We start from the raw sequence: 115,343 nt of genomic DNA on the forward strand, positions 1-115,343 counted from the left end.
TCAATTAAACTATCTATGTCGTCTAAATCAAAGTCGTCACTTTCCTCAACTAATGAATCATCTGCAGTATCAACTGCGGCCTCATCAATTAAACTATCTATGTCGTCTAAATCAAAGTCGTCACTTTCCTCAACTAATGAATCATCTGCAGTATCAACTGCTGCTTCATCAATTAAACTATCTATGTCGTCTAAATCAAAGTCGTCACTTTCCTCAACTAATGAACCATCTGCAGCATCAACTGCTGCTTCATCAATTAAACTATCTATGTCGTCTAAATCAAAGTTGTCGTTTTCTTCTAGAAGTTCATTTTCGTCGAGTAACTCTGCATCAATTGAGTCATCTACCACATCACTTTTTGGTTCATTCGCTTCATCAATTAAGCTATCTATATCATCTAAATCAAAGTTGTCGCTTGAATCAAGTTCATCTAAAGTGTTATCTGAGGTATCTAATTCTGTTGATGTTTGATCTAATAATTCATCTATATCAAAATTATCATCATCTGCAAGCTCCTCACTTAAAGCCGCCATTTCATCATGAGACTCTAAGCTATCATCTTCTAAAGCTTCGCTTGTTTGCGGTGCATCAAACTCAGGTAGACTATCGTCTTCATCAAACAAGCTATCTAAATCGTCATTAGTTAGAATTTCATCATTGTTTATTGAGTCATCAGATAAGTCTAAATCTATATCTTCAGCGTTTTCATCTGAAGGTTGATCAAAACCTTGCTGCATAAAAATATCAAGTTCATCATTGTCATCGGTATTTTCATCATCAAAAACAATGTCATCACTTAGTAGGCTTTCGAGCTCATCCTGATCGAGTAAATTTTCACCACCAGAAAAATCATCTAGGCCGTCATCTAAATCATCATCAGGCAACATATCATTTTCGAGATTATCATCAAGTTGAACACTCAAGTCATCTAAAGGATCGGGTACAATTGGATCGTCATTTAAACTTGGATCTAAATCATCATCGCCAGTATAAGTTGGGGTTTGTGGTAAAAAGTCATCATCGTTTTGTGGCTCTTCTTGATTACTTGCTCGTTTGCGTAAAAACATAACAATTGCAAAAACAATCAGTAGCCCAGGAATAAACATTAATAAACCCAGCACTATAGGATTTGAAAATAATGAGCTTAAATCAAACGATTCTTTTGGTATTACCTCTTGTTTTTTTTGTTGTGCAATAATCTCGTTTTGTTTAACAATTAGTTCTTTTAACTGATTTTGAATTTCGCTGTCTTGTCCTAACTGTAAGCGTAAGTTTTCGAGTTCGTTTGAAATACCTGATAATTGTTTTTTAAGATTATTATTTTCAACTAAAATTTCTTCTACATTGCTTACAGAATTTTTAAACTGTTGTTGTAACTCAACCAGCTTAGTACCTTGCTCTGTTTTTATTTCATTTAATTCTTTCTGTATCTCTTTTTTGGCATCGTCTACGTCGACTTTACGAGCTTGAGTTACTTTTGTTTGCGCTGAGGTAATTTCGCTTTGCGTAAGTGTGCCATTTTTTTTCTTTTCCCATAATGCATCATCTTGCTCAGAACGTTGCTTTGCAAGCTGTGTATTTACACTTTTTATTTCGGCTAAAGTTGGGATTTTTAAATAGGCACCATTTTGAATATGGTTAAGATTTTGTTCTAAAAATGAGTTGGGGTTTTTGTTATACAAGGCCTGCATAACTTGATAAATGCTGACGGAGTTATCTGGGCGCACTTTAGCCGCTAAACGCCAAAGTGTGTCAGTTGGTTTAATTGGCCCAATAGATCGCCCTTGCGCACCATAGTCAACGCCTTTAGGCCCCTTTAATTGGGTACTGTCTTGAGAGTAAACTGGCGTTACTATCAATGCAGACGCTAATATAATAAGTGTAACTAAACCGCGCATGCTGATCCTTTAATATTTAAATATTAACAAAACACTTAAAGCTTAAGTGCATAAATATTGTTGATTATTGCTGTTATCAGCCAAATGACTGACTCGCATTTATTATTACAATCTATTTTTATTGCAAGCTCTATTCCAATTACAAACTATAAACCAGTTAGGGCTTAATATCCATCGCAACACCTTGAAAATAAATGCCTTAAAACATCTTTATAAATATTAATTTATTGAGTGTTATCAATCAGTTTATATACTTTTAGAATTAAACGGCAAAAAATTGACAAGCTCTATAAACAAAAAGCGGCAAACAAATAATGTTTACCGCTTCTCAAGTGTGTTCAACGCTATTAACTATTACATGTAATTAGCAATAAGCTCTTCTGCAATTTGGATACTGTTAGTTGCAGCACCTTTACGAGTGTTATCACTTACAACCCACATGTTTAATCCATGAGGATGAGAAATATCAGCACGTAATCGGCCTATATAAACAGTATCGTTACCACTAGCGTCAGACACTGCTGTAGGGTAATCACCTTCATCATCAATTAGCTCAACACCAGGCGCGTCTTTTAAAAGTTGCTTAACGTGTTCAAAGTCATAAGGCATGCGCGTTTCAATATTAATTGATTCTGAGTGACCAAAAAATACGGGAACACGTACACATGTAGGATTTACTGCAATGGTGGTATCACCCAAAATTTTATGAGTTTCATTTACCATTTTCATTTCTTCACGCGTGTAGCCATTATCTTCAAAGCTATCAATTTGAGGAATAACGTTAAATGCAATTTGCTTTGGAAATACTTTATTGTCCATAGGGCGTGCATTCATCAAATTAGCTGTTTGCTTTGCAAGTTCATCAACCGCTTCTTTACCTGCACCCGATACAGCTTGGTAAGTAGATACGTTGATACGGTCTATTCCATAAGCATCATAAATTGGTTTAAGTGCTAGCATCATCTGAATAGTTGAACAGTTAGGGTTAGCAATAATATTACGGTTTCTAAAGTCAGCTAGACTTGAAGCATTAACTTCTGGCACCACTAGCGGGATTTCAAAATCATTTCTAAAGTGCGATGTATTATCAATTACAATACAGCCGGCATCAGCAGCAATAGGGGCATATTTTTCAGATACACTACCACCAGCAGAAAACAAACCTATATGCGCTTGGCTAAAGTCAAAGCCTTCAACGTCAAGTACTTCAATGGTCTCACCACGAAACTTTATGTCTTCACCTGCGCTGCGGCTGCTCGCAAGTAAAAAAAGCTGATCGACAGGAAACTTACGATCTGCTAGCGTTTCAATGATTTGACGGCCTACTAAACCAGTAGCGCCAAGTACGGCAACGTTATATTTTTGCGACATATTTCTTCCTCTATAAACGACATTAAAACAACATCGTTAGTTAAATAATTATTTAGCTATGCTAAAGCCAAGTTGACTAAGTGCTGCTAGTTGTGGGCTATCACCTTGTAGGAATAAGGTGCTAAATTCTCGCCTTACCGGATAGTTTTTACGTAAACTATCAAAGCCCTCACCTTCTAAATGACGAAGTAAAATTCCGTCATCGCGGCGTACGTCATAAATTAAATGCACCAAACGGGCAATATCTTGCTCATTAAGGCTTTGCGTGACAGTTGCATTTGTAATAGCAGGCATTGGTAAAAAATCATCCAACGATTTACTCACCTCTACACCTTTTAGGTCACACAATTTTTGATACAACATTTGTGTACCTCGTGCTTTCCCCTCAAGTGTATGCCCTGCGATATGCACACTGGCATAACGCACATGCTCTAGTAATTCAGTTAGAATATTGGGCTCTTTTTCCCATACATCAAGTACTAAATCTAAATCAGCCCCAGCTTCCATTACCTCAAGCAAAGCTTGATTATCAATTACATCGCCTCGGCTTGCGTTAATTAGCGTGAGTCCTGGCTTAAGTGCTTTTAATCGCTCTTTATTCATCATGTGCAGCGTTTTGTGCTCGCCACTTATAACAAGTGGAACATGAAAAGTAACAACATCTGATTGCGCTAATAACTCATCAAGCGCTACATGCTCTTGTAGTAGGCCCTTTTCGTGCTTAATTGGATCGCACAGCAGTACGTCGACATTTAATGCTTTTAATTTTTGCGACAAACACGTGCCAATGTTACCCATACCAACAATACCAATTGTTTGACCACATAATGGGCGCGCATTTTCTTGGCTTAATGCAAATAAACTACTAATTACATATTCAGCTACAGCAACGGCATTACAACCAGGTGCACTGGTAAAAGCAATATTTCTGTCATGTAGTAATTGCGTATCAATATGGTCAATGCCAATTGTGGCAGTCCCCACAAAGCGCAGCTTGTTAGCTTGTGCCAATAGTTCATGATTAACATTAGTCACTGAACGAGTAAGGAGTACATCTACATTTATTAATTGTTCAGGCGTTAATTTACGACCATCAAAACGCTCAACCTCACCAAAGTCTGCAAAGTACTGCTCAACTAAAGGCATATTTTGATCGGCAAGAATTTTCATCACTGAGTCCGTTTGGCAATTAAGTGGCGCCATTGTAACGAACAACCAAGCCTTTACACAAACTAAAAAGGCGCATTTAAGCTGATACAAATACTTAAAAGTGGTTATGTTGATTGTTTTAAATCAGCAATTTAAATTAGGGATTTAAATTATGCGGATAATAATTTTACTATTGAATATATAAAGGCCGAATCACAGCATGATTCGGCCTTTATTATGAAAAATAAACTTCAATTACATCGAATTTTATTTACTTGATTTTAGTTTATAGCTCAAAATCTTTTTTGAATTTTAAACCAAATTCGCTGCGGTCATTACTACGCATTACACCAACAAAACCTGATTGTTGTAGACGACCAACATCGTAAACTTCGTTTAGAACGTTTTCACCATACAGTGTAACTTCCATATCGCCATATGAATTAGTGTACGAAATATTAAAACCAACTAATTCACGAGAATCAATAGTCTCACTTTGGTTGTAAACTGATTGACCTTGCATTTCACTGCGATACGAATAATTAGCATTAAACGCAAGTGTTGCGCCACTCTCTAAATCCATAAAGTAAGAAGGTGCAACCATGACAGTCCAGCGTGGTGTAAGTGCTGGTGAATCGCCTTTACCTATGCCTTGTACGCCCTCAGCAACTTCTGTTATTTCAGAATCTAAATAACCAACTGCACTACGAATAGTAAAGTCATCGGTAATAGCAACGGTTGTTTCAAGTTCAATACCTTGCGCTTTAGATTGACCCGCATTTTCTACAATTGTTACAAAGCCACCACCCGCTGTTGGATCTGAAAACGGCAATGCTAAATCGGTGTAATCAGTCACAAATACCGCAAGCATCATAGATACATTTTCGTGTACTTGGCCTTTTAAACCCATTTCGTAGTTAACCGCTTTTGTTTCGTCAAACGATACAAATTGATCTGGTCCACCAAATGGACGCGGTGGAAAACCACCTGTTTGATAACCTTTTTGAACCTGGCCATACACATTCATATTATTGCTAAGCTGATAAGATGCATTTACATCCCACGTAACTGCATCAAAATCCGCACTTACATACTTACGAGTTGGAAATGATGGGAATATAGCATTTGCATCTTTCTTATCTTTTGAATAACGAAGGCCACCACCAACCGTTAAATCGTTAGTTAAATCGTAGCTGGCATTTATATATGCTGCATACGAATTCGTTTCTTGGTTAATTTCAAATTCACCGTAACCACCAAATGATTCTGTTACACCATCATTCAACAAGCCATTAGGTGTATTAAATGGGCTAAATACAAACGGGCCTGAACGTGTAAAGCCATCTTCATTAAAAAAGTAAAGACCAGATACAAAGTCCATATTATCGAATGTTGCATTTAGCTGAACTTCAAAAGAGTATTGATCAGCACCGCCCTCCTCTGGGAACTCAGACAAGTTTAAAGGTGATGCATCATCATCTAGGCCACCTTCATACTCAGATGTACGGTAACTTGAGATAAACTTAGTAGTATAAGTATCGTTAATTGCCCAATCGGCTGAAAACGATGTGCCCCAACCTGAGTAAGAGGTAGATTCAATACCCGCAACGGTTGTACCTAAATCATCAGGGTCTGATGGAATTAAATCTTGAGTCAATAATGGGAAATCTCCATTAAACACATCGCTTGCATCTAGCGGATCAGTTAATTCAATTGTGTAGGGCGATTGGCCAGATTCGTTATCGACACCATCTAAAGAAAAAGTAAATGCTAAGTCGGTTTTTACTTGCCATTTAAGTGCAACACGGCCGCTAAACTCCTCTTCTTCACCAATTTCTTTTTCTGGGTTTGCTAAATTAACTGCCTCGCCCACACCATCACGTGTTTTGTACGATGCACTTGCAGACATACTTACATCATCTGTTAGTGAATTGTTAAAATAAACATCACCTGCAATACGTCCGCGACTCCCCAGCTTTGCAGTAGTAGTTACAATACCTTCATCACCAGGTTGTTTGGTAATTACATTTACAGCGCCACCTAATGTATTACGGCCATATAAAGTACCTTGTGGGCCACGAAGCACTTCAACACGCTCAACATTAGGTAATGATAAGTTAGAACCCATTTGACGACCTAAGTACACACCATCAAGATACACACCCACACCCGGATCGGTAGTTATTATATGATCTTGCAAACCTATACCGCGGATAAATACAGACGCATGCGCAGAATTACCCACGCCATAGCGGGTAATATTTAAATTTGGAACATATTTACCAATATCTTCTAAGTTACTCATATTGGCTTTATCAATTAGATTAGCGCCAATTGACGTGATAGCGGTTGGAGATTCAAACAGGCTCTCTGTACGTTTACGAGCTGTGACTTCTATCTTTTCGAATGCGTCTTGTTTAGCTGTTGTTTTAGCTTCTTCGCTGTTTACAGAGGTAGTGAGTGAAGCAAGAATTGCTAAGCTTAACTGTGAGAGGTTACGTAATTTCAAAATATTCTCCAAAGGATACCGGATGATTTAGTTATGCATTTATACTTAAGAGTATAAAATTCAGGCATAAAAAAAGATGCTTAATAGCACCTTTCCTCTGGACGGGTATTATATGACAGAATTGTGAAGAAATGTATAAATTATTTGAATGAATGTATAAAGAATAAAAGTGATTTAGACATTGTTAGTTTTTGGTGGATTATCACAAATAAAGAACATTAATATCAACCTCACTAAAAAGCTGTTTTAAAACAAAAAATCGCATAAATACAATTTTAAAAAACACATAAAATGTACTATACACATGCACTTTAGTGTATAAAAAAAGAGCTAAAACACATTCTCCTATCATTGAAATTAACTAAAAATAAGAATATAGTACTAAAATGTAATCTATGGATAGAATATTATGAATATTGTAAATACAGTAGATAAAAGCCCAAAATGCTTCACCAACTCAAATTACACCTCACTTTTTTGTGTTGCAGCTGACTTCAACGTCCTACTCGTTAATTATCAAGCTTTAAACGTCATTACCAATTATGAACTTATAAATCAGTTTATGCTAAAAAACGGTCATCAAGGACTCGTTATTTTTGATGTCCCAAAAGACTGCGATGTACTGCCATTAAAAGAGTGGCCAAATTTAAAAGGATTGTTTTATGAAGGCACAGACGAAGTACTACTACAACAAGGATTAGAAGCAATTGAACAAGGAAAGTTATGGTTCCCTCGTGCAGTAACCGATGATTGGATGAGGCAAATGCTAGCGAGTGAACAACAAACTACACTGCAATCAAACAACTTAACCAGTAAAGAAATGAAAGTATTAAACTTATTATTTTCTGGCTTACATTCAAGTGCAATTGCCGACACTTTATTTATAAGTGAAGCTACTGTTCGCGTGCACTTACACAAGGTTTATCAAAAGATTGCTGTGAAGAACAAGCAACAAGCATTACTTTGGTGTCAAAAAAACTTAAATAAAATCAATGCTTAAGCGGGTTTATTTGAAGCCTCATTGTGCCTACTCGACTATGATTCTGAATTATTATTTAAACTGAAAGCGTAAAGTCAATGTTAGCCTCACTTAAATACACGAGATAACCAGCCCCTTTCTTTTCTTAAACAGCATTTTTTAATTGCCTTCAATGAAGAGTCAATATTAAAAACCCACCTTGCGAACAACAATACTGCAAGCAAAAAACACATTCTTTTTCTCATTCTTTATTGCCTGAAATAATTGCAAAGTATTCGTATTACTTATCGTGCAAAGTAATGGCTCGGCACCACCACTTTTTAGCACACACTGCTGGAATGCTAGTGTAATAATTACTGATTACTAAGACCACCATTGTCAGATTACACTGATTCCCCCATAGGCGAATTGCAATTAATCACTAGCTTTGTACTCAGGAGGCCACCTGATAAAACTGCAAGGTATTATTTTGTATAATAGAGACGCTAAGTGGCGAGATATAACCTATCAAAAGACTTACTTCATCGTAACCGTATGCGTTCATTACAAAGCAACATAATAAAAACAAGTTAGCTTCTCCATGAGTGCTATTTCCTCTTAACAATCTCGCTTAGAAAAATTTAATCCTATAATAGAACTTCCGTTTAGAAAGTTGCTATTTGCTTATAACTAACTTTACTTATTAATAATTTCGACTATATATTTACATAAAATATAAACATTTAAACCAAGTAACTTATATGAAATACATAGAGTTAAGTAATAGCAACTTTGTGTAGCACTAAATACAGCACAAATAGCTTACAGATAAAATTATTAAAATAAGTTGTAGGTGGCATATTTTTATACCCGAAGACAGGGCTAAACATTTTTAATGTACAAACATTATCACGGGATTAATTTGTAAAAACAAAATAATATTGACTTAAAATTAAATAAAAACCTTAAACCATTCTGTTTATTAGATAAATACTCGTTATGCACTTATACTAATAAAGAAATCAACATTTAAATAACAAATAGGAACAACATATGAAAAAGCTATCTGTAGCAGTGGCTGTATGTGCAGTTTTAGCATCTAGCTATGCTAGTGCTGAGGTAAGAATTAATGGTTTTGCATCAATTGTCGGTGGTAAAAGTCTGGATAGTGACAGTACTTTGTACGGCTATGATGACGATATCTCTTTTAAAAATGAGAGTAAATTCGCTTTACAATTATCTGCAGACCTACATGAAAAGCTAACAGCTACGGCTCAAATTATTGCGCGTGGAGAGGATGACTTTGACGCTACATTCGAATGGGCATACGTTACTTATGAATACAGCGATGAACTGCAATTTAGCGCTGGTAAAATGCGTGTTCCTTTTTACAAGTACTCTGATTTCTTGGATGTAGGTTATGCTTATCGCTGGGTACGTCCGCCAAAATCAGTATACGGTATCCCATTTTCAACTTATGAAGGAGTTAGTGTAGTTTACAGCTCTCAATTGGGTGATTGGGATTCTACGCTTCAAGGCTTTTATGGTGCATTCGATGGTGATATTGATGTATTTGGAACAGAATTACCTGCTCAATTAAATAATTTAGGCGGTATAAACTGGAGTCTATCATACGACTGGTTCAGTGCGCGAGCTGCATACATTGTGGCCGACACTAGCATTTCATCAGAGGATAGCGGCCTAATTGGTCTCGTAAGTGTATTGTCTGATAGTGGCTTAACTAATACGGCGAATGACCTAATCACTGAAGAAGATAAAACGAGCTTCGTTGGCGTTGGTTTTTCTATTGATTATGAAAACTTTTTGTTTGATGCCGAATATACGCAATTTGAGGTTGAAGACAGTATACTACCAGAACAGTCACAGTATTACGCATCAGTTGGTTACCGTATTGACAGTGTAATTGTTCATTTTACTTATGAAGACAATGATGACAAACATGACTCATCACGTTTTAATACCATTGAGTCAATACCAACCTTAAATTCAGCTGTAAATGGTGCTCTTGAAGGTCTTCGTGCACAAAGTAACGTATACACAATTGGTGCACGTTATGATTTTCATCCTTCCGCTGCTTTCAAGATCGACTTTAGTCGTTTTGAAGATGACATAACTGATACAGATACGGATGTTGTAGCTGTCGGTGTAGATCTTGTCTTTTAATTGGAGCCTATGATGAAAAAATTAATTTTAGTAAGTGCACTTTCATTGTGCTCAATTAATGTATTTGCAGAAGTTGCTGTGATTATTAATCCAAGCAATGCTAGCTCTGTAGATGCTGACACAATAAAAAAGATTTATCTGGGAAAAAGTAAGTCATTTAGTAATGGCGATAAAGTTAATCCTATAAATCAAGACGGTACATCTGTAGCCGATGAATTTAACGACAAAGTAGTGGGTAAGTCTAGCAGTCAGTTAAATGCATATTGGTCAAAGCTTGTATTTACAGGTAAAGGTACCCCACCTGAAAAACTAACAACTGACCAAGCTGTTATTGATTTTGTTGCCGCTAATAACGACGCTATTGGCTATGTTGATAGCGCTAAAGTGACCGATAAAGTTAAAGTAATTGCTACTTTTTAGCAGTAAAATTGATATAACCCCAGAGGTTAATGCAGATAGGTTGATAAGTATTTAACTAATCGATAAACCGGCCTTCTGGTTCGTTTATAAAGGCTTCTGAATTTATTCAGAAGCCTTTTCTTTTCCAACCCACTACAACACTTCATCTAGCCAATAGCTACGTACCCAATTCAGAAGACTTCTGTGAACTGAGTGTTGCGACGTGTGTAATTAATATTATTAACTTAATTCAGACTATGTTTATTGAGAACTCAGGGAGCATCCCTAAATAAATAGAGTAATCGTAAGCTTAAGTAGAGCATCAAATATTACTAATAAAGCGAGGGTGAGCATAAACTAGGTATGTCAAATATCCAAAAAAAGCCAGTCAGCGGTTAACTAACTGGCATCAACCCTTGGGTAGATTTTTATACTGACTCAGTACTAAGCTTTACTCAATTCTAAACTTAGCTGTTGCATCTAATAAGTTGTCTGATAGGTAGTGAAGGTTTTTGGCTACGTCGCGAACAGCAAGTAATGAGTCCATAGTATCTTCGAACGATACATGCATATTTGACACATTATCTACTACCATAGCTGCAACGGATGTTTGTTCCTCTGTCGCTGCTGCTATTTGCGAATTCATACCATTAATTTCTAACATTTGCTCTGCGATTTTCTCTATTGAAATACCTGTTTTCTCTGCGGCTGTAGCATTATCTGTTGCCATATCTCGTGCTGAAGTCATAGCTGCTACAGATTCATTTGCGGCAGTCGTTAATGACCCCAATAGTTCACGTATTTCATTAGTAGAATGTGCAGTGCGAGAAGCCAGTTCACGAACCTCATCAGCCACTACCGCAAAACCTCTTCCATGTTCACCTGCTCGAGCGGCTTCAATAGCAGCATTAAGGGCAAGTAAGTTTGTCTGATCTGCAATAGACGTGATTACATTCAAAATCTGCGATACATTTTTTGTATCGTCCGCAAGCTTATTGATAGTACTTGCAGCTCGATTGATTTCATCACTGAGCGTACGAGAGGCGGTAACTGACATTTGCACTTGTGTACGACTTTGTTCAACTTCTTTCTCGGCCGTTTCAGCAGCGTGAGAAGCGTTAGCCGCAGATTCTGATATGTCACCAACACTCTGCTTCATTTCTTCCATAGATTGCTTAACAATTTCAGCATCAGTGGTTTGTTTTGTTGTAGCGCGCTCAGCTTGTTCCATACCTTGAACTAGTCGTGTTGAGTTTTCCATTAAAGGCTCACATACAGCAATAACTTCAAGAACCGTTTCTCTTAGCAAGGAAATAAATGCATTGAAATTAATAGAAACTTGGCCAATCTCGTCTTCTGAATTAACAGATAGTTGGGTGCTTAAAGAACCATTCCCGCTTGCTAATAAACTAAGGTTGTTAGCTGCATCACTAGCAGATGAGCCTATATTCTTAGCAATCCAAATAGCCATAAACAATAATAAAATTAATGAAATAATGGATACAGCTAACATTAGAGTTAATGCTTCATCAGAGCGCGCTTTAGTGTTGGCAACCAGTTCAAAAAAACGATTATCAGCTTTTTGTTGAGCGCCTTTAAAGCTTTCTAAAACAGATCCATATAAGCTTGTTTTAAGCTGCGCTTGTTGCTGAATCTTACTAAAATCAGCTGTACCGTTAACCATACCTGTAGCAATACTTGAGGATATTTTTTCATAATCTGACAACTCATTAATAATATCGTTATTAATGTAGGAGTTATTAAGTTGCGTTATTAATGCAATATTAGACTCTAAAGCTTGATATACCTCATCTGCTTTAACTATAAGGTCTTGCTCACCAAACGTAACAGCTTGGGTATAAAGTTCATCAAGTTTCTCTAAAAGCCCTACGTTTTGCGACGTTATTTTTACAACTTTATACGATGAGTTACTCATTTCATCGAGAGAAACCTTATTATCATTCATAGCTAAATAGTTTATCAATACGATCACTACAAAAGCCACAACCGCAATACATGTTATTGCATGTATTTTTTTTGTTATGCTTAGGTTTTGAAAAGAGAAGCCTGAAGCCATACTGTGCTACCTTATTTTATTGTCTATATCTATTATCGGCTTGATATCTATAAGTGTGAGCTAAATTTGTAATATTTCTAGTTTTTTCTAACAAATAGAAGAATTATTTAACAACAAACACACATCGTTCAAAAAACACCCACAATAAATTCCAGATACAAAAAAACCAGTAACATCACTGCTACTGGTTTCTAAATTTGGTGCGGATGGGGGGACTTGAACCCCCATGCCCTAAAGCACCACCCCCTCAAGGTGGCGTGTCTACCAATTCCACCACATCCGCATTTTAAGCTTTCGCTCAGGTGTTAAACATGTGACTTATTTGAGGAAGATAAATCGTTTAACGATAGCTTTACGCTAAATTAGTTCGGTACTTCAGAGCTTTGGTCTTTTGTAGATGTTACGGGAACATCTTCTTCAACAGGAACTACTGTTTCTACTGCTGGAGCTGCTTCTAGGTTTTCCCATTCGTCGGTCTTTTTAATTTGACCAGCTGTTAGGTTTCCTAACACAATGCTTAAAACAAAAAATACCGTTGCTAAGCTTGTGGTTGTTTTTGTCATAAAGTTACCAGCACCTGACGAACCAAAAACAGTGCCTGATGCACCAGCGCCAAATGAAGAACCCATATCTGCGCCTTTACCTTGTTGAATTAAAACCATTCCAACTAAAGCTAAAGCCACAACTAAATAAACTACTAATAAAATTTCGTACATCTTATACAGTCCCTTTTGCACTGTTACAGATTGCAGTAAAAGACTCTGCCTTTAGACTTGCGCCGCCAATTAAGCCGCCATCTATATCTGTTTGTGCAAATAATAATTCGCTATTTTTTTCATTAACGCTACCACCGTATAAGATGGTAAGCCCTTGTGCTAAATTGCTGTCAAGTGATGCAATTTTGTCACGGATAAATTTATGAACAGTTTGTGCCTGCTCTGGCGATGCAGTCTTACCTGTGCCTATGGCCCAAACGGGCTCGTATGCTATCACAGAATCTTTCAGTGCTGCTACACCTAATTTCTCTATTACTGCATCAATTTGTGCAGCAACTACTTGTTCGGTTTGACCGTTCTCTTGCTCGCTTTCGCTTTCGCCTACACATAAAATTGGTGTTAAACCAACTTGCTGTGCCCTAGCAAACTTTTCAGCGACTGTTGCATTACTTTCGTTATAAATACTGCGGCGTTCAGAATGACCAACGAGTACGTAAGTTGCACCTAAATCTTTTATAAGCTGCGCATCAACTTCACCAGTAAATGCGCCAGGTGTATTTTCAGAAACAGTTTGAGCTCCTGTAGAAACACCGCTAGCTACCATTGCAGATACAAGTGGGTATGGAGGAAATAAAACAATGTCCATCTCTTGTGATTTTACATCGTTAATGGCGTCAGACATTTGTTTAACTAACTCTAAAGAGCCATTCATTTTCCAGTTGCCTGCGACCATCGCCTTGCGTATTGCCATTATCCACTCCACATTAGAAAGCGGGCGAGATATTAACTTTTCTCGCCCAAAGTTACAAGAGGTTATTGTTATTAATCAGTTTGTTTGCTCATAGATTCTACAACAGCTGCAATTTTTTGAGCGCTGTCTATTACAATTTTTTCTTGCTCGGCTTCAACCATAACACGAACCACAGGTTCAGTGCCTGATTTACGCAGTAAAACACGGCCTTTATCGCCTAAAGCAAGCTCAACTTCTGCTACAGCTGAAAGTACTTCAGGTGCTTTTGTAGGGTCAGTTCCAGCGGTATAACGCACGTTTATCATTTTCATTGGATACTTGGTAAAACCAGCACCTAAATCTTGTAATGTACGATTTTGTGCAACCATAGCAGCCAGTACTTGCAAGCTTGATATAATGCCATCACCCGTGCTAATTAAATCTAGATTAAGTACATGGCCTGAGCTTTCGCCGCCAATTTTCCAGCCTTTTTGCTGTAGTAACTCCATAACATAGCGGTCCCCTACTTTACTGCGAGCAAACTCGATACCTTTTGCTTTTAAAGCATTTTCAAGGCCCATGTTAGACATAACAGTGCCAACTACACCACCACCCAAATTATCATCTTGGGCTGCTTGGCAAGCAATAATATAAACCAGATCATCACCATCAAAAACGCGGCCATTATGATCAACCATCATTACGCGGTCACCATCACCATCGTATGCAATACCTACGTCGGCTTTAAGTTCAAGCACTTTACGTTTAAGGGCATCTACGTGAGTAGCGCCACATTCATGATTGATATTAACGCCATTAGGCTCGCATGCATGTGTCATTACTTCTGCGCCAAGTTCACGCATAACAGAAGGTGCAATATGATAAGTAGCGCCATTTGCGCAATCGACAACAATTTTAAGACCTTCTAAAGATAGGCCTTGCGGGAACTGGCTCTTACAAAACTCTATATACCTGCCATCCGCACTAACTAAACGCGATGCTTTACCTAATTTATCTGAAGCAACACACGTCATTTGCTCATCAAGCATTGCTTCTATTTCAAGTTCTACTGCATCATCGAGCTTTAAACCTTGACCATTAAAAAACTTAATACCGTTATCGTAATACGGATTATGTGATGCACTAATTACAATTCCTGCCTCTGCACGAAATGTTTGAGCTAAGTAGGCTACAGCAGGTGTAGGCATAGGACCCAATAATACAACATCAATACCGGCGGCGATTAAACCAGCTTCAAGTGCGGTTTCAAGCATGTAGCCCGAAATACGTGTATCTTTACCTATAATTACTTTTTTAGTACCACTTTGTGATAATACACGTCCAGCAGCCCAGCCTAACTTCATTGCAAACTCAGGGTTTATAGGAGCAGCGCCTACAAGTCCACGCACGCCATCGGTGCCAAAATATTTTCTTTCTTTCATTGTGAAATTCCTTGTTCGCAGGCTTGATATACACCAAGTACATCTGCGGTTTCTTTTACGTCATGTACACGAATAATTTTTGCGCCATTTTGCGCTGCGATTAACGCACCCGCTAAGCTGCCCGCTAACCGTTCATTTGTATCTCTATTTAATAAATTACCTATCATCGATTTACGAGATAATCCGGCCAATAATGGCAAACCTAACTTATTAAAATCATCAAACCTAGCCAATATTTGATAGTTATGACTAAGCGTTTTTCCAAATCCAAAACCTGGGTCTAGAATAAGTCGTTCAAACTTAATCCCAGCTGTTTCACATGCTTTAATACGTTCACTAAAAAACATATTTATATCTGCAAACAAATTATCGTAATGAGGTGCCGATTGCATGCTGCGGGGCTGCCCTTGCATATGCATTAAACAAATTGCTACATCTTCATACTGCGCAACCGTTTCTAAGGCGTCTATTTCTTGTAAAGCTCTAACATCATTGACTATGTCTGCCCCTGCAAGTATTGCTTGCTCCATTACCGGTGCTTTACTGGTATCAATTGAAATAGCGCAATCACTGTGCTGACGTATCGCTTTAATAGCAGGGATTACTCGAGAAAGTTCATCCTCTAAGCTGACATCTGGCGCACCTGGGCGAGTAGATTCGCCCCCTATATCTAAAATTGTCGCACCGTCATCTAATAATTGCATAGCGCGCTTTAGCGCTATTTTGGGATCTAAAAACTGCCCACCATCAGAAAACGAATCCGGCGTTACATTTAATATCCCCATAATAACGGGCTTTTCAAGATTAAGCGTACGCCCTCTCGGAAGCTTTAGTATGCTAGTCATTGCCAACCTTTATTCTTTTTCTAAATAGCTGATACAAAAAAGCCCCGAAGTTCGGGGCTTTCATTACTATTTTAACGATTATTCAGCTTTATCATCAAGGTTTGTTTCATCTTTTTTTGATGAATCGTCAGTATTTTGACTTTCATCAACTACTGGCTCTTGAGGTTCTTCCGCTTTTACCGGTTTTGCTTCATGACGGTCATGTGCATCACGCGGCTCACGCACTGGTTGGCGTGCCATTAAATCATCAATTTGCTTAGCATCAATAGTTTCGTATTTCATTAATGCATCTTTCATTGAGTGAAGAATATCAATGTTTTCTTTTAATATTTCTTCTGCTCTTTGATAGTTACGATCTGAAAATAAACGTACTTCTGCATCAATTATTTTAGCTGTATCGTCTGACATGCTAGATGAACGGCTACCACCGCCACCCATATACATTTCGTTCTGATCTTCAGCGTAAAGTAACGGACCTAGTTTTTCACTTAAACCCCAATGCGTAACCATTTTACGCGCTATATCTGTAGCTCGTTCAATGTCATTACTTGCACCCGTTGTTACTTTATCTGCACCGTAAATAAGCGCTTCAGCAATACGGCCACCATAAAGGCTAGAAATCATTGATTCTAAAAGCTCTTTTGAATGGCTAACACGATCTTGTTCGGGTAAGTACATTGTTACACCCAGCGCACGGCCACGTGGAATAATAGATACTTTATAAACTGGATCATGTTCTGGCACCATACGACCAACAATTGCATGGCCTGCTTCGTGGTACGCAGTCATTGCTTTTTCTTGCTCGCTCATCACCATGGTCTTGCGCTCTGCGCCCATCATGATCTTGTCTTTAGCAGCGTCAAATTCAGCCATACTTACAACACGTTTATTACCACGTGCAGCATAAAGCGCAGCTTCGTTTACTAAGTTTGCTAAATCAGCACCTGAGAAACCAGGAGTACCACGTGCTATAAGAGCCGCTTCTACGTTATCGCCTAATGGCACTTTACGCATGTGTACTTTAAGTATTTGCTCACGACCACGAATATCAGGTAAACCTACTTCAACTTGACGGTCAAAACGACCTGGACGAAGTAATGCAGGGTCTAATACATCTGGTCGGTTAGTTGCTGCAATAACGATTATACCTTCGTTACCACCAAAGCCATCCATCTCTACTAGCATTTGGTTAAGTGTTTGCTCACGCTCGTCGTTACCGCCGCCCATACCAGCACCACGTTTACGACCAACAGCATCAATCTCATCTATAAAGATAATACAAGGCGCCGCTTTTTTAGCTTGTTCAAACATATCACGTACACGTGATGCACCAACACCCACAAACATTTCAACAAAATCTGAACCCGAAATTGTAAAAAACGGTACTTTTGCTTCACCAGCAACAGCCTTTGCAAGTAGCGTTTTACCGGTACCTGGAGGGCCAACCATCAGTACGCCTTTAGGAATACTACCGCCAAGCTTTTGAAATTTTGATGGGTCACGTAAAAAGTCGACCAATTCAGTAACGTCTTCTTTCGCTTCATCACAACCTGCCACATCGGCAAACGTTGTTTTAATTTGGTCTTCGCTCATTAACCGAGCTTTACTCTTACCAAATGACATAGCGCCTTTACCGCCACCGCCTTGCATTTGACGCATGAAGAATATCCACACACCTATAAGCAGTATCATTGGGAACCAAGAAATAAATATACTCGCTAAAAATGATTGTTCTTCAGGTTGTACACCCTTCACATTTACATCATTTTTAAGTAAGTCATTAATTAAGTCTTCATCGTACATTGGCATCGTTGTTTGAAAACGCTCACCACTGCTCTTAGTACCAGTAATATTACCTGTACCACGGTCAATAATAACTTCTTGTAAAGAGCCACTACGGACGTCTTTAACAAATTGAGTGTAACTAGTTTGACGATCAACTTGCTCGCCGCCATTAAAGCTCTGAAAGACTGACATCAGCACAACTGCAATCACCAGCCATAGTATTAAATTTTTCGCCATATCGCTCAAGGGGTTAACCTCTTGTATCCAATTAATTTAAGTTCAACTAAACGCCAAGCAACTGTACTACAGTTTGTATCCAGTCGCTACTATATATACTTCCCGAGAACGGGCACGTGAGGCATCAGGTTTGCGTATTTTCACTGCTTTAAAACTATTACGTACATCTTGCAAGTATTGATCAAAGCCTTCGCCTTGGAAAACTTTAACAATAAATGCGCCATTTTTCTTTAGTACTTGGCTACACATATCTAGCGCAAGTTCTACCAAATACATGCTACCTGCTTGATCTACTGAGTTATTGCCACTCATATTTGGTGCCATGTCAGAGAGTACCACATCAACATTTTTACCATCAATACGTTTTAACAACGCATTTAATACTGATTCTTCACGAAAGTCGCCTTGTAAGAAGTCAACACCAGCAAGTGAGTCCATCGGTAATATATCACACGCTATCACTTGACCTTTGTCACCGACTTTCTCTGCCAAATATTGAGACCAACTTCCTGGCGCTGCCCCTAAATCAACAACTGTCATACCTGGACGAAGTATCTTATCTCTATTTTGTACTTCATCTAATTTAAAAACCGCTCGGGAACGCCAGCCTTTTTTTTGCGCTTCTTGAACATATTTATCATCAAAATGTTCTTTCAGCCATCGCTGTGAACTGGCTGACTGTTTTTTATTTGTCATAAATTAACACGCAACTAATTAGTAATATTCTTTAGATGGCGTTAGAATACCCTTAATTCAAGCCATATTCAGCAAAATTTGTATAAACATGACATTATCAAACAAACAAAAGCAGTTTTTAAAAGGTCAGGCACATAGCCTTAAGCCTGTAGTTTTACTAGGTTCTAACGGTTTAACCGAAGGCGTAGTAGTAGAAATTCAAAGTGCATTAGAAATTCACGAATTAATCAAAGTTAAAGTTCCAACTGACGATCGTGAAACAAAAGCACTAATTTTTGAAGCAATCGTACGTGAAACTGGTGCGACTAAGCTACAAACGATAGGTCACACTATTGTGCTTTATCGTCAAAGCGTTGAGAAAAAAATACATTTACCTCGTAACTAATTATTCCTGTTAAAGGATTTAGTGCGTTTAAATTGAAAAAACCAGCTTAATGCTGGTTTTTTATTATTTAACGTTTTAAATCAAAAGCTCATTTTATGATGGGTTAAATCATATTCGCTACCATTACTCCTCGGCTTCTTATTCAATATAAAGTACTGAGTAAATTGTGTTTCACTCATTGCTGACACTTTTTCATTCGAAAGCAGCTCGGCTAGTTGCGGTGTGGTATTACTGTGCCCTATAACAACAACTACACCTTTTAGTTTTAGTAACTCTTTTTTTAAATCACTTAGCTCACCTGCGTTATACACATTTACGTCGGTATTAAAATATGTCTGCAAAGGGGCCGCTGTTTGTAACGTGCGTTTATAGTTACTGCTGAAAATATGTATATTTTGATACTCTTTGAAAAAAGTAACTAAATTATTTGCACGTGCCTTTCCCACCTCTGAGAGCGCTGGATTTTTGCCCGTTAACTTTTCGCTATGACGAAACAAATATATTTTATCCGGTGCCGCAAGCGCCAAACTACTATTAGATAATATGACTAAACAAGTGATTACTAATATTATTTTATTCATATTTTTTTACCCCGTTTGTACTCTAATAGCCTGTCGATAAATTCAGTCGTTAGTTCATTAATTACGCCGGTTTCAGCGTTAACTATTAAGCTAAAACCAATATTTAAATGAGGAAATACAACCAAATCACTTCTATACCCTTGCACCCAGCCACTATGATAATAAAGCGTTTCATCAGCATAGTTATAAACGCGCCAACCTAGCCCGTAATAAGCTTCGTTAAGGTGTTTTTTCCACACCCTACGATACATTTCTTTTTTTGTATTCGTATAAGGGCGTGTTTGTTTTGCGAGAGTATCCAATGACAAAACATCAGGGTATTGGCCCAGCTGCGCTTTTAGCCAAATAGCCATATCACTTGCGCTCGCATTTACACCGGCTGCTGGGCTCACTTTATAGTAATTTTTTTTAAGCTTAGCGCTATACCAACGTTTTTTACCACGCACGTGTGGTAGCGCGTAATTTTTGTCATTCGTCATTGATTCAAAGCCTAAGCTCGCATCATTCATTTTCAATGGCTCAAAAATAGCTTCTTTTAACCACTGTTTGTAACTTGTATCGGTGCTTTGTAATATCACATCACCTATAAGGCTAAACATAACGTTTTGATAGCCATAACATTCACCAGGTTTACAAATTGGTTTGACACTAAGTAGCTTTTCAACAATACCGGGGTAATCCATACGAGATTCAATTAAATTATCGTATGCATTAGGAACTAACCCGCTTGAATGACTTAAAAGATGAAACACCTTTAAATCATTTTCATATACAGTTCCTTTAAAATCAGGTATGTAATCACTAACAGGCTTATCTAACTCCAGTAGGCCGTTAGCAGCCAATTTAGCTGATAACGAGCCTGCAAATGTCTTAGAAACAGACGCAAGTCTAAAGCGGGTATGCTTATTAACTTTTTGTCCATTTCGTGTTTTAGTTACGCCCATAGTGTGGATGTAGTCTGAGTTGTTAATATTTACAATCGAAAGCGCTGCACCAGGTATACCTTTACTTTTTAATTTTTTTTGTGCGTAACGGCCGTACTTTTTTACAAATGCATCCCAATCAGGATCCGCTTTTGCTGCAAAACCCACAGAGCTAAACAACAAACACAAAGCAGGTAAGCTATACATTAAGGAGTTGAGATACTTCATTTTTATAAATTTTATCTTTTTAACCACATCTGCGCAGATAATATCATGAAGTTTTGTTTGGACTAACGTACAATACGACGATTATTTGGTTTTTAGCGGGTGTTTAGTACTTATGCGTTTTTTAGTTGTGTCACTTTTTATATTATTATCAACTGGTTGTGCTATTACAAAGCAGCCAGCCGAGCCATTGGCTATGCCGTTAAAGCCAACATTAAAAAGTCAGACCTATCAGCTTGAGTACACTACAGAGCACTCATCTCCAAAAGTTAAATCTGTGCAACTACCTGCACATAAAGTAGTTAGAAACCAGACAGTAAAAATCATTACCGATAAAGCGAGCGTGACCGATAAACTTCTATCGCAAATTAGCCAAGCACTGAATGATAAACAACTAAAAGTGACAACTAAAAATAACAGCGACTATACACTGACAATTCAGCAACTAGATTTAACTTTTACAGACGATACCAAGTACGCAATAAAGCAACCAGAGAATCCTTTTACTTTATATTCAAATGTTGCACAACAATATCCAACCCAGCAGTGCGCAGCTATGTTCGCACAAGTTAGTATGCGTCTTACGCACAAGTCATCGGGTGATGTTGTTTGGTTTGCTAAATCATCTATCGACAGTGCAAGTTTTCATCGCGAGCCGCTAATTTACAATTTTACCGAAGAGCAAAAAATAACTAATGAGCTTGAGGTTGTCGCTTTTGTTCATCAACAAAACACTGATGAAGCTCGCATTGAAAGACTTGGGAAAGACATTCAAATCCCTCAGTACAAAACGTTGTCAAAACTATCTAGCCTTACCAAACTTAGCGGTCCGTGTAACAGAACAGAAGTAAGTGCATTAACACCTATGATGCAGTTTTACTTGAGCAGTATATTAATCGATAAAATTAAAGTTCAGTAAATTAGGGTCTGTTAATCTTTACGGATTAAAATTTGTTCAAACTAGGGGCTATTTAATCGCGGCGCGAGATTTGTAACCTAGTGGGCTCAATAACTGCTCCTGCGTTATTCTACTGGCTTACATCCATGTAAGAATCAGTAAAAACCGAGCAACAAATAGTAAATAGCCCCTAGGAAGAACCCTTTGGGCAGCGCCTGTTTGGCATTAATGCTACGTTATCGCCCATTTATGGGGAATAGCCACACTGTATAGGCTCTGCCTTGCCTAAATACCAAACAGACTGCTGCAAATTTAACCTTGAAAGATCAACAGAGCTAACACTTACTACATTTTTTTACAGATTAAAGGAACGAATTAACAATATACTACGCTTAATAACAAATAATAATTAGGCCCTAAGGGATGAGAAACGCTTTGCTTAACCATACTTTACTGAGCATAACACTGCTTTTTTGCTGCATTTTTAGCACATCGAGTATGGCAAGTAACCGCTATTATGCAGATAATACGTTAGAGCCAACCCAAGGCTTTGCGTGGGATTGGAGTGCTGGTGCGGGCTTTTATATTGAAGATTCTTACCTTGTCGGCATTGAGTCTTACGACAAAGGCGTTGAGCTCGATTTAAGTCTTGCTGTTTCCTACGATAAATTTTACCTTGATTTCGATCACAATCAGCTCAGTGGCGGCCTTGTAATAGGCTACAGTCTTATAGATAAATTTGATTGGGGCCTAGATATATTAGGCACAAATACTCAAGCTGGATTTGACGAAAAAGGCCTAGGATTTTATAACCACGGTGTTATACAAGAACTCCAAGGTATAAAAAAACGTAATTACGACTTTGACGTCGGCCTTCGACTTTCTCGTCGATTTGAAAATTCTCAATTCTCTTTTGAATACCTTCATGATGTATCTGGCGCGCACAATGGCTGGGTTATAAACAGCTTTTTTAGTCACATTTTGCCATGGCGAAACTGGGAGTTTAGATCGGGTGTTGGCTTAAGCGCCTACTCTGCTGACTTTACTAATTATTATTTTGGCATTGATAGCGATGAAGCCACCAGCCTTCGCCCTATTTACAGCAGTAATGCCAGTACCAGTATTATTTTTGAGTTCCATGCTGAGTACCCAATAAGCCAAGATTGGGTGTTTTTATCCGGCTGGCTTACCACATGGTTTTCTAAAGAAATTGACGACAGCCCAATTATTTCCCAAGGATATCAACATAAAGCCAAGGTAGGCCTACGTTATGTATTTTAGATGGATCTGTGTATTACTGATCTTCCCCAGTACTTTTACTGTTAAAGCTCAGGAACCTCCTGAAGCACTCATAGCACTACCCGACACGTGCGTTGCACTTCGCGAAGGGCGAAATTGCTATGCTGACGTTACGCTAACGTGGGAGCAACCTATCATTGGTAATTACTGCCTACGTGACGCCACCTCAAAGTACATAATGCAATGTTGGCTCAAGCAACAGAGCGGTACTTTTAATTATGCATTTGATTCACAGCAAAGTATTTCATTTGAACTATTTGACAGCAATACATCTAAAATAATTAGTGTTGCCGAAGTAAAGCTTCAATGGGTATATCAAAACAGGCAAAAAAAGCGCCGCTGGCGACTATTTTAATACCAATCGCATTAAGGATATTTTCATGGATAACTACGGCACTATTTTACTCGTTGAAGACGATGTATCTCTTGCTCAATGGGTTGCTGAATATTTAACAGAGCAAGGCTACACAACGCATGTTTGTCACAGAGGTGACGAAGTAATTAGCCAAGTCAAAACATTAAATCCAAATATCGTGCTCCTAGATATTATGCTTCCAGGGCAAGATGGTATAAGCGTATGTAGAGAGCTTCGTAGTTTTTATAATTCGCCTATCATAATGCTCACTGCACGCGATGAAGAAATGGATGAAGTCATTGGTCTAGAAGTAGGTGCAAGCGACTACATAATGAAACCAGTGCGACCTCGTGCATTGCTAGCGCGTATAAAAGCAGCCCTTCGCCAAAAAAATGAGCCAAATACGCCACACGTTAACGAAAGTGTTATTAATGTTGGTGCGCTTAGTATTGATACTGAATCTAGAAATGTAAAACTTAACGAGCAAGACGTAAATATATCAAGTGCTGAATATTTACTGCTTCACTACCTTGCGAGTAACGCAGGGCAAGTAGTCTCTCGCGACGCTGTATTTAAAGCAACCAAAGGCAGAGAGTATGATGGGCTTGATAGAAGTGTTGATGTACTTATTTCTGCACTTCGTAAAAAGTTTAATGATGATCCACAAAACCCTGAAAAAATTAAAACCATTTGGGGCCGTGGATATTTACTTGTTTCTACTGCGTGGTAATAAAGTGATGAATAAATAAATGAAAAAGTTTTATATATCGCTTCTAGGCAGTGCACTTTTATCTATTGTGGTATTGGGCTGGCTTATTGATGCTTTTAGTCAACAAGCGCATACCCCACAGGATGAATTTAGTCAGCAAAGTAAAATGATCATGGGTTTTAGCAAGCAGTTAGCTAACATACCCACATCTGAGCGCAGCGATTATGTAAAACAACTGGCGCTAGAGTTTGATGTTTTAATTGATTACAAGCCTAATGAATCACTTGCTTTACCGCCTTCTTTATTATTACAAATGCATACGCCGGGTGGGCTGATTTTAGAAGATCAGCAAGGCTTTTATATGCTTTATAGCAGCGATGTTTTAAATCCTTTTCACTTATCAATGCGTTTAGATAAAATTTTTGATAGCGAGCAACATAACGACATTATATTAACCTTACTCTTTTACGCAGGCCTATGTGTATTTATGGGCTTTATTATTGCGCCCTTAGCTAAACGATTAACCGTGTTAAATGAAGCCGCTAAAAAGTTTGCCTCAGGTAATGTTCAAGCCCGCATAAAAGTATCGCATTTTACTTACATAAAAGACGTAGAGCTTACCTTTAATCGCATGGCCAGCCAAATAGAGAAGCTTGTCGCCGAAAACAAGCTAATGGCCTCAAGCTTATCTCATGATATACGCACCCCTATCGCGTGCCTGCGATTTGGTTTAGATGCAGCATTAGATAGCCATGATGAGCAAAAAATAAAACAGTATTTAACCCGTATGGAAAATGATTTAGACCATATGGAATCGATGCTTAGTAGCTATTTAGCATTTGCTACTTTAGAGCAAAATGCTAATAAGCTGACCTATTCATCAACAAACATTAAGTCCTACCTTGAAGATATTTTAGTGCAACTTGCACCTAAACTTGAAATGCAAATGCTTAGTGTACAGCTCAATAGTACCGATAAAATAATAAATGCAGATCTTCACTGGCTTGCTCGTGCAATTACCAATTTATTAACTAATGCCTCTGATTTCGCAAACCAACATATTTACTTAAGTGCGAAGTTACACGAACAACAGCTTATAATAACGGTAGAAGATGACGGCCCTGGCATAGCTCGGGAAAACTTTAGCAACGTATTTAGTCCATTTTTTAGAGAAGAGGCTCACCGTAACAGAGCTGATAAAAGTTACGGCCTTGGTCTAGCTATTGTTGAAAAAGTAGCCGACTGGCATCATGGCAGTGTTAAAGTTAGTAAAAGTACCCAGCTAGGTGGTGCGTGTTTTACTCTCACTATTGCACAGCATCACAATTCGTAAAGCAATAGTTACAGACTGTAATTAACAATTATTAAACAAAATCAACTCGTTATTTTAAACGACCCGATAACAACAATTAAAATCGATGGTTATAACACGCATTTACTTATTAAATTGTGCCAGATCAGCAAATAAGCACTTTTTATTTTTTAACATTTCCAGTAGATTGTCAGCGCCGTCACACAATAGAGAAGTACAATAATATGAGCGCAGTTAGAGGCGAGTTTAGCTCTCGCTTTGGTTTTATTATGGCCGCCGCGGGTTCTGCCGTTGGTTTGGGCAATATCTGGGGATTCCCTACACAAACAGCAAGTAATGGCGGTGCTGCATTTTTAGTCGCATATTTAGTGCTTGCGTTCTTTTTAGCCTACCCCGCTTTAATGGCTGAACTTATGATTGGTCGTCATGGCCAAGCAAACGCGGTTTCATCACTTCAAAAAATATCTAATAAGCCATGGCAAAAACACTTTGCCTTTATTGTTGGTTTTGGCGGTATTTTATGTGCTGGCTTTATATTAAGTTTTTACGCCATTGTTGCTGGTTGGATGCTCAGCGCTACAGCTGACCCCATAGCTACTCTTGTTGGTGCCAACACAGCATCGACATGGCTAAGTGAGCAATCACTTACCCGAAACATAATATTTACTCTCGTCTTTATCGTACTAACTGTCGCTATTATCAGTAGAGGCGTTGAGAATGGTATTGAAAAATGGTCGAAACGCTTAATGCCTGCTCTTTTAGGTATTTTATTTGCACTTATTGCATATGTAATGACCCAAGATGGCGCAATGGAAGGTTTAAAGGCTTACTTAGTTCCCGATTTTTCATCTATTTTTGACGCAAAATTATTAGTGAGTGCGCTAGGACAAGCTTTCTTCTCTTTATCGCTAGGTACTAGCGTAATGATTATTTATGGCTCGTACATTAGTAAAAAAGAAAACCTTGTTTCTTTAGGTGCCTATGTAACCCTTATTGATGTATTTATAGCTTTTGTAGCGGGTTTACTGATTATTCCGGCTATGTATGTAGCACAAGCTCAAGGCGTTGAAATATTCTCTGCCACAACAGGAAAACTACTCTCTGAAGATACGTTAGTGTTTCAGGTACTCCCTGCTTTATTTGATGGAATGGGCGAAGTTGGCTTATTTGTGGGCTTTTCATTTTTTGCGTTAATGAGTATTGCCGCTTTAACGTCATCTATTTCAATGTTAGAAGCGCCAGTATCATACACTGTAGAACGCTTTGGGATGAAACGCGTTCAGGCAACCTGGTTGATTGGAGCTTTAATTGCTATCGTTAGCATTACAATTGTGTGTAACCTTAGCAGCTTATTTGGCTTAGTGATTACTTTAACTACAAAAGTAGCTCAACCTTTGCTTGGCCTTATGTGTTGTATATTTGTAGGCTGGATTTGGTACAGAGGCTCATTACTTAAAGCAATTAAAGAAGGTAATCCTGAAGTTCATAACACATTGTTTTGGAAAGTATGGCCTTGGTATACCAAGTTTGTGTGCCCGCTTGCTATTGGTATGGTGTTTTTACACTCACTATTAAGCTAAATAATACCTTAACCTTAAATAGTCTTAAATTAAAATAGCCCACATTAGTGGGTTATTTTATATACGTCTAAATTTAATTTATTTAGTAAGTTTTAAAATCATATCTTGATGAAGGATACCGTCTTCTAGATATTCACTTTTATAATCCTCAAAGCCAAAAGAGCGGTAAAAATCAAGCAAGTAAGTTTGTGCACCTATATAAATATCTCGCTCAGGCCATTGTGCTTTACAGCAGTCTATAGCTTCAGTAATAAGTAAAGTAGCATATCCATTGCCACGGGCGCTTTCACTTACTAGCACGCGACCTATTGCGCTGTATTGTGCACTTTTTTCATAGCATCGCGCGTAAGTTTGTAGTTGCCCATGACTCAATGTATATAAATGCTGTGTATTTAAAGCAATGTCTACATCATCAAGTTCAGGGTAAGGGCACTCCTGCTCTACAACAAACACATCAACACGCCCGCGCATAATAGTAAAAAGAGTCTGTGTATCAAGAGCGTCAAACTGCTCACATTTAAACTGCATATCAAATCCTATAGGCAAAAAACCCAGCTTAGGCTGGGTTTATTAAAATCACTCGCTAGCTTAGTTAACTTATACTAAGTAAATAATCGCTCTAGCTGATCACACAGCTGCGATAAATTCACATGATCGTGCTCTATGGTCAAATCTACATAACCATCGCCTTTAAAGGCTCTGTCTAGCTCTATAAGCACATGTGTTTTATGTGCTTCTGGGACAAACGATAATTCAATCTCCTGAATGCCGAATAAGCTGCGGCTATTTGGTTTATATTCAAGTTCTTGATAGCATCCAGATAATGACTGAAAAGTCGAAGCGCGTAAGTGACCTTTTTCTACGTCAGCTTTCATTAAACTAAAACCTAACTTTTCCATCGCTTGCATACACGTTTTAACCGCTTCATTAGGGTAAATGTGTAAATGGTCCTTATCTATTGGGTCAAGTGCTAAGTCTATATCTAGGCCTGTTTCAAGCCACACATGAGATTGATTATAACCTGCATTAATTTCTGTAATAGGAGTTTCAGAATGAAGACGCGCTTCAAAAGGGATATTTTTAACTTCGCCTGGCTCAATTGTACCTATATCTGTAATTCGCCATTGCTCAATCACATGATTCGTAAAATAATCGCCATTATCACCTGCAACTTTAACACGAGTCATTAATAATAAATCTAAACCTGAAATATCTTGGCTCACATCACCTGCAGTAATGACTATTTGTGCGTTAAAAAGTTGACCTGGTTGTAGGTGTTCAGTTTCTAAAATAGTGTCTACCTTTGCAGCACCAATACCTACCGACGCTAAAATCTTTTTAAACATATATCTCTCCTTAAGCTGAGCGGCTGTATTATTTGCTCCGGCTTAAACTTCTTCGTTATCGCATCTTAACCATATTTAAAAGCTAATGTCAGTGAAAAAGTGTTATTTACATAGTATTTACTATTAAATAGGTGTTTAATGCCCGTTTTTTATACGCAGCTGGACAAGTAATTGATTAGACGCGTTCATTTTTAGGTCTATTTATATTTTCAATGGTATAAATTTTTCGTTACACTGCAACACCAAATGAAGTGATATTAAGAATTATGGAACTAATCTATTTTGCTGCCGCGTTTGTTTGTGGTTTTGCTGTTTATCAGTTAAAACTACCTCCTCTAATTGGGTTTTTACTTGCAGGTTTTGCTTTAAATTTATCGGGTTATAAAAGTACAGAGTTGCTCGATACAATTGCAGCCCTAGGGGTTACTCTTCTTCTTTTTAGTATTGGCTTGAAACTTAAAGTTAACAGTTTAATTAAACCTCAAGTTTGGGCGCCTGCAACATTGCATATCATTTTTAGCAGCGCGTTATTTAGTGGCTTTATGCTTCTGCTTGGCGTTTTCGCCATTCCACTATTTGTTGATTTAAGTTGGCAAAGTGCTTTATTGGTTGGATTTGCACTTAGTTTTTCAAGCACTGTATTTGCAGTAAAAGTACTTGAAGAGCGCGGAGAAATGGCAAGCCTACACGGCAAAATAGCCATTGGAATATTGGTAATGCAGGATATCTTTGCAGTAATATTTTTAGCTATTAGCACCGGTAAAATCCCTAATTTGTGGGCTATTGCATTAATAATTGCTTTGCCTTTATTACGACCTGTAATGTATGGCGTGTTGAACCGATCTAAACATGGTGAACTATTACCATTGTTTGGTTTTTTCTTTGCGCTAGTTGCTGGTTATCATGCATTTGAATTTGCAGGCCTAAAAGGCGATTTAGGTGCACTAGTAATAGGAATGATGTTTGCCCCTCATAAAAAGGCTGGCGAGCTATCAAAATCTCTACTTAATTTAAAGGACATATTGCTAGTTGGCTTTTTCTTAAGTATTGGTTTAAGCGCAGAGCTAACCACTAACTCCTTGATTGTTGCCATTATACTTATTTTAGTATTACCCATTAAAATAGCGCTTTACTATGTGTTCACTAATATATTCAAATTACGTGCGCGTACATCATTACTTACCGCTTTTAGCTTATCTAACTACAGTGAGTTTGGATTAATTGTATGCGCAGTGGCTGCGACTACAGGCATGATCACCTCTGAGTGGCTAGCTGTAATGGCAATTGCTGTTTCTATTACATTCATAATTGCTTCCCCATTAAATAAACGCTCAAATGAGTTGTATGTAAAAATAGAGCACTGGTTATTAAAGTTTGAAAGTAAAACTCGTTTAGCTGAAGAGCTACCCGTTAACCTTAATGATACGAAAATAGTCATTTTTGGGATGGGACGTATTGGTACTGGTGCTTATGAAACGATCAACGCGACTCACCCAAATGTTGTTGCAGGCATAGATATAAAGCCAGAGGTGGTAGACAAGCACGTTAACAGAGGCCGCAACGTCTTAATTGCAGATGCAACCGACCCTGACTTTTGGCAACGAGTAAATCACTCACAAGTAGAAATGGTTATGCTTGCAATGCCAAAGCATATGCAAAATATTTTTGCTTTAGAGCAATTACAGGCCTCAGGTTATAAAGGCCAAGTAACAGCTATTGCAAACTACCCGGATCAACAAAAAGAGCTTGAAGAAATGGGTGTGCATTCTACTTATAACTTTTATTTAGAAGCCGGTAGTGGTTTTGCAGAGCACGTAAAACAAGAGCTATTTAACGAATAGTCCTCTTTTGTATCGTTTATAAATAACAAAGCCTTAAATTCATTAAGGCTTTGTTATTAGTTTTTAAATAAAAAGCAATTCTATTTACATTCCTTTACAAGCCAATTCTCTATAGCAATAAAAAACAGGTAAACTAGCTGTGTTGGTTAAATAAGAACCCATGTTCTAATAATAACTTAATTAGATCCCAGCTAATTAAAGTTCAACTAGGTTTATATTAATTAACATAAAACTATTAAATCAGAGGGCCTACTCCCTCGCAAAATAGGCTGTTTCTTGCCCGTCACAGCCTATTTTATATCTCTAAAATCCCTTACACTTACCCTGACTTTAAATACCTAAGTAATCTTTATGGATCCAAAACAATTAAAAATAGCGATAAATACTACAATGCCGTTTGGAAAATATGCAGGACGGCCATTGTTGTTACTGCCAGAACCTTATTTAGTGTGGTTTAACAAGCAAGGGTTTCCCGATTCAAAGCTAGGTAGCCAACTTGCAATGATGTACGAAGTAAAACTAAATGGCCTTGAACAAATGCTAATGCCATTACTTGAAAAAAATAAAAATAGTTGAGAACTTTTTTAAGCACTTGCGGTCTATTGTATTGCTACTTGTTGATTTTGGTTTTTAACCGCAAAAAAAGCGCCTCAAGGCGCTTTTTTTATGTCTTTAATTTGAGGGGTAAATATACAATAAATTTAGCACCACCTAAGCTTGAGCTTTCTGCTTTACACTCTCCTTGGTGCCACGACACAATTTTAGCAACTATGGCGAGCCCTAAACCAAAACCACCGGTATCCTTACCTCTACTTTTATCGAGTCGAGTAAAAGGTTTAAATACATTTTCTCGCTCAGCGGGATCTATCCCTTCACCATCATCTTCAACAATCAATACGATGTGTTTTGTCTCTTGTAGCAATGAAATTTTGACTTGCTTATGGGTGTATTTGAGCGCATTGCCAATTAAATTTTGAAATACTCGCGCCATAAAGTGACTATCACAGTAATAATTTAAATGCTCAGGGAGGTTTACGGAAAGCGTTGTTCGGGCTTCAAAGTTTAGCTTTTCAACAGTTGTTTTTACCAGCCCAGCTAAGTCACAGTTTATTGGCTGTAAACTAGGTTGTTGAGAGTCTAATCGCGCATATTCAAGCATTTCAGAAACTAGTGACTCAAGCTCGCTAATGTCTGTTTGCATGTTTGTTAGGTATTTCTCACCTTTTTCATCAAGCATTTGTTCTTGCAGCATTACAATTGCAAACTTTAAACGTGCTAGTGGTGTTCTAAACTCATGCGACACCGATGAGGTAAGTTCTTGCTGCGCACTAAGTAAAAACTCAATACGTTGCTGCATTACCTTTAATGTATCAGTAATAGGTAAAAAGAAAGACTTAGAAGAGTCGTTTAGTTGAAAGTCTTGCAAACCCTCCACCGCTTCACACGCTTTACGTAGCTTTGCAAAATCGCGCCATAGTAAAAAGCTCCACAGCCCAACAGGTATACCTACAATAATAAGGAGTAATAAATAGGGCCAAACAGAAGATGATTGCTGCGTTAATACACCTACCGGCCCTACTTGAAGTAATGAGTCATTACCGAGATCTACATACCAAACAATGCGCTGTTGCTTATCGTATAAGTATAAGTAGTGGTTTTGGTTAAGCTGCGATTGTTGTTTTTGAGGAAGTATTAAATCACGTCGTTCAATTACTTTACTATCAAAGTTATGCTTTAGTTTTTTAAGACCGTTAGGAGTTTGTGAGAGCAACCATAGTGATTGCCCAAACTCATCGTCTAAGAAAACTTGCTGTTGCGACTCTTCATAAGGCCACAACTGCTCTATAACACCACTTACTACAAACAAAGAAACGATGATGTATAAGTATAAGCTGGTAAACAGTTTTCCCATTAAAGCCGACTAACCTTAAATAGTTCTAGAGATCCCACGCATCAGAAACAAATAAATAACCTTGTCCCCATACAGTTTTTATACGATACGGCTTATCGCTGTTATCGCCTAATTTTTTACGAATGCGTGATACGCGTACATCCACAGTTCTATCAAGTCCATCATATTGGCGGCCAATCATATGTTGGTGCACGTGTTCTCGACTTAGTACTTCACCCGCATTTGACGCTAACAGCCATAGTAACTCAAACTCGTGCGAAGTTAATACAATCTCTGAATCACTTAGTTTTACAATACGACTTGTTTTATCAATGACTAAATCACCAAACTGGAGCTCTTCACTTGATTTTACTATAGGTTGTCCACGACGCAGTAATGCATTGATTCGCGCTAGTAATACACGTGGCTCTGCTGGTTTTATTACATAATCATCAGCGCCCAGCTCTAAGCCAAGTACTTGGTCGAAATCCTCACCTTTAGCAGTCAACATTAAAATTGGTAGAGTAAATTTATCTCTTACTTGGCGGCAAACGCTAAAGCCATCTTTACCCGGCAGCATAACATCTAAAATCATTAAATCGGGTGTATTATTCTCTAGGTAATTAAACACTTCGTCACCGCGGTCTAACACATCGACTTCAAGGCCATTATGTTCAAGGTAATCTTTTGTTAGTTGTTGTAAACCTAGATCATCTTCAACAAGTAAAATTTTTGGCATTAGTTGCTCCTAAATTAAAAAAAGCTCCACGGAGAGCGAAGCCTACGCCTATTTTTTTTAGCATGGGCGCTTTGTACTTCAACTTGTGTCTTAGCTAATAACACACCCGTATGAGGATTGATTAAGGAGTATATGGTCTCCACCTGAACACGCGCTTTATAATTAAATTGCCCAGAAAGTTGTTGCTCCCAGCATTGAAGCAGTCGCTCTTGCTGATACAAACAGACATCACTATAGGCGTTTAATTGCCACTCAAATTGTAAATCAAGATCGCAAAAACCCTGCTGTTCAGAGACGACGCAGACTTTTGGAGAAACGCTAAAAAAAGGGGTTTGTGCCACACTAAAACCACTAAAAAAAGTGGTAATAAACACAACTAATATTGAATACTTCATATTAAAAAGTACGATCGAATCCTATAAATGCAGTCATTGAATAAGTACGTTCAAAGAGCGGACTGCCATCCATAGCCGAATAGTCGTAATATGCTACATGAAAACGAAGAGAGTCAGCCTTACTCAGTGGCCAACGGGCGTCGATTTTAGCATAAGGTTGCCAACTACTACCAACGTCTATTTTGCCAAATTGAGTTTCACCCTCATTAAGTCCATAAAAATAGCTATTTAGTTCCGCAGATTTATAGTTTATTCCAAGTGTTGGCTTTATTTTGAGCTTTCCTATCACAGTATGATACTGCCACTGCAATGCTGCGCGTACACCTCGATAAACATCGGTTATATCATGCAGGGCCTGAACCGAAAAAACTTGGTCCTCATTTACATAATGATATGCAATACCCGCATCCAGTGCAATTTGCCGTTTATGTAAATTATCAATATCAACATAGCGAGTGGACGAGGCTTCATCTTGCATTACGAACTGATTGTTGAGGGCACTACTTTGTAGTGTAAATATATTTTTAGGGTGCCAGTCTATAAAAAAGCGTGACTCAGAATTGAGTTCACCAACTAGATTAAAGTGATGCTTAGGGGTTTGCAAAAATGAATAACCAAGACGGCCATTATCAAAAAACCATTGCTCTGCATAAAACGCAATTTGTGGAATAAGCACGAGCGGAATATTATCTCCACCATGCAAAGGGTTGGTTATAACTCCAGCCCCCACGCTTAAACTCAAATGCAGACGGTCGGTTATTATGTCTTGCTCTGAATAATCGTCAGCTTGCTTGCTTGCCTGTGTTGCTTGCACCGAAAGGCAAACAAATAAAGTGCTAAAACATAGAGCTGTTAATAATAAGAAGGCATACCGCATCAGCGTAAATCAAAGTATTAAAATAAGAGAGTTCCCCATACTAGCAAGGTCTTTTTAAACTAGCTCTAGCTGGTTACAATTATTCACAATTTGTATACAAAAATGTTAACTTTTATGTTTCTGCAGGCTATTTATCTTTCGGAAGTTATACTTTGAGATACTTAGAAAATCAGATGCTGCGATGAAATACAGATATCTAAATAAAGGCAGCTAGGAACTAACGCGTTACAGCCAGCTTTATTACCCATGAAACCTAATAGTTTAACGAGATTGATATTTGATAAAAAACTCAAATTAAGTGACTTTAAACCTGATAAATAAACACCAGATACTTATTAAATATCTGGAGCTATTTCTATTCGGTTTCGTCCATGTGTTTTAGCGATATATAAAGCTCTATCTGCTCGCTCAACTAAAACGGAGCTATTGGTAAATGGGCGTAAAATTGCTAAACCAAAACTTGCTGAAATAGCTCGTTTTGCAGTTACATCATGCTTTTTACGAATCACCAGTTTTGCAATTGCTAAACGAATACAATCGGCAAACGCTATTATATCGTTAATAGTGTCAAAGTAGGCTGTTATGCAAAACTCCTCGCCACCATATCTATACACGTTTGCAGCTTCCGTTGTATTCTCTCTCACTTTTTTAGCAACTAACCTAAGTACTTCGTCACCCTTTTGATGGCCAAAATCATCGTTAAAGCGCTTAAAGTGATCAATATCAAACATAATAAGGACAGCAAGAGAGTCTTCTTGCGCTTGCTCTGAATATTCAAAGCAAAAATTTACAATATCAGAATCAAACTTACCTCGGTTATAAAAACCCGTAAGTGTATCGGTATCGGCTGCTTCTTTTGAAATATTGAGTGCTTCTTTTAAGTCTTTTATTTCATTGTAGGCAACGGCTAATTTAGTTTGAAATTCGCGAGCATAATCTTGCATTGCAATAGAATCGTCGGTTAAACGCTCAACACAACCTAATATCTCATTGTAAGAATTTACATCAACAAGCATATTTAATTCATTTTGAGAGTCAACCAAACTCGTCGTAAAGCTTTTGGAGTGATCAAGCGTGGTACTTATATCTTGCTGAACTTGCTCCATAGTTGTATGAAATTTTTCAGTCATTTCTTGAAAAAAAACGAGATCGTCTTGCGTTAAATGTTTGTCAAATATCTCTTTTGCTTTGTCTTGTGAACATGTTTGTTGCTGAGCAATAACGTGGTCTAACTCAGCATTTAGTGACGGTTTGTTTCCTTGAATATAACAGTACCAAATTGCATAGTTGATGGGAGTAACCGGCATTCGGTATTTTACCATCAAAGGAATCGCCTTTTTCAGGCATTGGGCAGAATGAGCAAGTGATACAGCGTGGTTCATAAATAAACTCTCAAGCGTCATTGTTTTTATTATTAGCGCTCAATGTTAAGTAATAGTAAACTTATACGCAACCTATATTCATACTATTTAACTAACTTGCTTATTCTCTGCGCGCATTAAATCGCTTTTGCATCTAAAGTTTGCGCAATATTCCACAAAGCGCTGATTGCAGGGTCATTTAACTCTTTCCTTAATACAGCCAAGCCAATATCAAACCCATCAGGAGCTTGCATTTTTGGTGTTAGTATTTGTACTTTATCTTGCAGCGGGCTGTTATCTAGCACTATTTTAGGAACCATTGCGACACCTAATCCTAAGCTCACCATAGATACCATCGCTTCGTGCCCAGCAACTTGTGCGTAAATTTTCCCGTGAATATTATTTTTGCGCCACCAGTGTTCTAACCTTTGGCGAGAAAAACCTTGTTCTGGCACAATAAATTCTAAATCAGACCAATTAATGTCATCACCATTCTGCGTTAGTTTTTGTGTGATCGGGCATTGAATTTTTGGTCCAATTAATAAAAGTGGTGAATGCCCTATATCTACAAAAGCAATTTGTGCCGGTAACTTATTTGGCTTAGCTGCAATTGCCATTAATTCATGTCCATCTAACACGCGGTTTATAGCAAGTGCAGGGTCGCCTGTATTTAATGTTATTTCTATATACTGATGCTGCGCACGTAGTTGCTCTAATATTTGATGTAAAAAACTATAAGATGCAGTAACCGAGCAATAAATACTTACTTTGCCGTAAATATGTTGTTGCGGGTCTTTTACATTCGTTTTAAAACGCTGCCAGTTAGCAAGCGTCGCTGTGGCGTAATCAATAAACGACTCACCTTCACGCGTTAATTTAACACTGCGGTTATCGCGTACAAATAATGCAACACCTACCTCTTCTTCCAAGTGTTTTATATTGCGGCTCAAAGTGGGCGCGCTTATGTGACAAAGTTCGCTTGCGCGCCCAAAGTGGAGTGTTTTAGCCAGCGCTAAAAAGTAGTTTAAATGTTTATGATCCATGTCAAACCCAGTATTTCATATTATGAAACACTTTAATTCAAATATATCATTTTACGCAAGCAACGATTTTACATATGGTGTTTGTAAGCGCAATAAACTTTGCGCATCTAACAAACATGACTTTATAGGACACTAACAATGGCGAATTATTTCAATACCTTACCTTTACGCGAGCAATTAGCGCAATTAGCGCAATGTGAATTTATGGACGCAGGCGAATTTGCCGATGGCGTTGACGCACTTAAAGGTAAAAAACTAGTTATTGTAGGCTGTGGCGCACAAGGTTTAAACCAAGGCTTAAACTTACGTGACTCTGGTTTAGATGTTTCTTACACATTACGTGCTTCAGCTATTTCTGAGCGTCGCCAATCATTTTTAAATGCGTCTGAAAACGGCTTTACTGTTGGTACTTATGAAGAATTAATTCCTACCGCTGACGTAGTACTTAACTTAACGCCAGATAAACAACATACCGCTGTAGTAAGTGCAATTATGCCACTTATGAAAAAAGACTCTACACTTGCTTACTCTCATGGTTTTAATATCGTTGAAGAAGGCATGCAAGTACGTGAAGACATTACTGTAATCATGGTTGCACCTAAGTGTCCTGGTTCTGAAGTACGTGAAGAATACAAGCGCGGTTTTGGTGTACCAACTCTGATCGCAGTTCACCCAGAAAATGACCCTCAAGGTCTTGGTTTAGCACAAGCTAAAGCGTATGCAGCGGGTACGGGTGGTCATCGCGCAGGTGTACTTAAATCATCATTTATTGCTGAAGTTAAGTCTGACCTAATGGGCGAACAAACCATTTTATGTGGCATGTTACAAACTGGCTCTATTTTATGTTTTGATAAAATGATAGAAAAAGGCGTTGATGCGGGTTACGCATCAAAACTAATTCAATATGGTTGGGAAGTAATTACCGAAGCACTTAAGTACGGCGGCGTTACAAACATGCTTGACCGCCTTTCAAACCCTGCAAAAGTAAAAGCGTTTGAACTAAGTGAAGAGCTAAAACTAATTATGCGTCCACTTTATAATAAGCATCAAGATGACATCATCGACGGCACTTTCTCACGCACTATGATGGAAGACTGGAATAACGATGACGTAAACTTACTTAAATGGCGTAGCGAAACAGCAGAAACTAACTTTGAAAAGACTCCTGCTGGCGATGTAGAAATCTCAGAACAAGAATTTTTTGATAACGGTATTTTAATGGTAGCAATGGTTAAAGCGGGTGTTGAACTTGCATTTGAAACCATGACAGCAGCTGGCATTATCGAAGAGTCAGCTTACTACGAGTCATTACACGAAACGCCATTAATCGCCAATACGATTGCGCGTAAAAAGCTTTTTGAAATGAACCGTACTATCTCTGATACTGCAGAATACGGCTGTTATTTATACAACCATGCATGTTTACCATTACTTGCTGATTTTATGAAAAACGTTGATACAGACATCATTGGTAAAGGCCTTGGCGAGCACAGTAACCAAGTTGATAACCAAACATTAATTCAAATCAATGCCGCACTGCGTGAACACCCTGTTGAAAAAGTAGGTGCTAAATTACGTGGCTACATGTCAGCAATGAAAAAAATTGTTTAATCCTAAACAATAAAAGTTTCGCTTGTTAGAAACCAAGCCCGTATGCTTTTTGCATGTGGGCTTTTTTATGCTTGTTAATAAAACTTTAACCAATCCGGTATATCTTTGCCTATTCTGCTTAGCCAATATTTAGTTCCAAATAAATAATGTGCTAATATGTTTTTCTATTTAGTTGTAAAATTAATTAATATCATGACGATAAAAAATCTTTCGATCACTCAAAAAATCACAGCTTTAGGCAGTGTTATTGCTATATGCGTAGCCGCACTGATTGGTTTGACTTCCCTACACAGCTCAGAGGATATTATCGAGCGACGTATGATTGAGTCAGAGCTTCCTAGTAAACTGCAAACAATCAGCAATCACATAGGCGGTGAAATCAACGAGTTACTCGGTGCTGCTCAGCAACTATCATCAAACGAATTTATTTTACAATGGGCTCAATCAAACAACCAAGACGATACATTACTATTAAAAGAATTAAATCGCGTTGCTCAGCAATACGATTTAGCCACAGCATCTTGGGCAAATAGAGACACTGCAAAGTACTGGAACCAGAATGGTTTTTTGCGTGTGTTAAAAAACGATGCAGCCGATGGCTGGTTCTTTGCTTTTAAGCAATCAAAACAACCCTACTCTATCAGTATTTATCAAGAGTCAGCCAATGATGTGAAAATGTTTGTAAATCATCAGCAGGCTAATGGTACTGGTTTAGCAGGTCTTGCAAAAAGCATCACTGATATGCAAAAGCTATTACAGCAATTTAAAATTGAGCAAACAGGCTTTGTATTTATTGCAGATAAGAGTGGATTGATTCAGCTTCATAAAGATGCAAGTAAAGTAGCTAAAGCAAATATTGATGATTTATATACTGCAAATATTCACAGCCAACTATTTAATAGTAATAGCTTTGCACTAGAAGAAATCAATTTAAATGGTGAACCGACACTCGTTGCTGCTATGCCTATTAAAAACACCGACTTATATGTTGTAGCCCAAGTGCCAAAAAGTGAAGTTTTCGCAAGCGTAAATACCCTGCAATGGCAAATATTTACTTTTACGGTAATTACAGCATTGGTTGCCAGTTTAATCAGTTACTTGCTTGCTCGCTCACTTTCATCTCCACTTTCTAAAATGGCTGAGTTATTTTCACGCTTAGGCTCAGGCGATGCAAATTTAGCATATCGCTTACCAGAATCGAGCCAACCAGAGCTTAACAATCTAAGTAATGGCTTCAATCAGTTTATTAATAAAATAGAGGTAGCTATTACTCAGGTTGCCAGCGAAAGCCACGATATTCGTCAAAGTTCTGATCATGTATTTGAACAAGCAAAACGAAACTCTCAAGCAATAGACAACCAAAAAGAGCAAACAATATCTGTCGCAGCAGCAATCAACGAAATGGGCGCTACAGTACAAGAAATAGCGCAAAGCGCAGCAAATACAGCAAAGTTAACTGATAACAGCCGCGAAAACACCATTCAAAGTCACAAACAAGTGCTCCAAAGCCAAGCAACTATATCAGCCCTTGCCAGCGATATTGATGGCATAACAGAGCAAGTTACTTTGCTTTCTAAAAAAACGGTTGATATAGCAAGTATTGTTGACTCAATTAGAGGCATATCGGATCAAACTAACCTGCTTGCTTTAAATGCTGCAATTGAATCTGCTCGCGCTGGTGAACACGGGCGCGGTTTCGCTGTTGTTGCTGATGAAGTACGTGCACTGGCAAACCGCACATCGCAATCAACCACCGAAATTCAATCTATGATTGAAGAACTTACAAGAATATCTGAAGATGTAGTTAACGATATTGGTCAATCGAAAGATAAAGCACAGCAAAGCGTTGGTGCTATGCAAAACTCAGTAGAGTTACTTGATACGATAACCGAAACAGCCAATCAAATTAACGATATGGCTACGCTCATTGCGACTGCAACTGAGCAGCAAAGTAACGTGGTTGCCGATGTAAGTCGTAATATTGAGCAAATTAGCGAAATTAGCGATAAAGCAATGAGCGAGCAAATCAATACAGAGCAAGCTATTAGAGACTTAGCAAACAGCGCACAAACACTTGATGCACTTGTAGCGACCTTTGAAAAACACCGCTAAGTAGTAAGTAGCTATAAAACTGTATGTTTACCGTGAGCAAAGACTATAATCAAATGTAGTTTTTGCTCACAGCGAATATGCTTAATTTGAACAAGTTAAGCGCTTTCAATTACGCCGCTATTAAATGCTAAAACGTACGCTTCCTTTTTGGCCCTGGAGAGCTTTTTTAATTGATATTCAAGCTTACTTGCTTCACTTTTGTTGCCCACTTGTTGTTGATGAATAAGTAAAAGCGGCCCTTTGCCTCTAAGGTTTTTAGCCCCTTTCCCTGCTTGATGAGTTGCAAAGCGTTTTTCAACATTAGTCGTGATCCCTGTGTACCAATGACCAAATCGTGTTTCAACTATATATAAAAACCAAGTAGACTCAGCTTTTAAAATATTCGTTTCAATGTGTTGTAAACTTTTTTCATTATTAGTGGTCAAAACATTACCTTAACGCCCTTAACATAAAACAATTGCTTAAAAGGGTTTTACCTTCAGTGACTAATCGGTATCATGCAGATTATAAAAAATAAGGATCACAACTAACAATGCAGTCGTTAAAAACTTTTTCTCTTTGGCTTATCGTTGCTTTAACACTTAGCTCAGCAGCAGGTTGCTCTAGCTGGGTATACCGAATTAACATCCCGCAAGGCAACTTTTTAGAGCAATCGGATGTTGAAAAACTTCGTGTAAATATGACCCGAGAGCAAGTTATTTATGTATTAGGTAGACCTATTGCCGAGGACGCCTTTGATAACAATACTTGGCGCTATATTTACAGCTTTAATAAAGGCCGTAAAAACGAACAAAATAAAGAGTTAGTAATAAACTTTGAAAATGAAAAGTTAGTTTCAATCTCAGGTGATTATGATCAACCTGAAAACTTTACTACACCGCTAGAGCAATAAACGTCTCAAGTAGTAAAAAAGGTGAGCATGGCTCACCTTTTTTATTGGTTTACTTAAAAAGCTTTACCATTTTAACCACGTTAGCGTGTGATTTAATCTGTTAAACGGTTCGAGGTTTATGCCAATTGGTATTACTTCTCGAGTGGGCGACCACCCGTTATTTTATTTGCACGCCCCTCTTCTTTTGCTTTTTCTGCACGTTTTCTGCGAGCATCTTTAGGGTCTGCAATTAATGGCCGGTATATTTCTATACGATCACCGTCTTTTAATTCATAGTTAGCTTTTACAGTTCGATTCCACACACCTAACGTTAGCGATGTGGCATCAATTTCCGGACACTTTTCTATAATACCTGACTGAATAACAGCTTGCTCTACTGTAGTCCCTTGTGGCACTTCAATTGATAAACACGTGGCTGTGGTCGGTAATGCAAAGACTACCTCAACATTAATCATACTCGCGCTCCATAAACCAGTTTTGCACGTTGAGTAAATGCACTCACCATATTTTTTGCTACATCGTTAAAAATCTTTCCAAAGGCAAGCTCTATTAACTTACTTGAAAATTCAAACTCGAGGTGCAAATGAACCTTACATGCTTTGGCGTCAAGCTCTTGAAAATGCCAGCGCCCTTTTAACGTCTTAAACGGACCATCAACAAGGCGTAGTAACACGGTTTGTTCATCAACAAAGGTGTTTTCGGTGGTAAACCACTTTTTTATACCCGCCTTAGATATTTCTAAACTCGCGGTCATGTTATTATCGTGCTGTGAAACAATTTTTGAATCTGAGCAATTTGGTAAAAACTGTGAATAAGCTTCTACATCATTAACTAGATCAAACATCTCTTTAGTGCTGTACATAACCAGCGCACTTTTTTCTATTTGTGGCATACTCACTCCCAACTGTGTGGGCGAATTTTAGCAAGCTTTGCGCGTTTCCCCAAATTTTCATGCTGCTTAAATTAAAGCTAAATTTTTAAAAGCATTATTAAAAAAATCGATGTAAAACATCTCACATTACGTATATTATAGGGCACTATGGCTAAGAAAAATTCATCAAAATCGACAAGTAATACCATCGCGCTAAACAAAAAAGCGCGACATGAGTATTTTTTACACGATAAGTTTGAAGCAGGTATTGAACTACAAGGCTGGGAAGTTAAAAGTATCCGAGCTGGTAAAGTAAATATCACAGAAACTTATATTCATCTTAAAAATGGCGAAGCATTTTTACTTGGCAGTCAGATTCAGCCACTTATTAGTGCCTCGACCCATGTAATTTGCGACCCGCTACGTTATCGTAAATTGCTATTAAGCAGACGCGAACTTGACCGTTTATTCGGTGCTACAGAGCGCGATGGCTATTCTTTAATAGCTACAGCGATGTACTGGAAAAACTGCTGGGTAAAACTTGAGTTTCATCTAGCAAAGGGTAAAAAGCTACACGACAAACGCGAAGACGGTAAAGATAAAGACTGGTCGCGTGAAAAAGAACGCTTAATGAAGCATAAAGCATAAATAAAAACGCCTAATTTATTAGGCGTTTTTAATTTCACCTATATAAAAACTCAAATAATACCAGCTCGCTCAATGAAGTAATCTACTTTGAAATAAGAAAATTGTATCGATAACAAGACAAAACTTGTTATACCAATCTGCTTATATATGGGGTCTATTTAACGTTAAGAAAATTACGCTAGAACTAGGCAAAAATTTTTATATCTAGTTGTTCTAAATAAAAAATTTTTAACGACGTTATAGTGCAATTTAATTCGTTAAATTGATCAAAGATTTATGCAGGCTGGTATTACTTAGCCATTCTCAGCTATTGCTCCAGCATTACCCTACCTCCTGTATCTACACAGTCGTAAATCAGAAAGTTTCAATGCCTTTAGCATCAGCTTCCCCTCTCAAATTAAAAGCAGATAAAACAAAATTTTTAATTTATAGAAATAAATTATTACAAATTACTTTGATCATTAGCAATTCCACACATGGCTTCATCTAGCTATATAACAATTATTAAGTCTATGTCCTATTCACGCTTAGTTTCACCTAGAAAAAGTGTAAATAAGGTTATAAAACCCACAAAAAAGCATTGAAACTAATACTTAAATCACAAATTAAGCTAATTGCTAACACTTAAGTTACATGATATTAATACCCGCGCTTGTTAAGCAAATAATTTTATAATATATCAACAAGGACTTAAGGATGAAGCAATCAACTGCATTTACACCAAGCATTATTGTGGGCGCAACACTCGCATTATCAGCAGGTTTTACAACAACGGCTTACGCAGCTGAAGAAGCTAAAAAAGTAGAGCGAATTCAGGTTACTGGTTCTCGTATTAAGCGAACTGATATTGAAGGGCCTTCTCCGGTGCAATCAATCGGTAGAGCTGAAATCGAAAACATGGGTTACGATAACTTGCAGCAGCTTCTAGAAAGAATGCCTGTAGCAGGTAGCGGTACTTTCTCTACTCGTGGTAACAACCAAGATTCAACCGCTAACGGTTCAGCTGCAGTAAGCTTACGTGGCTTAGGAGCCGATGCAACACTCGTACTGATCAATGGCCGCCGTGTATCAATTAGTGCCTTTGCTGAAGGGATCACCAACTCATTTGTAGATATAAACAGTATCCCTGTTTCTGCTATTGAGCGCATAGATATACTCAAAGATGGCGCATCAGCAATCTACGGCTCAGATGCAGTAGCGGGTGTAGTTAACGTTATTTTAAAGAAAGATATTGATGGTGTTGAGATTAACCTAGGCTATGGCGGTACGGATGGTCCAAGTTATGAAGAAACAACAGCAAGCCTAGTTTGGGGTACTACAAGCGAAAAAAGTAGTGCATCTGTTATTATCGATTACTTTAAAAACACATCTCTTTCTTCTGATGAAATGGGCAGCCTTGGCACTGCAAACCAAGCACCTTATGGTGGTGAAGATTTCCGTTCATCTCGTGGTTTCCCGGGCTACTTTTACGTAGATGGCGTTAAAACAATCGACCCTACCTGTCCTGCTGAAAATGCAACTTCAAGTGGTAGCTGCTTATTTGATTACGGCCCATATGGATATGTTGCCCCAGCATCTGAGCGTATAGGCGCTATTTCACAATTTGAATACCGCTTTGATAACGGCATTACTGGCTTTTTAGAAATGGCTGTTCAGCATAATAGCTCTGTCGCTGCTGGTGCACCAACACCACTTGATGAAGATGCAGGCCTTACTGTACCCGCTAGTCATCCAAACAATCCATTTGGTGAAGATATTCAAATTGGTCGCTACCGTACAGTAGATGCTGGTGCTCGCCAATGGGACATTGAGTCAGATACCTTACGCTTTGTTGCGGGGTTGAAGGGCGAAATAAACGATTGGAGCTGGGAGACTGCGATACAAAAAGGTCGCAGTAAATCACTACAAACTGGCGATCGTACACAAGGCTGGGTACGCACCGATTTCTTACAACAAGAAATTGATGCCGGTAACTATAATCCATTCGGTGGCACATATAACGACCCTGCTGTAATTGACAGAATCACAACCAGCTTAGTACGTCGCGGTGAGTCTCATATGACCTCTTTTGACGCAAACATTACAGGTGAAGCGTTTAGTTTTGGTGGCGAAGCTGTAATGATGGCCGCCGGTATTGAGTACCGTGAAGAAGATGTAAATGATATCCCTGATGATCAATTTCAACGTGGCTTAATATTTGGTACTGAATCAGTATCAGCTTCTGCTGATCGTGAACAATACGCTGCATATGTTGAATTCTCGATCCCGCTTGCTGAAAACCTCGAACTACAATTAGCAGGTCGTTACGATGATTATAGCGACTTTGGTACAACAACAAATCCAAAAATAGCTCTGCGCTGGGCACCAACTGACGAAGTAACTGTTCGTGGTTCTTGGGCGCAAGGCTTTAGAGCGCCTTCGCTAGCGCAAATAGGCTTAGGTCCGTCGCAAAAAAGCCAATTCTTTGTTGATACGCAGCGCTGTGAACAAACGGGATTAGATTGCCAAGCACTTGATTACAACATTGAGTTCTCTGGTAACCCTGATTTACAAGCAGAAGAGTCAGAATCATGGAACGTGGGCGTTATCTGGGCACCTACAGCTGAGTTTGGTTTAAGTGTTGATGTATGGAGTATTACTCAAGATAACAAAATCGATGAAGAAGAATTTGGTCCTATTTATGCAGCAGAATGCGGTAACCAAAATAGTACTGTATGTGTTCGTTTAGCCCCTACAGGCGGTGCAAGCTTAGGCACAATACAAAAAATACACAGCACATTTAAAAATTTATCATCGCAGGAAGTATCTGGTGTTGATGTTTCAGCAAACTATAACCACTCTCTTGATGACTTAGGTTTACTTAAATTCAATCTAGAGTGGGCATATCAAGATAAGTTTGAAAAAGATGGTCGTGATTACACCGGTGAATATGGCTACCCAGAGCATCGCTTTATTTTCTCAACCAACTGGGAAATTGGTGAGTTTAACACCAACGTAAATATCAGTTATGTAGGTGAATTTGAAGATACACCTGATATCGACTTTGATGGCAATTTAGACTTTGATAGCAATACTTCACGTATGATTGACTCGCAAACGCTTGTTGATTTACAAACGTCGTACCGTATTACTGAGTCAGCTAAAATATCTTTAGGTGTTAATAACTTATTTGATGAAGAGCCACCATTTGCAATTGGTGATGGCGATGGCGATTTATACGGTTATGCATCAGCTGTGCATAACCCTCGTGGCCGCTACTTGTACACTAAAGTAAGCTTTTCTTTCTAAATAAAAGACACAAAAAAACCGCCAATTGGCGGTTTTTTTATTTAAAACTAAGGGCTAGATTATAGCTCGCCTTCGTTTTCAGATAAGAACTTAGCAACGCCTTCAGGGCTTGCGTCCATACCTTTTTTACCTTCAGTCCAACCAGCAGGACATACTTCACCGTGCTCAGTGTGGAACGCTAACGCGTCAACCATGCGAAGCATTTCGTCGATGTTACGACCTAGTGGTAAATCGTTCACTACTTGGTGACGTACATTGCCTTCTTCGTCGATTAAGAATGAACCACGAAATGCAACACCCGCTTCTGGATGCTCAACGTCATACGCTTTACAAATTTCGTGTTTAACGTCTGCAACTAGTGCGTATTGAACTTTACCAATACCGCCGTCTGCAACAGCAGTGTTACGCCATGCGTTATGTGAGAATTGTGAATCGATAGAAACACCAATTACTTCTACGCCACGCTTTTGAAACTCTTCAAAACGCTTATCAAATGCAATCAGTTCAGAAGGACATACAAACGTGAAATCTAGTGGGTAAAAGAAGATAACTGCTTTTTTACCTTTAATGGTTTCATGAAGATTATAGCTATCTACAATTTCACCGTTACCAAGAACAGCTGCAGCGGTAAAGTCTGGTGCCTGGCGGCCTACTAATACACCCATTTTATTCTCCAAATATTTTGAGTTTGTTTTCAATTGCTTTCGCAATGCTGGTACTTATATGGGCGCTAAAAATTAAAAACCAATAGCGCATACATATAATTAATTGGAATTCTAAAGTTATTCACCGCAAAAGAACAATCGCATTTATCGATGTGAGCAATCGAAAATAACGAACACTTACAACTTGCACAAATTTGCCTGAATAGTATGTCTATTTTGAAATGTAAACTGCGTTGTAATTAGATAGAGCTTTGGACGTTACTAAAGAAGAGTCAGTACGTTAAATTGTTTAAAAAATCATATAATGTGGTATTAATTTTTACAGATACAAAAAAACCTGCAAATGCAGGTTTCTCGTTTAGATTTAATCCATTATATCTGAGGGCATATCGCCACGGATTTTTTGCCAAATCTCACCTGTTTGATGACCGTATTTACGCATCATCGAAATAGCACCATCGTGCTCTTTATTTTCTGCCAGAATTGTTAAATCTTTATAAAACTGACGAGCAAGTTCACGAGTTCCGGCATCAGAGAAATAATGACAACCAATCTTTGAATAAAAGCCCCTAAAACCGTTGAGTATTAATACATAAATACGGTTATTACCCGCAACGGCTAATTCGTGATGAACTTTATAATCGTAGTCAGCAAATGCCTGCGCAGTGTCTTCTAGCTCATGGCTTTGTGATAAAATTTCAATTACACGTTCAGGATTTAACTTAATTGCAGCACGTGTATAAATAGCACTAATATTAGTACGTGCAGATAAAAGCTGATCTGTCAGCTCTGGCATCTTGTCTTCATCTAAGCGCGCTAATGTTTCAAGAATATTTAAGCCTGACGTTTCCCAAAAGTTATTTACTTTTGTCGGTTTACCATGCTGAATTGTTAACCAACCATCACGTGCTAAACGCTGTAATACTTCTCTCAAGGTCGTTCTTGTAACACCAATTAACTCTGAAAGTTCTCGCTCGGCAGGTAGAATTGAACCTGGAGGGAAATCGCCGTTCCAAATAGATTCAACTATATATTCTTCAGCAAATCCTGCTGGGCTTTTCGCTTTAAAAATTCTCATCCAGTTCCCACTCGAATTAATCAACACTCATCGTTTTACACGAATAACTGACTGATTGTACCAGACGAAGCATAACTAACAAGTAAAGTCAGGTATATTAATAAGCAAATGAGTAGAAATTAAAGATTAATAAATAATAAAATTTATATTTTTATAATTTAGCTAAACTGCACAGTTCTACTGGTAATATTCATCGTAGGTACATTGTTATTTGTTATGTATTAATGAGGCCTAATAGATCATCATGTCGCCCCTATTGGGGCATTACCGAGTAGTCACTAATTTCATCTTAAAAAAAGTGACTTCGGTAGCTTTTTTCTCCTTTTTGTTGCTGCATACTTTATCCTGCGTCATAATCTAACGTCTTATTAAAACGCGGAATTTTTATGAACTGGCTTGCGCAATTACCCACCCAACGTACCCCATGGCTTTTATTTACAGCCATCGTTTTTTTACTGGAAGTGACCGCTCTTTTCTTTCAATACCAAATGGGGTTAGCGCCTTGCATAATGTGCATATACCAACGCACCGCTGTACTAGGCTTATTAGGTGCAGGAATTATAGGTTCGACTAAACCACAGAGCAAAACAGTTCGTATACTTGCGTATGTAGTTTGGGGGGTATCGAGTGTTTGGGGATATTTAATTGCTCGCGAACATATTGATATGCAAACCACCACAGATCCTTTTGCATTCAGCTGTGAGTTTGAGCCAAACTTCCCGTCATTTATGCCGTTACATGAATGGATACCTAGCTTTTTTCAAGCGACCGGGGATTGTGGAAATATAGATTGGCAATTTGTTGGTTTGAGCATGCCTGCTTGGATGGAAATTATATTTGGGGTTTTCTCACTAACACTATTTATTATAGTTATTGGCCGTTTATTAATTAAAAAGTCGATTTGATATGTTTACATTTTTTTCAAGCCAATTAGATGAGCTTAAACATCTAAAAGTACGCAAGCGTCAGGACGTAATAGCACTTTCGTTAAGTATGCTATCGCCAACAGATAAAGTTTTACTACGTATTATAAAATTATTGTTACTTAGCCCTTTATTTTTAATATTTACGGTATTTGAAGGCTGGATATTAATCCCTTTTTTGATACTTGGTGGGCTTTGCTATCCGCTACTAACAACACCTATTGAAATTAACTTTGCTAAAAAGCACTTAAGCGATGCGCTAAAACAACTTAATCAGGGCGTATAACGCCCTGATTATTCCTTACTCGCTTTAAAGTGATATTTTCCCTTCTAATTTGGCTAATAGTTTTTTACCAATTCCTTTAACTTGTGATAAATCACTGACGCTTTTAAATTCGCCGTTTTCCTCTCGGTAATCCACAATTGCCTGCGCTTTTTTCTTTCCTATGCCAGGTAGCTTAGCAAGCATCTCAGCATCTGCATTATTTATACTAATTGTCTCAACATGAGGCATTTGCTTAGTTACTTCCGATAATTGTGCATATACGGTAGTTGCAGGTAGTAGGCATAATAAGCTTATAATTAATAAATTTTTTAACGTTTTCATCAAACTTGTCCTTATTCTTCTTTTCTTAATTTTGAATGTTGCTCAGGAAAACTAAAAAATAAGGAACTGTAAAGCTCATCACTTAAAGTGTACCTAAACGCATTATCACTATGATCCGAAATCCTGAAAATGCAGCTGGTACAACAAAGTGATTGCTTAACTAAAGTAAAGTTACCGTTTTTTGTCAAATTTAAGACACCTAAAAATTAATACTTCGCGCTTGCAAATTTACGCCCAAACCATTACTGTACATAAAAACAGTAATCTAATGGTTTTTACAAACCACGGTGCCAAGCAATTTTGCAGGAGAAATCATGGCTGTTGTTGTTAAATATGTTGTAGAACGAAACGGAGTCGAGCGTATGACGTTTACTACCAAAAAAGAAGCTGATGCTTATGACAAGATGCTCGATATAGCAGAATCACTTGAGCTAATGCTAGAAAAGGTAGACGTACCGCTTAGTGAGCAACAAATTGAATCACTTGCTTTAGAAATAGCGAAAAGCAAAGATGACTTTATGACCATACTAAAGGGCGGTAAAGATCCAGTTGTTACCAAAGCGCCAGCAAAAAGTAAAAAGTCAGATAACGTTGCATCAATTGAAGATAACAACGATAAAAAAGCAAGTTAACTCGTAGATTGCCCTTTCCTCGGTCGGGACAAACTAAATAAAAAAGGGAGCAACTAAGTTGCTCCCTTTTTTATTATACCAATTCGCTTTATTAAGTGATCTATTTTGAGGGTGGAAAAACGTATTGATAGCCAGTCAAAAAATTCGCTATTTAGTTGTTCTAAATGATAATTTTCAACGCAGGTAGTGACACGTTTAGCCCCGCAAAATGATTAAGTATTATTGCGGATTGGTATTAATTTACTACCCATTCAAAAATGGGCAGTAATTACTATTTAAAGCTCTTTTTCTACTTCATCAAATAAAGCGGTAATGTTTTTCTCAGGCTCTTTTGTAACTAAGCTAACAACAACAATTGCGATGCTCGCTAAAATAAAGCCTGGTACTATTTCGTACATAAAGCTGCTTAAGCCTTCACCATTTATAGTAAATGGTCCATATATCCAAATTAGTACAGTAAACGCACCTACTAACATACCTGATAAGGCGCCAGCAAAATTCATACGTTTCCAATAAAGGCTAAACAATACAAGTGGTCCAAACGCAGCTCCAAAGCCAGCCCAGGCATTACTTACTAAATCTAATATAGAGCTATCTCTGTCGTAAGCCAAGTAAATAGCAAACATAGCAACTATGGCTACACTAATACGGCCAACAGCAACTAGTTCTTTATCGCTAGCATCTTTACGTAAGAATGTTTTATAGAAATCTTCTGTTAATGAGCTTGAACTAACAAGTAACTGTGAAGAAATTGTACTCATAATGGCAGCTAAAATTGCAGCTAATAAAAAGCCAGCAATAAGTGGGTGAAACAATAACTCAGAAAGAATTAAGAAAATCGTTTCAGGATCTTCAACTACAATATTATTCTCATAAGTATAAGCAGCACCAAATATACCAGTACCAACAGCACCAATGGCAGCAACAATCATCCATGTCATACCAATACGGCGTGCTTTAGGCATATCTTTAACACTACGTACTGACATAAAGCGAACAATGATATGTGGTTGGCCAAAATAACCTAAGCCCCAGGCCATTGCAGAAATAATACCTAATGCAGAGCCTGCACCAATCCAGTTAAGCATATCTGGGTTTACGCTATGCAGAGTTGACTCTAGGGGTTGTTCTAGTAAAGAGTATGCAACGGTAGGCACTAGAATAAGTGCAATGAACATAATACAACCTTGCACAAAGTCAGTTAAGCTAACCGCTAAAAAACCGCCAAACAAAGTATATAAAACAACTACACCTGTCGTAATGTATAAACCCATTTCATAACTTAGACCAAATGAGCTTTCAAACAGCTTGCCGCCGGCTACAACACCTGATGACGTATAAAGGGTAAAGAAGACGATAATTACTATAGCTGATACAACACGTAATAAGTTTGACTTATCATTGAAGCGATTTGAAAAGTAATCTGGGATTGTTATAGAGTCATTTGCTTTTTCAGTGTACACACGTAATCTTGGTGCAACCAACAGGTAATTTAACCAAGCACCAATTACCAAGCCAATTGCTATCCATGTACTACTAAAACCAGTAACAAACATCGCACCAGGTAGGCCCATTAAAATCCAGCCACTCATATCCGATGCACCCGCAGACAGTGCAGCAACGCTTGGAGATAGATTTCGTCCACCTAACATGTAACCAGATACATCGTCAGTAGATTGCTTATATGCATATAGTCCGATACCTAACATTACAACAAAATATAATGCTAGTGAAATAATCATTCCTGTTTCCAAATTAGCCTCCGCATAATTATTAATAACAGGCTCTTAATCCGAATATTGACTCTTAAAATATTATAATAAAGACACTATTAGGATAAAAACCATTCTCGCTGACTATATCATGCTTAATAATAAAATCTCCAACTTGTTGCCCCCAGCTGATACAAAAATACTCATGTTGAATAATTTTAAAGCTAATTGGTAAAATATAATAAATTAAATACAAGAAACCCCTTAATTTATAATGATAATTTATTAATCATGCAAATATACGTAATGCTATTTTGAATCTTTTGCCATATATTATTACAATACCTAATTACATCACTCTTACGGAACTGTTTATGTATTTTTACGCTGCACGTCAACCGATTTTAGACAGAGATAAAAAGCTCATCGGATATGAGCTTTTATTTCGTGATGGCGTTGATAACGTATTTCCCGATATAGATGGTGACGAAGCAACAACACGACTTATTGAGGGAAGCCAGTTTAATTTTGGTTTAGAAGATTTAACCGATAATAAACCTGCCTATATAAATTTCACCCTAGAAACGCTGTCAAAGGGTTATCCTACTCTGCTAGGTAAAGATACAATAGTTGTAGAAATACTTGAAACGATTCAGCCTGGTAAGCGTTTATTAGCTATTGTTAAAGATTTAAAAGATAAAGGTTACACTATTGCTCTTGATGATTATATTCATCAACCTGTATGGCGTCATTTTTACCCGTTCATTGATATCATTAAAATAGACTTTTTAACATGCGATATAGATACAATAAAAACGGTTCTTAACGATTTAAAACCACACTCGCATATTAAGTTACTTGCCGAAAAAGTTGAAACCTACGAAATTTACCAACAAGCTTTAGAGCTTGGGTTTGATTATTTCCAAGGGTTTTTCTTCTCAAAACCTGAAATGGTACAAAGTAAGGCTTTACCGCCTTCAGAAATGGCATTAGCTGAATTACTCTACGAAACATCAAACATTGATATGGATCTTAAAAAAATCACTGACGTGTTTGAACGTGATGTAAATCTGTCTTATAAGTTACTTAGGTATTCAAATTCTGCCGCATTTGCTCGCCGCGCTGAAATAAGTACCATTAAGCAAGCCCTTATAGTGCTTGGTGCCAATGAAATTAAAAAGCTATTGTCACTACTGTTTGCAGCACAAGTATCTGCAGATAAACCTGTAGAGCTAATTAGGCTATCGCTTACACGCGCTCGATTTGCTGAATTACTGGCTATATCCCACGGACAATTTAAAGACACTGGCATGGCGTTTTTAACCGGTATGATGTCTCTTATGGATGCAATTTTGGATGAGAGCATGGAAAGCGTCATGAAAAAACTTCCACTTTCTAATGATATAAAAGCAGCGCTATTAAACGACGAAGGCTTATTGGCAAAATACTTAAACTTAGTTAAGTATTATGAACAAGCAAATTGGTCTGCCGCAAACGAACTAACGAAAGAACTAAACCTAGGTGAAAAAGTTCCCGATGCCTATCATGAAGCACTAGCTTGGGTTAATGAACAAATGCAGTTAATAGTTAACGAAAAATAAATATCTAAACAGCAAACAATAACGCCAGCATTTAGCTGGCGTTTTTGTGAGTGGCTTTTCAATTATAAACTTTCTAAAAAGTCTTCATCAAAATCAGCTGGCTCTTCTTTAATTGGCGGGTTGCCGTCGTACAGTTCATAAATTTGACGCTGAAAGTAAATATCTTTTACAAATAAGTACGGATCAAGTGAATCATTTAATAACCCCTCTTGTGGGATTAATGATGCACGTGCCTCAACTGCTTTTAAAACAAACACTAGAATAGTTTGTGGAGTCGTTAGCGCAACTTCAGGTAATACAAAGTTGTCGACTACATCACCAGTCAGATTACGTGCTGTTGTAGGACCCATGCCTGGTAGCATTAAATAAGCGCCATCACCCACCCCCCATACACCCAACGTTTGTCCAAAGTCTTCATCTACAATTTCAAGGCCTAATGAGCTAGCAACATCAAAAATACCAAAAATACCAACTGTAGAGTTAACTAAAAATCGCGCTAAGCTCACACTTGCATTACCCGGCTTACCTTGCAAACCCGCATTAATCATATCGACAGGCGCTGTAATATTACCTGTAAAATTAACAATACCGTTTCTTACCGGTACAGGCGTTACTTCAACATAACCTACAGCAACGGGGCGCAATAAATAAGCATCCAATACATCCATATTAAAATCGTATAACGGACGATTAATACTTTGCAGCGGATCTCTGTCATCTACTTTGCTTTGTGGTACTTGAGCACAGCCGGCTAGTATCAATAAACATAAAAAAGTAAAACTGTGTTTTAACATCTAACGTCCTTAAGGTATTAATGTATCAATTTGAAGTTGGTAGTCACTTACACTTTCACGCTTTAACGACTGTGAATGACCTTCTAGCTCACCAGAGCTTGGCATAACAGAGTCATCTATAGAGATACGCGCTGAAATAATAATATTTTCTGCACTAGACAAGTTTAGCCCAGCAACCATTGCACTACTATCACTCAACTCAACTGTAATTGGAAATGAATATTTAGCGAGCTTAACAGCAGCTAGCGGCATTGGCGAACCACTTGCTGCTTTTGCAAATATAAACAAAATACCGTCTTTTGGCTGTTTATCTATAAGCTCTTTTGCAATGTCGACTGTAACTGCAATAGCACCCGTTGTATTAGTAACTGGCATAACAGAGCCTTCCGTTTGCATTTGCTGCTCAATATCACTAATACGCTCGGAAATCATGCTATAACGAGAATCATTTTTTTCCATACTGGCAAGTAAAACTTCAAATGCAGCTTTAGCTTGAGGCCAATCTTTACGTTCATAGGCAATAAGTGCTAATAACGAAATTGCATCTAAATTGGTAGGCTCAACTTTCAGTACTTTTGAGAGCATACCTGCCGCACGAGTCATATTAGCTTCGCTACCTTCTAGTAATAAAACTTGGCTATAACTAATAAGTACCTGCATATTATCAGGGTTCATACGTAGTGCTTTGTCAAATGACTGCTGCGCCATGTCAAATTCATTAAGCGACATAGCAACTCGCCCAAGTAGCATCCAAGCAACTTCATCATCGCCAGAACGACTAAGCTTAGTACGAAGCGCCAAAGCAAAAGCCTGCAGCTCATTTTGGCTAAGCGGCTCACCTTTTTGCATTACAGCCCGTTCACCATAATCAGCTAAATTATCCATTGCATCATGCCAAGCCGAAATTTGCTGCTGGCTACCCGTTAGACCATAAAAAACGCCTGTTAGAGCAAGAACAAAAGCACCACCAGTTAAAGCAAAAATACGATTATTACCTTTGCTGTTTAGTGATTTTTCTGGTGATAACTCATTCAATAAACGACGTTTTAATTCAACAATTGATTCTGCATGACTTACGCCATCAATACGCTGATTATCTAAATCAGTTTGTAAATCAACTAAACGCTGCTCATAAATGCTAATTAGCTCAGCATTGGCATTATGAGTAATTGTTTGAACGCGCTCTTTTTTTAAAAAAGGCAACATCACAAATCCAAGAGCAACCAGTGTGAGTAAAGCAAAACACGCCCACATTAATATCATTTAACTTTGCTCCTGACGTTTATTTTGTTCAATTAGCTTAGCTAACAGCATTTCGTCGTCGCTGCTCCACGTTTGTTTTACTGATGCTTTTCGCTGGCGAATAACAATAAAACCAAAGCCGACTATTACAATTAATACAGGTAATACCCAAAGTACTAAAGTAGCGGGTGTAACGGGTGGGTCGTAATGAACAAAATAACCAAAGCGGTCTATCATGTAATCAATCACTTCGTCTTTGCTCTTACCTTCTTTCACCAATACGAGTACTTTATCGCGTAAATCTTTAGCAACAACGGCGTCTGAATCAGCAATATTCTGATTTTGACATTTAGGGCAACGTAGCTCTTTAGTTAGCTCTTCAAATAGTATTGCTTGTTTATTGTTATCAAATTGATAGCGATCTTGCTCTGCAAACGCACCCATGCTCACAAAAAGACTAAGTGTAAGTAGAAACCACTTCATTATTTAAGCTCCTGCATAATTGGCGCAAATTTAGCTCGCCATACTCGCGGGTTTATATCACCTGTATGGTGCAGTAAAATAGTGCCGTTTTTATCAACTAAAAATGTCTCAGGCGCACCCGAGACACCTAAATCCAACGACAAAGTACGGTGTAAGTCTAAAATATTAAATTGATATGGGTCGCCCGCACGTTGTAGCATATCAGTCACCTCTGTACGAAGTGATTGCATATTAAATGGGCCATCAAAGTCAGCGTCGTAACCTTGTACGTAATAAAGCCCAATAATTTTAACGCCTTGCTCACGTAATTTAGTTAAATAGCCAAGTTCAACTAAACATGTCGGGCACCAAGTACCCCACACGTTTAATAAGTAAACTTCGCCTTTTAACGACTCGTTAGTCCACTCTTTATTGTCTTGCATCAAATCTGGTAAATTAAATGCGGGCATTTCTTGGCCTAACCGCCCCGTTTGAATTTCACGAGGGTTAGCAAAAAGTCCTTGGTATAAAAACACACAAACAAATGCAAATACTAAAAGCGGCGCGAGTGCTAAAATTTTACGGTTCATAAAACACTCTCCGGTGCATCTTTACGGGCTGTTTTAGCTGATGTACGGTAGCGTTTATCAAACAAAATCATGAAACCTGCAAATGACATAAGCACACCACCAATCCATATCCAGCGTACAAATGGTTTATGATAAATGCGAAGTGACCATGCATCACCACTTAACTGCTCACCTAACGCTAAATATAAATCACGTTTAAAACCGGCATCTATTGCTGCCTCAGTCATAAACTGCATACCTATATCATATTTACGTTTTTCAGCATGTAAGCGTGTTACCAGCTCATCGTTTTTAAGCACCGATACAACGCCCGCATGGCCGCTGTAGTTTGGTCCGCGAATAGTTTTAACACCATCAAAGCGATATTCATACTCATTAAGCTGTGCGGTTTCACCCGGTTTCATTGATACGTCACGCTCTACTGAATAAGCAGAGGTCAGTGTTACGCCCGCAATAATAAATGCAATACCAATATGCCCAAGCACCATCGCCCAGTAACTGACAGTAAAGCGTTTTAAACCTTCTTTTAATGTGCCGTGCACTGCGGCTTTGGTGTAAATATCAATCCCTGTTGATATTGCAATCCACACTGCAAGCGTTGTCGCTAATAATGTAAGAGGCTTTACTAAATCGTAACTTGAGAACAACCAAGCGCAGGTAATCACGACACTTGCTAATACACCCATTAATATTTTGTTTTGTAAGAAAGCCCATTTATTTTGCTTCCAACGTAAAAGTGGTCCTATTCCCATCAAAATAGCAAAAGGGACCAAAATTATTGCAAACATCTTATTAAAAAACGGTTCACCAATAGAAATACTACCCAGCCCCATTTCTTTATGAACCATTGGCAATAAAGTGCCTAACATAACAATTAATGTAGCAACGACTAAAAATATATTATTGAGCCATAACGCAACTTCGCGTGATACGAGCTTATATCGACCTTCACTGTGCACTTGTGATACACGCATTGCATATAATGCCAAGCCACCACCTACAACTACGCCTAAAAAGGCGAGTATAAATAAGCCTCTATCTGGGTCAGTCGCAAAAGCATGTACCGATACAATAATACCCGAACGTACAATAAACGTACCCAGCAAGCTTAAAGAGAATGCTGCAATCGCGAGTAACACTGTCCATGATTTAAATATACCGCGCTTTTCTGTCACACTTAATGAATGCAGTAATGCAGTTGCAACAAGCCAAGGCATAAGCGCTGCATTCTCTACAGGATCCCAAAACCACCAGCCGCCCCAGCCTAGTTCTGAATACGCCCACCAGCTACCAATAGTAAGACCTAAACCTAAGAATCCCCATGCTGTCATCGTCCACGGGCGTGACCATTTAGCCCATGTATTATCAAGTTTACCGGTTAATAATGCAGCTATAGCAAAAGAGAAAGCAACCGAAAGCCCTACATAACCCATGTACAGTAATGGTGGATGAATAATCATTCCAGGATCTTGAAGCAGCGGATTCAAATCTCGCCCTTCTACTGGAAAATAAGGAAGTAGACGCTCAAATGGGCTTGAAAGCAGCAAGGTGTACATCATAAAACCTACACCTAAAAAGCCAAGCACACCCAGTACGCGAGCACGTAGTACCCAAGGTAATGATTTAGAACGCGCTGCAACAGCAGCAGTCCAACCCGCCTGCATAACTAGCCATAATAAAATAGCACCTTCATGACCGCCCCACGTAGAGGTGATTTTATAGTACCAAGGCAGCGTACTACTTGAATGATACGCTACGTAAGATACGGTAAAGTCGTCAGTTAAACTCGCATAAATAAGGGCAGCAAAAGAGATTAGTACAAAGGCAAACTGTCCTATTGCTAAAGATGGAGCCGCACGCATTAATCGAAGATTACCGGTATGCGCGCCCCAAAGAGGAAAAATACACAGTAAAACGCTTAGCACCATGGCAAGCGTTAAAGAAAAATAACCAATTTCTGGGATCATAGCTAATTACCACTATCTAAGTTGTATTTTGGTTTTTCGTGTTTAATACCTTTAACTGCCTCTGCAACTTCTGCTGGCATGTATTCTTCGTCATGCTTTGCAAGTACTTCAAATGCTTCAATAACATTTGGTTCTATTAACATACCTTGCGCTACAATGCCTTGCCCCTCACGAAACAAGTCTGGCAATATGCCTTGATAACGCACGGTCACTAATGGACCTGTATCAATTAACTTAAAGCTTACTTGCAAGCTTTGTTCATTTCGCTCAACTGTACCAGGTACAACCATACCGCCAATACGTAACTTTTGGCCTATGTGTGGTTTTTCTTTGTTAGGACCTTTACCATCAATAAGCTCGCTTGGCGTATAAAATAAGTTTATATTTTCTTGAAGTGCATAAAGCACTAAACCAATCGATCCACCAATACCAAACAGTACGGCAATAATTACCAATAGGCGCTTTTTACGTCTTGGATTCATGATACTTGTTCCTGTTTAGCTTTTTTAATTCGCGCTTCACGTACTATTTGTTGCTCTACTGAAGCCATAATACGTTTAGTATCTCTCAAAGAGTTCACTAAAATACCAAGTAAAATAAGTGCGCATGTACCAAAAGAAAGCCATACATAAAACCCATAGCCTCCCATTGCAATAAAATCAGAAAAAGAGTCAAACTGCATAATTACCTCTTATTTAACAACGAACGCACCCACGGTCGGTGCTTTTCGCGTTGCAAAATTTCATTTTTAAGACGAATCAAAGTCACTGTGCCTACAAAAGCAGCAAAGGCTAAAATATTAACCATAAGAGGCCAAAACATACTTGGGTCTATTGCTTTGGTGTCTAGTTTTGTAATGCTTGCACCTTGGTGTAACGTATTCCACCACTCAACAGAGTAATGAATAATTGGTAAATTAATTACGCCAACAATCGCTAAAATAGAAGCCGCACGCCCTGCTGATTTTTTATCTTCAAACGCATGGTAAAGCGAAAGCACCCCAAGATATAAAAATAATAAAATAAGTTCAGACGTTAAACGTGCATCCCACACCCACCAAGCACCCCACATAGGTTTACCCCATGCAGCGCCAGTAATAAGCGCAATAGCAGTAATGCATGCACCAACAGGGGCTATAGCAATAACAGCAAGCTCAGCATTTCGTAGTTGCCATACAAGTGCAACAATGGCCGCAATTGCCATTGAGGAGTAAGCGCCCATAGATAAAATGGCAGAAGGAACATGAATAAAAATGATACGATAGCTGTCTTTTTGTTGGTAATCGGCAGGTGCAAAACCAAGCCCCCATACCCATCCAACAATCATACTAACCACGGTAACTACGGCAAAATAAGGCAGTAACGTATTGCATAACTGATATGCACGCTCTGCTTTAGCATAGGGATGTAACCACTTCCACATTAACTTACACTCACTTTTAAAGCTGACGATATGGCAATTGGTGCACTAATAATAGCAATAAGCAACATTGCACCAAGGATGGCAAGCTGCCCACTATAATCCAGCGACATTGTGCTGGTATCGATAGCTGACGTTGCAAAAATCAAAACAGGAATATACAAAGGCAGTACGAGTAAACTCATCAAAATACCCCCTTTTTGTAGCCCCACAGTAAGCCCAGCGCCAATTGCGCCAATAAAGCTCAATAGTGGTGTGCCTAATAATAATGTTAAGACGGTCGCAGTTAGCGCCGTACTTTCTAGGTTTAATAGCAATGCAAACAGCGGCGTCATTAATACAAGCGGAAGGCCTGTTACTACCCAATGTGCAGTAACCTTTGCGAGTACGGTTAACGATAACGGATAAGACGATGCAATTAACTGCTCCAAAGAGCCATCATTAAAATCATCTCTAAACAGCTTATCCAATCCCAACATGGTAGAAAGTAATGCGGCGACCCAAATAATACCTGGCGCCATTCTTGCCAATAGACCGGGCTCAGGCCCTATTGCTAACGGGAATAATGAAATTACAATTAAGAAAAACAAAATAGGATTTACAATTTCGGCGCGCTGGCGAAACGCAAGTTTTACATCTTTGGTAAATACCGCACTAAATAACAACCAATAAGAATGTTGACGAGTCATTAGTGGCGATACTCCAATGTAACCGTTTGCAAGTTACTAAAATGGGTCGTTAAATCTTGGTGGGTCGTTAATAAAATAGCACCACCGCTTTGTAAGTGTTCAGTAAATCGCTGCTGTAAAAAAGTAACGCCGCTTTTATCAAGCGCGGTAAATGGCTCATCAAGTACCCATAACTTAGCATCACTTAACCAAAGCCTTACCAAAGCTACACGTCGTTGTTGTCCAGCAGATAGCATCCTAACCGGTACATCTTCAAGCCCAACAAGGCCAAGTTGCGCTAGAATGGCATATAAGTCAGGCTCGTTTATGTAGCCATTAATTTGTAACCAATGGCGAACATTTTCAACTGCACTAAGCTGAGTATTTACACCTGTTTTATGGCCTATAAAGAGTAGTTCTCTGGCATACTCTTCGTAGTACTTAGATATAGGCTGTTCTTGAAATAAAACAGCCCCTTCATCAGGCACAGAGAAGCCTGCGATAATACGCAATAGCGATGTTTTACCAGCCCCATTAGGACCCGCTAATTGCATGATTTGACCGCTATTAAGGCTAAAATTAAGATCCGCAAACAAACAACGATCTTGCTTGATGCAGGTGACGGACTTAATGTGTAACAAGATGACGATTCTCTCTGCCAAAAATTAGGCGTTAGTCTACCATAATGATAGGGTAATACGAATATTGCTTTAAAATCGATTCACTTAAAATAGAGAAAACTTGATTTAAAATAATGAATACGCCAACGCAAATAACATTATCTAATTCATTGGTTATCAATCAGTCAACGACTCCCCAACCCAATGAGTTATCACAATTACCTAATGAGGTACTTGCGGCTAAAAACATTCAATTTTCGAAAGACTCGATTACGCTTGATGTATTGATTGATAGGCATTGGCAAACATTAAGGCTTGGCACTGCCAATGCACCTCAAAACTTACAAAAAATAGCCAGTGCTAACATACAGCTCAGCCCCGATGGCAAACAGCTCAACATCATGCCAAACACTACTACCCTGACTTTAAATCAACCAGTACAATTACAGCGTTTATTAAATTATGTAAGCACGGGCACTGAGGTACAAAGCAAACCACAGGATGTACAAGTCGTTGTATCCCCAACTCCCAAATTAGTTATTAATAAACTCAACGCGAGCATCCCAATCAATAAAGAGGTAGCGCAGTTACTTATAACCGAACAGCCTTTAAAAGTAGTTGTGAGCACCACTAATAAAGGCACACAGCTTAATGTTATTAATCGCTTTGCTGATACAGTTCATACGCAACCACTTAGCCAAGCTAAACTAACTAAATTACTCGTGGCTTTATTACCTAGTGCGCAACTGCAAGCAACGCCTAAACTCGCTATTTTAACTCATCCTCAAAAGTCAGGTTCGTTTACAACGCCTATTACTAATCAACAAGTTAGTGAACTACCCAACACGCCTATTAAAGTAAATTTAATAAATCAGGCAGATAAATTACTTATTGAAACCGATACTAACAATATAAAAGTGACGCTTAATAACTCATTTTCTAAACCGTTTAACGAGTTACTTTTAGCTCAAAAAAGCAGTGTACCCGAAATACCTTTTCCTGCGTCCACTATTAAAGCAAGCCCATTGCTTACACCTGATAGCCCCATAAAGTCGTGGCTACAAAGTAGCTTTAGTGATTTAAAAACGCGAATTAACGATGCGGTTAAATACTTTGAAAATAAGCCCTTTGCAGCAGCAAATAAACCTGAGCTAACACCACCATCTGTATTGTCTGCAATACAAAGGCCAGGCTTAATTGTACAAGTAACAGAATCACCGCTAACTAGAGTTAACATTACCCAACATGTAAGTACTGCGTTGAATAGCAATACGAGTAACATTTTACCAGAGCACTTTTCAAGACTCCCACCACTTGTACAATTAACTCAGCAAATAAAAGGAAGTGTTAGTGTTTGGCAATCACCTTCAAACACAGCAACAACCAACACACCAATAACAAATAATATTACTCAAAGTGAAGTGGCGAGCGCTAAGCCAAGTAATCCAAACGCGAGTCAATTGAGTGCTCTGAGTATTAGTACCAACAGTAAAGTTGATACGTTAATTAAGCCTACAAGTGAAATTGTTACTAAAGGGCAAACAACTTCTTCAGTGCAACAAGTAATAAACGGCAACAATCAAAACAGTGTAAACTCTGCCGGTATTAAAAACACGATCCCATTAGCAGAGCCGTTATCTAATATTGCCTCTCGTAGTCAAATGCTACAACCAATAGAAGCAAAGCTATTAAGCACATTATTAAAGCTTCCTGATACCACAATCCCTACGGATAGAGTGGCTGGTAACAAACAGCTTTTAAGTAGTCAAATTACTGACATTACAAATAGAGCAACAAAAGATACGCCCGATTTAACTCGCTTAATTAACCAAGCATTTAATCGCATGGTCTCAAGTAATAATATTAACCCTGCGACCATACAGCGTGAAGTGTTAGCCACCTTGCAACCATCCCAATTAACAGGTGATATACTACAAAGTAGCTTCACTAAAGGACTTGAACAAGTTGCAGTGAGTATTTTAGCAGCCCCTATAATTAGCCAATCAGTAACACCAATAAGCTTTAATAACCAAACTGGCTTAGATGCACTTTTACAAGTTCTCATACCTACTTTTAAGACCGGTAACGCGGGAGCAAAAATACTTGAGCAACTGCAGCAAGCTCAAGTTCAAGCATTAGCTAGCGAAATCGTACAAGTTAAAAACACACTTACCCAAGTAAGTGTTTCAACACCAAATCAGCAACCTGACACAAACCCGCTTGCACAGTTTTTATTACCAATGAAATTGCCGCCGGAGACCGCCCAAACAGAAATAACACTGGGGCAATATAAAAAGCCAAGCGCAGATAAATTAGAAGATAAAAATGTATGGTTTGTCAGGTTAAACTTTGATTATGCACAGATTGGGCAGTTACAAATTACCGCTGAGTTAATGGATAAAGCACTTGATTGCCAGCTATTAGCCTCGAGCCAAGAAATAAGCGCAATTGCTCACCCTCACTTAGATAATTTAAGATCCAAACTAGCTAAACATGGTTTACAAGTTGGAGAGCTCAACTTAAAGCGAGGCGATGCAAATAATCAGGCATTTTATAAATCTCATGCAATTATTAATATTAAGGTTTAGCTATGAGTGATACACCTATTAATAAGTCAGCCATTGGGCTTTTATATGAAGCTGGCAATACACCCACTGTAAGTGTAAAAGGGTTTGGTGAATTAGCTGACGAAATAATTGCGGCGGCAAAACTCAAAGGAATTATGATTCACGAAGATGCTGAGCTTGCTAAAACGTTGTCTCATTTGAGCTTAGGGGAGGAAATTCCTAAAGAACTTTATTATGTAATTGCAGAACTCATTGCGTTTTCATATGTATTAAGAGGTCAGTTTCCGCCAGGCTGGCAAGACTTTCAAGGTAAGTTAAATATTAAAGCATGAGCTTATTTATGCACTTGTAAACACAAAGGCGCTAAGCGCCTTTTTGCTTATGTAATGAAAATAGTAATTCAGCTTCTGCTCGCGGTAATTCGCATTCGCGTATCACCTCATCAAGATCGGCACCTAATTCAACCATTTTTACTGCACGAGAGTAAATTTTAGCATCAGGGTCATCGTATTTTTGCGCAGCTTGTTGTTGAACCAAATCTTGATTTTGTTGTTCAACCTCAAGCACTCGCTTACCAATACTTAAGAGCCCTGTTCTAAGCTCTGAAATCTCACTTCGCAAAATATGAGTTTGCTCTGAGCTATCTTTGAGCTGTTGCGACACTGCATTAACTTCATTCGCTTGTTTATTTTTTAATGCAATAATTAACGCCAGCGAGATAAGTCCTATCGCTAACGCTGATATAGCTATACTAAGTAACAGCATAATTTATTTGGTAAAGCTTATATATCGCTTAACTCATCCCATTCGTCATCACTGAGTAACTTATTTAAATCAACCAAAATCAGTAATTCATTATCACGATTACAAACGCCTTGAATAAACTTAGCACTTTCTTCAGTACCAACATTTGGTGCACTATCGATTTCAGAGCTGCGTAAATAAACCACTTCAGATACGCTGTCAGCTAAGATGCCGATAACTTGCTCTTCAGCTTCAATAATTAAGATACGAGAATTATCAGTTGCATCAGCAGCTAACAAACCAAAACGTGCACGAGTATCTATAACCGTTACAACGTTACCGCGTAAGTTAATAATACCAATAACGTAAGAAGGAGCACCTGGTACAGGGGCTATCTCAGTGTAACGAAGTATTTCTTGTACTTGCATTACATTTACGCCGTAGGTTTCTTCTTCTAGCTTAAACGTAACCCACTGTAAAATTTCATCATTATTATCTGCGTTTTTATTTGCTGACAGTAATTTATCTTGATTCATGCTATTACCCCGTAATGGTCATTACTACTGACGGCTATCTAAGCCTTTCTCTAATAATATATTTAAATTATCTACGTCTATTAAAGCACACATTTTTTCTTTTATAACACCAGCAAGCCATGGGCGCTTACTTTTATTTGTACGCCATTTTACATCTTCTTTACTCAATGTAATGTTATTTATCAACTTTTCAGCTAATAAGCCCCACTGGCTATCACCTAAGGTAATTAAATACTGATAATCTAAAGACGCTTCTAATTTATCATCATACTTTTCTGGCATTACCCACCGAGCAGTATCAACAACATTAAGCTTTTCTTCTCTATTGAGCATAACGCCTTTAAACCACTTTGGCTTACCAAACAAATGATTAACTTCACCTAATTGATGTATACCGCCTAATGCTTTTAGGGGTACAGCCAATGTTAAACCAGCAACTTCAAAAAATAATGCCTGAAATTCACCATCAAAATAGTCAGATTGGCTAGTGGTTACAATCTGTGGCTCTGGTTCTTCAATAGTCGTACTTATTGGCTCTATTACTTCATCGTCAATGGCTTTATTAACTTTTTCGGCTTCAATAATCGGTTCAACTATTGGCTTAATTTCGGCATTAAGTAAATCTTGATCAAATATTTTTTCTGCCGCTTTTATCTGTTCTTTAGGTTTTAAATGAATATGTTCTGGCTGCGAGTCGTGCGGCATTTGCTCGAGTAATTTTGCAACTGGCTCAAGGTTATCTACAGGCTCGTCTTCACATAACAAAGCCCCTAGGTATTGTTTCATTACTTTTTCATTAGCAAATAATTGCTTACTCATTCATTAACCTTGTTCAATTAAATATTCTAGCAGTGCTTTATATGCGTATACACCACGCGAACGAGGGCAATACTCTACAGGCACTTTTTGCGCAAAGCTTGCATCTCTAAATTTAGTATCCACCGGTATTACACCTGGCCAGACTTTATCACCATACGTACTTTGCAGTGTTTTATATGCTTCTAACGATGCTTTAGTACGTTTATCATACATAGTAGGGATTATAGTATATTGATAATCTTTCGCTTGAGAGGTTTGCATTAATTCCATAGTGCGCATCATTCTATCAAGCCCTTTAAGTGCTAAAAACTCCGTTTGCACTGGCACTAAAATTCGCTCACTTGCTGCAAGCGCATTGACCATTAACACCCCTAAAACGGGAGGGCAATCTAAAATTGCATAATCGTAATGCTCACTGATTTTTGCAAGTGCTTTTTTTAGTATTAATCCCATTCCTGTTTTATTACCCATACTTCTATCAAGCGTGGCTATTGCCATTGTTGCGGGTAAAATATCTAGGTTTTCAAGCGTTGATGGACATAGAGCTTGAAGTATCTCTTCACTTTGCATGCTTGTGCCACGAGCAAAAATATCGTACACACTCACTTCTAAATCTTCTGAGTCAATGCCAAAGTAATAAGTGAGTGATGCATGAGGGTCTGTATCTATAAGCAACACACGCTTACCCTGCAAAGCTAAAATACCGGCAAGGCTCACTGCAGTTGTTGTTTTCCCAACACCACCTTTTTGATTTGCGACAGTCCAAATCTTCACATTACATCCTAATTACTGTTCATTGCGTGTTGTTATGCGAATACCACCATGAGGCAAACGAATTATTTTTATTGTATCGTCATCTGAAGGGAGCTCAATTTCAGGCTTTGCCACTACTGGTTTATTAACTTGTTCATCACCTTTAATGTATTGTATTGGTGGTAAACCATACTTAGAAAGTGCAATAACAACTTTACGATTTTCTGCTCGCCCTTGTTCTGTATCGTTACTTACAAAAGGTGAATATTGACCATAACCTTCTATCGCCATTCTGGCAGAATTAATACCTAATGCTTCTAGTTCTACTAAGATAGACGTTGCTCTAGCAACCGAGAGTTCCCAATTTGAGCGAAATATCTCGTTGCGAATACTTTCATCATCAGTATAGCCACGCACCCTAATATAGTTATCTACTGGAGCAATAATATCTTTAACAATTTTGACGACTTGCTTTGCTCTTGAGTGTGCAACTGAGCTACCACTTGAAAATAACATACCTGAGCTGAGCTCTATAATCAGCCAATCTTGATTCAGCTCTAAGCTGGCTTCTCCGTCACGAATTTCATCAATAAGCGCTGACTGCAGCTTAGCAAGTAAGCTATCGAGTGGTTTTCCTAAATATTTCTGTTGTATGTTACTTGTATCACTTTGACCGTCGAGTAACTCTGGACCTTGTTCTTCTTTTAAAATACTTTCACCATAAAGAACTTCTTGTTCTGGGCTAACTCTATCAGTCAATATTCCATTACCATTGACGCCCTCACCTTGCTGGGAGTGCTGGCGGGCAGATTTATCAAAAACGTGTTCAAGGGAGTCTGACAATATTTGAAATTGTTCTTCTTTGTTAATCGCTATTGCATACAGCACCACAAAAAAAGCAAACATAATCGTCATGTAGTCGGCATACGATACAAGCCAACGTTCTGTATGCTGACTTTTAGGATCAGAGTGACGAAGTCGTCGGCGTAACATGTTATTCGTCCACTAGATTAGGACGCTCTACACGGTAGGCTTCAAGCTTTAATTCAATATTTACTGGGCTTTCGCCAACACTTATTGCAATCACGCCTTCGGCAAGCATTTCATGATAAAGCATTTTTTGCTCTACACGCTGTTTTAACTTATTTGCCATAGGTAAAAACAATAAATTAGCTAAACCAACACCATAAATGGTCGCAATAAATGCAGTAGCAACACCCGCACCAAGCATTTGCGGGTCGGTAATAAACGACATAGCCTGTATTAAACCAAGTACCGCACCTAAAATACCAATGGTAGGGCTGTAGCCTCCCATTGCTTCATAAACACGTGCGGCTTCAAGTAAACGATCACGCTCTAACAGTAAGTCAATTTCAAGAGTGTCACGTAGCTTTTGCTCTGAGCAACCATCTACAAGTAGACTTAAACCTTTTGCAGCATACGCATCTGGATGAGCTAGCGCCTCATTTTCAAGCGCTAAGTAACCTTCTTGACGCGCCTTATAAGACCATCGTTTAACTTGCTCTATTGCGTCTTCAATATCGTATTGTGGCGCAACAAAAACCCAAGAGCTCATATTTAGCATTTTTTTGAATGTGCTGGCCGATGTTTGTAACATAACAGCGCCAAGCGTGCCGCCTAATACAATAATAAGCGCAGGGCCATTAAATAGTGCAGAAACAACGCCGCCTTCTAAAGAGTAACCTAGACCTATTGCACCTAGTGCTACAAATAGTCCAAATATTGAGAGCTTATCCACAACCCACCTCTCTCTTTATGCGCGCTGCAAAATCATTCAGTGCTAAGCTTTCACTCGAAAGTCCCGCATTAGCGATAGCTTGAGGCATTCCATAAACAACACAGCTTTTCTCATCTTGCGCCCAAATAGTTGCACCTGTTTGTTTTAACATTCTTGCACCGTCACGTCCATCAGCGCCCATACCTGTTAAAACAATAGCAAGCACATCGCCTTGATACGTTTTTGCTGCACTGGCAAAAGTTACATCCACACTCGGTTTATAGCTTATTCTCTCACTATGATCTTCAAATACCCGCAGTGTTCTATTTGCGCCACGCCCTTCTACCATCATCTGCTGTCCGCCGGGTGCTAAATAAGCTGTTCCAGGCTGTAAGCGGTCACCTTGTTGCGCTTCTTTCACTTTTATTTGGCACAGGCCATTTAAGCGTGCCGCAAATGCGGGTGTAAAAGCCGCAGGCATATGCTGAATAAGCAAAATAGGATGAGGAAAATTAGCTGGCAATTGAGTTAATATAGTTTGTAGTGCAACAGGACCACCTGTGGAAGTACCTATAGCCACAAGCTGGTATTGCTTTCCACTTGCTCGCATTGAGGCAATACTTGTACCTGACGGTGCTTTAGGTGCTGCTCCTTGAAAGCTTCTATCGGGTTGTTTTATCGAAGGTGTTGGTGTGCTTGTTCTTTGAGAAAGTGTACTTGTTGTTGGTTTGGCTGGAATTACTGACTTAGGTGGCGTTGCAGCTCTAAACGTTCGCGGTAAGCGTCTTCGCCCTATATCTTTCACTTTATTTTGCAAAAGCTTTATAGCGTCTTCATTATTGCGAGCGATGTCTTCAAATTTTTTCGGTAAGAAATCCATTGCTCCCGCATCTAGCGCATCAAACGTTGCTGTCGCGCCATCACGTGTTAAAGATGAAAACATTAAGATCGGCGTTGGATTACTCGCCATTATCTCTTTAACTGCGCTAATACCATCAAGCACAGGCATTTCTACATCCATAGTGATCATATCTGGACGTAGCTGAGCTGCCTTTTCAACAGCCTCTCTGCCATTAACAGCAAAGCCTATAACTTGTATGTCGCTGTCTTGCTCAAGAATTTCGCTTACTCTACGGCGAAAAAAGCTTGAATCATCAACAACTAAAACTTTAACGGCCATTTAGCTCTCTTATTAAATTTATGCGTAGGTATATATTAAATATATACCTACTTTATTATTAGCCTGCGTAATGTTTTAACATGTTTGGAACGTCTAAAATTAGTGCAATGCCACCATCTGAAGTAATTGTAGCACCTGCCATGCCTGGGGTACCTTGTAGTAACGCATCAAGTGGTTTAATGACAACTTCTTCTTGACCTATTAATGAGTCAACAACAAAACCAATTTGCTGAGTACCAATTTGCACGATAACGACGTGACCTTGTGATTTTCGCTTCGAACGATCTGACCCTTTAACTAACCAATGCTCGAGGTAAAATAACGGTATTGCCTTTTTACGCACAATAATTGTTAATTGCCCATCTACCACATTTGTCTTCGTTAAATCTAAGTTGAATATCTCACTAACACCAGCAAGTGGTAACGCAAATGTTTGTGCGCCAACAATGACCATTAAGGTTGGTAATATAGCTAAGGTAAGTGGTACTTTAATCTCTAAAATAGTACCGACGCCTAGTTCAGATTGAATACTTACAGAACCGTTTAATTGGGTGATTTTAGTTTTCACCACATCCATTCCAACACCACGGCCTGAAATATCAGATATTTCTTCTTTTGTAGAAAAGCCGGGTGCAAAAATCAAGTTATATGCTTCAGTGTCAGAAAGTCGACTTGCTTGGTCGTGATCAAGCACACCTTTACTAATTGCTATTTTTTTCAGCTTTTCAGCATCCATACCTGCGCCATCATCTTTAATGGTAAGCAAAATATGGTCGCCTTCTTGAGACGCTGATAAAGTAACATTACCTGTTCTCGGCTTTCCTGCAGCCTCACGAACAGCTGGCATTTCGATACCATGGTCAACTGAGTTTCGAACTAAATGCACAAGAGGATCAGCAAGGGCTTCAACCAAGTTTTTATCTAAATCAGTTTCTTCACCTACAAGCTTTAGGTCAATATCTTTGTTTAAGCTGCGTGCTAAATCGCGAACCACGCGAGGGAAACGACCAAATACCTTTTTAATTGGTTGCATTCGCGTTTGCATAACCGCACCTTGAATATCAGCAGTCACCACATCTAAGTTAGAGATTGCTTTACCCATGGCTTCACTGTCTGAGTTAGTAGCTAAACTAACCAAACGGTTTCGTACCAGTACTAACTCACCAACCATATTCATAATTTGGTCAAGTCGTTTTGTGTCTACGCGAACTGTCGTCTCTGCTGCTGGCGGTGCTGATTTTTTAGGCGTTACTGGCGCTGCTTTAGCTATCGGTTTTTCTGCCGGTTTAGAAACGGGTACTTTTGCAGGTTCAGGTTTGCTTGCAGGCACACTCGCTTTTTCAGCTGGTTTAGCAGGAATATTTGGCTGTTTCACCGCAGGAACGCTTTCTATTGATTTAGGTGCAGTACCTTTGCCATGAAGTTCATCAAGGAGTGCTTCAAACTCATCATCACTAATTTCATCACCTGATGGATTAGAAGTATTTGAGGCTGGTTTAGCTTCATCTATAGGCGCTTTAACTGCATTATTTTGTTCAGGTGCTTCACTCGCAACCTCACCAAAACTGCCAACACCGTGTAACTCGTCTAATAAGCTGTCAAATTCATCATCAGTAATATCACCATTAAAATCACTACTACTTACTGCTGGCTTTTCAACTACAGGACTTTGACCTTTACCATGTAGTTCATCAAGCAAGTTTTCAAATTCGTCCTCAGTGATTTCATCTATCTCAGCGTCACTAACCGAAGGAGTTCCACTAAATAGTTCATCAAATGCAAAAGGATCTTCATCATCAGCTATTGGCGTATCAGCTACTTCATTATGAGGCTGTTCAACTTCAGTTTGTGAAGAGACTCCATTAAGCTCATCTTCTGTTGGGGGTAAGCCCAAAATATGGAGGGTGTGAAGTAATTCAGGATCTGCAGGTTCTGGCTTATCCCTATTTTGAATAGTCGCGAACATTTCATTAATGGTGTCGAGCGCTTGTAAAATAACATCCATTAACTCTGAATTGACAGTTCGCACGCCTTGACGTAATAAATCAAATACGTTTTCAGCGCCATGGCAAGCATCAACAAGTTCTGTCATCGCTAAAAAGCCTGCTCCACCTTTTACAGTGTGAAAGCCTCTAAATATAGCGTTTAGTAACTCTGTATCTTCTGGATTATTTTCCAGTTCAACTAACTGTTCAGATAAAAGCTCTAGGATTTCTCCTGCCTCTACAAGAAAGTCTTGTAAAATATCTTCATCGACTTCAAACATGCAGTTACTCTCCTCTTAGAAGCCCAAACTTGATAAAAGATCATCGACTTCATCTTGATCAGATACAACATCATTACGCGATTCTTTATCAATAATAGGGCCTTCAGGACCTGCTAAAGTTTGTGTGGCAACTGGTTCTTTTATTTTTTGTTGTTCTACTTTATTCGCTGTGTTGTCACTATCATCTTGTTCAGCAAAAGCTGTTAAAAGATGAAGTAAGCTTTCTTCTACTTCTCTAACAAGTTCTATAACACGACGAATAACTTGACCCGTTAAGTCTTGATAATCTTGAGCCATTAGTACATTTGTCATTAAGCTTTGAAGCTCATCAGTTTTGTGATGAGAGTTATTCATAAACTTATCGATACTATGGCAAAGTTGTTTAAACTCACCAAGCTCAATCTCGCGACTCATTAAACGATCCCATGTCGGTTTGATATGAGATATTTCATCTGCCAGTTGTTGAGCTATAGGTAAACTAGCCTCAACAGCATCCATTGTTTTATTAGCCGCATTCTCTGTCATTTCTATGACATAATTAAGCCGCTTTTTAGCATCTGGAATAGCATCAGTCGTTATATTAGTTAAGCGAGTATCAAGCTCAAAGCTTTTAAGTGCTTCGTGCAGTTGACGAGTCAACTTCCCAACTTCAGCAAATAATTTAGACTGCTCTTGTGAAGCGGTCTCTAAAATCAACTCATTTGCCTTATCTTGCTCATCGTTTTCTAAAAAAATGACGAGTTGACGAGCTTGTTCTAACGTTATTTGAGGCGCAGCTGGTGCTGACATAAGCCTCTCCCCCATCATTAGCCTAAGCGTTCAAATACTTTTTCTAATTTAGTTTTTAATGTTCCAGCCGTAAACGGCTTAACAATATAACCATTAACGCCAGCTTGCGCTGCAGCTATTATTTGTTCTTTTTTAGCTTCTGCCGTTACCATCAATACAGGGATATGTTTTAACTTATCATCTGCACGAATTGCTCTTAAAAGGTCAATGCCTTGCATTCCAGGCATATTCCAATCTGTAACCACAAAATCAAATACTTGATTTTGTAACATAGGCAAAGCTGTAGACCCGTCATCAGCTTCTTGAACGTTAGTGAAACCTAAGTCACGTAATAGGTTTTTTATAATTCGTCTCATCGTTGAAAAATCATCAACTACAAGAATTTTCATGTTTTTATCCAAAACATCCCCCAGTGAGGTATTAACCTTAGTTTACTTACTACTAGTTTATCCAGTCATTGATTTTAGCTTTAAGCTTAATCATCGCCTGACCATGTATCTGACTTACACGCGATTCGCTTACATCGAGTATATGTCCTATCTCTTTTAAATTCATTTCATCGTTATAGTACAAAGAAAGCACCATTGCATCACGCTCTGGTAATGACTTTATCGCGCTTAGCAAAGACTCATTAAACCGGTCATTTTTAACATTATTAAAAGGTTTGTCTAGCGCTAAATCTTGGCCTACGGGAGTAATAACATCCTCATCGACACCAAGGTCTTCTATGCCTAATACTTTACTGGTATTAACATCATTTAAAATATGATGGTACTCATTGAGCGAAATTTCAAGTTTTTCAGCAACTTCTGTATCTGTTGGTTCGCGGTTCAGACTACTTTCGAGCCCAGTAATTGCTTCTGCAACTTGTCGGCTTTTACGGTGTACTGAACGAGGAGCCCAATCACCACGGCGCATTTCATCAAGCATAGCACCGCGAATACGAATACCAGCAAAGGTCTCAAAGCTTGCACCTTTTGTCGCATCAAAGTTTTTTGAAGCTTCTATTAAACCTATCATTCCTGATTGAATTAAATCATCAAGCTGAACGCTAGGTGGTAATCGAGCAATTAGATGACAAGCCACTTTTTTTACAAGTGATGCATGTTTCTCAACAATCACATTTAAGTTTTGTGTTGATTGATATCCCATAGCTCTATTCACCAGTGTTGTCATAATTAGCCGTTTACTAGTTTCTCAATGAAAAACTCTAAATGCCCAGATGGTTGATTTGGTATTGGCCATTTAACTGCTTTTGTTGCCAGTGTTTTAAACGCAAGAGCGGCTGGCGAATTTGGAAAGAGTTCTACGATTACTTTTTGACGACGTGTTGCTTTGCGCATATTTTCGTCATAAGGAACCGTTGCGACTAGCTCCATTGATACATCTAAAAAGCGATCTGTTACTTTAGAAAGCTTTGCAAATAATTCGGTACCTTCACGCATACTGCGGACCATATTGGCGACAATTTTAAACTTATAAACACCGTGCTCACGGCTTAATACTTTAATAAGTGCGTAAGCATCCGTTATTGATGTTGGTTCATCGCACACGACAACCATTACATCTTGTGCCGCGCGAGAAAAGCTCAGTACCATGTCTGAAATACCAGCGGCGGTATCTACAATTAAAATATCAAATTCGGTATTTAATTCGCTAAACGCACGAATTAGTCCAGCATGCTCAGATGGCGATAGCTCCACCATACTTTGCGAACCAGACGTAGCGGGTACAATTTTAATACCTGCTGGGCCTTCAACTAAAATTTCGTCAAGCTCACATTCACCAGACAAAACGTGTGATAAATTACGCTCTACACGTAAACCAAGCATTACATCACAGTTTGCTAAACCTAAGTCAGCATCCAGCACTAATACTCTGTTACCTTGTTGCCCTAGTGCAATAGCTGTATTTAGAGAAACATTTGTTTTCCCTACTCCACCTTTACCACCGGTTACAGCGATAACTTTTACGCCGTTGTTATTGTTTTGACTCATCTTGCGCAGGCCGCTTGCTTGATCTAATACTGTGTTAATCATACATCCCTACTGTACTTGGCGCCACTGCTTGGTGCCTTGAATGTTGTGCTTTTATTCTTTTTAAATATAATTGCTCAGCCTTTTTCACTAGTTTTTCAGCATTTGCAACACGAATATCTTCTGGTACTCGTTGACCGTTAGTAAGATACCCTATTGGAAGACGATTTTGAATCGCAATACTAATAATCTCACCCAAACTCAAAGATTCATCTAACTTAGTGAAAATACAACCACTTAACTGTACTTTTTTAAAGTGGCGTACTGTTTCTTGTAATACATTAATTTGTGCTGTCGCGCTTAGTACTAGGTAGCTGCGAATATCCACACGTTGGTTGCGCATTAACGTGTTTAACTGCTCAGTTAAACGTAAATCTCGTTGGCTCATACCTGCTGTATCAATTAATACTAGACGTTTATTTCGTAAATGATATAAAACTTCAGCTAATTCATTAGCATCTTTAACTTGTTTTACACCGCAACCAATAATACGGCCATATGTTGCAAGTTGCTCATAGGCTCCAATTCTGTACGTATCAGTGGTTATTAACGCCACTTTATCAGCGCCATATTTTTGTGCGCCTAACGCTGCAAGCTTAGCCACAGTTGTTGTTTTACCTACACCGGTTGGACCTACTAATGCATATACACCACCTTGGCGAAGTATTTCATTATTGGTTGTTTGCATTTGATCTTCGACCATCGTTAACAATGCTTTCCAGCCTTGTTGACGAGACACATCATCAGGTACAAAACATGCCATTTGTTGTGCTACTTCTTTATCAATGCCCATACCGACTAAACGATCAACCATGCAAGCACGTGTTGGATCGCGACGCGCCATATCTTGCTGCATTAAACCCGATACTTGATGCTCTAATAACTGACGAATTGCGTTCATTTCTTCACGCATTGTTGTCATTTCTTCGCTTTCATTATTAGGTTTTTGCTGGCGAGCAGTTACTGGGCTGTCTAAATCATCAAAGTCGCTGTCTAAATCGTCAAAACCTAAGCTATCGGCTTGCGTATGTGGACGTGCAGGGGCTACATCATCACGTGCAAACATATTATTAGTAGGACGCGCTTTAGCTACAGGTTCCTGGTAGTTATCTGTAGTATCAATACCTGATTGAGAAAACATTGACGCAAGCTCTGGGGAGCGAGGACGCGGTGATTGACGCTCTAATAAGGCTTGTAAGCTATCTGCTACTTTTGCTTGAGGTTCAGGTTTGGCACGCTGAGGTTCTGATTTTACAAAGTTGTGCATACTTTGCTGTGGCGCTTGAGCACGCGGCTCTGCATTGCCTTGTGGTTGCGCTGTTGCTTTAGGGGCTGCTTTGTCATAATCAACTGCCGCTACAATTTCTACACCGTTAGCCAGCTTTTTATTTGACATAATAACCGCATCAACACCTAACTCATCTTTAACTTCTTTAAGTGCTGTGCGCATATCTTTAGCAAAAAAACGTTTAATTTTCATGATTCAACCCCTTTTAAAATCTTATTGTTGGCCTACTGAGCTAACAATCTTGATCTGTCTTTCGTCTGGTACCTCTTGATAAGACATCACTCTCAATCCTGGAATGGTGTACTTAACAAAACGAGATAACACAGTGCGTAACATTCCTGACGTTAGCAATATAGAAGGTTCACCGGCCATTTCTTGATTTTGATGAGCTTGTGTCAATGACACTTGAAGTCGCTCTGCAAGTCCTGGCTCAATACCGGCACCTTCATCGCCTGCATTTTGTAATGACTGATGCAACATCTGTTCCAACTCAGGTGCCAAGGTTATGACAGGGATTTCTGATGACATACCAACCGCATCTTGAACAATTAATCTACGCAGAGAAATACGCACTGCAGCCGTTAATACATCAGGGTCTTGGCTACGCGGGCCATACTCAACTAGGGTTTGAACAATTGAGCGCATATCGCGAATAGCAACGCCTTCATTCAATAAATTTTGCAGTACTTTTACAATTGCAGTTAATGGCAACACATCTGGTACTAGTCCTTCAACTAAGCGAGGGTGGCTTTTAGCAAGCATATCAAGCAGGTTCTGAACTTCTTCGTGCCCTAGTAGTAACGCCGCACTGTTAGTTAATAACTGGCTGATATGAGTGGCAACTACCGTGGCTGAATCTACAACGGTGTAACCTAGTGATTGAGCTTCATCTTTTTGATCTGGTTTGATCCATACTGCATCAAGGCCAAATGCAGGGTCTTTAGTTTCAACGCCTTTAATTGGACCAAATACTTGCCCTGGATTAATCGCCAGCTCGTCGCCATGTTTAAGTTCGCTTTCACCTGTCGAAACACCCATTAGCGTTATTCTGTAAGCATTAGGGTCAAGCTCTAAATTGTCGCGAATGTGCACAGGTGGTACTAAAAAGCCAAGCTCTTGAGAAAGCTTTTTACGTACACCTTTAATACGATTAAGTAGCTCACCACCTTGAGATTGATCTACCAACGGAATTAATCTGTAACCTACTTCTAGGCCAATTACATCAACTTGTTGAACGTCATCCCAGCCAAGTTCTTTTTGCTCTTGTTTATTAGCAATACCCGTTGCAGCGCTTCCACCACTGGCGGCTTCTTCAGCTTCTGCTGCAGCGGCTTTTAATTTACTTTGCTGCGTGTAGTAAGCTAAATAACCAAGTAACGCACCTAAACTTAAAAAAGCAAAATGTGGCATACCAGGCACTAAGCCCATGATGATCAAAATACCTGAAGCAATGAAGAGAGATTTTTCGTTACCAAGTTGCTTCTTAAATTGGTCACCCATATTGAGCGACTCATTTTGGCGTGTTACAACAATCGCAGTACCAATTGAAAGTAGTAAAGAAGGGAGCTGAGCAACTAAGCCATCACCAATGGTAAGTAATGTATATACTTCCATTGCATCGCCAAAACTCAAATTGTGCTGAATCATACCGACAAATAAACCACCAACAATGTTGATGATTAATATAACAATACCTGCAATAGCATCGCCTTTTACAAATTTACTCGCACCATCCATTGAACCGTAAAAATCGGCTTCTCGGGTTACTTCCTCTCGGCGGTCACGCGCTTGTTCAGCACTGATAAAACCAGCGTTTAAATCAGCGTCAATTGCCATTTGTTTACCCGGCATTGCATCAAGGGTAAAACGTGCAGATACCTCAGATATACGCCCTGCACCTTTAGTAATTACCACAAAGTTAATAATGATCAGGATTAAAAACACGACCAAACCAACAGCGTAGTTACCACCAATAACAACTGAGCCAAACGCTTCAATCACCTTACCTGCAGAATCTCCTCCGTTATGACCTTCAAGTAGTACAACTCGAGTACTAGCAACATTAAGCGCTAAGCGCATAATCGTAGCGATTAATAATACAGAGGGGAATATACCAAACTCAACCGGCTTCATCGTGTAAACGGTCACGAGTAAAACCACTAATGCGAGGGCAATATTAAACGAAAAAAGGATATCGAGTAAAAATGGCGGTAACGGTAAAATAACCATTCCCAAGGCAGCAAGCACAAGCAAAGGAGTACCTACCCCTTTGGCATAGTCTTTTTTGTCTCTGTTAAGTTGTTGTAATACCGCTTTAAAACTCATAATTCTACAATTTCAAAAAATTGACACTACATAGAATTTGCAATAACTATTCCAAGTTATTAAGTTAGCGATTTAATACTTATAGGCATCGGGGATTGGGAGCTTATTATTAAGCTTAGTCGGGCGTTTACCGCGCCCTTTATTAAAGCGCTTAAGCTGAAATACATACGCTAAAACTTGCGCAACAGCAGTAAATAGCTGATCGGGTATTTGCTCTCCCACTTCAGCAGTATGGTAAAGTGCTCGGGTCAACATAGGGGATTCTAAAATAGGTACTTCATTCCCTATTGCTACTTTTCGAATTTGCATCGCCATTTCATCAATACCTTTAGCAAGCACAATAGGCGCTCCTGCACGCTCTGTATCGTATTTTAATGCTACTGAGTAGTGAGTTGGGTTGGTAACAATAACGTCAGCGTCAGGGACATCTTGCATCATGCGGTTTTGCGACATTTGCCTTTGTGTTTGCCTAATACGCGCTTTTATTTGTGGGTCACCTTCAGAGTTTTTATATTCATCTTTAATTTCTTGCATGGTCATTTTAAGTTGTTTGTTATGGTTATAACTTTGAAATGGCGCATCGATGGCGGCAATAATAATTAAAGTGCATGAAAGGCCTAAAAACATCCAGCCTAAAATCTCTAAGGCATGAATAATATTACCTGGTGCACTTTCTAAACTTAAATGCAGTATTTCATCAAAATAAGTATTAATTAAAAACACAGCAAAACTTGCAACCAAACCAAATTTTAAAAGTGACTTTACAAGCTCAATAGCCGCTTGCGGGCCAAACATACGTTTAAAGCCTTTCATTGGCGACATTTTACTTGCTTTAGGTGCAGCAGCTTCCCAGCTAAAATTAAAACCACCTAGTAACGTATTCCCAATAAATGCAGCCAAAACTATAATTAATACAAACATAGCCATAGGAAACATTAAAGCATCTGCAACCTCTCCCCATACAGCAAACATTTTAGTGGTATCAAAGGCTTCGTTACGATTTAAGCTAAGGGTTCGGCCCATTACATTGTATAAACCTTTGCCAATTTCAGGACCATACATCAAAAGCGATATAGCCGAAAAAATAAGTACAAACATAGTACCTAGCTCTTTTGAGCGTGCTATTTGGCCTTTCTTTTTAGATTCTTCAAGCTTTTTGGATGTGGGTTCTTCTGTTTTTTCTTGCCCTGAGTCTTCAGACATGACTTTCTCCTAAGGTGAGCAACCAACTAAAGTGCACATTAGCTCAACCATTTTTAACCATTGAAACTCAAACTGAGTAACAAAGTTACCTAGTGTCGCCCAAATAATAATGAGTCCCGCTACCAAGGTAAACGGAAAACCAATAGAGAAAATATTTAATTGCGGTGCTGCACGCGTCATAATACCAAACGACATATTAATAACGAGCATAGCCGTAAGCGGTGCAAGTGAGAGTACTAGTGCTGTAGTAAACATCCAGCCGCCCCAGGTCACTATGTCCCAGTAATGATCTACAGACCACCATGTGCCATCGATGGGTAGCACTTGAAAACTATGCACCACCATTTGAATCATCATTAAATGACCGTTAAAAGCAAAAAATAACAGGGTGGCCAAAATAAGGAAAAACTGACCTACAGCAGGCACACTCGCGCCATTAGAAGGGTCAATAACAGAAGCGAAACCTAAACCCGTTTGCATCGCAAGTATTTGCCCTGCTAACACAAAAGTATTTAGTAAAAGTATAGATGCAAAACCAATAGCAACACCAATCAACATTTGTTGAATAACCACTAAAATCATCTCAAACGAAAATAGATTAGTGAATGTAGCTGGCGGTAAGACGGGGACAACAACAAAAGTTACAACAACTGATAAACCCATTTTTATACGCGTAGGAACATTTTTAGCCCCTAAGCCCGCCATAATCATAATCATTGAGCTAATGCGTACCAGCGGCAACAAAAAATCGCTCAACCATTGAATAACGACAGCAAATGGATATTCCACATTTAACCTGCAATTTCAGGAATAAGTAATACTAGGCGAGTAAAAAAGTCCATTAGTTCTTGAGTAAGCCAATGCCCACCAACAATTAGCGCACTAATAGTAATTAATAAACGAGGTAAAAAACTCAGTGTTTGTTCATTGATTGACGTTGCGGCCTGAAACACAGCCACAACTAAACCAATAATTAAGCCTGGGACTACAATTGCAGACACCAGCTTAATAACTAGAAATAAAGCGTCACTTAGGATATCAACAAAAATTTCCGGTTCCATGTTGTACTCCTATTGTTGAGTCATGTTAATGCTTTGCATACTAAGTTCCTAAACCAAAGCTTTTGGCTAGAGTCCCCATCACTAAGCTCCAGCCGTCTACAAGTACAAATAACATAATTTTAAACGGCAAGGACACAATCATGGGTGAAAGCATCATCATACCCATCGCCATTAATACCGAGGCGACCACTAAATCAACGATTAAAAATGGAATAAAAAACATAAAACCGATTATAAATGCGGTTTGCAGTTCACTGGTTACAAATGCAGGTATCAATACTATTAATGGAGTATCTTGTGGCGAATCTAGCTGATCATAACCGGCAATCTTAGCAAATGTTTCTAAATCTTTTAAACGCACTTGAGAAAGCATAAAGGCTTTCATTGGCTCTTTAGCAAGCTCTAATGCCTCTACTGATGTAACCTGCTCATTTAAGTAAGGTTCTATCGCTCGCTCGTTTACCTGCTGATAAATAGGCGACATTATAAAAATACTTAAAAAAAGCGACATGCCTAATAACACTTGGTTTGACGGTGTTTGCTGTAAACCAATTGCTTGGCGCAAAATAGCGAGTACAACAATAATCCGTGTAAATGAGGTCATCATAATTATGGCAGCCGGTATAAAACTCAGCGCCGTCATAATGGCTAAAACTTGTAACGTTACTGAGTAATCTTGTGTGCCATCAGCGTTTGTTGTAATAGTAAGCGCATCAATTCCCTCTGCACTTACACTTGGTACAAACACCATGGCAAAAATAATAAGCAGCCACTTTGTCATAGGTTTAATTCTTTTTATTTTGGTTTGATTGCGGGTTTAAAAGTTTACCAAATCGTTTAGCGAGTTCAGGCAGTTCTTTTTCACTTAATGGGGTTTCTAACTTGTGTAAGTAATTAATACTGTGGGGAGTTACACCAAGTAAGTGCTGAGCATTATCTATCTCAACAACCATTAAACGCTCACGAGAACCCAAAGGCAGGCTTCTGACTACTTTAAATTCATCGCTGTTAGCTAAATTTGGATTAAGCTTTTTAACAAAAAATGCCAGCACAATAATCAGTACCAGCACCATTACAAGCGACAGCACCATAGAGAGTATATCTCCAGTTGGTGTTGCCACATCTGCTTTCGAAAAAACGGAACTAGTTAAAGCAACTAATAAGCTCATCGTAGTTTTTTGATCCGCTCTACTTGGCTTATCACATCAGTTAAGCGAATACCAAACTTGTCGTTTACTACAACTACCTCGCCATGAGCTATCAAAGTACCATTAACTAGTACGTCTAGCGGCTCGCCCGCGACACGGTCAAGCTCAACAACAGAGCCTTGGTTGAGTTGCAGTAAGTTACGAATATTAATTTTAGAGCGCCCTACTTCCATTGAAATAGTAACGGGGATATCTAAAATAGTGTCGAGTTTTCGTTTTTCATCGCCACTCATTTCGTGTTTTGAATCACTTAACTCATCAAGCTCTGCAACATGTGCTTCGCTACTATCATCTGGACCTTCAGCTTCTGCTAATGCTGCTGCCCATTCGTCCATTGTATCTTGATCATCGCTCATACTTTTAACCTTTTAATCAATTACCAGTCTAAGTCTACACCGTCAGAGAGGTGTAAATCATCTTCTAGTTCTGCTAATTCTGCATCTGAGTCAATTTTCTTGCCGCCTTTGGTAAATACATGCAGCTCAGATTTAACTGAATCAGGTCGTTTAATTTTTTCACTAATTTGAAGCGCAACATTATCGCGAGAGCGGCCCATCTTGGCTCTAAATGTAGGTAATTCCTCAACAAATACGGTTATATGCTCAGGCATTTCAACCGGAATAATATCGCCAGTTTTGAGTTCCATAATCTGCCTTAAGGTTAAATCGACTTCAAGTAACTGAGTCGACATATCAACCTCTACATCCATTATTTCGTCGCGAAGTGCTTTGCTCCAACGTAAATCGGTATCTTCAGTATCAGATTGAACCCCCGCATCTAACAGCTCTCGAATTGGCTCAAGCATTGAATACGGAAGTGCAATATGAAAATCGCCACCGCCACCATCGAGCTCAATATGAAAAGAACTAATAACCACAACCTCGGTTGGGCTTACAATATTAGCCATAGCTGGGTTTACTTCAGAATCGAGATATTCAAACGATACATCCATAACCGGTGCCCATGCTTCTTTATAATCTTCGAAAATGATCTTAAGGAGCATTTGCACAATACGACGTTCTGTAGGCGTAAATTCTCGGCCTTCAATTTTTGCATGATAACGCCCGTCACCACCAAAAAAGTTATCTACCAAAATAAACACAAGTCGTGCTTCCATGGTAATAAGGCCGGTACCTTTCAGCGGTCTAAAACGCACCATATTTAAGCTGGTTGGAACAAACAGAGTATGGATATACTCACCAAATTTAATCATTTGCACGCCATTAATAGACACCTCTGCGGTGCGGCGCATCATGTTAAATAGGCTAATTCGCATATGACGAGCAAAGCGTTCATTAACAATTTCCAGTGTCGGCATACGACCACGCACGATCCGATCTTGCGAAGAAAAATCGTACTGAAGCGTACTTCCCCCGCCATCTTCACCTTCGTGTATATCTTCCTCTTCAACGTCATCAACGCCGTGTAATAGCGCATCAATTTCGTCTTGGGATAATAAATCGCTCACGCTAACCCCTTATTGCATCACAAAGCCGGTAAACAATACCCGCTCAATTACTTTGCTGCCTTCAACATCCATCAAGGCTTTTTGTACCTTTTCAAGTGCAGAAAAACGAAGTGTTTCTTTACCAGAACTCGTACTTAACTCATCGGCTGTTGTAGTAGAAAACACACTTAGTAGCGTCCCTTCTATTAGCGGAATATGTTTTTTAGCGGTTTCTTCGTTTACTTCACCACGTACTAATAACTGTACTTTAATTTGCACAATTCTGTCGCGACTTGAGCCAGGCACATTAAATACAAATGGGCGTGGCATCGCAACATATAAAGCACTGCCTATCTCAGCTGAATCACTAGGCTCAGCTGAGGGGGTATCTGCTGATATTGCAGTCTCTTCATCCAAGGTTTCAACTGACGCATCCGAACCTGACATAAAAAAGTAACCCGCAGCACCACCTATTATAAGTAGTACAGCCACTATAATTATTATGAGTTTCTTTTTACTTTTACCGGTTTCTTCAATTTCTAAACTTGCTTCTTCAGCCATCATGATTCCTTTAATCGCAAAGGTACTTGCTTGTTTTAACTATTATAATAGCAGTACTTAGGCATAGTAATCTATTGATGATGAAGTTTGTTGTCGAGAACTTTGTGCAGTGTTATTTGCTTGCTCGTCGTTTTCATCATTAACTGACTTATTATTAGCCAAATTACCTTGAGTTCCACCTTCACTGTGCTCAGCAGTTTCACCACCAGATTGCCCATAAGAAATAGTGCTTTCACCAAGCTCTAACCCTTGTTGCGCTAACATTTCACGTAAGCGTGGCATTGATTGTTCAAGTGCTTCTTTGGCTTGCTGGTTTTGTACTACAAAGTTTATATGTGCTTGTTCTGCATCGCTACGAATACGTATTTGCATACTGCCCATTTCGGGAGGATCTAGGCGAATTTCTGCTTCTTTATTATTAATGCTCAGCATTGAGCTGACGCGCTCTTGCAATAATTTAGCTGCATCACTTTTAACAATATTAATTGCCTGCATTACGCCAGGATCAATACTTACTTGCTTAACTTGTGACGTGCTTTGTAGTTGTTGAGTTTGTATTATTTGGGTATCAAGTAAGCTCTGCTCGTAACTTAGTGAGTCGTATTGGCTTAATGTGCTCACTTGCTGAGTATTTAAAGCAGCTGTAATTTGCGTAAATACTTGTGCTACGCGTGCAGGTGTTTGTTCTGCAGTTATTTTTTTAAGGCCATCTTTTTGTAATTCTTCAAGTGATTTTAATAAATCATCACCCTCAGTTGAGGTTGTTACGGCTTTATTTAAATCAGCCCCTTCGTTTATCGATGTCTTTAAGCTTAACTTTTGTGGATTATATACTGTATTAGGAGTCTCTGACGCTACAAACGTTTTTGAGTCTGATTTAGCTGTGTCGGCAAGTCCTATTTCAATTGAAGCTTTTAACTCATTAACTGCTTGCTTAAGCGCTGACAACTGTTCGCCTTTAGGCTGCTCTGTTTTAATATAAGCGTTTAATTGCGTTAATAAGCTTTGTTTTTCAGCTGTATTAAGTGAATTTATTTCTGTGCTAAAAGAGTGTTTAGTTACTGTGCTCTGTGCTTTTTCGTTATCAGTAATAAATTGCGCAAGCATTTGCTTGAGATCAGCAGTACTGCTAGTCGCGCCGTTCATTGAATCAGTATTTTCTAACACCTTAACTTGCGCATTAAGTTGTGAGCGCTGCTCTGGCGTTAAACTAGCAATAACATTATTAGCTTTAATTAAGCTCGCATCTTTAGCTATTAAGGCGTCAATTGCTGCGCCTTTTTCGCTCTCAGATGTCTGTGAACTTGATTGCATCGTTTCTGATTCAGTTAAAGAAGGTGTCGCTACAGATGGAGCAGCTGGCGTAGGCACTGGTGTTGGCAACACTATATTTTTTGCACTTTTATCAACGGATTTATCTTGAGCTAATTGTCCCTTAATATCCATTGAAACTAATTCAGTGTCATCAACTATAGAGCCAAAACTGTCATCGGTTTTTTTACTTATAGGGTTTAATGGCCCTTCAATTGCCTCAGCAACACCACTTTTACGATGCTTGCCTTCATTTAATGGTAATGAATTTAAAGATAGTGAGCTAAAGTTATCGCTTTTTGAATCAGTTAATTTAGCCGTTTTAGAGTCCACATTAGTGGCAATTGGATTTTGCACTACACTCGCTGCATTCGCTTCTTCAGTCGATACTTCGCCACTTGCATTAGCTGATGCAATTCCTGATGTGCTTTTTAATTCTGTATTTTCTGATTCTGTATTCTCTACCTGCGTAGCTTCTAGCTCTGTATTTTCAGCTGTCTCAAAAGGCTTATTGACCGAAGTGCTCATTGCTTGTGCTGAATTAATCTGATCAAGCATCTCAACAGACACAAAAGTAACTTCGCCCGTTGCTACTTCATCTAGCTTTACGCTCAGGTTTTCATTTTTTTCTGGCTGTTTATGCTTTGGAATAGCAATCGAATTTTCGGCACCGGGATTTTTATTGCCTTTAAGCAAAGGCTCCATAGAATTATGCGCTTCGTGTAATTGGCTTGAAAACTCCGCGCCTAAATCGCCTTCATTATTAGCTAAGCTATTGTCTTTAAAGGCTATCAAAGAGTCTTTTTCAGAAGAAACTAAAAACGAAATGTTATTCATCGCCATAAATCACCTAATACCATTACGGCAATATGCCACCGCATACCGCCAAAAGTTAAATCCCACTAAGTAATAAAGCAATTAGCGTGCCTGAATTACAAAGCTTTACGACGTTGAAAAAACTGATTAGCTGAAAATTCATCTAACATTTTTTGCTCATTTTTAGCCATTAACGCATTTGCTTTAAGTTTTTGATTTTCGATTAATTTGGCGACTGCTTTAGCTTTAATTTGCTGCTTAAGCCATAGCGTTTTACGTTGAGTAACAACTTGCTTAGCGGTATTTACCGTACTTGCTTGTTGGCGAATTGCTTCTTCAATTTTAGCTATAAAGGCATGATACTGCCCAAATCCGGCACTAGATAAACCCGATTTTCCCTTAAGGTGTAACTGCTGAGAGTACTCAAGTCTAAAATTATTTAAACCTTGTAGCTTTTGTTGATTCGATTGCAAGTTTTGATTGGCTTGTAAGTAACTCATGCGCAAACTTTCTTCTTTGTCATTTTCAATTTTGAGCAATAAATCGAGTTTATTTTTAGCCATTATGCTTGTCCTAGTAACTGAGCAAGACCTTGCAGACCATCATCGTAACTAATGACATCTCGCATACCTTGTTGTAAAAATGCATTTACTCTTGGCATCATATTTATGGCTTGGTCGAGCATTTGATCGGTCCCTTTTTGATAGGCACCTAAAGTAATCATATCTTTGTTTTGTTGATACATTGAATATACTTGTTTAAGCACTCGGGCTTGTTGCATATGCGGCTCAGAAACAACTTGAGGCATAACACGCGAAATCGACTTTTCTATATCTATAGCGGGATAGTGCCCGCTGTCGGCTAAATCACGCGATAGTACAATGTGGCCATCTAATATAGCTCGCGCTGCATCAGCAATAGGGTCCTGCATATCATCGCCTTCACTGAGCACTGTAAAAAAGGCAGTAATTGAACCTTGCCCTTCTCCGCCATTACCGGCGCGTTCTACTAGCGCAGGTAATTTAGCAAACACCGAAGGCGGATAACCTTTGGTTGCCGGCGGTTCGCCTACAGCAAGTGCAATTTCACGTTGTGCCATTGCGTAACGCGTTACCGAATCGAGTAACAATAATACGTTTAAACCCTGATCTCTAAAATACTCTGCAATAGTTACGGCGCTCTCGCAGCCTTTTAAACGCATAAGTGGTGATGAATCAGCGGGTGCTGCGACAACAACTGAGCGTTTGCGTCCTTCTACACCGAGTATTTCTTCAATAAATTCTTTTACTTCGCGGCCACGCTCCCCCACCAAGCCAACAACAATAACATCGGCTTCGCTACCTCGGGTCATCATACCGAGAAGTACAGATTTACCCACACCGGAGCCTGCAAACAACCCCATACGTTGGCCTTGCCCTACTGTAATTACCGAGTTAATAGCTCGCACACCTACATCCATAGGCTTAGTGATTGGTCTTCTAGAAAGCGGGTTTATAGTATTTTGTGCAAACTTTAAATGATGCTCAGCATTAATTTTACCAAGGCCATCTAGCGGCCGGCCTAAACCATCTACAACGCGGCCTAATAAACTCATCCCTACAGGCAAACCTAAGTTATTAACTTGAGGAATAACACGCGCACCAGGTAGTACACCAGAAATATGGTCGTTAGGCATTAAGTACAAAGTTTGGTCGTTAAAACCGACTATTTCGGCGTCTACAAAGCCGTTCATGGTTTCTATTTTACATTGGCTACCAACGGGTGCACGTAAACCTCTAGCCTCAAGGGTAAGGCCAACAACACGCGTTAAAATACCTGCTACAGCAGGCGCTGGGATTTTAATATGTTGTTGATATTGAGATAAGCGTTCGCTTAAAGGTGCACGTTGAGTTGACATAACACGCCAATAAAATAGTTAGATACCACTATTATGCAAAAAACTATCCAACGTTTCTTTGACACGTGTTTTTAGAGTCATATCGAGTGACGATTGCGCTGTTTTAACTTCACAGCCACCGCGTTCAAGAGTGGGTTCTGCCATTAGTTGCCAGTTATTGTCAATAATGGTTTGTTCGCCGTAGCTCTCTTTTATGAGTTCTAAGTCTTCGGGGTTTAAATGGATTCGTACTTTTTCTTGCTCCGCATTAAGTGAATTAATACTTTGCTTTAACGTGTGTAAAATCACATCTGGCGATGTTTTTACTTCTTGATAAATAACAGCTTCCGCCAACATGCTAGCAAGTTGTACTAATTGCTTCTCGGCTTGTTCGTCCACTTTATCTAGCGGTGCAGTTAACCCCTCTAAAATGGCTTTTAAACTTGTTAACTGCTCTTCAATTAATGGTTTTACATCTTCAAGGCCTTGTGTTTTACCTTGCTCTAGCCCTTCTTTGTAACCTGCTTCTTTACCTTCGCCAACGCCTTTTTCAAAGCCGTCTATGTAGCCTTGCTCATGACCTTGTTTGAGGCCTTCTTCGTACGCGTCTTGTCTAATGCGTTCAAGCTCAACCATGGTAAGCGCAGGGAGTTCTGGTTCTTGTGGCTCATCAACTGGCATTTCTTCAGCTAATTCTTTTTTGTACAGCTCACTAAGCGGTGTGCCGTAAGCTGTAGAGCGATTGCCAAAGCTGCTCTCATCAGGTGCTACATCCGGTATAGCCCAGTTTTTTAATAGTTCATCTGCTTCATCAGCGTGAAGAGTGCGCCCTTTGAGTTTGCTCATGGTTTACAGGAACTCCTCGCCACCGCCGCCGCCCAGCTGAATTTCACCTGAGTCAGATAAACGGCGCGCTGTTGATAAAATCTCTTTTTGCGCCGCTTCTACTTCACTTATACGAACAGGTGCCATAGCTTCTAAATCATCAGCAAGCATTTCGGCTGCACGCTTAGACATATTGCCCAGTATTTTATCTTTAAGGGCATCGTCGGTGCCCTTAATTGCTTTCATTAATACGTCTTGTTGTACTTCTCGTAGAATTGCTTGAATACCACGGTCTTCAACATCCATTAAGTTTTCAAACACAAACATTAAGTCTTGAATTTGCTGCGACATTTCTTCGTCATGTTCACGAATAGAATCCATTAACTGCCCTTCTACGTTGGTATCTAGGTAGTTCATAATATCTGCAGCAGCTTTTAAGCCGCCCATTTTAGCAGCTTGCGCACCAGCTTGACCGGCAAATTGTTTTTCCATGATTTCGTTTAGCTCTTGCAGTGCTGCTGGCTGAACTTCTTCGAGGTTTGCAATACGCATGGTTAAATCTAAGCGTACTTTTTCAGGGAACTGAGCAATAATCTCAGCTGACTGTTCTGGCTCTAAATACGATAATACAATGGTTTGAATTTGTGGATGCTCATTACGAATAATGTTTGCTACCTGCTTAGAGTCCATCCATTTTAATGAATCCAGGCCTTTAGCGCCTGAGCCCATAACAATTTGGTCAATAAGGCTAGCAGCTTTGTCTTCACCTAGAGCGGCTGTAAGCGCTTTTTTAATAAAGTCTTCTGACTGAAAACCAATGGTACTAAAGCTTTGAATTTGCTCTATAAACAAGTTGTGTACAGCGCTTATTTTAGCTTGAGATAAATCCTGTAACCCAGCCATCGCCATACCCACTTTTTGCACTTGTTTAGGTTCTAAGTGTTTAAGGATTTGCGCGGCATCTTCTTCTGATAAACTCAAAAGTAATATAGCGGCTTTATCTACCCCATCGAGCTTATCAACATCAAAGGCTGGCGGGAGTTGTTTTTGTTCTTGATCAGTCATCTTCTGTTAACCACGCTTTCACTACTTGTGATGATAGTTCTGGTTCGTTAGCTACAAGGGCACGAATTGCTTTAAGTAGATCTTCGTCGCCATGTAAATCCGGTAACTGCAGTGTACCATCACTTGAGAAACCAACCGAAGCAGAATCAAAGTCTTTATTTAGCATATCAAGAGTATTGTCGCCAATATCTACGCCTGAGCTTAGTGCATCTTCGTCGTATTCTTCTAGTGTATCGTCTGGGTAAATCAAGCGTTTAAGCATTGGTTTTACCACTGCCATTATTAATACAATGATAACTAAGGCGCCCAATACAAGGCGGGCTATTTTCATAAACCAGTCTTGTTCCCACAGTGGCACTTCTATAGCTAAATCTGTTGCTTCACGTACAAACGGCACTGTTACTACTTCAAGTGCATCACCACGTTGCATATCAAAGCCCACACCGCCTTGTAGTAAGCGACGAATATTTGACAATGCTTCAACCGAGCGTGGAGCCATGGTTGTTTCGCCGTTTTCTCCCACTTTAGGAATATAGTCAACAGCAACTGATACGCTTATTCTGCGTATAACACCACTTTGCTGGCGCTTGTGCGAAATGGTTGTATCGAGTTCATAATTACGTGTAGCTTCTTTGTGGCTGCGTGTTGGAGAAGTAGCAGTGCCTGCACCACCTTGCCCCGCAACCTCAGGAATATTAGAATTTAGCGGTGGCTGATTTGTAAGCGCACCTGGAATACCAACGGCTAGGCCGCCAATGTTATTTTCTTCAAATGTGGTTTCGCTTCTAACCGCTGGTAGGTCTGGGTTATAACGCTTTTGAGTTTCCTCAATCGAGCTAAAATCCATACTCAAATCAACTTGAGCTGTATAGTTTGCAAGCCCAACAACCGGTATTAAAATACTGTCTATTTTTTCAAGGTACTCTTGTTCGCGCTTACGCTCTAAATCGTATTCTTTACGAGAGCGTGCTGCTAGTGAGCTTTGCGAACCTGAATTTAATAATCGACCATTTTGATCGGTAACTGTAACACGTGCAGGCTCTAAGCCTTGTACTGCTGAGGCAATCATATCAACAACAGAGTCTACTTCTTCACGGTCAAGTGAGCGCCCACGTTTAAGTGTTAATACAACGGTAGCTGATGGTTTTTTCTCTCTGCGGGCAAATACGTTTTCTTTAGGAATGGCTAACAATACTTTGGCGCGAGTAATGTTGTTAAGCTCTTCAATTGTGCGTGCTAATTGCTGTTCACGACCATGTTTTAGGCGCTCACGCTCCAAGCGTTGGCTTACGCCAAAGCCCATATCTTGCATAATAATGTCAGAGCCTGATGCTGGACCTTGCTCTAACCCTTCACGGGTCATTAGTAGCTTAATGTTTTGGTATTCACTTTCATCAACCGATACAACATTGCCATCGAGTTGATATTCAATTTTTTGTGCATCTAAAAAGTCTAATGTTTGAATAAGCTCTTCAGTTTGCATTTTGCCTAACGGGCGCATATCTGGCTGACGAGCCCAAATAATAATGAAAATCGCGATAGCTAAACAAATCGCTAATGCTATTACCAGTGTTACTTGGCGCAATACATCAACACCACTTAAAGCACTTAAGTAGCCTGACTTTTGTTCTTGTTGATCATCACCACCACTTTGGTCGATACCGCCGCCAGCAAGTGCTAGGTCTGTAGATTGGTTAGATTGCGCCACAATAATTCTCCACTACCTAATTAAACAGGCATGTTCATGATTTCTTTATAAGCTTCAACAAGTTTATTACGAACCTGTACTGTAGCCTCAAAAGCAACTGACGATTTTTGAGAAGCAATCATCGCCTCAGCAAGCGATACACTTCGATCACCCATTTCAACCGCTTTTACTTTTTGACCTGCATCTTGCTGTAGACCGTGCACTGTATTTAGTGCATCACTTAGCATGTCGCCAAACTGGGAAGTAGAAGTAGGCTGAACTTGAGTCGGCAATTTATTTATTTGATTATTACGGCCGGCTTCTAAAGCCATTGATTGCATTTCTTGAAATACAGCACTGTTTTGAATTTTCATAATTTATCTCTGACACGCAGTGAACTCTTACAAGTAATAAAGCACAAAACATGCCAAATAATTAATTGTTAAAATACATGCAGTTAGCTTTAAATTATGTGAGTCAGAGTTTTGACAACCCTAAGTTCGCAGCGCAAACTTAGGGTTTATAGGAGGTTATGCAGGAAGTGAAATACCTAAATCGCGCATTTGCGCTAGTTTATAACGTAAAGTTCGTGGGCTTATGCCCAACGTTTCGGCAACGTCTTTACGCTTACCTTGGCAACGTGCAAGGGTTTCTAAAATAATGCGATGCTCTTTATCTTTAAGCTCATCTTTATAGCTACCGGTATCTGCTGCTAGTAAACCTTGTTTAGGCTCATCCTCGGCATGCAATTTTTCATCGTAGTATGCCGAGCTTAGCGTGCTTTTATCAACGCCTTTATTTACGTGAGCCACTTCTGTTGGCGCCGGTGCCAATGAAGGCTCCATAACAAAGTTATTAGCTACTAAGTTTTCAATAAAAATAGCATGCTCGTTTATTGTATCGCCACTTCGCAGTATAAGCGCACGCTGTATAACGTTATCAAGCTCGCGCACATTTCCAGGCCACGCGTGGGCCAGTAACTTTTGCTCGGCAGCTTTATCTAAATACGCCATGGGCTCTTTACTTTTACTGATATGGCGCTCAATTAAATGCTTAGCCAATACAATAATATCGCCAGGGCGTTGGCACAATGGTCGCCACATAAGTGGAAAAACATTAAGCCTGTAATATAGATCTTCTCTAAATTGGTTTTCAGACACGGCTTCTTTTAAATCACGATTACTGGTTGCCAAAATACGTACATCGAGCTGAATTGTTTTACGACCCCCTAAGCGCTCTACTTCACGCTCTTGCAGTACGCGTAACAGCTTTGCTTGTAGCCCTAAGTCCATCTCTGTAATTTCATCAAGTAAAATAGTGCCGCCTTGTGCTTGCTCAAACTTACCCGGACATGCTTGAATCGCGCCTGTAAAAGCCCCTTTTTCGTAACCAAATAAAGTGGCTTCGAGCATATTTTCAGGAATAGCCGCGCAGTTAATCGCCACAAATGGCTCATTACAACGACTCGACTTATCATGAATATAACGAGCGAGTACTTCCTTACCTGAACCACTTGGGCCAAGTACCATTACACTTGCATCAGAGCGTGCTACTTTACTCGCAAGCTCCAATAATTGAATACTAGTTGGGTCGGCAACAATAGGTCCGTCGGTTTCTTTTGCTTTTTCAGGCAAATAACGGCTCACCATATTTAACAGCACTTCAGGTGCAAATGGTTTAGCCATGTAGTCAATTGCACCTAGGCGCATGGCTTCTACTGCATCGTCAATTGTGGCGTACGCCGTCATCATTAATACAGGTAAATCAGGGTGGTTTAATTTAATACTGCGTAGTAAATCAAGTCCACTCATTGCACCCATTTGCACGTCGCTTACAACAAGCGAAAATTGATCTTTTTTAAGCAATATCATTGCTTGCTCAGCACTGTTCGCTGCAACACATTCAATACCCGACATTTCAAGGGTATCTATTAAGGCTTCACGAAGCCCAGCGTCATCTTCGACAACTAAAATAGTGTTACTCATAATGAACCCTCTAATTTAGATGTTGCCTTAATAGGCAGTAACAAGCTAAAGCAGGCACCACCATGCGTATTATTAGTCACATCAACACGGCCTTGGTGTGCACTAGCCACCGAACTCACTACAGCAAGCCCTAAGCCTGTGCCCTGACTTTTTGTAGTAAAAAATGGTTCAAAGATTTTATCGCTTTGGCTTAAATCAACACCTGGGCCATTGTCGCTCACACTAATACGAACCATATCTAAATCTTTTAAATCTCTTTGTGCGCTAATTTTTACTTTTGCACCGCCGCCAATAACTTGAATACTATTGTGCACAAGATTTTGAATAGCACTGGCCAGTGCCGTTTTATTACCGACTATTTGTATATCTGGCTCTGGTAAGCTTACATCCAGTTCACTTTCATTAAGTGCGACCATCGCATCAGCGCCCGCTTTAACTTCTGTTAAAAGCTGCTGCATTGAAACTTGCTCAACAACTTGCTGATCGCCACTTTTAGCAAATAACAGCATGTCGTTTACTTGAGTTTCTAAATCTTTTAAACGCGACATTAACTTTGTTTGAAAGTTATCGCGAGATGCTTCGGGTAAGCGCTTTGATCCTAAATTAGCGGCGTAAAGCATAGCGGCTGAGAGCGGTGTACGGACTTGATGCGCCAGTGACGCAACCATTTTACCCAGCGCGCTTAATCGCTGCATATGTGCAACACGTTTTTGTAAACGGCGAGTTTCGGTTAAATCCGTCATTAAAATAAGTTGCCCTGGCTCTGGGGCTAAAGCGGTAATATCAAGTTTTATTAGGCGCCCGTCTTTTAAAGACACTTCGTGACCATCATCTTGATGTGGCCTAAAAGAGCGCTGAATAACATTAAACCAGCGTTCGCCTTCAAGTGGCTCGCCAAGCATATCAATCGCTATTTGATTCGCTTTTGCAATCAACCCTTTGCCATCAAGTACAACCACACCTGCTGGCATGGTATCAACCAAATGCGAAAGCCAACTTGCTTGCTTGCGCAGATCGCTTAATTCACCAATGTACTCCTCTTGAAGTAAACATGGGTTATACTGATTTGCAGAAAAAAACTGTGGTTTTAGCACGCTAGCAAGGGCCATAATCAAATCTCGAATTGATGTAGATACATGTCTAAATGCACGATTTATACCAAAATTTATTTACATACTTATCATTAAGTTACATCAATAATTTGAGCGACATAAAAATGACGCACGCAAAAAGGAATAATAATGAGTGAGCAAATAAAGTGCCGTTGCCCGTGGCTCGACACCACTAAACCCGACTACGTTATTTACCATGATGAAGAATGGGGCGTCCCCCTTTATGATGATACAAAGCTGTTTGAATTTATCACTCTTGAATCAGCGCAAGCCGGCTTGAGCTGGTACACAATTTTAAAAAAGCGTAGCGGTTACAAAAAAGCATTTGCTAATTTTGATGTAGATAAAGTGGCACAATTCACACAAGATGACGTTGAGAGACTAATGCTTGATGAAGGGATTGTGCGCAATCGCTTAAAAATTGCGGCAACTGTTAACAACGCAAAGTGCTTTATAGAAATACAAAAAGAATTTGGAAGTTTTAGTAACTACCAATGGCAGTTTGTCGATAATAAACCGATTATAAGTAATTTAAATAACGCTGAGGACTACCCTGCAATTACAGAGGCATCAACCGCATTTGCGAAAGATTTAAAAAAACGGGGTTTTAAGTTTTTAGGCCCTACAACGGTTTACGCTCATATGCAGGCCTGCGGTATGGTTAACGATCACAGTAATGATTGTTTTAGAAAAGAAGAAATTATTAAGGCTTTTAGTGGGTAAGTGATTTATAACCATAAAAGTGATTAGTTCACAAAGAGGTTAAGAGACGCTGCGCTTTAGAGAAGTGACGCGTAAGTTGACTATGGTTTCTCATTTACCTTCGTTTTTCTCTTTGTGAAATAACTTTTTATTTAAGTGATTAAAAGTCTTGTTTTTCACGCGAGCAAGTCTAGCGTCTACAACAAAAGTAAAAACCGTGTAGGTGCGAATTTACTTCGCTCTCTTGCTAATATTTTTTAAGTAAAGTGCGGTATAAAACCGCACCTACAAAACGAGGGGTTATTTATCTACTGTGTTTGGCCAATTTATAACTAAACACTGACAGCTGCTTTTAGATCTTAATCTCTTGAAAGATTATACTTTTTCATTTTCTCAACGAGTGTTGTTCTGCGTACACCTAGTATTTCTGCAGCGCGAGCTACAACGTAATCATAGCGCTCTAACGCTTGGGTTATTAAGCTAATTTCAAGTTCGGCTAAATAATCTTTAAGTTCAATACCATCATCTGGCAATAATCCACTACCCCTTTGGCTAAACTCAGCGTCTGGCTCACTTTCGTAATCACTAAAGCCGGTGCTAAATATATCGTTAAAGGCGTCTTTTTCCATTAACTCTTCAGGGTATTCTGGCTCGTATGCTTCAACTTCAATGTAACGATATTTATTAGGTAAGTCGGGAATATCAACCACTTTTTCAGGAAACATAATAACCATACGTTCCACTAAATTAGCAAGCTCACGAATATTACCAGGCCAAGCATGTTCTTTTAAACTCTCAACTGCGCGCTCAGTAAACTTAGCGGTAGAACCTGTTTGGTCGTTAACACGGCGCATTAACTCTTTTAAAAGCAGCGGAATATCATCAGCACGTTCACTCAGCGATGGGTTTTCGATAGGAAATACATTTAAGCGGTAATATAAATCTTCCCTAAAACTACCCTCTTCAATCATTGTTTCAAGATTACGATGCGTGGCCGCAATAACGCGTACATCAGCTTGGATTGCCTTTGTACCACCAACACGTTCATAGCTGCGTTCTTGCAATACTCGCAGCAACTTAACTTGCATTTGCAGTGGCATATCGCCTATTTCATCTAAAAATAGCGTCCCGCCTTGAGCTAGTTCAAAGCGTCCTTTACGAGCCGATATAGCACCAGTAAACGCGCCTTTTTCGTGGCCAAATAGTTCACTTTCGAGCAGCTCAGCCGGAATAGCACCACAGTTAACAGGTACAAACGGTCCATTAATACGCTTTGAAAGCAGGTGTACATTACGGGCAACCACTTCTTTACCTGTGCCTGATTCGCCTAAAATTAAAACATTAGCGTCGGTTTTTGCCACTTGCTCAATTAAAAAGCGCACATCTTTTACGGCCTCTGTTTCACCAACAAGTCCGTCAAAAGTTTTATGTGGTTTAGAATGCTTATGCTCATTTGGCAACATGCGCTGATACTGCTGGCAATCGTGAAGTAACTGAGTGGTCACTTCGTGATTAAATGGCTCGCAAATAAGCCCCACTACATTAGCTATACTTAATAGTGGTTTTAGCGTTTCGCCAATTAATAAAAACGGTAATGTTGGATAGCGTTTAATTAAGCTTTCGTGGTCAAGTGATTGCAACGCTCCTAAAATAATCATGCATTCTTGCTGCTGATATTTTTTACATTCTTGTTCAAAGCAGTCTTCGCTTAATAGTTGAACAGCTTCACCAATAAAGCCAAGTGAAGCATTTAATCCTATTGCGCGGTTGTTATTATTATCTAAAATCAAGATCATATTTAGCGAGCCGTACTTTCACTAATTTGTATAATTAGTTAAATTGTAAGCCAGTTCAGCATGGATGCAAGTGATAGCGGCAGTTTTTTGACATAAACGCCAAAAAACAGACGGACTAGTTAAGTTAATCATACTTAATAGTTAATCATTAAGTACCAAAACTAAAATAAATCTAGAATAGCTTCTATCGATTGCTCAAGTTATTAAAGCGGATAAATAGATTTTTGCTAAACAATAGCCAGAGTAACTCAGGCTGCGCATTATTTTCTTTGAGGTTAATTACTTTATAAACTTCTTACTAGCTTGATTCGTTTGGTTTAAAACGTTAATTCGCAACGATCAAACTCTCATAACAGTAAAAAAGGTGCCAACTGATTAAATTATAACTTAACTTACGAAATTCCATACTTTATACCACCGTTTTACTAAATTAACTTGGCACTTTGCTTGCTTAGTAGTTAAAGTATTGAGATATGTATTAAAAAATTACGATTGCGTGTAATAAAATGCCAATAATAAATAACTTGGGTAGTACTATGTTCAATAATAAAACAATTTTAATCACTGGCGGTACTGGATCATTTGGAAAAAAATACGTAAAAACGCTACTTGAGCGCTACAATCCTAAAAAAATAATTATTTTTTCACGCGATGAGCTTAAGCAATTTGAAATGCAGCAAAAATTTGATCAACCCTGTATGCGTTATTTTATTGGTGACGTAAGAGATAAAGAACGTTTAACTCAAGCGATGAATGGTGTTGATTTTGTTATTCATGCTGCCGCCCTAAAGCAAGTGCCTGCGGCCGAATACAACCCAATGGAATGCATAAAGACTAATATTAATGGTGCTGAAAATATTATTGCCGCAGCTCTCGCCCATGACGTTGAGAAAGTTATTGCGCTTTCGACTGACAAAGCGGCCAACCCTATTAACTTATATGGAGCCACTAAATTAGTTTCTGATAAGTTGTTTGTTGCTGCCAATAATATTTCAGGTGGGCATAAAACTACTTTTTCCGTAGTGCGATACGGTAATGTTGTGGGATCGAGAGGGTCTGTAGTACCATTTTTTGAAAAGCTTATTGCTGAGGGTGCAACTGAACTCCCTATTACTCATAAGGATATGACACGCTTTTGGATTACACTACAAGACGGTGTTGATTTTGTTTTAAAGAATTTTACTCGTATGTTAGGCGGTGAGATATTTGTTCCTAAAATCCCATCAATGCGCATATTAGATCTTGCCCAAGCAATGGCCCCTGATTTAGCCACTAAAATCATTGGTATTAGACCTGGTGAAAAGCTGCATGAAATAATGTGCCCTGCCGATGACTCATATCATACCTATGAATATGACGATCACTTTGTTATTGCGCCAAGCATAAAATTTTCAAGTCGCAGTAATGACTTTACTGTTAACGCCATTAACGAAAAGGGTAAAGCAGTAGCGCATAATTATGAATATAACTCGCGCGACAATGAACAATTTTTATCCCTTAATGAAATTAAAGAACTAAATAAACAATCATGTCTATAGATCCATCTTTACTCATACCACAAGCGATGATTCCTTACGGGAAACAATATATATCACCAGAAGATATTACTGCGGTTATTGAAGTATTAAAGTCAGATTTTATTGCTCAAGGACCTAAAGTACCTGAATTTGAACAAGCCGTTGCTCAACAGTGTATAAATAAAAATGAAGGACAAGTTCCCTTTGCTATAGCAACTAACAGTGCAACTTCAGCATTACATATTGCATGCTTAGCACTCAAAGTGGGTGAAGGTGATGTTGTGTGGACGTCCCCTATATCTTTCGTTGCTTCAGCGAATTGTGCACTTTATTGTGGGGCCACTATTGATTTTGTCGATATTGATATATCAACAGGCAATATATCAGTTGAAGAGCTAACCAAAAAACTTGCTTTAGCAGAAATAACAAATACCTTACCTAAAGTTATTATTCCTGTGCACTTAGCTGGACAATCGTGCGATATGCAGGCAATTAAAGCACTCAGTGAGAAATATAACTTCGCCATTATTGAAGATGCTTCACATGCTATTGGTGGGAGTTATCAAACAAGTAAGGTGGGTAGCTGTGACTATAGCGACATTACCATTTTTAGTTTTCACCCTGTTAAAATAATTACCAGTGCCGAAGGTGGTATGGCATTAACTCAGCACTTAGAACTAGCAGAGCAAATGCGGTTATTAAGAAGTCATGGTGTTACCAGTAACCCAGAAAAAATGAGCGAAGCAAGTCATGGACCTTGGTATTATCAACAAGTTACGTTAGGCTTTAACTACAGAATGACTGAGCTACAAGCTGCTTTAGGGCTTAGCCAAACGACGCGCTTAAATGACTTTGTAACACGCAGAAATCAATTAGCGGCAACTTACGATCAAGCGTTTTCTGATTCCTCTTTAACGTGTTTAACGCCTGCAACATCAATATATTCTGCTTATCATTTATATATAGTACTACTGCCAAAGCTTGAACAAGGTATACGAAAAGCAAAACATAAAGCGATTGTTACCGCGCTGAGAGCCAAAAACATCTGTGCTCATGTACATTATATCCCAATTCATTTACAGCCTTATTATCAGCAAAACGATAGTAATCTTGCTTTCAAAGAGGGTGACTTTCCTATTGCTGAGCAATACTATGAGCGCGCAATATCTTTGCCGTTATACCCACAGCTAAGTCAAAATGAACAAAGTTACATCATTACAACCGTACTTGATGAAATAAACCGTCTAGGCGCTTAAGCGTGGAACTCGCCTTAGGTACAGTACAGTTCGGCTTAGACTACGGTATTAGTAATACCCAAGGACAGGTAAATAAAACTGAAGTATTTGATATATTAACGCAAGCAAAACACTTAGGCATAAACACCCTAGACTGTGCTGGTGCATACGGAAATAGTGAACACTTACTTGGTGAAATATTCAATGAATCAAAATTGAGTGAAGATTTTAATATTATCAGTAAAATACCCGCCCTAAATAACGTTCAACACTCAATTGAAACCGCTTTTTTTCGTTCATTAGCTCATTTACAACAGCAACAAATTGAAACGCTATTATTCCATCATAGTGATAATTTACTTTATCACCCTAAAAAAGACTCGCTGTTCAAACAAGCGTTATCACTTAAATCACAAGGTTTAATAAAACGTATTGGTGTATCAGTGTATACACCCGAACAACTTAAAACAATTGCCAGTCACTACCCCATTGAGGTAGTACAAGCGCCTATTAATGTGTTTGATCAACGCTTTATTGCGACGGATGTAATCGAATTTTGTCAACAAAAAAATATAGTGTTACATGCAAGATCACTCTTTTTACAAGGCTTACTCTTTATTGATCAAGATAAAATTGCCCCTTACTTTCGTCCATACCAACAAAAGCTCAATGACTTTGCCGCACTTGCTCAACACTTAAACTGCACTAAAGTGACCTTAGCCTTGGCAATGTTAGTGAATGGTTCACCTAACTCAGCACCTGCTTCACGGGCAAACATAACGGCACAGAAATCGCATACTAATATTCAACAAAATGTTAACAACAAAGTTCCTAAACAAATAAACAAAAGTATCATTGAAAAGCTTGTTGTGGGGGTGTGTAACACTCAACAACTTAGAGATATTGTTGAGGCCTACAAGTTAGCAAAAGAATTATCTATAAGTAAAACAGAGCTTTTAGCATTAGCAGATGAACGGCTTGGCTTTATTAACCCTAGCTTGTGGTCTGTTTAATTTTTCTGAATATCAATTAGTTTAGTTAACAAGTACAGAACGAGCCCATTGCAATCATGAATGAAACATTAATTATTTTACAAGCCCGCATGTCATCGTCAAGACTACCTAACAAGGTGTTGTTACCAATCCTTGGCAAACCCATGCTTGCTCATCAAGTGGCGAGACTTAAAAGAATAAAAACACCGCACCGACTTATTATTGCAACAAGTGATGAAGCCTGTGATGACGATATTGAGGTGTTCTGTCAACAATTGGGCATCGATTGTTTTCGAGGTGATTTAACAGACGTTCTAGCGCGCTATTATCATGCTGCAATGACGTTTAAATCAAAAGATAGCACCGAATATAAAATGACTACTATAGTAAGAGTGACTGGTGATTGCCCGCTGATAGATGCTGTAATCATTGATAATGTCATTGATTTATTCGTGGAGAATAACAGTGATTATTGTTCAAACTGCGCACCAGCAACCTTACCTGATGGGTTAGATGTTGAAGTATTTAGCTTCGATGCATTAGAGAAAGCCTATCAACTAGCTAAAAAGCCTTCAGAACGCGAGCATGTAACACCTTTTATTCGCAATAACCCGCAGTTGTTTACCTTGAGTAATTACACTCATCAGCCAGACTTATCTCATTATCGTTGGACGGTAGATGAACCAAGCGACTTTGAGCTTATTACCAAAATATATGAATATTTATATCCCCAAAAACAGAATTTCACCCTAGCGGATATAATCACGTTAATGCAGGGAAGACCTGAATTAGCGAAAATAAATCATCATATTGTGCGCAACGAAGGTTTACTAAAGTCTGAAAAAGAAGATCAACAACAGTTGAAAAACATCCTATTAAATACAGGGCAGGCAACGTAATGAACAAACGCTATCAACAATCATCAAACTGGCTTGAACGCGCTGAAAAAACCATTCCTTTAGGTTCGCAAACATTTAGCAAAAGCCGTATTGCTTACCCTAAACATGTATCTCCACTGTTTATTAAGCGAGGTGAAAATTGCCAAGTTTGGGATGCCGATGATAATCAATATACCGATTTTGTAAGCGGACTACTTTCAGTTTCTTTAGGTTATTGCAATAAAGCCGTTGATGATGCCGTCATTGAGCAAATAAGATCAGGCGTCACTTTTTCTTTGCCTCATCAACTTGAAACGATTGTTGCAGAGAAACTTGTTAAGTTAATACCTTGCGCGGATATGGTCCGCTTTGGAAAAAACGGGAGTGACGCTACCTCAGCAGCCATTCGTTTGGCCCGTGCATTTACTAAAAAAGAACATGTTGCTGTTTGTGGTTATCACGGTTGGCAAGATTGGTATATTGGCTCAACCACACGAGACTTAGGTGTACCTGAAGCAACCAAGTCACTGACTCATACATTTAAATACAATGATATTTCATCGTTAGAGCAATTGTTTTATCAGCAAAAAAATCAGATTGCCGCCGTTATTTTAGAGCCGATGAACACGCATTTTCCAGAAGATAATTTTTTACAAAAAGTGAAAGATTTATGTCAGCAACACGGCGCGGTATTAATTTTTGATGAAACCATTACTGGCTTTCGTTTTTCTATGGGTGGTGCTCAACAATTATTCAATGTGACCCCTGACTTAGCCACATTCGGAAAAGGTATGGCAAATGGTTATCCCATATCCGCAGTCGTTGGGCGCAAAGATATCATGATGCTCATGGAAGATATTTTTTTCTCAGGTACTTTTGCTGGAGAAACCCTATCGTTAGCTGCAACAAAAGCCACTTTAGATTTTATGACAGAGCATAAAGTTATTGCACACTTAGAAGCAATAGGAGAAAAGTTACAAACAGGCCTAGCGCGAATAATTAATGATCTACAAGCACAGCATTGGTTAACCTTAAGCGGCCACCCTACCTGGTCGTTTCTGGTTATTAATGCCCAAGGTGATTATAGTGCTATTGAATTGAAATCATTGTTTTTACAAGAGATGGCATTACGTGGATTTTTACTTGGTGGCGGTCATAACTTAAATTATTCGCATAAAAGTGAAGATATTGATGCACTACTGTCTGCATATAAAGAAGTACTCGACATACTCTTACAAACTATTGAAGATAAAGATTTTCATAACAAGTTTTACGGTGAGTTATTATCGCCTGTTTTTAAGGTTAGATAACGCAGATACCTTAATATGAATGAACATAAAACCAATCTTTCCATTAATTTATTACTAGAATCATTATGCATATAGTGTTTAAGGTAGATGCCTCATCTATTATTGGTTATGGCCATGTTATGCGTTGCTTAACACTAGCAAACGCATTAAGGGATAAAGGAGTTGATGTAAGCTTTATTAGTCGAGAACATCATGGTCATATTAACCACCTGATTATTGAACATAACTATTCTTTAATCCCTTTACCTAAAGGGGCAAACGATATTGTTCAGAAAAATAGTGATACGTGGCTTGGATGTACCATAATAGAAGACGCACAACAAAGTATTCAAGCAATGCAAACAATTGCGCCTGCTGATTACCTTATTGTCGATCATTATGCCATAGAGGCGACATGGCATGCTTTAGTTACTAACTATTGTAAGAAGCTTGTCGTTATTGATGACTTAGCTAACCGTCCCCTGTTATGTAATGTGTTACTTGATCAAACCTTAAATCGAAATGCCGAACCATACCAAGCATTAATTCCTGAGCATTGCACAATGTTGTTAGGTAAAGACTACATGTTATTAAGAGATGAATTTAGCCACTATCGAGCTCAAGCAAAAACTCAGCGCGATCAGCGTAGTGAGCAATTAGGGCATCATATCAGTAATGTTCACATCATGATTTCAATGGGAGGGAGCGATCCAGATAATTTATCCCAAGTAGCATTGTTAGCATTAGAAAGATTACACATTACCATGCCAAATATTCAGGTAAGCTTAATTATTTCAGGCCAGTCGATACATTTAACGTCTTTACAGCGTCTTTGTAATACGCTGACATGGTGTACATTAATAATTGACAGCAAAGATATGGCTAGTCAAATGATAGAAGCTGATATTGCCATTGGTGCGAGCGGTTCAACCGCATGGGAGCGATGTTGCTTAGGTTTGCCTTGCCTAACAACCGTCAATGCTGAAAACCAACAGTTGATAGCTAAAAATCTAAATGATTCTGGTGCAACAATCAACCTGGGTTGGTATAAAGACATTAGCTCCTCCATGATTTGTGACCAAATAGAACAACTAATTTTACACCCTAAAAAATATCAGATAATGGTCGAAAATTGTTTCAATGTTTGTGATGGAATAGGCGCACAAAGAGTGACCCGTGTCTTATTAAACAAAGAGCTACCAAAGAGCGCATAAATGAGAAATCAGAGTTTTAAAACGATTAGTATATTAGTTGATAATGATTCATGGATTTTGCCTTACGCTGAAGCATTGGTGGCATATTTTTCATCTCATTATCAGTGTCAGCTTTTCAGAAATGCAGATGATATTACACAGGGCGATGTGTGTTTTTTATTAGGCTGTACTCAAATTATTCCCAATAAAATACGTAAACGCAATCAATATAACCTTGTTGTTCATGAAAGTGCCTTACCTCAAGGTAAAGGTTTTGCCCCGATGAGCTGGCAAATTATTGAAGGAAAAATGTCTATTCCTGTATGCTTATTAGAAGCAAGTGAAAATGTTGATAGTGGCAACATCTGGCTTGAAGACACTATAGAGCTTAACGGCAACGAACTACATGATGAATGGCGTGATAAGCAAGGTAAAATAACAATAAAACTAGCTAAAGAGTTTATTGAAAATTTTACAACATTAACTGCCAATGCCCAGTGTGGACAAGAAAATTTCTATGCTAAAAGAAACAAAAAAGATAGCGAGTTAGATGTTAATAAAAGTTTAGCTGAGCAGTTTAATTTACTTAGAGTGGTGAGTAATAGTGACTATCCTGCTTTTTTTATTAAAGATGGTATCAAATACAAAATAGAAATATCTCGTCATGACTAACAATTACATAGTAGCAACAATAAAAGATTGGAATTTCAAAGAATTTGATCGAGTTCTCTCTGATTCCCCTGGCAACTGGACATTAATTAATGACCATAGCCAACTAACTTTAGACAACCTTCACTCGCTTAAGCCTAAATATATTTTTTTTCCTCATTGGAGTTGGCTGGTACCAGAAGAGATTCTTAATGAGTTCACTTGTATATGTTTTCATATGACAGATGTGCCTTATGGTCGAGGTGGTAGCCCTTTGCAAAACTTAATTTGTCGTGGCCATCAAACAACTAAGTTAACCGCGTTGAAAATGACTAAGCAACTTGACGCTGGTGACGTTTACTTAAAAGCACCTTTATCACTAGAGGGTAGCGCACAAGAAATATTTGAACGTTGCGCCAAACTTACTTTCGACATGATTAAAAGCATTATCACTATAGAGCCAATGCCCATTGCACAAACAGGAAATATAACCACCTTTACAAGAAGAAAACCTGAACAAAGCAAAATTCAAGGTAGCGAAACCTTAACAGAACTTTATGATCTAATTCGTATGATGGATGCAGATAGTTACCCTAAAGCTTTTTTAGCTTATGGTGATTTCACATTAACTTTTGAGCAAGCAAAATTAACCCCTTGTCCAAAAAATGAAGCCCCAATACTTAATGCAAACGTCATCATCACAAAGCGTATGACAAACTTGAGCGAAAAAAATAATGACTCATAAATTTATTACTATCAATGGCACGAACATCGGACCTGACTTCCCACCATATATAATTGCGGAGTTGTCGGCGAACCATAACGGAAAAATAGAGCAAGCATTGAAAAGCATAGAAGTCGCAGCACAATGCGGTGTAGATGCAATAAAAATTCAAAGCTATACGCCTGACACCATGACTATAAATTGTGATGAGGACGATTTTCAAATAAAAGGCGGCTTATGGCATGGCTATAAACTTTACGATTTATATCAATGGGCACAAACCCCCTTTGAATGGCATAAACAGTTATTTGATAAAGCGAAAGAAGTCGGTATTACGTTGTTCTCCACTCCATTTGATGAATCGGCTGTTGAATTGCTCGAAAGCCTTGATGCACCAGCCTATAAATTAGCTTCTTTTGAAATAACGGATTTACCTTTAATAAAACGTATTGCACAAACAGGTAAGCCACTGATTATTTCAACTGGTATGGCGAATATGGAAGAAATAGAAGAGGCAATTACGACTGCTAAAGAAAATGGTTGTACTGAATTAGTCGTTTTACACTGTATCAGTGCATATCCTGCACCAGTAGAACAAGCAAACTTAGCAACTATAGCTGATATTAGTCAACGTTTTGACGTTATATCTGGACTTTCAGATCATAGCCTAGGTACCGTTGTTTCGGTCACAAGTATTGCTCTTGGTGCAAATTTAATTGAAAAACATTTCACACTGGATAGAAATGATAAAGGGCCCGATGCTGAATTTTCTTTAGAGCCAGACGAATTCAAGCGACTAGTTAAAGAAACTAAGGAGGCTTACCAAGCTATTGGTGTAGCAGGTTATGAGCGAAAACCAGTTGAACAAGCAAGTATGACCTTCCGTCGCTCGCTTTATTTTGTTGCTGACATTAAGCAAGGTGAAGTGCTCACCACAAAACATATAAGAAAAATACGCCCAGGCTATGGCTTAGCCCCTAAGTACTTTCAAAAAATACTGGGGCAAACCGCTAGTCAAAACATAACTCGTGGTACAGCCGTTTCTTGGGAGCTAATTACTGATGATAAAAAATAACCACGTTCTCATTATAGCTGCTCACCCTGATGATGAAGCTTTAGGTTGCGCAGGAACAATAGCTAAGCACATTGCTGAGGGTGATAATGTTTATATTCTATTTATGACCAATGGAATATCAGCTAGGAATGATATAACTCCTTCAGATAAGCTAGAACGAAGTGGAGGAATGGCTAATGCCATGAAAACACTTGGGGTAGATAATTACCAAAACTTTGATTTTCCTGATAATAAAATGGATACTGTACCATTATTAACAATAGTACAAGCCATAGAGGAAGTATTGAACAATACTAATCCAAATATTATTTATACTCATTTTGCTCATGACTTAAACATAGATCATAGAATAACCCACCAAGCCGTAATGACAGCGTGTAGACCGATACTTGGCAATTGCGTAAAAAAAATCTTTTCATTTGAGATTCTATCAAGTACGGAGTGGCAATCTAACTCTATGCCAAAATTTTCAGGGAACTATATCGTTGATATCAGCCAGTACTGGCAGAAGAAAGAACAAGTACTTACTTGTTATCAACAAGAACTGCGAGATTTTCCACATAGTCGAAGTTTAGAATGTATAGAAGCGCTAGCAACGCTACGCGGAGCTACTCATGGCCTTGCTAAAGCTGAAGTTTTTCAAATAGAACGAATTATAGAGTGTTAATACAGTAAAACTAAATTAAACACACTACAATTCATGGCATGATATTTGATTAATTTAACTAAGCAATGATAAACCATCATGGAGTCACTTTTGACAAAAGAACAATTAAATTCGGATTGGTACTTAGAATTGGCTACACAAGCCATCGATAATAAGTGTATAGAGCAAGCAGAATCTCATCTAACGTTAGCTTTGAAATTCCAAAATGATAATGTTAATGCCATAGTTACTTATGGAAATTTACTTATCAGTGAACGCCGTTTTATTGAAGCGCAAAGACTATTAGCACGCGCCTATCATTTATTACCTAAAAACTTAGATATAATTTTAACTTATTACATGTCTTTACGTCGTCAGGGGTTAATTACCGAGTGTATTAAACTTTGTCTAACCGCGCTTAAAGAGCACCCTAATGACCACTATTTAAAAAGTGAATTAGGTGTTGCACTTGTAATGTCCGGTAATATTGATGAGGTAGTAGAGTTATCAGCTCAAGAATTCGAACCTACCTTACGCTGGCAACAATGGGCTATTGTAGCGAACTTAGTGAAAAACAATAAAAAGGCGCTAGAGTTAATAGAATCGAGTATGTCATTTCTAGCCGATGTTGAAATATTTGCTCAGCAAGCAATTGAAGTAGTTGTTAATAAAAATGAGAATAAGAAGGTAAGTCAACACTATCAAGATTTTACTTCACGTACAGGCTACTGCCACCGACCTATTTGGGCTTACTTTGAGCTAATCAGATATTGTAGATTACAAGATGAAGTTAATCTTTTTGAACACGATTCTGAAATATCTCTAGCCTTAGATCCAGTACCTTATCGCCCAAGAGCAACAGGCAAAAGTAATATATTATTCGACGATAAAAAAATCGCAGTAGCAAAATCAACTTTTATACAACCAGTTATTGATCGCGGTTCATTACAAAAAAACATAAAAATATTTAAAAGTTTGTGTAAAACACTAATCAATGAAGGCGCTTTTGACCATTTCCGCGAAAATATTAGTACTATCAAAAAACAATATGCTCCAAATATACCTGACTTTGTTCAAGTAATGTCTACAGGCCGTTGCGGTACTTTAGCTTTATATGAATTTCTTAAGAAATCAGATAAAGTCATTCCATACCATACAATGCAATCTCAACTTATCCCACCAGATAGAAACCACTTAATGTATCGAATTTTATCTGGCAACTTTGATAAAGATATTATTTCGACACTTCTCTCTGCTTATTTAACAAATAGGGTGTCTGAAATTTGTTATGCCTATACTAAGCAACGCACACCAGTAATTATTAATCATTGGGATACTATTTTTGCGCCATTTCTCTGTGAGCTATTTCCATCAAGTAAATTTTTACACATTTGGAGAGCTGATGAAGATGTTTTTAAATCTATTCATGGAAAAAATCAATTTCAAAACGAGCAACTACGTCACTGTTTTTTTGATAATGATTTTACTCAAGGGCAATTCACTTGCTTTTTTGATTCAGATTTAACTATGCAGCAACAAATTGCTTGGTATTTATTTTTCACCAGGGAGTACTCTTTAGCATTCAAAGAAACATTAATAGAAAACCGAATGTCATCTATGAAAAGTGAAGACTTATTTACAGGCGATATCACTAAGTTTAAAATATTACAATCGCTAATGCCTATTGATGATATTAGTGAAAGTAAATTTGTAACCTCCTTTGCAAAACCTATAAATCAAAAAAAGAATAAGTTGCAAATAAGCAGTGACTTACTCAGCCAGCAAGCGTCAGAAATCCAGCCCATAATAGAAAAACTAGAACGCACTGGAATTTTATAACTGCTAACCATACCGGAGTTAACATGCAAAAATGTGTAGCCTGCAATCTACCTGAAACTTATGAAACAATAGAGTTTGATGACGAAGGTGTTTGTAATATTTGTCGACAAAAAGTATTCAAAGATGAAAAAATTGATTGGAAAAGACGAGCTGAAATGCTATCGCGAGTGATAGAAAAACATCGTGGGCAATATGAATACGACTGTATTTTACCATTTTCAGGTGGGAAAGACTCAACTTACACTTTATGGTATTTAGTAAAACACTTTAATATTCGTCCTCTTGTTGTGCAGTTTAACCATGGCTTCATGCGAGATACTTTATTAGAAAATAATCGCCGAACATTTAAAAAACTCGGTGTTGACGTTATTTCATTTACACCAAATTGGAAGCTAGTCAAACGGTTAATGCTTGAAGCTTTAGTACGAAAAGGTGACTTTTGTTGGCATTGTCATACCGGTATTTTTGCTTATCCTATGCACATTGCGCTTAAATACAATGTCCCACTTATTTTTTGGGGAGAACCATCCTCAGAATATACTGCTTATTATGACTATGAAGATGATGAGATAGAGCAAGTTGATGAAACACGCTTTAATCGGTTTATTAATTTAGGGATTACAGCTGAAGATATGTACTCTATGATAAAAGATGATTATCAATGCGATCCCCGAGAGTTGACACCATATACTTACCCTAGTCTAAGAGATTTAAAAAAACTAAAATACCAATCAGTGTGTTTAGGTTCCTACATACCATGGGATGTGAAAGCTAATACAAAAATAATAGAAAAAGAGTTAGGTTGGCGTGGTGATCAAGTTGAGGGCATGCCATGGGAAGAGTACCCATATGAAAAAATTGAATGTTCAATGCAAGGTATGCGTGATTATATAAAATATCTAAAGCGAGGTTATAGCCGTGTAAGTCAAATGACTGCGCTTGATTTACGTAATGGTCGTATAGCCAAAGAACATGCAGATAAACTCATCGCAGATTATGAAGGGCGTAAACCCCCCTCACTAGATTTGTTCTTAGAGTATCTAGGGATCACCGAGGATCAATTTAACCACATAGTTGCAAAAACAGTTGTCCCACCTTTTCAGCCAGACTTTAAAGGAATGGAATACGCACCAAAGACTAGCGACTTTGAACGCTGGTATCGAGAAGATCCTGAAGATAGAGGTATCATCGTTAAGAAATTATTATGATCGGAATTTTGAATATAGGTCTAGGTAACGTTCAGTCGGTATACAATGCAATTTATGAAAATGGGTATGATCCCATTTTCGTAAACAAGCCAGAAATGCTAATCGACTTAAGTCACTTTATATTACCAGGAGTTGGTAATTTTAAAGCAGTAACTCAACGCTTAGATCAGATGGGCTTTTTAACTGCTATCGATGATTTAATAGAGCGAGGCACTCCTACTTTAGGTATTTGTTTGGGTATGCAATTACTTGCTACTACTGGCTCAGAGGGAGGGAATATTAATGGCTTAAATGCTATTAATGCCAACGTATCGGCAATGATTCCCACAGAAAGTTATCGAGTTCCGCATGTTGGTTGGAATGAAGTGCACTTTACTCAAGCACATCCTATATTTGACCAAATCAAAGATAAGAGAGATTTTTATTTTGTCCATAGTTACCATATGTCATGTAAAGATGCGGCCAATGTAATAGCAACTACTAATTACGGTAGTGATTTTGTTTGTGCCGTTGCGAATAAAAATATTATAGGTGTTCAATTTCATCCTGAAAAGAGTCAAAAAAATGGGATGAAACTCCTAGAAAACTTTTGCGAGTGGGATGGTTCGCTCTAACAAAAACATAGTTACATATGTAAAATTAAAATCTTTATGGATGCAGAGTATGCTCAAAAAACGCATTATCCCTATTATGCAACTAATTGACGATAAACTTGTAAAGACTAGGCAATTTGACACATGGCGTGCGGTAGGCGACCCAATAAAAAGTGCAAGTGTCTATAACTCGCAATACACAGATGAGTTGGTTTTATTAAACATAAATAGAAAAAATAGAAGTATAGAACAACTCGCTCGGCTAATACCTGAAATTGCTAAAGTGAGCTTCATGCCATTATCTGTAGGAGGTGGTATACGTAGTTTTAGCGATGCAGCTTACCTAATAAATCAAGGCGCTGATAAGGTCATTATAAACTCCAGCGCTTATAAAAACCCAGACCTGATTAATCAAATAGCAAGTGAACTTGGCCAACAGGCGATAATTATTAGTATTGATATAAAAATTGACGAGAATGGTAGCTATCGACTCTATTCACAATGTGGGAAGAAGCAAGAAGAGAGTTCATTAGCAAGCCACATTGCACAATGTCAAGCATCTGGAGCTGGGGAATTTATGATCCAGTCTATTGAACATGATGGCATGATGGATGGATTTAACATTCCGTTATTACAACAAGTTATGGAATTTGCTCATATCCCTATTATTGGCTGTAGTGGTTCGGGGACCTACCAGCATCTTCATGAAGCGTTTACTAAAACCAATATAAGTGCTCTAGGATGTGGTAGTTTATTCAACTTTTCTGACAGTAACCCTATCCGAGCTAAAAGCTATCTAACAAATTACGGTATTGCATTTAAAAAGGTTTAGTAATGTCATCATCGATAGGAAAAAAAGTTAACTTTTTATCATTAAAAAATATCGTCTTAATTGGAGGCGGAGATTTGATGGCAGTTAGCGCAAAAATTTTTAAAGAATTAGATTTTAACGTTACTATGATTGTTGCTACTCGCCACATAGACGAAAAGCTTACACTTTCTAATAATACACTTGCTGACTATTGTAAAGAGCTGAACATTAATCCACATGTAATTACTGACATTAACCTACTCACAAAAAAACAATTTAGCGCTATTATCCCTAAACACTCTCTAGCCCTGTGTTTTGGACCTGCTTGGGTTTTTAATAATCAAGTTTTGTCACAATTTTTCTACGGTATGTTTAATATAAATGCGATTCCTATTCCGCATTATCTTGGGGGCGCACACTATACATGGCAACTATTAAATAAAAATATGGATGGCGGGTGTTTTTTCCAACAAATAACCAACAAAGTGGATCAAGGAGATATTTTTGATCAGCTACGCTTTAATATTAGCTCAGAAGTAAATACACCAAACCAATATTTTGCAGAAAATGTTAAACATGGAACATGTTTCATCCATAAACTAGCAACAAAATTTATCGAAGGAAGTGAGTTTATTCCTGTGCCCTATTCAGAATTAAATAAGCACAGGCTTTATTTCCCTCGACTGAGAACAGATAGACAAGCTTATATAAATTGGCACTGGACAGCACAAGAAATCGTCAGCTTTTGCCAAGGTTTTGATGAGCCATATTCAGGTGCTGCCAGCTTTATCCAAGGAATAAAGTTACGATTTAAAAAAGTGAGATTAATCACTCTGACCGATGAATACAATAATGAAACCCCTCCTATGCATCCTTTTTGTTCAGGATTAATTATTCGGATCACTAATTCTGAAGCAAATAACAGTATTATCGTCGCTGCTCGTAATGGCTTTATTGCGCTTGAAGAGGTCTCTTGTGAAGAGAAGTGCTACAAGTCTTATCTGAAGGAAGGTATGCGTATTCATACCCCACAAAATATTATTGACGACGCTATGTCATATGAAGTAACAATCGATGGACTAGGATTTAAGGATTAACTCAAATGAATGTGCTGCCCTTGGTCAAAAAACTTTTTCCTTTTAGCTATTCAATTACAGGACAAGGCAACGACAATGCTATTCCTCAATACTTAAGTGAATTGGATTTTGATGTACATGAGTATGCCTCAGGCCAATCGCTTAATGGTTGGTTTATTCCGCATAGCTGGCACGTAAAAAAAGCAAAAATATATCACGAAAATAAAATAGTTTATGATGCGGGGTTATCTCCGCTTGGCTTAGCGACTCTATCACCGAGCTATACAGCAAAATTATCACTCAATGAACTACAAGCGCACTTAACCAGTAGTAAGGAATTACCTGATGCGGTGTTATACCAATGGAAAAATTTATACCGCCCAAGAGAGGTTACCTGGGGAATATCTATACCTCACAAAGAAAGAATAAAACTGGAGGACGTTGAGTATCGCATTGAGATTGAAACCAAATCTACTCCTAGCACAATGAAAGTGCTCGACTATTTATTACCCGGTGAAAGTAAAGAAACATTGGTTATTAATGGCCATAATTGTCACCCATTCCAAGCTAATGATGATATCTCTGGCTGCGCGGTTGCTATAAGAGTTATGCAAGCATTACAAAAAAAAGCGACTTTAAAACCATTCAAATATAGCTATAGATTATTAATAGCTCCAGAGCTACATGGCCCAATGTTTTGGTTAAACGATATGAATCAAGAAGAGCAATCAAAAATAAAGGGATGTATTTTACTTAAATCTGTAGGTAATAAGGCAGCCATGCGACTGCAACATAGCTACTTAGGTAACCAGCCATTAGATGCTGCTGCAGAATCTGCATTTAAAAATAAATATATTACTTTCGAACAAGGTGGATTTAGAAGTATCTACGGTAATGACGAAACGGTATTTGAGGCTCCGCCCTATAACATTCCATGTATTTCATTAACTCGCTGGCCTTTTAGCGAATATCATAGTGATTTAGACACCCCTGAACTATTATCTGAGCAACACTTACAAGACTGTGTTGATACGGTAATAGATATAATTGAGAACTACGAAGCAATTGACAATAACACTTTACCTAATAAAAATATAAGGCGTAATAATTCACTTTTTTATAGTAAAGAAATTTCAAACGATAAGTTCAATCAATGCTACAAAATAAACTTTAATGGTTTAGTCTGTTTATCGGCTTATGGCCTTTATAAATCGATCCCTGAAGTCAGTAATACCGGTGTTGATTACAATAGTATCAATGGCCGTTGGAATAAATTAATGAACTGCTTGCCTAGAGAGATAGATGACGATATGACAGTCAATGATTTATCAATAAAGTATGACCTACCTCGCCAAGAAATATACGAATACCTCAGAGAATGGGTAGAAAACAAGCTACTAATTCCAGCTAACTATTGGAAAAGACCTGTATGAAAAGTAACAATAAAATAACGGTAACATCAGAAGAAGTGCCTTTAATCTACCTTCAATCAATTGAAGAAGACGACGTGAGCGATGAATACGTAAGATGGCTCAATGATCCTATCATCAACCAATATTTGGAAACTCGCCACTCTACTCAAGATCTGCAATCAATATTAGCTTATGTTGTCCATATTCAAGATAATCCCAACGAACATTTATTCACTATACGCTTGAAAGAAAACAATAAACATATAGGTAACATCAAAGTTGGTAATATTAATACTCACTACAATATCGCTGATATTAGCCTGTTTATTGGAGATAAAACTGTTTGGGGTAAAAGCATTGCAACTCAAGCTATACAACTAATTTCTAGTTTTAGCATAAATAAATTAAAGCTCAGAAAGCTAAATGCTGGTGCATATAAACAAAACGTTGCAAGTACAAAAGCCTTTTTGAACGCAGGCTACACCCGAGATGGTGTATTGAGAAATCATTATATTTTTAAAAATCAACCATGTGATTTAGTGCAAGTTTGTTTTTTTCAAGAACAAGTCAAACACCTCCCTATAATTACAGTCTATACCTCCCCTACAAACTAAAATGCATAATTGCAATAAAATTAAAGTGACCCCTCAATCTTGGTTATTCAATTTTAAAAGCTATATCTAAGAATAGACAGGTCACTATCTCAATAATGAGAAATTGTAATCACTTTCTTACCCCAACTTTATAAGCTCTCATTCTTTTTTCTCCCATAGGATGTGAACTTCTAATAAACTGATTAGTAAGTGTTATAAGCCATAACATAATAAGGAAGTAATTACAGAGCAGGCCTAAAAAATTTAGGATAACTTTAAACTTTAGCAGGCTTATTATAATATTTAATAAACTCTATATAAATATCATTTATATGTTCATTAAACGCGTTAATACAAGAATTTATAAAATCAGCACGCATCTCCAGATTTCTATAATAGTAAGAACTCGCCATTATATATGTTTGAAAGTATTTAAATGTCCCTTGAACCAAAATAAAAACGGTCTCATCTTCACGTTGCATCTCTAATAACATTTTGTTTTGTTCAGAAAAAGCTTGTGCCAACTGCTCTCGGGTATGAAAATGAGGGGGGACTAACTCTAGTAACTGTTGTAAAAAAACCTTTAATTTTGTTTTAACATCGTCAATATGACTATTGATATTACTTTCAAATAACTGTTCGCTAGAAGATGCAGCTTTAAGCAGTGTCGTTATTGTTTTCTCTTTATTAACCATTTTATTTTTTATTTTTATATTAGAAATATGCTCAGGCTTAGCATTTCTTATAAAGACCCCATCCG

General features: G+C 38.6%; 112 protein-coding genes and 1 tRNA gene (1 of these 113 running past the window's edge). 41 read left to right on the forward strand and 72 right to left on the reverse strand.

Going from position 1 to position 115,343, the window contains the following annotated elements; genetic code table 11:
* The 4 genes from WNY79_RS11685 to WNY79_RS11700 all read right to left on the reverse strand — a co-directional run.
* On the reverse strand, nt 1-1,898 hold a 1,898-nt coding region (locus WNY79_RS11685; RefSeq protein ID WP_342875932.1), incomplete at its 3' end, for a FimV/HubP family polar landmark protein.
* A gap of 354 nt (nt 1,899-2,252) precedes the next feature.
* The gene (locus WNY79_RS11690; RefSeq protein WP_007586655.1) at nt 2,253-3,269 is read right to left on the reverse strand and encodes an aspartate-semialdehyde dehydrogenase; all 1,017 of its coding nucleotides are present in this window, start codon (nt 3,267-3,269) and stop codon (nt 2,253-2,255) included.
* A gap of 48 nt (nt 3,270-3,317) precedes the next feature.
* Nucleotides 3,318-4,439, reverse strand: coding sequence for a 4-phosphoerythronate dehydrogenase (locus tag WNY79_RS11695; protein WP_197185669.1), 1,122 nt, complete (start codon nt 4,437-4,439; stop codon nt 3,318-3,320).
* 265 nt (nt 4,440-4,704) lie between these two features.
* Nucleotides 4,705-6,927: a TonB-dependent receptor gene (locus WNY79_RS11700; RefSeq protein ID WP_342875933.1), complete on the reverse strand. Its 2,223-nt coding sequence runs from the start codon at nt 6,925-6,927 to the stop codon at nt 4,705-4,707.
* A 409-nt stretch (nt 6,928-7,336) separates the two neighbouring features.
* On the opposite strand from WNY79_RS11700, the gene WNY79_RS11705 reads away from it, so the two are divergent.
* From WNY79_RS11705 to WNY79_RS11715, 3 genes are all read left to right on the forward strand, one after another.
* Complete coding sequence (locus WNY79_RS11705) at nt 7,337-7,927, forward strand: LuxR C-terminal-related transcriptional regulator (protein ID WP_170071863.1); 591 nt, start codon at nt 7,337-7,339, stop codon at nt 7,925-7,927.
* Between the two features lie 1,011 nt (nt 7,928-8,938).
* Nucleotides 8,939-10,069, forward strand: a complete 1,131-nt coding sequence (locus WNY79_RS11710) for a porin (RefSeq protein ID WP_342875934.1) — start codon at nt 8,939-8,941, stop codon at nt 10,067-10,069.
* Between the two features lie 12 nt (nt 10,070-10,081).
* Nucleotides 10,082-10,489 (forward strand): phosphate ABC transporter substrate-binding protein, encoded by a 408-nt coding sequence (locus WNY79_RS11715; RefSeq protein ID WP_024597950.1) that lies wholly within the window; start codon nt 10,082-10,084, stop codon nt 10,487-10,489.
* 430 nt (nt 10,490-10,919) lie between these two features.
* On the opposite strand, the gene WNY79_RS11720 is transcribed toward WNY79_RS11715, so the two are convergent.
* From WNY79_RS11720 to rlmE, 8 genes are all read right to left on the reverse strand, one after another.
* Nucleotides 10,920-12,545, reverse strand: a complete 1,626-nt coding sequence (locus WNY79_RS11720) for a methyl-accepting chemotaxis protein (RefSeq protein ID WP_076924485.1) — start codon at nt 12,543-12,545, stop codon at nt 10,920-10,922.
* Nucleotides 12,546-12,743: 198 nt separating this feature from the next.
* Nucleotides 12,744-12,828: transfer RNA gene (locus WNY79_RS11725), tRNA-Leu, on the reverse strand.
* A gap of 79 nt (nt 12,829-12,907) precedes the next feature.
* Entirely contained in the window at nt 12,908-13,261 is a 354-nt protein-coding gene (gene secG / locus WNY79_RS11730) for a preprotein translocase subunit SecG (RefSeq protein WP_342875935.1), read from the reverse strand.
* Nucleotide 13,262: 1 nt separating this feature from the next.
* Nucleotides 13,263-14,012, reverse strand: a complete 750-nt coding sequence (gene tpiA, locus WNY79_RS11735) for a triose-phosphate isomerase (protein WP_342875936.1) — start codon at nt 14,010-14,012, stop codon at nt 13,263-13,265.
* Nucleotides 14,013-14,083: 71 nt separating this feature from the next.
* Nucleotides 14,084-15,433 (reverse strand): phosphoglucosamine mutase, encoded by a 1,350-nt coding sequence (gene glmM, locus WNY79_RS11740; protein WP_024597870.1) that lies wholly within the window; start codon nt 15,431-15,433, stop codon nt 14,084-14,086.
* A complete protein-coding gene (gene folP / locus WNY79_RS11745; RefSeq protein WP_342875937.1) occupies nt 15,430-16,278 on the reverse strand; it encodes a dihydropteroate synthase in 849 nt (282 codons plus the stop codon). Before folP ends, glmM begins: the two co-directional genes overlap by 4 nt.
* A 78-nt stretch (nt 16,279-16,356) precedes the next feature.
* Nucleotides 16,357-18,300 (reverse strand): ATP-dependent zinc metalloprotease FtsH, encoded by a 1,944-nt coding sequence (gene ftsH / locus WNY79_RS11750; protein ID WP_033012255.1) that lies wholly within the window; start codon nt 18,298-18,300, stop codon nt 16,357-16,359.
* Nucleotides 18,301-18,366: 66 nt separating this feature from the next.
* Nucleotides 18,367-18,996, reverse strand: a complete 630-nt coding sequence (gene rlmE, locus WNY79_RS11755; protein ID WP_024597867.1) for a 23S rRNA (uridine(2552)-2'-O)-methyltransferase RlmE — start codon at nt 18,994-18,996, stop codon at nt 18,367-18,369.
* Between the two features lie 88 nt (nt 18,997-19,084).
* Here rlmE and yhbY point away from each other — a divergent pair, with 88 nt between their 5' ends.
* Nucleotides 19,085-19,381, forward strand: a complete 297-nt coding sequence (gene yhbY / locus WNY79_RS11760; RefSeq protein ID WP_002963153.1) for a ribosome assembly RNA-binding protein YhbY — start codon at nt 19,085-19,087, stop codon at nt 19,379-19,381.
* Between the two features lie 80 nt (nt 19,382-19,461).
* Here yhbY and WNY79_RS11765 read toward each other — a convergent pair whose 3' ends face one another.
* Together WNY79_RS11765 and WNY79_RS11770 are read right to left on the reverse strand one after the other, a co-directional pair.
* Entirely contained in the window at nt 19,462-19,962 is a 501-nt protein-coding gene (locus tag WNY79_RS11765) for a histidine phosphatase family protein (RefSeq protein WP_342875938.1), read from the reverse strand.
* Nucleotides 19,959-21,113 carry a serine hydrolase domain-containing protein gene (locus WNY79_RS11770; protein ID WP_342875939.1) on the reverse strand — a complete coding sequence of 385 codons (1,155 nt, stop codon included), beginning with the start codon at nt 21,111-21,113 and terminating at the stop codon, nt 19,959-19,961. The genes WNY79_RS11765 and WNY79_RS11770 overlap by 4 nt, the downstream gene beginning before the upstream one ends.
* A 112-nt stretch (nt 21,114-21,225) precedes the next feature.
* Between WNY79_RS11770 and WNY79_RS11775 the strand changes: the two genes are divergently transcribed.
* From WNY79_RS11775 to WNY79_RS11800, 6 genes are all read left to right on the forward strand, one after another.
* Entirely contained in the window at nt 21,226-22,029 is an 804-nt protein-coding gene (locus WNY79_RS11775) for a hypothetical protein (RefSeq protein ID WP_024597864.1), read from the forward strand.
* Nucleotides 22,030-22,506: 477 nt separating this feature from the next.
* Nucleotides 22,507-23,289: a MipA/OmpV family protein gene (locus WNY79_RS11780; protein WP_259365611.1), complete on the forward strand. Its 783-nt coding sequence runs from the start codon at nt 22,507-22,509 to the stop codon at nt 23,287-23,289.
* Nucleotides 23,279-23,662, forward strand: coding sequence for a DUF3019 domain-containing protein (locus WNY79_RS11785; protein ID WP_024599162.1), 384 nt, complete (start codon nt 23,279-23,281; stop codon nt 23,660-23,662). Before WNY79_RS11780 ends, WNY79_RS11785 begins: the two co-directional genes overlap by 11 nt.
* A 25-nt stretch (nt 23,663-23,687) precedes the next feature.
* Nucleotides 23,688-24,392 carry a response regulator transcription factor gene (locus tag WNY79_RS11790; RefSeq protein WP_024599163.1) on the forward strand — a complete coding sequence of 235 codons (705 nt, stop codon included), beginning with the start codon at nt 23,688-23,690 and terminating at the stop codon, nt 24,390-24,392.
* A 19-nt stretch (nt 24,393-24,411) separates the two neighbouring features.
* Nucleotides 24,412-25,704: an ATP-binding protein gene (locus WNY79_RS11795; RefSeq protein WP_024599164.1), complete on the forward strand. Its 1,293-nt coding sequence runs from the start codon at nt 24,412-24,414 to the stop codon at nt 25,702-25,704.
* Between the two features lie 203 nt (nt 25,705-25,907).
* Complete coding sequence (locus tag WNY79_RS11800; RefSeq protein WP_024599165.1) at nt 25,908-27,263, forward strand: sodium-dependent transporter; 1,356 nt, start codon at nt 25,908-25,910, stop codon at nt 27,261-27,263.
* A 78-nt stretch (nt 27,264-27,341) separates the two neighbouring features.
* Here the strand turns inward: WNY79_RS11800 and WNY79_RS11805 are convergent, their stop codons facing one another.
* Together WNY79_RS11805 and WNY79_RS11810 are read right to left on the reverse strand one after the other, a co-directional pair.
* On the reverse strand, nt 27,342-27,791 hold the full coding sequence (locus WNY79_RS11805) for a GNAT family N-acetyltransferase (protein ID WP_342875940.1): 450 nt from the start codon (nt 27,789-27,791) through the stop codon (nt 27,342-27,344).
* A 74-nt stretch (nt 27,792-27,865) separates the two neighbouring features.
* Nucleotides 27,866-28,609: a sporulation protein gene (locus tag WNY79_RS11810; RefSeq protein WP_076924491.1), complete on the reverse strand. Its 744-nt coding sequence runs from the start codon at nt 28,607-28,609 to the stop codon at nt 27,866-27,868.
* Nucleotides 28,610-28,875: 266 nt separating this feature from the next.
* Here WNY79_RS11810 and WNY79_RS11815 point away from each other — a divergent pair, with 266 nt between their 5' ends.
* Together WNY79_RS11815 and WNY79_RS11820 are read left to right on the forward strand one after the other, a co-directional pair.
* Complete coding sequence (locus WNY79_RS11815; protein WP_024599168.1) at nt 28,876-30,450, forward strand: cation:proton antiporter family protein; 1,575 nt, start codon at nt 28,876-28,878, stop codon at nt 30,448-30,450.
* Nucleotides 30,451-30,801: 351 nt separating this feature from the next.
* Nucleotides 30,802-31,026, forward strand: coding sequence for a DUF3820 family protein (locus WNY79_RS11820; protein WP_024599169.1), 225 nt, complete (start codon nt 30,802-30,804; stop codon nt 31,024-31,026).
* An 88-nt stretch (nt 31,027-31,114) separates the two neighbouring features.
* On the opposite strand, the gene WNY79_RS11825 is transcribed toward WNY79_RS11820, so the two are convergent.
* From WNY79_RS11825 to ilvY, 6 genes are all read right to left on the reverse strand, one after another.
* Entirely contained in the window at nt 31,115-32,362 is a 1,248-nt protein-coding gene (locus tag WNY79_RS11825; protein ID WP_076924493.1) for an ATP-binding protein, read from the reverse strand.
* Between the two features lie 25 nt (nt 32,363-32,387).
* Nucleotides 32,388-33,080 carry a response regulator gene (locus tag WNY79_RS11830; RefSeq protein WP_076924494.1) on the reverse strand — a complete coding sequence of 231 codons (693 nt, stop codon included), beginning with the start codon at nt 33,078-33,080 and terminating at the stop codon, nt 32,388-32,390.
* 14 nt (nt 33,081-33,094) lie between these two features.
* A complete protein-coding gene (locus WNY79_RS11835; protein WP_342875941.1) occupies nt 33,095-33,475 on the reverse strand; it encodes a DUF3019 domain-containing protein in 381 nt (126 codons plus the stop codon).
* Between the two features lies 1 nt (nt 33,476).
* Complete coding sequence (locus WNY79_RS11840; protein WP_342875942.1) at nt 33,477-34,289, reverse strand: MipA/OmpV family protein; 813 nt, start codon at nt 34,287-34,289, stop codon at nt 33,477-33,479.
* A 398-nt stretch (nt 34,290-34,687) separates the two neighbouring features.
* Nucleotides 34,688-35,734, reverse strand: coding sequence for a GGDEF domain-containing protein (locus tag WNY79_RS11845; protein ID WP_197185681.1), 1,047 nt, complete (start codon nt 35,732-35,734; stop codon nt 34,688-34,690).
* Nucleotides 35,735-35,850: 116 nt separating this feature from the next.
* A complete protein-coding gene (ilvY, locus tag WNY79_RS11850; RefSeq protein WP_007584128.1) occupies nt 35,851-36,756 on the reverse strand; it encodes an HTH-type transcriptional activator IlvY in 906 nt (301 codons plus the stop codon).
* A gap of 138 nt (nt 36,757-36,894) precedes the next feature.
* Here ilvY and ilvC point away from each other — a divergent pair, with 138 nt between their 5' ends.
* Complete coding sequence (ilvC, locus tag WNY79_RS11855) at nt 36,895-38,367, forward strand: ketol-acid reductoisomerase (protein WP_024599175.1); 1,473 nt, start codon at nt 36,895-36,897, stop codon at nt 38,365-38,367.
* Between the two features lie 192 nt (nt 38,368-38,559).
* Nucleotides 38,560-40,479, forward strand: coding sequence for a methyl-accepting chemotaxis protein (locus WNY79_RS11860; protein ID WP_342875943.1), 1,920 nt, complete (start codon nt 38,560-38,562; stop codon nt 40,477-40,479).
* 95 nt (nt 40,480-40,574) lie between these two features.
* On the opposite strand, the gene WNY79_RS11865 is transcribed toward WNY79_RS11860, so the two are convergent.
* Nucleotides 40,575-40,904, reverse strand: a complete 330-nt coding sequence (locus tag WNY79_RS11865; RefSeq protein ID WP_197185684.1) for a GIY-YIG nuclease family protein — start codon at nt 40,902-40,904, stop codon at nt 40,575-40,577.
* Between the two features lie 107 nt (nt 40,905-41,011).
* Here WNY79_RS11865 and bamE point away from each other — a divergent pair, with 107 nt between their 5' ends.
* On the forward strand, nt 41,012-41,371 hold the full coding sequence (gene bamE, locus WNY79_RS11870) for an outer membrane protein assembly factor BamE (protein WP_170071853.1): 360 nt from the start codon (nt 41,012-41,014) through the stop codon (nt 41,369-41,371).
* A 131-nt stretch (nt 41,372-41,502) separates the two neighbouring features.
* Here the strand turns inward: bamE and WNY79_RS11875 are convergent, their stop codons facing one another.
* Nucleotides 41,503-41,826 (reverse strand): RnfH family protein, encoded by a 324-nt coding sequence (locus tag WNY79_RS11875; RefSeq protein WP_007584122.1) that lies wholly within the window; start codon nt 41,824-41,826, stop codon nt 41,503-41,505.
* The gene (locus WNY79_RS11880) at nt 41,823-42,263 is read right to left on the reverse strand and encodes a type II toxin-antitoxin system RatA family toxin (RefSeq protein WP_342875944.1); all 441 of its coding nucleotides are present in this window, start codon (nt 42,261-42,263) and stop codon (nt 41,823-41,825) included. The genes WNY79_RS11875 and WNY79_RS11880 overlap by 4 nt, the downstream gene beginning before the upstream one ends.
* 147 nt (nt 42,264-42,410) lie before the next feature.
* On the opposite strand from WNY79_RS11880, the gene smpB reads away from it, so the two are divergent.
* Entirely contained in the window at nt 42,411-42,890 is a 480-nt protein-coding gene (gene smpB / locus WNY79_RS11885; protein WP_024599180.1) for an SsrA-binding protein SmpB, read from the forward strand.
* A gap of 696 nt (nt 42,891-43,586) precedes the next feature.
* Nucleotides 43,587-46,178 (forward strand): TonB-dependent receptor, encoded by a 2,592-nt coding sequence (locus WNY79_RS11890; protein ID WP_342875945.1) that lies wholly within the window; start codon nt 43,587-43,589, stop codon nt 46,176-46,178.
* Nucleotides 46,179-46,237: 59 nt separating this feature from the next.
* On the opposite strand, the gene WNY79_RS11895 is transcribed toward WNY79_RS11890, so the two are convergent.
* A complete protein-coding gene (locus tag WNY79_RS11895; RefSeq protein WP_007378637.1) occupies nt 46,238-46,843 on the reverse strand; it encodes a peroxiredoxin C in 606 nt (201 codons plus the stop codon).
* 364 nt (nt 46,844-47,207) lie between these two features.
* Nucleotides 47,208-47,921: a fatty acid metabolism transcriptional regulator FadR gene (gene fadR, locus WNY79_RS11900; RefSeq protein ID WP_004335692.1), complete on the reverse strand. Its 714-nt coding sequence runs from the start codon at nt 47,919-47,921 to the stop codon at nt 47,208-47,210.
* 386 nt (nt 47,922-48,307) lie between these two features.
* Here fadR and dsbB point away from each other — a divergent pair, with 386 nt between their 5' ends.
* Together dsbB and WNY79_RS11910 are read left to right on the forward strand one after the other, a co-directional pair.
* Nucleotides 48,308-48,826, forward strand: a complete 519-nt coding sequence (gene dsbB, locus WNY79_RS11905; protein ID WP_342875946.1) for a disulfide bond formation protein DsbB — start codon at nt 48,308-48,310, stop codon at nt 48,824-48,826.
* A 1-nt stretch (nt 48,827) separates the two neighbouring features.
* Complete coding sequence (locus tag WNY79_RS11910) at nt 48,828-49,130, forward strand: DUF6170 family protein (protein ID WP_076923493.1); 303 nt, start codon at nt 48,828-48,830, stop codon at nt 49,128-49,130.
* A 24-nt stretch (nt 49,131-49,154) separates the two neighbouring features.
* Here WNY79_RS11910 and WNY79_RS11915 read toward each other — a convergent pair whose 3' ends face one another.
* Entirely contained in the window at nt 49,155-49,451 is a 297-nt protein-coding gene (locus tag WNY79_RS11915; RefSeq protein ID WP_024599184.1) for a helix-hairpin-helix domain-containing protein, read from the reverse strand.
* A 314-nt stretch (nt 49,452-49,765) separates the two neighbouring features.
* On the opposite strand from WNY79_RS11915, the gene WNY79_RS11920 reads away from it, so the two are divergent.
* Entirely contained in the window at nt 49,766-50,083 is a 318-nt protein-coding gene (locus WNY79_RS11920) for a YebG family protein (RefSeq protein ID WP_007584105.1), read from the forward strand.
* 275 nt (nt 50,084-50,358) lie between these two features.
* Here the strand turns inward: WNY79_RS11920 and putP are convergent, their stop codons facing one another.
* Nucleotides 50,359-51,837: a sodium/proline symporter PutP gene (gene putP, locus WNY79_RS11925; RefSeq protein ID WP_076923495.1), complete on the reverse strand. Its 1,479-nt coding sequence runs from the start codon at nt 51,835-51,837 to the stop codon at nt 50,359-50,361.
* A gap of 332 nt (nt 51,838-52,169) precedes the next feature.
* Here putP and WNY79_RS11930 point away from each other — a divergent pair, with 332 nt between their 5' ends.
* Nucleotides 52,170-53,396, forward strand: a complete 1,227-nt coding sequence (locus WNY79_RS11930; RefSeq protein WP_170071849.1) for an HDOD domain-containing protein — start codon at nt 52,170-52,172, stop codon at nt 53,394-53,396.
* A 62-nt stretch (nt 53,397-53,458) separates the two neighbouring features.
* Here the strand turns inward: WNY79_RS11930 and WNY79_RS11935 are convergent, their stop codons facing one another.
* From WNY79_RS11935 to ccmA, 10 genes are read right to left on the reverse strand one after another with little or no spacing between them, the layout of a single operon-like run.
* Nucleotides 53,459-54,190 carry a VacJ family lipoprotein gene (locus WNY79_RS11935; RefSeq protein ID WP_007585858.1) on the reverse strand — a complete coding sequence of 244 codons (732 nt, stop codon included), beginning with the start codon at nt 54,188-54,190 and terminating at the stop codon, nt 53,459-53,461.
* Nucleotides 54,191-54,199: 9 nt separating this feature from the next.
* On the reverse strand, nt 54,200-55,453 hold the full coding sequence (gene ccmI / locus WNY79_RS11940) for a c-type cytochrome biogenesis protein CcmI (RefSeq protein WP_342875947.1): 1,254 nt from the start codon (nt 55,451-55,453) through the stop codon (nt 54,200-54,202).
* Nucleotides 55,454-55,915: a cytochrome c-type biogenesis protein gene (locus WNY79_RS11945; RefSeq protein ID WP_024599189.1), complete on the reverse strand. Its 462-nt coding sequence runs from the start codon at nt 55,913-55,915 to the stop codon at nt 55,454-55,456.
* Nucleotides 55,915-56,484, reverse strand: a complete 570-nt coding sequence (locus WNY79_RS11950; protein ID WP_024599190.1) for a redoxin family protein — start codon at nt 56,482-56,484, stop codon at nt 55,915-55,917. Before WNY79_RS11950 ends, WNY79_RS11945 begins: the two co-directional genes overlap by 1 nt.
* Nucleotides 56,481-58,451: a heme lyase CcmF/NrfE family subunit gene (locus tag WNY79_RS11955; protein ID WP_076923497.1), complete on the reverse strand. Its 1,971-nt coding sequence runs from the start codon at nt 58,449-58,451 to the stop codon at nt 56,481-56,483. Before WNY79_RS11955 ends, WNY79_RS11950 begins: the two co-directional genes overlap by 4 nt.
* A gap of 2 nt (nt 58,452-58,453) precedes the next feature.
* Nucleotides 58,454-58,933: a cytochrome c maturation protein CcmE gene (ccmE, locus tag WNY79_RS11960; protein WP_170071848.1), complete on the reverse strand. Its 480-nt coding sequence runs from the start codon at nt 58,931-58,933 to the stop codon at nt 58,454-58,456.
* Nucleotides 58,930-59,133: a heme exporter protein CcmD gene (gene ccmD, locus WNY79_RS11965; RefSeq protein WP_024599193.1), complete on the reverse strand. Its 204-nt coding sequence runs from the start codon at nt 59,131-59,133 to the stop codon at nt 58,930-58,932. Before ccmD ends, ccmE begins: the two co-directional genes overlap by 4 nt.
* A gap of 2 nt (nt 59,134-59,135) precedes the next feature.
* The gene (locus WNY79_RS11970; protein WP_024599194.1) at nt 59,136-59,873 is read right to left on the reverse strand and encodes a heme ABC transporter permease; all 738 of its coding nucleotides are present in this window, start codon (nt 59,871-59,873) and stop codon (nt 59,136-59,138) included.
* Nucleotides 59,873-60,559: a heme exporter protein CcmB gene (gene ccmB / locus WNY79_RS11975; protein WP_024599195.1), complete on the reverse strand. Its 687-nt coding sequence runs from the start codon at nt 60,557-60,559 to the stop codon at nt 59,873-59,875. Before ccmB ends, WNY79_RS11970 begins: the two co-directional genes overlap by 1 nt.
* On the reverse strand, nt 60,559-61,179 hold the full coding sequence (gene ccmA, locus WNY79_RS11980; protein WP_342875948.1) for a cytochrome c biogenesis heme-transporting ATPase CcmA: 621 nt from the start codon (nt 61,177-61,179) through the stop codon (nt 60,559-60,561). The genes ccmB and ccmA overlap by 1 nt, the downstream gene beginning before the upstream one ends.
* A gap of 113 nt (nt 61,180-61,292) precedes the next feature.
* Between ccmA and WNY79_RS11985 the strand changes: the two genes are divergently transcribed.
* Together WNY79_RS11985 and WNY79_RS11990 are read left to right on the forward strand one after the other, a co-directional pair.
* Nucleotides 61,293-63,746 (forward strand): flagellar hook-length control protein FliK, encoded by a 2,454-nt coding sequence (locus tag WNY79_RS11985; RefSeq protein ID WP_342875949.1) that lies wholly within the window; start codon nt 61,293-61,295, stop codon nt 63,744-63,746.
* Between the two features lie 2 nt (nt 63,747-63,748).
* On the forward strand, nt 63,749-64,057 hold the full coding sequence (locus WNY79_RS11990) for an EscU/YscU/HrcU family type III secretion system export apparatus switch protein (RefSeq protein WP_076923499.1): 309 nt from the start codon (nt 63,749-63,751) through the stop codon (nt 64,055-64,057).
* A 31-nt stretch (nt 64,058-64,088) separates the two neighbouring features.
* On the opposite strand, the gene WNY79_RS11995 is transcribed toward WNY79_RS11990, so the two are convergent.
* From WNY79_RS11995 to WNY79_RS12145, 31 genes are all read right to left on the reverse strand, one after another.
* Nucleotides 64,089-64,490: a DUF2802 domain-containing protein gene (locus tag WNY79_RS11995; RefSeq protein WP_076923500.1), complete on the reverse strand. Its 402-nt coding sequence runs from the start codon at nt 64,488-64,490 to the stop codon at nt 64,089-64,091.
* 17 nt (nt 64,491-64,507) lie between these two features.
* Nucleotides 64,508-65,005 carry a chemotaxis protein CheW gene (locus WNY79_RS12000; protein WP_002959294.1) on the reverse strand — a complete coding sequence of 166 codons (498 nt, stop codon included), beginning with the start codon at nt 65,003-65,005 and terminating at the stop codon, nt 64,508-64,510.
* A gap of 24 nt (nt 65,006-65,029) precedes the next feature.
* Nucleotides 65,030-65,824, reverse strand: coding sequence for a chemotaxis protein CheW (locus WNY79_RS12005; protein WP_342875950.1), 795 nt, complete (start codon nt 65,822-65,824; stop codon nt 65,030-65,032).
* 3 nt (nt 65,825-65,827) lie between these two features.
* On the reverse strand, nt 65,828-66,598 hold the full coding sequence (locus WNY79_RS12010) for a ParA family protein (RefSeq protein WP_007585827.1): 771 nt from the start codon (nt 66,596-66,598) through the stop codon (nt 65,828-65,830).
* 12 nt (nt 66,599-66,610) lie between these two features.
* On the reverse strand, nt 66,611-67,570 hold the full coding sequence (locus WNY79_RS12015) for a flagellar motor protein MotB (RefSeq protein ID WP_170071843.1): 960 nt from the start codon (nt 67,568-67,570) through the stop codon (nt 66,611-66,613).
* A 1-nt stretch (nt 67,571) separates the two neighbouring features.
* The gene (locus WNY79_RS12020) at nt 67,572-68,336 is read right to left on the reverse strand and encodes a flagellar motor protein (protein ID WP_024599203.1); all 765 of its coding nucleotides are present in this window, start codon (nt 68,334-68,336) and stop codon (nt 67,572-67,574) included.
* Nucleotides 68,329-69,495 carry a chemotaxis response regulator protein-glutamate methylesterase gene (locus WNY79_RS12025; protein ID WP_342875951.1) on the reverse strand — a complete coding sequence of 389 codons (1,167 nt, stop codon included), beginning with the start codon at nt 69,493-69,495 and terminating at the stop codon, nt 68,329-68,331. The genes WNY79_RS12020 and WNY79_RS12025 overlap by 8 nt, the downstream gene beginning before the upstream one ends.
* Nucleotides 69,496-69,553: 58 nt before the next feature.
* Nucleotides 69,554-71,761: a chemotaxis protein CheA gene (locus WNY79_RS12030; protein ID WP_342875952.1), complete on the reverse strand. Its 2,208-nt coding sequence runs from the start codon at nt 71,759-71,761 to the stop codon at nt 69,554-69,556.
* Nucleotides 71,762-71,776: 15 nt separating this feature from the next.
* Nucleotides 71,777-72,550 carry a protein phosphatase CheZ gene (locus WNY79_RS12035; protein WP_024599206.1) on the reverse strand — a complete coding sequence of 258 codons (774 nt, stop codon included), beginning with the start codon at nt 72,548-72,550 and terminating at the stop codon, nt 71,777-71,779.
* Nucleotides 72,551-72,567: 17 nt separating this feature from the next.
* Nucleotides 72,568-72,951, reverse strand: a complete 384-nt coding sequence (gene cheY / locus WNY79_RS12040) for a chemotaxis response regulator CheY (protein ID WP_008132609.1) — start codon at nt 72,949-72,951, stop codon at nt 72,568-72,570.
* 40 nt (nt 72,952-72,991) lie between these two features.
* The gene (locus tag WNY79_RS12045) at nt 72,992-73,702 is read right to left on the reverse strand and encodes an RNA polymerase sigma factor FliA (protein WP_024599207.1); all 711 of its coding nucleotides are present in this window, start codon (nt 73,700-73,702) and stop codon (nt 72,992-72,994) included.
* Nucleotides 73,703-73,728: 26 nt separating this feature from the next.
* Nucleotides 73,729-74,589, reverse strand: coding sequence for a MinD/ParA family protein (locus WNY79_RS12050; protein ID WP_002959312.1), 861 nt, complete (start codon nt 74,587-74,589; stop codon nt 73,729-73,731).
* Nucleotides 74,582-76,066 carry a flagellar biosynthesis protein FlhF gene (flhF, locus tag WNY79_RS12055; RefSeq protein WP_076923504.1) on the reverse strand — a complete coding sequence of 495 codons (1,485 nt, stop codon included), beginning with the start codon at nt 76,064-76,066 and terminating at the stop codon, nt 74,582-74,584. The genes WNY79_RS12050 and flhF overlap by 8 nt, the downstream gene beginning before the upstream one ends.
* 21 nt (nt 76,067-76,087) lie before the next feature.
* Nucleotides 76,088-78,199 carry a flagellar biosynthesis protein FlhA gene (gene flhA / locus WNY79_RS12060; protein WP_024599209.1) on the reverse strand — a complete coding sequence of 704 codons (2,112 nt, stop codon included), beginning with the start codon at nt 78,197-78,199 and terminating at the stop codon, nt 76,088-76,090.
* Nucleotides 78,200-78,271: 72 nt separating this feature from the next.
* A complete protein-coding gene (gene flhB, locus WNY79_RS12065) occupies nt 78,272-79,402 on the reverse strand; it encodes a flagellar biosynthesis protein FlhB (RefSeq protein ID WP_010553902.1) in 1,131 nt (376 codons plus the stop codon).
* 9 nt (nt 79,403-79,411) lie between these two features.
* Nucleotides 79,412-80,191: a flagellar biosynthetic protein FliR gene (fliR, locus tag WNY79_RS12070; protein WP_007585805.1), complete on the reverse strand. Its 780-nt coding sequence runs from the start codon at nt 80,189-80,191 to the stop codon at nt 79,412-79,414.
* 2 nt (nt 80,192-80,193) lie between these two features.
* A complete protein-coding gene (gene fliQ, locus WNY79_RS12075; RefSeq protein WP_002959325.1) occupies nt 80,194-80,463 on the reverse strand; it encodes a flagellar biosynthesis protein FliQ in 270 nt (89 codons plus the stop codon).
* Between the two features lie 40 nt (nt 80,464-80,503).
* Nucleotides 80,504-81,244, reverse strand: a complete 741-nt coding sequence (gene fliP, locus WNY79_RS12080) for a flagellar type III secretion system pore protein FliP (protein WP_166420992.1) — start codon at nt 81,242-81,244, stop codon at nt 80,504-80,506.
* Nucleotides 81,245-81,248: 4 nt separating this feature from the next.
* The gene (fliO, locus tag WNY79_RS12085) at nt 81,249-81,632 is read right to left on the reverse strand and encodes a flagellar biosynthetic protein FliO (RefSeq protein ID WP_007377952.1); all 384 of its coding nucleotides are present in this window, start codon (nt 81,630-81,632) and stop codon (nt 81,249-81,251) included.
* Nucleotides 81,629-82,027, reverse strand: a complete 399-nt coding sequence (gene fliN, locus WNY79_RS12090) for a flagellar motor switch protein FliN (RefSeq protein ID WP_024599211.1) — start codon at nt 82,025-82,027, stop codon at nt 81,629-81,631. Before fliN ends, fliO begins: the two co-directional genes overlap by 4 nt.
* 20 nt (nt 82,028-82,047) lie before the next feature.
* Entirely contained in the window at nt 82,048-83,139 is a 1,092-nt protein-coding gene (fliM, locus tag WNY79_RS12095; protein WP_024599212.1) for a flagellar motor switch protein FliM, read from the reverse strand.
* A gap of 9 nt (nt 83,140-83,148) precedes the next feature.
* Nucleotides 83,149-83,679, reverse strand: a complete 531-nt coding sequence (gene fliL, locus WNY79_RS12100; protein WP_024599213.1) for a flagellar basal body-associated protein FliL — start codon at nt 83,677-83,679, stop codon at nt 83,149-83,151.
* Between the two features lie 57 nt (nt 83,680-83,736).
* Nucleotides 83,737-85,833: a flagellar hook-length control protein FliK gene (locus WNY79_RS12105; protein ID WP_342875953.1), complete on the reverse strand. Its 2,097-nt coding sequence runs from the start codon at nt 85,831-85,833 to the stop codon at nt 83,737-83,739.
* Nucleotides 85,834-85,922: 89 nt separating this feature from the next.
* Nucleotides 85,923-86,369, reverse strand: a complete 447-nt coding sequence (fliJ, locus tag WNY79_RS12110) for a flagellar export protein FliJ (protein WP_010553907.1) — start codon at nt 86,367-86,369, stop codon at nt 85,923-85,925.
* On the reverse strand, nt 86,369-87,703 hold the full coding sequence (gene fliI / locus WNY79_RS12115) for a flagellar protein export ATPase FliI (protein ID WP_076923507.1): 1,335 nt from the start codon (nt 87,701-87,703) through the stop codon (nt 86,369-86,371). Before fliI ends, fliJ begins: the two co-directional genes overlap by 1 nt.
* 18 nt (nt 87,704-87,721) lie before the next feature.
* Nucleotides 87,722-88,528, reverse strand: a complete 807-nt coding sequence (gene fliH, locus WNY79_RS12120) for a flagellar assembly protein FliH (RefSeq protein ID WP_342875954.1) — start codon at nt 88,526-88,528, stop codon at nt 87,722-87,724.
* A 3-nt stretch (nt 88,529-88,531) separates the two neighbouring features.
* Nucleotides 88,532-89,572 carry a flagellar motor switch protein FliG gene (fliG, locus tag WNY79_RS12125; protein WP_007581881.1) on the reverse strand — a complete coding sequence of 347 codons (1,041 nt, stop codon included), beginning with the start codon at nt 89,570-89,572 and terminating at the stop codon, nt 88,532-88,534.
* Nucleotides 89,565-91,280 carry a flagellar basal-body MS-ring/collar protein FliF gene (gene fliF, locus WNY79_RS12130; RefSeq protein ID WP_024606216.1) on the reverse strand — a complete coding sequence of 572 codons (1,716 nt, stop codon included), beginning with the start codon at nt 91,278-91,280 and terminating at the stop codon, nt 89,565-89,567. The genes fliG and fliF overlap by 8 nt, the downstream gene beginning before the upstream one ends.
* A 20-nt stretch (nt 91,281-91,300) precedes the next feature.
* Nucleotides 91,301-91,633: a flagellar hook-basal body complex protein FliE gene (gene fliE, locus WNY79_RS12135; protein WP_008168784.1), complete on the reverse strand. Its 333-nt coding sequence runs from the start codon at nt 91,631-91,633 to the stop codon at nt 91,301-91,303.
* 156 nt (nt 91,634-91,789) lie between these two features.
* Entirely contained in the window at nt 91,790-93,244 is a 1,455-nt protein-coding gene (locus tag WNY79_RS12140) for a sigma-54 dependent transcriptional regulator (protein WP_024599217.1), read from the reverse strand.
* The gene (locus WNY79_RS12145) at nt 93,241-94,353 is read right to left on the reverse strand and encodes an ATP-binding protein (RefSeq protein WP_008168789.1); all 1,113 of its coding nucleotides are present in this window, start codon (nt 94,351-94,353) and stop codon (nt 93,241-93,243) included. The genes WNY79_RS12140 and WNY79_RS12145 overlap by 4 nt, the downstream gene beginning before the upstream one ends.
* Before the next feature lie 132 nt (nt 94,354-94,485).
* On the opposite strand from WNY79_RS12145, the gene WNY79_RS12150 reads away from it, so the two are divergent.
* Complete coding sequence (locus WNY79_RS12150) at nt 94,486-95,079, forward strand: DNA-3-methyladenine glycosylase I (RefSeq protein ID WP_342875955.1); 594 nt, start codon at nt 94,486-94,488, stop codon at nt 95,077-95,079.
* A 338-nt stretch (nt 95,080-95,417) separates the two neighbouring features.
* Here the strand turns inward: WNY79_RS12150 and WNY79_RS12155 are convergent, their stop codons facing one another.
* Entirely contained in the window at nt 95,418-96,854 is a 1,437-nt protein-coding gene (locus tag WNY79_RS12155) for a sigma-54-dependent Fis family transcriptional regulator (protein ID WP_342875956.1), read from the reverse strand.
* A 536-nt stretch (nt 96,855-97,390) separates the two neighbouring features.
* Here WNY79_RS12155 and pseB point away from each other — a divergent pair.
* The 17 genes from pseB (at nt 97,391) to WNY79_RS12240 (ending at nt 114,604) form a co-directional block, all read left to right on the forward strand.
* On the forward strand, nt 97,391-98,392 hold the full coding sequence (gene pseB / locus WNY79_RS12160) for a UDP-N-acetylglucosamine 4,6-dehydratase (inverting) (RefSeq protein WP_342875957.1): 1,002 nt from the start codon (nt 97,391-97,393) through the stop codon (nt 98,390-98,392).
* A 26-nt stretch (nt 98,393-98,418) separates the two neighbouring features.
* Nucleotides 98,419-99,627, forward strand: a complete 1,209-nt coding sequence (gene pseC, locus WNY79_RS12165; protein ID WP_342875980.1) for a UDP-4-amino-4,6-dideoxy-N-acetyl-beta-L-altrosamine transaminase — start codon at nt 98,419-98,421, stop codon at nt 99,625-99,627.
* 2 nt (nt 99,628-99,629) lie between these two features.
* Entirely contained in the window at nt 99,630-100,619 is a 990-nt protein-coding gene (locus tag WNY79_RS12170) for an aldo/keto reductase (RefSeq protein ID WP_342875958.1), read from the forward strand.
* Between the two features lie 56 nt (nt 100,620-100,675).
* Nucleotides 100,676-101,497, forward strand: a complete 822-nt coding sequence (locus tag WNY79_RS12175) for a glycosyltransferase family protein (protein WP_342875959.1) — start codon at nt 100,676-100,678, stop codon at nt 101,495-101,497.
* The gene (locus WNY79_RS12180; RefSeq protein WP_342875960.1) at nt 101,497-102,786 is read left to right on the forward strand and encodes an aminotransferase class III-fold pyridoxal phosphate-dependent enzyme; all 1,290 of its coding nucleotides are present in this window, start codon (nt 101,497-101,499) and stop codon (nt 102,784-102,786) included. Before WNY79_RS12175 ends, WNY79_RS12180 begins: the two co-directional genes overlap by 1 nt.
* 65 nt (nt 102,787-102,851) lie before the next feature.
* Complete coding sequence (gene pseG / locus WNY79_RS12185; protein ID WP_342875961.1) at nt 102,852-103,979, forward strand: UDP-2,4-diacetamido-2,4,6-trideoxy-beta-L-altropyranose hydrolase; 1,128 nt, start codon at nt 102,852-102,854, stop codon at nt 103,977-103,979.
* Nucleotides 103,980-104,630 carry a formyltransferase family protein gene (locus tag WNY79_RS12190; protein ID WP_342875962.1) on the forward strand — a complete coding sequence of 217 codons (651 nt, stop codon included), beginning with the start codon at nt 103,980-103,982 and terminating at the stop codon, nt 104,628-104,630.
* Nucleotides 104,623-105,351, forward strand: coding sequence for a methionyl-tRNA formyltransferase (locus WNY79_RS12195; protein ID WP_342875963.1), 729 nt, complete (start codon nt 104,623-104,625; stop codon nt 105,349-105,351). The genes WNY79_RS12190 and WNY79_RS12195 overlap by 8 nt, the downstream gene beginning before the upstream one ends.
* Nucleotides 105,341-106,405: a pseudaminic acid synthase gene (gene pseI / locus WNY79_RS12200; protein WP_342875964.1), complete on the forward strand. Its 1,065-nt coding sequence runs from the start codon at nt 105,341-105,343 to the stop codon at nt 106,403-106,405. Before WNY79_RS12195 ends, pseI begins: the two co-directional genes overlap by 11 nt.
* A complete protein-coding gene (locus tag WNY79_RS12205) occupies nt 106,392-107,072 on the forward strand; it encodes a PIG-L family deacetylase (RefSeq protein ID WP_342875965.1) in 681 nt (226 codons plus the stop codon). Before pseI ends, WNY79_RS12205 begins: the two co-directional genes overlap by 14 nt.
* A gap of 90 nt (nt 107,073-107,162) precedes the next feature.
* Nucleotides 107,163-108,890 (forward strand): hypothetical protein, encoded by a 1,728-nt coding sequence (locus tag WNY79_RS12210; protein ID WP_342875966.1) that lies wholly within the window; start codon nt 107,163-107,165, stop codon nt 108,888-108,890.
* 23 nt (nt 108,891-108,913) lie between these two features.
* On the forward strand, nt 108,914-110,098 hold the full coding sequence (locus WNY79_RS12215; protein WP_342875967.1) for an N-acetyl sugar amidotransferase: 1,185 nt from the start codon (nt 108,914-108,916) through the stop codon (nt 110,096-110,098).
* Nucleotides 110,095-110,712 carry an imidazole glycerol phosphate synthase subunit HisH gene (gene hisH / locus WNY79_RS12220; protein WP_342875968.1) on the forward strand — a complete coding sequence of 206 codons (618 nt, stop codon included), beginning with the start codon at nt 110,095-110,097 and terminating at the stop codon, nt 110,710-110,712. Before WNY79_RS12215 ends, hisH begins: the two co-directional genes overlap by 4 nt.
* Nucleotides 110,713-110,761: 49 nt before the next feature.
* Entirely contained in the window at nt 110,762-111,523 is a 762-nt protein-coding gene (locus WNY79_RS12225) for a HisA/HisF-related TIM barrel protein (protein WP_342875969.1), read from the forward strand.
* Nucleotides 111,524-111,525: 2 nt separating this feature from the next.
* Nucleotides 111,526-112,599: a hypothetical protein gene (locus tag WNY79_RS12230; RefSeq protein WP_342875970.1), complete on the forward strand. Its 1,074-nt coding sequence runs from the start codon at nt 111,526-111,528 to the stop codon at nt 112,597-112,599.
* 5 nt (nt 112,600-112,604) lie between these two features.
* The gene (locus WNY79_RS12235; protein WP_342875971.1) at nt 112,605-114,011 is read left to right on the forward strand and encodes a DUF4910 domain-containing protein; all 1,407 of its coding nucleotides are present in this window, start codon (nt 112,605-112,607) and stop codon (nt 114,009-114,011) included.
* The gene (locus WNY79_RS12240; protein ID WP_342875972.1) at nt 114,008-114,604 is read left to right on the forward strand and encodes a GNAT family protein; all 597 of its coding nucleotides are present in this window, start codon (nt 114,008-114,010) and stop codon (nt 114,602-114,604) included. The genes WNY79_RS12235 and WNY79_RS12240 overlap by 4 nt, the downstream gene beginning before the upstream one ends.
* A gap of 254 nt (nt 114,605-114,858) precedes the next feature.
* On the opposite strand, the gene WNY79_RS12245 is transcribed toward WNY79_RS12240, so the two are convergent.
* Nucleotides 114,859-115,343: the 3' portion of a 6-hydroxymethylpterin diphosphokinase MptE-like protein gene (locus WNY79_RS12245; protein ID WP_342875973.1), read on the reverse strand. Its footprint extends 1,522 nt past the window's final position; 485 of the gene's 2,007 nt are visible here — the last part of the coding sequence; its start codon lies beyond the right edge, outside the window — the gene reads right to left on this strand; the stop codon is at nt 114,859-114,861.

This window comes from Pseudoalteromonas sp. AS84, assembly GCF_038900255.1.
Classification (GTDB): Bacteria; Pseudomonadota; Gammaproteobacteria; order Enterobacterales; family Alteromonadaceae; genus Pseudoalteromonas.

Coding starts and splice junctions, on each gene's coding strand:
- WNY79_RS11690 (WP_007586655.1), bottom strand. CDS start 3,269: ATGTCGCAAAAATATAACGTTGCCGTACTTGGCGCTACTGGTTTAGTA.
- WNY79_RS11695 (WP_197185669.1), bottom strand. CDS start 4,439: ATGAAAATTCTTGCCGATCAAAATATGCCTTTAGTTGAGCAGTACTTT.
- WNY79_RS11705 (WP_170071863.1), top strand. CDS start 7,337: ATGAATATTGTAAATACAGTAGATAAAAGCCCAAAATGCTTCACCAAC.
- WNY79_RS11710 (WP_342875934.1), top strand. CDS start 8,939: ATGAAAAAGCTATCTGTAGCAGTGGCTGTATGTGCAGTTTTAGCATCT.
- WNY79_RS11715 (WP_024597950.1), top strand. CDS start 10,082: ATGAAAAAATTAATTTTAGTAAGTGCACTTTCATTGTGCTCAATTAAT.
- WNY79_RS11720 (WP_076924485.1), bottom strand. CDS start 12,545: ATGGCTTCAGGCTTCTCTTTTCAAAACCTAAGCATAACAAAAAAAATA.
- secG (WP_342875935.1), bottom strand. CDS start 13,261: ATGTACGAAATTTTATTAGTAGTTTATTTAGTTGTGGCTTTAGCTTTA.
- tpiA (WP_342875936.1), bottom strand. CDS start 14,012: ATGGCAATACGCAAGGCGATGGTCGCAGGCAACTGGAAAATGAATGGC.
- glmM (WP_024597870.1), bottom strand. CDS start 15,433: ATGAAAGAAAGAAAATATTTTGGCACCGATGGCGTGCGTGGACTTGTA.
- folP (WP_342875937.1), bottom strand. CDS start 16,278: ATGACTAGCATACTAAAGCTTCCGAGAGGGCGTACGCTTAATCTTGAA.
- ftsH (WP_033012255.1), bottom strand. CDS start 18,300: ATGGCGAAAAATTTAATACTATGGCTGGTGATTGCAGTTGTGCTGATG.
- rlmE (WP_024597867.1), bottom strand. CDS start 18,996: ATGACAAATAAAAAACAGTCAGCCAGTTCACAGCGATGGCTGAAAGAA.
- yhbY (WP_002963153.1), top strand. CDS start 19,085: ATGACATTATCAAACAAACAAAAGCAGTTTTTAAAAGGTCAGGCACAT.
- WNY79_RS11765 (WP_342875938.1), bottom strand. CDS start 19,962: ATGAATAAAATAATATTAGTAATCACTTGTTTAGTCATATTATCTAAT.
- WNY79_RS11770 (WP_342875939.1), bottom strand. CDS start 21,113: ATGAAGTATCTCAACTCCTTAATGTATAGCTTACCTGCTTTGTGTTTG.
- WNY79_RS11775 (WP_024597864.1), top strand. CDS start 21,226: ATGCGTTTTTTAGTTGTGTCACTTTTTATATTATTATCAACTGGTTGT.
- WNY79_RS11780 (WP_259365611.1), top strand. CDS start 22,507: ATGGCAAGTAACCGCTATTATGCAGATAATACGTTAGAGCCAACCCAA.
- WNY79_RS11785 (WP_024599162.1), top strand. CDS start 23,279: ATGTATTTTAGATGGATCTGTGTATTACTGATCTTCCCCAGTACTTTT.
- WNY79_RS11790 (WP_024599163.1), top strand. CDS start 23,688: ATGGATAACTACGGCACTATTTTACTCGTTGAAGACGATGTATCTCTT.
- WNY79_RS11795 (WP_024599164.1), top strand. CDS start 24,412: ATGAAAAAGTTTTATATATCGCTTCTAGGCAGTGCACTTTTATCTATT.
- WNY79_RS11800 (WP_024599165.1), top strand. CDS start 25,908: ATGAGCGCAGTTAGAGGCGAGTTTAGCTCTCGCTTTGGTTTTATTATG.
- WNY79_RS11805 (WP_342875940.1), bottom strand. CDS start 27,791: ATGCAGTTTAAATGTGAGCAGTTTGACGCTCTTGATACACAGACTCTT.
- WNY79_RS11810 (WP_076924491.1), bottom strand. CDS start 28,609: ATGTTTAAAAAGATTTTAGCGTCGGTAGGTATTGGTGCTGCAAAGGTA.
- WNY79_RS11815 (WP_024599168.1), top strand. CDS start 28,876: ATGGAACTAATCTATTTTGCTGCCGCGTTTGTTTGTGGTTTTGCTGTT.
- WNY79_RS11820 (WP_024599169.1), top strand. CDS start 30,802: ATGGATCCAAAACAATTAAAAATAGCGATAAATACTACAATGCCGTTT.
- WNY79_RS11825 (WP_076924493.1), bottom strand. CDS start 32,362: ATGGGAAAACTGTTTACCAGCTTATACTTATACATCATCGTTTCTTTG.
- WNY79_RS11830 (WP_076924494.1), bottom strand. CDS start 33,080: ATGCCAAAAATTTTACTTGTTGAAGATGATCTAGGTTTACAACAACTA.
- WNY79_RS11835 (WP_342875941.1), bottom strand. CDS start 33,475: ATGAAGTATTCAATATTAGTTGTGTTTATTACCACTTTTTTTAGTGGT.
- WNY79_RS11845 (WP_197185681.1), bottom strand. CDS start 35,734: ATGAACCACGCTGTATCACTTGCTCATTCTGCCCAATGCCTGAAAAAG.
- ilvY (WP_007584128.1), bottom strand. CDS start 36,756: ATGGATCATAAACATTTAAACTACTTTTTAGCGCTGGCTAAAACACTC.
- ilvC (WP_024599175.1), top strand. CDS start 36,895: ATGGCGAATTATTTCAATACCTTACCTTTACGCGAGCAATTAGCGCAA.
- WNY79_RS11860 (WP_342875943.1), top strand. CDS start 38,560: ATGACGATAAAAAATCTTTCGATCACTCAAAAAATCACAGCTTTAGGC.
- bamE (WP_170071853.1), top strand. CDS start 41,012: ATGCAGTCGTTAAAAACTTTTTCTCTTTGGCTTATCGTTGCTTTAACA.
- WNY79_RS11875 (WP_007584122.1), bottom strand. CDS start 41,826: ATGATTAATGTTGAGGTAGTCTTTGCATTACCGACCACAGCCACGTGT.
- WNY79_RS11880 (WP_342875944.1), bottom strand. CDS start 42,263: ATGCCACAAATAGAAAAAAGTGCGCTGGTTATGTACAGCACTAAAGAG.
- smpB (WP_024599180.1), top strand. CDS start 42,411: ATGGCTAAGAAAAATTCATCAAAATCGACAAGTAATACCATCGCGCTA.
- WNY79_RS11890 (WP_342875945.1), top strand. CDS start 43,587: ATGAAGCAATCAACTGCATTTACACCAAGCATTATTGTGGGCGCAACA.
- WNY79_RS11895 (WP_007378637.1), bottom strand. CDS start 46,843: ATGGGTGTATTAGTAGGCCGCCAGGCACCAGACTTTACCGCTGCAGCT.
- fadR (WP_004335692.1), bottom strand. CDS start 47,921: ATGAGAATTTTTAAAGCGAAAAGCCCAGCAGGATTTGCTGAAGAATAT.
- dsbB (WP_342875946.1), top strand. CDS start 48,308: ATGAACTGGCTTGCGCAATTACCCACCCAACGTACCCCATGGCTTTTA.
- WNY79_RS11910 (WP_076923493.1), top strand. CDS start 48,828: ATGTTTACATTTTTTTCAAGCCAATTAGATGAGCTTAAACATCTAAAA.
- WNY79_RS11915 (WP_024599184.1), bottom strand. CDS start 49,451: ATGAAAACGTTAAAAAATTTATTAATTATAAGCTTATTATGCCTACTA.
- WNY79_RS11920 (WP_007584105.1), top strand. CDS start 49,766: ATGGCTGTTGTTGTTAAATATGTTGTAGAACGAAACGGAGTCGAGCGT.
- WNY79_RS11930 (WP_170071849.1), top strand. CDS start 52,170: ATGTATTTTTACGCTGCACGTCAACCGATTTTAGACAGAGATAAAAAG.
- WNY79_RS11935 (WP_007585858.1), bottom strand. CDS start 54,190: ATGTTAAAACACAGTTTTACTTTTTTATGTTTATTGATACTAGCCGGC.
- ccmI (WP_342875947.1), bottom strand. CDS start 55,453: ATGATATTAATGTGGGCGTGTTTTGCTTTACTCACACTGGTTGCTCTT.
- WNY79_RS11945 (WP_024599189.1), bottom strand. CDS start 55,915: ATGAAGTGGTTTCTACTTACACTTAGTCTTTTTGTGAGCATGGGTGCG.
- WNY79_RS11950 (WP_024599190.1), bottom strand. CDS start 56,484: ATGAACCGTAAAATTTTAGCACTCGCGCCGCTTTTAGTATTTGCATTT.
- WNY79_RS11955 (WP_076923497.1), bottom strand. CDS start 58,451: ATGATCCCAGAAATTGGTTATTTTTCTTTAACGCTTGCCATGGTGCTA.
- ccmE (WP_170071848.1), bottom strand. CDS start 58,933: ATGAATCCAAGACGTAAAAAGCGCCTATTGGTAATTATTGCCGTACTG.
- ccmD (WP_024599193.1), bottom strand. CDS start 59,133: ATGCAGTTTGACTCTTTTTCTGATTTTATTGCAATGGGAGGCTATGGG.
- WNY79_RS11970 (WP_024599194.1), bottom strand. CDS start 59,873: ATGTGGAAGTGGTTACATCCCTATGCTAAAGCAGAGCGTGCATATCAG.
- ccmB (WP_024599195.1), bottom strand. CDS start 60,559: ATGACTCGTCAACATTCTTATTGGTTGTTATTTAGTGCGGTATTTACC.
- WNY79_RS11985 (WP_342875949.1), top strand. CDS start 61,293: ATGAATACGCCAACGCAAATAACATTATCTAATTCATTGGTTATCAAT.
- WNY79_RS11990 (WP_076923499.1), top strand. CDS start 63,749: ATGAGTGATACACCTATTAATAAGTCAGCCATTGGGCTTTTATATGAA.
- WNY79_RS11995 (WP_076923500.1), bottom strand. CDS start 64,490: ATGCTGTTACTTAGTATAGCTATATCAGCGTTAGCGATAGGACTTATC.
- WNY79_RS12000 (WP_002959294.1), bottom strand. CDS start 65,005: ATGAATCAAGATAAATTACTGTCAGCAAATAAAAACGCAGATAATAAT.
- WNY79_RS12005 (WP_342875950.1), bottom strand. CDS start 65,824: ATGAGTAAGCAATTATTTGCTAATGAAAAAGTAATGAAACAATACCTA.
- WNY79_RS12015 (WP_170071843.1), bottom strand. CDS start 67,570: ATGTTACGCCGACGACTTCGTCACTCTGATCCTAAAAGTCAGCATACA.
- WNY79_RS12025 (WP_342875951.1), bottom strand. CDS start 69,495: ATGGCCGTTAAAGTTTTAGTTGTTGATGATTCAAGCTTTTTTCGCCGT.
- WNY79_RS12030 (WP_342875952.1), bottom strand. CDS start 71,761: ATGTTTGAAGTCGATGAAGATATTTTACAAGACTTTCTTGTAGAGGCA.
- WNY79_RS12035 (WP_024599206.1), bottom strand. CDS start 72,550: ATGTCAGCACCAGCTGCGCCTCAAATAACGTTAGAACAAGCTCGTCAA.
- WNY79_RS12045 (WP_024599207.1), bottom strand. CDS start 73,702: ATGGGATATCAATCAACACAAAACTTAAATGTGATTGTTGAGAAACAT.
- WNY79_RS12050 (WP_002959312.1), bottom strand. CDS start 74,589: ATGATTAACACAGTATTAGATCAAGCAAGCGGCCTGCGCAAGATGAGT.
- flhF (WP_076923504.1), bottom strand. CDS start 76,066: ATGAAAATTAAACGTTTTTTTGCTAAAGATATGCGCACAGCACTTAAA.
- flhA (WP_024599209.1), bottom strand. CDS start 78,199: ATGAGTTTTAAAGCGGTATTACAACAACTTAACAGAGACAAAAAAGAC.
- flhB (WP_010553902.1), bottom strand. CDS start 79,402: ATGTCTGAAGACTCAGGGCAAGAAAAAACAGAAGAACCCACATCCAAA.
- fliQ (WP_002959325.1), bottom strand. CDS start 80,463: ATGGAACCGGAAATTTTTGTTGATATCCTAAGTGACGCTTTATTTCTA.
- fliP (WP_166420992.1), bottom strand. CDS start 81,244: ATGACAAAGTGGCTGCTTATTATTTTTGCCATGGTGTTTGTACCAAGT.
- fliO (WP_007377952.1), bottom strand. CDS start 81,632: ATGAGCTTATTAGTTGCTTTAACTAGTTCCGTTTTTTCGAAAGCAGAT.
- fliN (WP_024599211.1), bottom strand. CDS start 82,027: ATGAGCGATGATCAAGATACAATGGACGAATGGGCAGCAGCATTAGCA.
- fliL (WP_024599213.1), bottom strand. CDS start 83,679: ATGGCTGAAGAAGCAAGTTTAGAAATTGAAGAAACCGGTAAAAGTAAA.
- WNY79_RS12105 (WP_342875953.1), bottom strand. CDS start 85,833: ATGGCGATGAATAACATTTCGTTTTTAGTTTCTTCTGAAAAAGACTCT.
- fliJ (WP_010553907.1), bottom strand. CDS start 86,369: ATGGCTAAAAATAAACTCGATTTATTGCTCAAAATTGAAAATGACAAA.
- fliI (WP_076923507.1), bottom strand. CDS start 87,703: ATGTCAACTCAACGTGCACCTTTAAGCGAACGCTTATCTCAATATCAA.
- fliH (WP_342875954.1), bottom strand. CDS start 88,528: ATGAGCAAACTCAAAGGGCGCACTCTTCACGCTGATGAAGCAGATGAA.
- fliG (WP_007581881.1), bottom strand. CDS start 89,572: ATGACTGATCAAGAACAAAAACAACTCCCGCCAGCCTTTGATGTTGAT.
- fliE (WP_008168784.1), bottom strand. CDS start 91,633: ATGAAAATTCAAAACAGTGCTGTATTTCAAGAAATGCAATCAATGGCT.
- WNY79_RS12140 (WP_024599217.1), bottom strand. CDS start 93,244: ATGAGTAACACTATTTTAGTTGTCGAAGATGACGCTGGGCTTCGTGAA.
- WNY79_RS12145 (WP_008168789.1), bottom strand. CDS start 94,353: ATGGCCCTTGCTAGCGTGCTAAAACCACAGTTTTTTTCTGCAAATCAG.
- WNY79_RS12150 (WP_342875955.1), top strand. CDS start 94,486: ATGAGTGAGCAAATAAAGTGCCGTTGCCCGTGGCTCGACACCACTAAA.
- WNY79_RS12155 (WP_342875956.1), bottom strand. CDS start 96,854: ATGATCTTGATTTTAGATAATAATAACAACCGCGCAATAGGATTAAAT.
- pseB (WP_342875957.1), top strand. CDS start 97,391: ATGTTCAATAATAAAACAATTTTAATCACTGGCGGTACTGGATCATTT.
- pseC (WP_342875980.1), top strand. CDS start 98,419: ATGATTCCTTACGGGAAACAATATATATCACCAGAAGATATTACTGCG.
- WNY79_RS12175 (WP_342875959.1), top strand. CDS start 100,676: ATGAATGAAACATTAATTATTTTACAAGCCCGCATGTCATCGTCAAGA.
- WNY79_RS12180 (WP_342875960.1), top strand. CDS start 101,497: ATGAACAAACGCTATCAACAATCATCAAACTGGCTTGAACGCGCTGAA.
- pseG (WP_342875961.1), top strand. CDS start 102,852: ATGCATATAGTGTTTAAGGTAGATGCCTCATCTATTATTGGTTATGGC.
- WNY79_RS12190 (WP_342875962.1), top strand. CDS start 103,980: ATGAGAAATCAGAGTTTTAAAACGATTAGTATATTAGTTGATAATGAT.
- WNY79_RS12195 (WP_342875963.1), top strand. CDS start 104,623: ATGACTAACAATTACATAGTAGCAACAATAAAAGATTGGAATTTCAAA.
- pseI (WP_342875964.1), top strand. CDS start 105,341: ATGACTCATAAATTTATTACTATCAATGGCACGAACATCGGACCTGAC.
- WNY79_RS12205 (WP_342875965.1), top strand. CDS start 106,392: ATGATAAAAAATAACCACGTTCTCATTATAGCTGCTCACCCTGATGAT.
- WNY79_RS12215 (WP_342875967.1), top strand. CDS start 108,914: ATGCAAAAATGTGTAGCCTGCAATCTACCTGAAACTTATGAAACAATA.
- hisH (WP_342875968.1), top strand. CDS start 110,095: ATGATCGGAATTTTGAATATAGGTCTAGGTAACGTTCAGTCGGTATAC.
- WNY79_RS12225 (WP_342875969.1), top strand. CDS start 110,762: ATGCTCAAAAAACGCATTATCCCTATTATGCAACTAATTGACGATAAA.
- WNY79_RS12230 (WP_342875970.1), top strand. CDS start 111,526: ATGTCATCATCGATAGGAAAAAAAGTTAACTTTTTATCATTAAAAAAT.
- WNY79_RS12235 (WP_342875971.1), top strand. CDS start 112,605: ATGAATGTGCTGCCCTTGGTCAAAAAACTTTTTCCTTTTAGCTATTCA.
- WNY79_RS12240 (WP_342875972.1), top strand. CDS start 114,008: ATGAAAAGTAACAATAAAATAACGGTAACATCAGAAGAAGTGCCTTTA.